General features: G+C 74.3%; 99 protein-coding genes and 1 tRNA gene (2 of these 100 cut by a window edge). 46 read left to right on the plus strand and 54 right to left on the minus strand.

Going from position 1 to position 114,405, the window contains the following annotated elements:
- Positions 1-304, plus strand: the 3' end of a protein-coding gene (locus V1J52_RS15125; RefSeq protein WP_330140311.1) for an RcpC/CpaB family pilus assembly protein. The gene continues 353 nt to the left of window position 1, outside the view; 304 of the gene's 657 nt are visible here — the last part of the coding sequence; the start codon falls outside the window, past its left edge; its stop codon occupies positions 302-304.
- Positions 305-446: 142 nt separating this feature from the next.
- Positions 447-971, plus strand: a complete 525-nt coding sequence (gene mscL / locus V1J52_RS15130; RefSeq protein WP_330140312.1) for a large conductance mechanosensitive channel protein MscL — start codon at positions 447-449, stop codon at positions 969-971.
- Between the two features lie 80 nt (positions 972-1,051).
- Here the strand turns inward: mscL and V1J52_RS15135 are convergent, their stop codons facing one another.
- On the minus strand, positions 1,052-1,234 hold the full coding sequence (locus V1J52_RS15135; RefSeq protein ID WP_330140313.1) for a hypothetical protein: 183 nt from the start codon (positions 1,232-1,234) through the stop codon (positions 1,052-1,054).
- On the minus strand, positions 1,231-1,722 hold the full coding sequence (locus tag V1J52_RS15140) for an AMP-binding protein (RefSeq protein WP_330140314.1): 492 nt from the start codon (positions 1,720-1,722) through the stop codon (positions 1,231-1,233). The genes V1J52_RS15135 and V1J52_RS15140 overlap by 4 nt, the downstream gene beginning before the upstream one ends.
- A 126-nt stretch (positions 1,723-1,848) precedes the next feature.
- Between V1J52_RS15140 and V1J52_RS15145 the strand changes: the two genes are divergently transcribed.
- Entirely contained in the window at positions 1,849-2,883 is a 1,035-nt protein-coding gene (locus V1J52_RS15145; RefSeq protein ID WP_330140579.1) for a P1 family peptidase, read from the plus strand.
- Between the two features lie 126 nt (positions 2,884-3,009).
- Here V1J52_RS15145 and V1J52_RS15150 read toward each other — a convergent pair whose 3' ends face one another.
- Complete coding sequence (locus tag V1J52_RS15150; RefSeq protein ID WP_330140315.1) at positions 3,010-3,555, minus strand: M23 family metallopeptidase; 546 nt, start codon at positions 3,553-3,555, stop codon at positions 3,010-3,012.
- A 373-nt stretch (positions 3,556-3,928) separates the two neighbouring features.
- Between V1J52_RS15150 and V1J52_RS15155 the strand changes: the two genes are divergently transcribed.
- Positions 3,929-4,372, plus strand: a complete 444-nt coding sequence (locus V1J52_RS15155; RefSeq protein ID WP_330140316.1) for a hypothetical protein — start codon at positions 3,929-3,931, stop codon at positions 4,370-4,372.
- A gap of 104 nt (positions 4,373-4,476) precedes the next feature.
- Positions 4,477-4,845, plus strand: coding sequence for an SH3 domain-containing protein (locus tag V1J52_RS15160; RefSeq protein WP_330140317.1), 369 nt, complete (start codon positions 4,477-4,479; stop codon positions 4,843-4,845).
- 192 nt (positions 4,846-5,037) lie between these two features.
- Here V1J52_RS15160 and V1J52_RS15165 read toward each other — a convergent pair whose 3' ends face one another.
- From V1J52_RS15165 to V1J52_RS15190, 6 genes are all read right to left on the minus strand, one after another.
- A complete protein-coding gene (locus tag V1J52_RS15165; protein WP_330140318.1) occupies positions 5,038-7,107 on the minus strand; it encodes a PTS fructose transporter subunit IIABC in 2,070 nt (689 codons plus the stop codon).
- Positions 7,104-8,120 carry a 1-phosphofructokinase gene (pfkB, locus tag V1J52_RS15170; protein ID WP_330140319.1) on the minus strand — a complete coding sequence of 339 codons (1,017 nt, stop codon included), beginning with the start codon at positions 8,118-8,120 and terminating at the stop codon, positions 7,104-7,106. The genes V1J52_RS15165 and pfkB overlap by 4 nt, the downstream gene beginning before the upstream one ends.
- Positions 8,117-8,878, minus strand: coding sequence for a DeoR/GlpR family DNA-binding transcription regulator (locus V1J52_RS15175; protein ID WP_330140320.1), 762 nt, complete (start codon positions 8,876-8,878; stop codon positions 8,117-8,119). Before V1J52_RS15175 ends, pfkB begins: the two co-directional genes overlap by 4 nt.
- Positions 8,879-9,139: 261 nt before the next feature.
- The gene (locus tag V1J52_RS15180) at positions 9,140-10,147 is read right to left on the minus strand and encodes a sigma-70 family RNA polymerase sigma factor (protein WP_330140321.1); all 1,008 of its coding nucleotides are present in this window, start codon (positions 10,145-10,147) and stop codon (positions 9,140-9,142) included.
- A gap of 630 nt (positions 10,148-10,777) precedes the next feature.
- Entirely contained in the window at positions 10,778-12,283 is a 1,506-nt protein-coding gene (locus tag V1J52_RS15185; RefSeq protein ID WP_330140322.1) for an MFS transporter, read from the minus strand.
- Positions 12,284-12,306: 23 nt separating this feature from the next.
- A complete protein-coding gene (locus V1J52_RS15190; RefSeq protein WP_330140323.1) occupies positions 12,307-12,927 on the minus strand; it encodes a TetR/AcrR family transcriptional regulator in 621 nt (206 codons plus the stop codon).
- 224 nt (positions 12,928-13,151) lie between these two features.
- Here V1J52_RS15190 and V1J52_RS15195 point away from each other — a divergent pair.
- Positions 13,152-13,227: transfer RNA gene (locus V1J52_RS15195), tRNA-Arg, on the plus strand.
- 398 nt (positions 13,228-13,625) lie between these two features.
- Here the strand turns inward: V1J52_RS15195 and V1J52_RS15200 are convergent.
- The 3 genes from V1J52_RS15200 to V1J52_RS15210 all read right to left on the minus strand — a co-directional run bounded on the left by V1J52_RS15200 (position 13,626) and on the right by V1J52_RS15210 (position 20,160).
- Positions 13,626-15,149 carry an ATP-binding protein gene (locus V1J52_RS15200; protein ID WP_330140324.1) on the minus strand — a complete coding sequence of 508 codons (1,524 nt, stop codon included), beginning with the start codon at positions 15,147-15,149 and terminating at the stop codon, positions 13,626-13,628.
- Positions 15,150-15,155: 6 nt separating this feature from the next.
- Positions 15,156-19,613, minus strand: a complete 4,458-nt coding sequence (locus V1J52_RS15205; RefSeq protein ID WP_330140325.1) for a tetratricopeptide repeat protein — start codon at positions 19,611-19,613, stop codon at positions 15,156-15,158.
- Positions 19,614-19,893: 280 nt separating this feature from the next.
- A complete protein-coding gene (locus V1J52_RS15210; protein ID WP_443075838.1) occupies positions 19,894-20,160 on the minus strand; it encodes a helix-turn-helix domain-containing protein in 267 nt (88 codons plus the stop codon).
- 728 nt (positions 20,161-20,888) lie between these two features.
- Between V1J52_RS15210 and V1J52_RS15215 the strand changes: the two genes are divergently transcribed.
- The 5 genes from V1J52_RS15215 (at position 20,889) to V1J52_RS15235 (ending at position 25,308) form a co-directional block, all read left to right on the plus strand.
- Positions 20,889-21,092, plus strand: coding sequence for a cold-shock protein (locus V1J52_RS15215; RefSeq protein ID WP_329315148.1), 204 nt, complete (start codon positions 20,889-20,891; stop codon positions 21,090-21,092).
- A 326-nt stretch (positions 21,093-21,418) separates the two neighbouring features.
- Positions 21,419-22,846, plus strand: a complete 1,428-nt coding sequence (locus V1J52_RS15220; RefSeq protein ID WP_330140327.1) for a DEAD/DEAH box helicase — start codon at positions 21,419-21,421, stop codon at positions 22,844-22,846.
- A 61-nt stretch (positions 22,847-22,907) separates the two neighbouring features.
- Complete coding sequence (locus tag V1J52_RS15225) at positions 22,908-23,252, plus strand: SCO5918 family protein (protein ID WP_330140328.1); 345 nt, start codon at positions 22,908-22,910, stop codon at positions 23,250-23,252.
- A gap of 126 nt (positions 23,253-23,378) precedes the next feature.
- Positions 23,379-24,227, plus strand: a complete 849-nt coding sequence (locus V1J52_RS15230) for an RluA family pseudouridine synthase (RefSeq protein ID WP_330140329.1) — start codon at positions 23,379-23,381, stop codon at positions 24,225-24,227.
- Positions 24,228-24,354: 127 nt separating this feature from the next.
- Positions 24,355-25,308, plus strand: a complete 954-nt coding sequence (locus V1J52_RS15235) for a carbon-nitrogen hydrolase family protein (protein ID WP_330140330.1) — start codon at positions 24,355-24,357, stop codon at positions 25,306-25,308.
- Between the two features lie 43 nt (positions 25,309-25,351).
- On the opposite strand, the gene V1J52_RS15240 is transcribed toward V1J52_RS15235, so the two are convergent.
- Positions 25,352-26,236, minus strand: coding sequence for a hypothetical protein (locus V1J52_RS15240; RefSeq protein WP_330140331.1), 885 nt, complete (start codon positions 26,234-26,236; stop codon positions 25,352-25,354).
- Between the two features lie 92 nt (positions 26,237-26,328).
- On the opposite strand from V1J52_RS15240, the gene V1J52_RS15245 reads away from it, so the two are divergent.
- The 6 genes from V1J52_RS15245 (at position 26,329) to recQ (ending at position 35,274) form a co-directional block, all read left to right on the plus strand.
- On the plus strand, positions 26,329-27,555 hold the full coding sequence (locus V1J52_RS15245; protein ID WP_443075828.1) for a CapA family protein: 1,227 nt from the start codon (positions 26,329-26,331) through the stop codon (positions 27,553-27,555).
- Positions 27,556-27,828: 273 nt separating this feature from the next.
- Positions 27,829-30,075, plus strand: coding sequence for a HAMP domain-containing protein (locus V1J52_RS15250; protein ID WP_330140332.1), 2,247 nt, complete (start codon positions 27,829-27,831; stop codon positions 30,073-30,075).
- Between the two features lie 6 nt (positions 30,076-30,081).
- Positions 30,082-31,629, plus strand: coding sequence for a poly-gamma-glutamate synthase PgsB (pgsB, locus tag V1J52_RS15255; RefSeq protein WP_330140333.1), 1,548 nt, complete (start codon positions 30,082-30,084; stop codon positions 31,627-31,629).
- Positions 31,626-32,108, plus strand: a complete 483-nt coding sequence (locus tag V1J52_RS15260; protein WP_330140334.1) for a poly-gamma-glutamate biosynthesis protein PgsC/CapC — start codon at positions 31,626-31,628, stop codon at positions 32,106-32,108. The genes pgsB and V1J52_RS15260 overlap by 4 nt, the downstream gene beginning before the upstream one ends.
- Before the next feature lie 34 nt (positions 32,109-32,142).
- On the plus strand, positions 32,143-33,228 hold the full coding sequence (locus V1J52_RS15265) for a C40 family peptidase (RefSeq protein WP_330140335.1): 1,086 nt from the start codon (positions 32,143-32,145) through the stop codon (positions 33,226-33,228).
- A gap of 60 nt (positions 33,229-33,288) precedes the next feature.
- A complete protein-coding gene (gene recQ, locus V1J52_RS15270; protein ID WP_330140336.1) occupies positions 33,289-35,274 on the plus strand; it encodes a DNA helicase RecQ in 1,986 nt (661 codons plus the stop codon).
- A 27-nt stretch (positions 35,275-35,301) separates the two neighbouring features.
- On the opposite strand, the gene V1J52_RS15275 is transcribed toward recQ, so the two are convergent.
- The 10 genes from V1J52_RS15275 to V1J52_RS15320 form a co-directional block, all read right to left on the minus strand.
- Positions 35,302-35,958 carry a phosphatase PAP2 family protein gene (locus tag V1J52_RS15275; RefSeq protein WP_330140337.1) on the minus strand — a complete coding sequence of 219 codons (657 nt, stop codon included), beginning with the start codon at positions 35,956-35,958 and terminating at the stop codon, positions 35,302-35,304.
- Positions 35,955-37,184 carry an MAB_1171c family putative transporter gene (locus V1J52_RS15280; RefSeq protein ID WP_330140338.1) on the minus strand — a complete coding sequence of 410 codons (1,230 nt, stop codon included), beginning with the start codon at positions 37,182-37,184 and terminating at the stop codon, positions 35,955-35,957. Before V1J52_RS15280 ends, V1J52_RS15275 begins: the two co-directional genes overlap by 4 nt.
- A gap of 6 nt (positions 37,185-37,190) precedes the next feature.
- Complete coding sequence (locus tag V1J52_RS15285) at positions 37,191-37,745, minus strand: hypothetical protein (RefSeq protein WP_330140339.1); 555 nt, start codon at positions 37,743-37,745, stop codon at positions 37,191-37,193.
- A 267-nt stretch (positions 37,746-38,012) separates the two neighbouring features.
- Positions 38,013-38,504 carry a helix-turn-helix domain-containing protein gene (locus tag V1J52_RS15290; RefSeq protein ID WP_330140340.1) on the minus strand — a complete coding sequence of 164 codons (492 nt, stop codon included), beginning with the start codon at positions 38,502-38,504 and terminating at the stop codon, positions 38,013-38,015.
- A 225-nt stretch (positions 38,505-38,729) separates the two neighbouring features.
- Positions 38,730-39,707, minus strand: coding sequence for a cytochrome c biogenesis CcdA family protein (locus V1J52_RS15295; protein WP_443075839.1), 978 nt, complete (start codon positions 39,705-39,707; stop codon positions 38,730-38,732).
- Positions 39,707-40,456, minus strand: a complete 750-nt coding sequence (locus tag V1J52_RS15300; RefSeq protein ID WP_330140342.1) for a DsbA family protein — start codon at positions 40,454-40,456, stop codon at positions 39,707-39,709. The genes V1J52_RS15295 and V1J52_RS15300 overlap by 1 nt, the downstream gene beginning before the upstream one ends.
- A gap of 167 nt (positions 40,457-40,623) precedes the next feature.
- On the minus strand, positions 40,624-41,049 hold the full coding sequence (locus V1J52_RS15305; RefSeq protein WP_330140343.1) for a hypothetical protein: 426 nt from the start codon (positions 41,047-41,049) through the stop codon (positions 40,624-40,626).
- Between the two features lie 289 nt (positions 41,050-41,338).
- Positions 41,339-41,548, minus strand: a complete 210-nt coding sequence (locus V1J52_RS15310) for a DUF397 domain-containing protein (RefSeq protein ID WP_330140344.1) — start codon at positions 41,546-41,548, stop codon at positions 41,339-41,341.
- A gap of 294 nt (positions 41,549-41,842) precedes the next feature.
- Positions 41,843-42,706 (minus strand): helix-turn-helix domain-containing protein, encoded by an 864-nt coding sequence (locus V1J52_RS15315; protein WP_330140345.1) that lies wholly within the window; start codon positions 42,704-42,706, stop codon positions 41,843-41,845.
- Positions 42,707-42,983: 277 nt separating this feature from the next.
- Positions 42,984-43,742, minus strand: coding sequence for a GOLPH3/VPS74 family protein (locus V1J52_RS15320; protein ID WP_330140346.1), 759 nt, complete (start codon positions 43,740-43,742; stop codon positions 42,984-42,986).
- A 210-nt stretch (positions 43,743-43,952) separates the two neighbouring features.
- On the opposite strand from V1J52_RS15320, the gene V1J52_RS15325 reads away from it, so the two are divergent.
- The 13 genes from V1J52_RS15325 (at position 43,953) to V1J52_RS15385 (ending at position 62,289) form a co-directional block, all read left to right on the plus strand.
- Entirely contained in the window at positions 43,953-46,076 is a 2,124-nt protein-coding gene (locus V1J52_RS15325; protein WP_330140347.1) for a D-alanyl-D-alanine carboxypeptidase family protein, read from the plus strand.
- Positions 46,077-46,173: 97 nt separating this feature from the next.
- Complete coding sequence (locus tag V1J52_RS15330) at positions 46,174-48,780, plus strand: bifunctional FO biosynthesis protein CofGH (protein ID WP_330140348.1); 2,607 nt, start codon at positions 46,174-46,176, stop codon at positions 48,778-48,780.
- A 114-nt stretch (positions 48,781-48,894) separates the two neighbouring features.
- Positions 48,895-50,028, plus strand: coding sequence for an ADP-ribosylglycohydrolase family protein (locus V1J52_RS15335; RefSeq protein ID WP_443075829.1), 1,134 nt, complete (start codon positions 48,895-48,897; stop codon positions 50,026-50,028).
- A gap of 246 nt (positions 50,029-50,274) precedes the next feature.
- A complete protein-coding gene (locus V1J52_RS15340) occupies positions 50,275-53,268 on the plus strand; it encodes a Na+/H+ antiporter subunit A (RefSeq protein ID WP_330140349.1) in 2,994 nt (997 codons plus the stop codon).
- Complete coding sequence (locus V1J52_RS15345) at positions 53,265-53,702, plus strand: Na(+)/H(+) antiporter subunit C (protein WP_330140350.1); 438 nt, start codon at positions 53,265-53,267, stop codon at positions 53,700-53,702. Before V1J52_RS15340 ends, V1J52_RS15345 begins: the two co-directional genes overlap by 4 nt.
- The gene (locus tag V1J52_RS15350) at positions 53,699-55,234 is read left to right on the plus strand and encodes a Na+/H+ antiporter subunit D (RefSeq protein ID WP_330140351.1); all 1,536 of its coding nucleotides are present in this window, start codon (positions 53,699-53,701) and stop codon (positions 55,232-55,234) included. Before V1J52_RS15345 ends, V1J52_RS15350 begins: the two co-directional genes overlap by 4 nt.
- Complete coding sequence (locus V1J52_RS15355; protein ID WP_330140352.1) at positions 55,231-55,812, plus strand: Na+/H+ antiporter subunit E; 582 nt, start codon at positions 55,231-55,233, stop codon at positions 55,810-55,812. Before V1J52_RS15350 ends, V1J52_RS15355 begins: the two co-directional genes overlap by 4 nt.
- Positions 55,809-56,075, plus strand: coding sequence for an MrpF/PhaF family protein (locus V1J52_RS15360; protein WP_330140353.1), 267 nt, complete (start codon positions 55,809-55,811; stop codon positions 56,073-56,075). The genes V1J52_RS15355 and V1J52_RS15360 overlap by 4 nt, the downstream gene beginning before the upstream one ends.
- Positions 56,072-56,482: a monovalent cation/H(+) antiporter subunit G gene (mnhG, locus tag V1J52_RS15365; RefSeq protein ID WP_330140354.1), complete on the plus strand. Its 411-nt coding sequence runs from the start codon at positions 56,072-56,074 to the stop codon at positions 56,480-56,482. The genes V1J52_RS15360 and mnhG overlap by 4 nt, the downstream gene beginning before the upstream one ends.
- A gap of 142 nt (positions 56,483-56,624) precedes the next feature.
- Complete coding sequence (locus tag V1J52_RS15370) at positions 56,625-58,124, plus strand: CehA/McbA family metallohydrolase (RefSeq protein WP_503676890.1); 1,500 nt, start codon at positions 56,625-56,627, stop codon at positions 58,122-58,124.
- 145 nt (positions 58,125-58,269) lie between these two features.
- Positions 58,270-61,302, plus strand: coding sequence for an SARP-family global regulator AfsR (gene afsR, locus V1J52_RS15375; protein WP_503676889.1), 3,033 nt, complete (start codon positions 58,270-58,272; stop codon positions 61,300-61,302).
- Between the two features lie 376 nt (positions 61,303-61,678).
- The gene (locus tag V1J52_RS15380; protein WP_330140356.1) at positions 61,679-61,852 is read left to right on the plus strand and encodes a hypothetical protein; all 174 of its coding nucleotides are present in this window, start codon (positions 61,679-61,681) and stop codon (positions 61,850-61,852) included.
- Between the two features lie 173 nt (positions 61,853-62,025).
- Positions 62,026-62,289: a hypothetical protein gene (locus V1J52_RS15385; protein WP_330140357.1), complete on the plus strand. Its 264-nt coding sequence runs from the start codon at positions 62,026-62,028 to the stop codon at positions 62,287-62,289.
- An 87-nt stretch (positions 62,290-62,376) separates the two neighbouring features.
- Here the strand turns inward: V1J52_RS15385 and V1J52_RS15390 are convergent, their stop codons facing one another.
- From V1J52_RS15390 to V1J52_RS15400, 3 genes are all read right to left on the minus strand, one after another.
- On the minus strand, positions 62,377-62,802 hold the full coding sequence (locus V1J52_RS15390) for a pyridoxamine 5'-phosphate oxidase family protein (protein WP_330140358.1): 426 nt from the start codon (positions 62,800-62,802) through the stop codon (positions 62,377-62,379).
- 78 nt (positions 62,803-62,880) lie between these two features.
- On the minus strand, positions 62,881-65,424 hold the full coding sequence (gene afsK / locus V1J52_RS15395; protein WP_330140359.1) for an outer membrane protein assembly factor BamB family protein: 2,544 nt from the start codon (positions 65,422-65,424) through the stop codon (positions 62,881-62,883).
- 310 nt (positions 65,425-65,734) lie between these two features.
- The gene (locus V1J52_RS15400; protein WP_330140360.1) at positions 65,735-66,652 is read right to left on the minus strand and encodes a VOC family protein; all 918 of its coding nucleotides are present in this window, start codon (positions 66,650-66,652) and stop codon (positions 65,735-65,737) included.
- Positions 66,653-66,889: 237 nt separating this feature from the next.
- On the opposite strand from V1J52_RS15400, the gene V1J52_RS15405 reads away from it, so the two are divergent.
- Positions 66,890-67,537, plus strand: coding sequence for a TetR/AcrR family transcriptional regulator (locus V1J52_RS15405; RefSeq protein WP_330140361.1), 648 nt, complete (start codon positions 66,890-66,892; stop codon positions 67,535-67,537).
- A 62-nt stretch (positions 67,538-67,599) separates the two neighbouring features.
- On the opposite strand, the gene V1J52_RS15410 is transcribed toward V1J52_RS15405, so the two are convergent.
- Positions 67,600-68,808, minus strand: coding sequence for a S8 family peptidase (locus V1J52_RS15410; RefSeq protein WP_330140362.1), 1,209 nt, complete (start codon positions 68,806-68,808; stop codon positions 67,600-67,602).
- Positions 68,809-68,913: 105 nt separating this feature from the next.
- The gene (locus V1J52_RS15415; protein WP_330140363.1) at positions 68,914-70,047 is read right to left on the minus strand and encodes a helix-turn-helix transcriptional regulator; all 1,134 of its coding nucleotides are present in this window, start codon (positions 70,045-70,047) and stop codon (positions 68,914-68,916) included.
- Between the two features lie 141 nt (positions 70,048-70,188).
- On the opposite strand from V1J52_RS15415, the gene V1J52_RS15420 reads away from it, so the two are divergent.
- Positions 70,189-71,361 (plus strand): flavin-containing monooxygenase, encoded by a 1,173-nt coding sequence (locus V1J52_RS15420; protein WP_330140583.1) that lies wholly within the window; start codon positions 70,189-70,191, stop codon positions 71,359-71,361.
- Between the two features lie 287 nt (positions 71,362-71,648).
- On the opposite strand, the gene V1J52_RS15425 is transcribed toward V1J52_RS15420, so the two are convergent.
- Together V1J52_RS15425 and V1J52_RS15430 are read right to left on the minus strand one after the other, a co-directional pair.
- Positions 71,649-72,164, minus strand: coding sequence for an ATP-binding protein (locus V1J52_RS15425; RefSeq protein ID WP_330140364.1), 516 nt, complete (start codon positions 72,162-72,164; stop codon positions 71,649-71,651).
- A gap of 355 nt (positions 72,165-72,519) precedes the next feature.
- Complete coding sequence (locus V1J52_RS15430; protein ID WP_330140584.1) at positions 72,520-72,879, minus strand: STAS domain-containing protein; 360 nt, start codon at positions 72,877-72,879, stop codon at positions 72,520-72,522.
- Positions 72,880-73,264: 385 nt separating this feature from the next.
- Here V1J52_RS15430 and V1J52_RS15435 point away from each other — a divergent pair, with 385 nt between their 5' ends.
- Together V1J52_RS15435 and V1J52_RS15440 are read left to right on the plus strand one after the other, a co-directional pair.
- Positions 73,265-73,828, plus strand: coding sequence for a sigma-70 family RNA polymerase sigma factor (locus tag V1J52_RS15435; protein WP_330140365.1), 564 nt, complete (start codon positions 73,265-73,267; stop codon positions 73,826-73,828).
- Positions 73,825-75,126, plus strand: coding sequence for a maleylpyruvate isomerase N-terminal domain-containing protein (locus V1J52_RS15440; protein ID WP_330140366.1), 1,302 nt, complete (start codon positions 73,825-73,827; stop codon positions 75,124-75,126). Before V1J52_RS15435 ends, V1J52_RS15440 begins: the two co-directional genes overlap by 4 nt.
- 37 nt (positions 75,127-75,163) lie before the next feature.
- Here V1J52_RS15440 and purU read toward each other — a convergent pair whose 3' ends face one another.
- Both purU and V1J52_RS15450 read right to left on the minus strand, forming a co-directional pair.
- Positions 75,164-76,057, minus strand: a complete 894-nt coding sequence (gene purU, locus V1J52_RS15445; RefSeq protein ID WP_330140367.1) for a formyltetrahydrofolate deformylase — start codon at positions 76,055-76,057, stop codon at positions 75,164-75,166.
- A gap of 31 nt (positions 76,058-76,088) precedes the next feature.
- On the minus strand, positions 76,089-76,535 hold the full coding sequence (locus V1J52_RS15450; RefSeq protein ID WP_443075840.1) for an SCO4402 family protein: 447 nt from the start codon (positions 76,533-76,535) through the stop codon (positions 76,089-76,091).
- A gap of 173 nt (positions 76,536-76,708) precedes the next feature.
- Here V1J52_RS15450 and V1J52_RS15455 point away from each other — a divergent pair, with 173 nt between their 5' ends.
- Positions 76,709-78,052, plus strand: coding sequence for an ABC transporter substrate-binding protein (locus tag V1J52_RS15455; protein WP_330140369.1), 1,344 nt, complete (start codon positions 76,709-76,711; stop codon positions 78,050-78,052).
- 31 nt (positions 78,053-78,083) lie between these two features.
- On the opposite strand, the gene V1J52_RS15460 is transcribed toward V1J52_RS15455, so the two are convergent.
- Together V1J52_RS15460 and V1J52_RS15465 are read right to left on the minus strand one after the other, a co-directional pair.
- A complete protein-coding gene (locus tag V1J52_RS15460) occupies positions 78,084-79,775 on the minus strand; it encodes a hypothetical protein (protein ID WP_330140370.1) in 1,692 nt (563 codons plus the stop codon).
- Between the two features lie 240 nt (positions 79,776-80,015).
- Positions 80,016-81,407 carry an NsdA family TPR-like regulatory protein gene (locus tag V1J52_RS15465; RefSeq protein ID WP_330140371.1) on the minus strand — a complete coding sequence of 464 codons (1,392 nt, stop codon included), beginning with the start codon at positions 81,405-81,407 and terminating at the stop codon, positions 80,016-80,018.
- 287 nt (positions 81,408-81,694) lie between these two features.
- Between V1J52_RS15465 and V1J52_RS15470 the strand changes: the two genes are divergently transcribed.
- The gene (locus V1J52_RS15470) at positions 81,695-82,399 is read left to right on the plus strand and encodes a bifunctional DNA primase/polymerase (RefSeq protein WP_443075841.1); all 705 of its coding nucleotides are present in this window, start codon (positions 81,695-81,697) and stop codon (positions 82,397-82,399) included.
- A 62-nt stretch (positions 82,400-82,461) separates the two neighbouring features.
- On the opposite strand, the gene V1J52_RS15475 is transcribed toward V1J52_RS15470, so the two are convergent.
- Together V1J52_RS15475 and V1J52_RS15480 are read right to left on the minus strand one after the other, a co-directional pair.
- Positions 82,462-83,355, minus strand: coding sequence for an alpha/beta fold hydrolase (locus tag V1J52_RS15475; protein ID WP_330140373.1), 894 nt, complete (start codon positions 83,353-83,355; stop codon positions 82,462-82,464).
- 533 nt (positions 83,356-83,888) lie between these two features.
- Positions 83,889-84,584, minus strand: coding sequence for an iron-dependent transcriptional repressor DtxR (locus V1J52_RS15480; protein WP_330140374.1), 696 nt, complete (start codon positions 84,582-84,584; stop codon positions 83,889-83,891).
- Positions 84,585-84,735: 151 nt separating this feature from the next.
- On the opposite strand from V1J52_RS15480, the gene V1J52_RS15485 reads away from it, so the two are divergent.
- Positions 84,736-85,491: an SIS domain-containing protein gene (locus V1J52_RS15485; RefSeq protein WP_330140375.1), complete on the plus strand. Its 756-nt coding sequence runs from the start codon at positions 84,736-84,738 to the stop codon at positions 85,489-85,491.
- On the opposite strand, the gene V1J52_RS15490 is transcribed toward V1J52_RS15485, so the two are convergent.
- Both V1J52_RS15490 and pdxH read right to left on the minus strand, forming a co-directional pair.
- A complete protein-coding gene (locus V1J52_RS15490) occupies positions 85,479-86,864 on the minus strand; it encodes a PAS domain-containing protein (protein ID WP_330140376.1) in 1,386 nt (461 codons plus the stop codon). The genes V1J52_RS15485 and V1J52_RS15490 overlap by 13 nt on opposite strands.
- Before the next feature lie 519 nt (positions 86,865-87,383).
- Positions 87,384-88,037: a pyridoxamine 5'-phosphate oxidase gene (gene pdxH, locus V1J52_RS15495; RefSeq protein ID WP_330140586.1), complete on the minus strand. Its 654-nt coding sequence runs from the start codon at positions 88,035-88,037 to the stop codon at positions 87,384-87,386.
- Positions 88,038-88,520: 483 nt separating this feature from the next.
- On the opposite strand from pdxH, the gene V1J52_RS15500 reads away from it, so the two are divergent.
- Positions 88,521-89,621, plus strand: a complete 1,101-nt coding sequence (locus tag V1J52_RS15500) for a citrate synthase 2 (protein WP_330140377.1) — start codon at positions 88,521-88,523, stop codon at positions 89,619-89,621.
- A gap of 143 nt (positions 89,622-89,764) precedes the next feature.
- A complete protein-coding gene (locus tag V1J52_RS15505; RefSeq protein ID WP_330140378.1) occupies positions 89,765-90,727 on the plus strand; it encodes an LPXTG cell wall anchor domain-containing protein in 963 nt (320 codons plus the stop codon).
- Between the two features lie 194 nt (positions 90,728-90,921).
- On the opposite strand, the gene V1J52_RS15510 is transcribed toward V1J52_RS15505, so the two are convergent.
- From V1J52_RS15510 to V1J52_RS15535, 6 genes are all read right to left on the minus strand, one after another.
- Positions 90,922-91,407 (minus strand): deaminase, encoded by a 486-nt coding sequence (locus V1J52_RS15510; RefSeq protein ID WP_330140379.1) that lies wholly within the window; start codon positions 91,405-91,407, stop codon positions 90,922-90,924.
- Complete coding sequence (locus V1J52_RS15515; RefSeq protein WP_330140380.1) at positions 91,397-92,086, minus strand: RibD family protein; 690 nt, start codon at positions 92,084-92,086, stop codon at positions 91,397-91,399. The genes V1J52_RS15510 and V1J52_RS15515 overlap by 11 nt, the downstream gene beginning before the upstream one ends.
- Before the next feature lie 20 nt (positions 92,087-92,106).
- Positions 92,107-92,613 (minus strand): SAM-dependent methyltransferase, encoded by a 507-nt coding sequence (locus V1J52_RS15520; protein WP_330140382.1) that lies wholly within the window; start codon positions 92,611-92,613, stop codon positions 92,107-92,109.
- Between the two features lie 123 nt (positions 92,614-92,736).
- Entirely contained in the window at positions 92,737-93,510 is a 774-nt protein-coding gene (locus tag V1J52_RS15525) for a GntR family transcriptional regulator (RefSeq protein WP_330140383.1), read from the minus strand.
- A gap of 86 nt (positions 93,511-93,596) precedes the next feature.
- Complete coding sequence (locus tag V1J52_RS15530; protein ID WP_330140384.1) at positions 93,597-94,133, minus strand: GNAT family N-acetyltransferase; 537 nt, start codon at positions 94,131-94,133, stop codon at positions 93,597-93,599.
- Positions 94,130-95,410, minus strand: coding sequence for a helix-turn-helix transcriptional regulator (locus V1J52_RS15535; protein ID WP_330140385.1), 1,281 nt, complete (start codon positions 95,408-95,410; stop codon positions 94,130-94,132). Before V1J52_RS15535 ends, V1J52_RS15530 begins: the two co-directional genes overlap by 4 nt.
- Before the next feature lie 171 nt (positions 95,411-95,581).
- Here V1J52_RS15535 and V1J52_RS15540 point away from each other — a divergent pair, with 171 nt between their 5' ends.
- The 5 genes from V1J52_RS15540 (at position 95,582) to V1J52_RS15560 (ending at position 98,053) form a co-directional block, all read left to right on the plus strand.
- On the plus strand, positions 95,582-95,767 hold the full coding sequence (locus V1J52_RS15540) for a hypothetical protein (RefSeq protein ID WP_443075830.1): 186 nt from the start codon (positions 95,582-95,584) through the stop codon (positions 95,765-95,767).
- A 17-nt stretch (positions 95,768-95,784) separates the two neighbouring features.
- The gene (locus V1J52_RS15545) at positions 95,785-96,219 is read left to right on the plus strand and encodes an ATP-binding protein (protein ID WP_330140386.1); all 435 of its coding nucleotides are present in this window, start codon (positions 95,785-95,787) and stop codon (positions 96,217-96,219) included.
- Complete coding sequence (locus tag V1J52_RS15550) at positions 96,216-96,560, plus strand: hypothetical protein (protein WP_330140387.1); 345 nt, start codon at positions 96,216-96,218, stop codon at positions 96,558-96,560. Before V1J52_RS15545 ends, V1J52_RS15550 begins: the two co-directional genes overlap by 4 nt.
- A gap of 172 nt (positions 96,561-96,732) precedes the next feature.
- Positions 96,733-96,888, plus strand: coding sequence for a hypothetical protein (locus V1J52_RS15555; RefSeq protein ID WP_330140388.1), 156 nt, complete (start codon positions 96,733-96,735; stop codon positions 96,886-96,888).
- Positions 96,875-98,053: a methyltransferase domain-containing protein gene (locus V1J52_RS15560; RefSeq protein ID WP_330140389.1), complete on the plus strand. Its 1,179-nt coding sequence runs from the start codon at positions 96,875-96,877 to the stop codon at positions 98,051-98,053. The genes V1J52_RS15555 and V1J52_RS15560 overlap by 14 nt, the downstream gene beginning before the upstream one ends.
- Before the next feature lie 11 nt (positions 98,054-98,064).
- Here the strand turns inward: V1J52_RS15560 and V1J52_RS15565 are convergent, their stop codons facing one another.
- Together V1J52_RS15565 and V1J52_RS15570 are read right to left on the minus strand one after the other, a co-directional pair.
- Positions 98,065-98,214 (minus strand): hypothetical protein, encoded by a 150-nt coding sequence (locus V1J52_RS15565; RefSeq protein WP_330140390.1) that lies wholly within the window; start codon positions 98,212-98,214, stop codon positions 98,065-98,067.
- 201 nt (positions 98,215-98,415) lie between these two features.
- Positions 98,416-101,064 (minus strand): GDSL-type esterase/lipase family protein, encoded by a 2,649-nt coding sequence (locus V1J52_RS15570; RefSeq protein WP_330140391.1) that lies wholly within the window; start codon positions 101,062-101,064, stop codon positions 98,416-98,418.
- Positions 101,065-101,672: 608 nt separating this feature from the next.
- Between V1J52_RS15570 and V1J52_RS15575 the strand changes: the two genes are divergently transcribed.
- Positions 101,673-101,996: a hypothetical protein gene (locus tag V1J52_RS15575; protein WP_330140392.1), complete on the plus strand. Its 324-nt coding sequence runs from the start codon at positions 101,673-101,675 to the stop codon at positions 101,994-101,996.
- Positions 101,997-102,276: 280 nt separating this feature from the next.
- On the opposite strand, the gene V1J52_RS15580 is transcribed toward V1J52_RS15575, so the two are convergent.
- From V1J52_RS15580 to V1J52_RS15605, 6 genes are read right to left on the minus strand one after another with little or no spacing between them, the layout of a single operon-like run.
- Positions 102,277-102,867 carry a TetR/AcrR family transcriptional regulator gene (locus tag V1J52_RS15580; protein WP_330140393.1) on the minus strand — a complete coding sequence of 197 codons (591 nt, stop codon included), beginning with the start codon at positions 102,865-102,867 and terminating at the stop codon, positions 102,277-102,279.
- Positions 102,855-103,604 (minus strand): enoyl-CoA hydratase family protein, encoded by a 750-nt coding sequence (locus V1J52_RS15585; RefSeq protein ID WP_330140394.1) that lies wholly within the window; start codon positions 103,602-103,604, stop codon positions 102,855-102,857. The genes V1J52_RS15580 and V1J52_RS15585 overlap by 13 nt, the downstream gene beginning before the upstream one ends.
- An 11-nt stretch (positions 103,605-103,615) precedes the next feature.
- Complete coding sequence (locus V1J52_RS15590; protein ID WP_330140395.1) at positions 103,616-104,800, minus strand: acyl-CoA dehydrogenase family protein; 1,185 nt, start codon at positions 104,798-104,800, stop codon at positions 103,616-103,618.
- Positions 104,797-106,908 carry an acetyl/propionyl/methylcrotonyl-CoA carboxylase subunit alpha gene (locus tag V1J52_RS15595; RefSeq protein WP_330140397.1) on the minus strand — a complete coding sequence of 704 codons (2,112 nt, stop codon included), beginning with the start codon at positions 106,906-106,908 and terminating at the stop codon, positions 104,797-104,799. Before V1J52_RS15595 ends, V1J52_RS15590 begins: the two co-directional genes overlap by 4 nt.
- A 5-nt stretch (positions 106,909-106,913) precedes the next feature.
- Positions 106,914-108,512, minus strand: coding sequence for an acyl-CoA carboxylase subunit beta (locus V1J52_RS15600; RefSeq protein WP_330140398.1), 1,599 nt, complete (start codon positions 108,510-108,512; stop codon positions 106,914-106,916).
- A complete protein-coding gene (locus tag V1J52_RS15605) occupies positions 108,509-110,191 on the minus strand; it encodes an acyclic terpene utilization AtuA family protein (RefSeq protein WP_330140399.1) in 1,683 nt (560 codons plus the stop codon). Before V1J52_RS15605 ends, V1J52_RS15600 begins: the two co-directional genes overlap by 4 nt.
- A 408-nt stretch (positions 110,192-110,599) precedes the next feature.
- On the opposite strand from V1J52_RS15605, the gene V1J52_RS15610 reads away from it, so the two are divergent.
- A complete protein-coding gene (locus V1J52_RS15610) occupies positions 110,600-110,773 on the plus strand; it encodes a hypothetical protein (protein ID WP_330140400.1) in 174 nt (57 codons plus the stop codon).
- Between the two features lie 156 nt (positions 110,774-110,929).
- Here the strand turns inward: V1J52_RS15610 and bla are convergent, their stop codons facing one another.
- The gene (gene bla / locus V1J52_RS15615; protein ID WP_330140402.1) at positions 110,930-111,874 is read right to left on the minus strand and encodes a class A beta-lactamase; all 945 of its coding nucleotides are present in this window, start codon (positions 111,872-111,874) and stop codon (positions 110,930-110,932) included.
- 81 nt (positions 111,875-111,955) lie between these two features.
- Positions 111,956-114,405, minus strand: partial view of an FAD-binding and (Fe-S)-binding domain-containing protein gene (locus V1J52_RS15620; RefSeq protein ID WP_330140403.1) — the 3' portion only. It continues 349 nt past the right edge of the window; only the last 2,450 of its 2,799 coding nucleotides appear in the window; its start codon lies beyond the right edge, outside the window; its stop codon occupies positions 111,956-111,958.

Raw genomic sequence — 114,405 nt, forward strand, 5'->3', positions numbered from 1 at the left:
CGCCGTCGTCCGCCTGCTGGAGCCCGGCGATCTGGTCGACGTCCTCGCCGCGCCGCCGGACATCGGCCCCGGCGGGGACGGCGGTTCCGCGGCGGACGCCCGGCTCGTCGCGCGGCGGGCGGAGGTGGCGCAGATCCCCGGGACGGCTCCCGGTGGCGCCCGTCCGCGCGGAGGGCCGGAGCAGGAGCACGCGCCGGAGCCGATTGCCGACGGCGCCCTGGTGGTGCTCTCCGTGCCGCGCGCCACCGCCGCACGCCTGGCCGGTGCCGCCGCCCGCACGCCGCTGGCGGTGACGCTGTGGTGACGTCCTGCTGACCGGGGGGGGCCGGGGCGAGGAGCCGCCCGCACACCTGCGCTGGACGCCGACCGAACGGGTCGCCCGGATTGGACAGCGCCCACCGTGCCCGTGCCAGCGTGTGCGGCAGCGTGCAGAGAAAGGCATTCCGTTGAGCGAGAAGCAGAGCGTCCTGGCCGGGTTCAAGGCGTTCCTGATGCGGGGCAACGTGGTCGAGCTGGCCGTTGCCGTCGTCATCGGGGCGGCCTTCACGAAGATCGTCAGCGCCGTCGTGGAGGGCGTCATCAACCCGGTCGTGGGGGCGATCGGTCCGAAGGACCTGGACCGCTACACCTCCTGCCTGAAGTCCCCGTGCCAGGTGGACCCGGCGACCGGCGAGGCGGTCAGCGGCATCACCCTCAAGTGGGGCACGGTGCTCAGCGCGTCGATCACCTTCGTGATCACCGCGGCCGTCGTCTACTTCCTCATGATCCTGCCGATGACGAAGTACAAGGCGCGGCTGCACGCCCGCAGGCCGGTCGAGGACGCGTCACCGGCCAAGACGGAACTGGACGTGCTCACCGAGATCAGGGACGCCCTGCTCGCCCAGCGCGACGCCTCAGCCTCCCCCGCGGACGGCGGCGACCGGCCGAGCATGGTCGGCCAGCGGAACTCCGCACCGCGCACGGACGGCTGACGCCCGTCGGCGGTGCGGCGGGCGGCCGGGCGTACGGCGGCCGCACGCCGTGGCCGGGCGCGCGGCGGCTGCGGCGCGGCTCAGAGGTGGTGGGGCGGCTTCTCGTCGAGGAAGCGGGCCAGGTCGGCCGCCGCGTCCCCGGTCGTGCCCGGCCGCTCGCCCCAGCCGCGGTCGGTGTCGTCCCCGGCGCGCCCGGCCAGCGGGTCGCCGAAGTCGAGGGCCGCCGCGGCGTCGGGCCGGGCCTGGGGTTCGGGTCGGTTCATGCCCCCAGGGTAGCCAAGGTGTCGTGCCACCACCGGTCACGGCCGGGCGTCCACGGCACCGGGCGCGCCACGTGGTGCACGACCAGCACGGAGTGGACGTGCGGCAGCCCGGCCAGCGCCTGGTCGAGCAGGCGCTTGGCGGGATACACGTGCCCGGCGTGCGAGCAGGCGTCCACCGTGACGACGACGCGTGCCCCCGACTTCCGTACGCGTTCGCGCAGGACGGCGGCGGGCTCCCCTACCGGGAGGGAGACGCGCAGGGCGTCCACCCGCCCGCAGGCCATCGTGGTCACCACCGACTCGGGTGACATCGGAAGGAGGACCGCGACCCGTTCCCCGGCGCCGACGCCCAGCCGGTCGAAGGCGAGGGCGGCACTGCGGGCCTGGTCGATGAGCCGGATGTGGACGTACTCCGCCACGGGCGCCGGAAGGGGCTGCCCGGTGGGCGCCGGGGCGTTCCCCGGTAGCTGCTGCTGATCGGCCGACATGCCGTCGAGCTTCTCCGCGGACCATGAACGTCCGATCAACGATCGCTGTACGCGGCCGGGGTGGCGACGCAGGGCTGCCCGGCCTGGTACCCATGTGCCGTGGCTGATGAGACCGAGGTGGACGAGATGACGGGCGCGGCGCGGACGGGTCACCGGGACGCGCTGACCGACGTGCCGGGCGTCCGGGTCGGGCACGCTCAGCGCACCGGCGACGGCTGGCTCACGGGCACGACCGTCGTCCTGGCCCCGCCCGGCGGCGCGGTGGCCGCCGTCGACGTGCGCGGGGGCGGCCCCGGCACCCGGGAGACGGACGCGCTCGACCCGCGCAACGTGGTGCAGCGCATCGACGCCGTCGTCCTGACCGGCGGCAGTGCGTTCGGGCTGGACGCCGCGTCCGGAGTGATGGCGTGGCTGGAGGAGCGGGGCCGCGGCGTGCGGGTGGGGGCGGAACCGGGGCACGTGGTGCCCGTCGTCCCGGCGGCCTGCCTGTTCGACCTGGGCCGCGGGGGTGACTGGCGGGCCCGGCCCGACGCCGGGTTCGGCCGGGCCGCCGCCGAGGACGCCGCCGAACGCGGCTCCCGGGTGGCGCTGGGCAACGTGGGCGCGGGCACCGGCGCGGTGGCCGACGGCCTGAAGGGGGGCGTGGGCACGGCCAGTACGGTGCTGCCGTCCGGGGTGACCGTGGGCGCGCTCGCGGTCGTCAACGCCGCCGGCTCGGTGCTCGACCCGGCCAGCGGCGCGCTGTACGGGGAACTGGCGCTCGGCCGGATCGCCGTGCCCGACGGTGTCCGGCACGCCGCCGCCCGGGAGCGGATCGCCGCCGCCCGCGCCGCACTCGGCGTCCCGCCGCTGAACACCACGCTGGCCGTGGTGGCCACGGACGCCGCCCTGTCCAAGGCCCAGGCCCAGAAGCTGGCCGGGACGGCGCACGACGGGCTCGCCCGTGCCGTGCGCCCGGTGCACCTGCTGCACGACGGCGACACCGTCTTCGCGCTGTCCGCCGGGGAGCACCGGGTGCCGGGGCTGGCGCTGAACGACGTACTGGCGGCGGGCGCGGACATGGTGACGCGGGCCGTGGTCAGCGCCGTGCTCGCCGCCGGGACGGTACCGGCCGCGGCGGGCGGGGAGTTCCCCGCCTACCGCGACCTGTACGGCCGCTGACGCCCCGCCCGGACGGAGCCGTGCGGGCGGGGCGGGGCGGACCGGCGGGCACGAGGGCCCGCGCGGAGCCGTCCCGCGACGGGAACACGGCCGCGCACGGCCGCCGGGGACGGGGCTGAACCGGTGTCAGGCACGGGTGTTCACGCTCACCGGCCGCGTGCCGGTGTAGGGCGTCCAGCCCTGGAGCGTGGCGGGCAGGCCCACGCGCGTGTCGCAGTTGATGACCTGGAAGTGCAGGTGCGGCCCGGTGGAGTTGCCCGTGTTGCCCGACCAGCCGATGATGCGCCCCTGCGGGACCCAGTCCCCGGTGTTGTAGATCGCCCGGTTCAGGTGCGCGTAGTGGGTGCACTGGCCGTTCGAGTGCCGGATGATCACCTCGATGCCGTTCCCCGCGTACTGGGACCAGTCCGAGACGAGGACGGTGCCGCCCTGCGCGGCGGACACCTCGTAGTTCGCCGGAAGTCCGAAGTCCCAGGCGTACTCGTTGTAGGGGCCGTAGTGGGAGTACGTGCCCTCCGGCCCCTGGGTGACGGTGTAGGACTCACCGGCCGGGTAGGGGAGTTCGTAGTAGTAGTCGGCCGCCACGGCCTCGGGAGCTGCGGCCAGCATGATGCCGGCCGTGGTCAGTACCGCGCTGCCCGCCGCGCCCAGCGCGCGCAGAGCTCTCGTCACTCGTCTCACGGTGCGTCTCCGTTCCAGTAGCCCAACGGGGGTCTCCCGGGTGCTCGTTCCCGGCGTCGCGGACGTACGCCCGAACGCCGGTCCGCAGCGCATGGTTCCGCTTGCACCGGCCCCCCGCAAGACTGTTCGGAAGCTGTTCCCGCATACGTCACCGCAGGCGGCTTCACCGGGCCGCGGCGACAGCGCCACCGTGGTTGCCCCGCCCTCCCGGGAGCCGGGTCCCCGTGCCGGTCCGTGCGGCGCCGGCGCGCCGCCTGCCCGAAGCCGCGGAGAAATCCCGGCCGTCCGCTCATACGCGGGCCCCGCTCCTCCCGTCCTTCGTGTGGCAGCGCTCGCCACACCGCCGATGCCGAGGGAGCCCACGATGAACGCGTCCATCACGTCCGCCACGTCCACCGCCACAAGTGCCACCGCCACCCGTTCCAGGCGGTCCGCCGGCCTGCGCCGTACGGCCATAGCTGGCGCGACGGCGCTCGGTGCCGCGCTGTCCCTGCTCGGTACGGCCCCCGCCCAGGCCGCTCCCGAGTCCACCCGCGTCTACGTGTGGGCGACGGGCGTGAACATGCGCTCGTGCAACTCCTTCCAGTGCCCTCCCTACTCCAATGTGAAGGTCAGCACGATGTACGTCACCGCCTACTGCCAGAACCGGGGCGACGTCGTCTCGGACGGCCCATACCGGAACGACTGGTGGGTCCAGGTGGATGCCGGCGGCCCGCGCGGCTGGATCAGCGCGGTCTACGTCCGCGGCGGTTCCAACATGAGCCCGATCCCCGGCGTCTCCCAGAACTTCGGAGACTGCGCCTTCTGAGCGGGCCGGCCGCGGCTGCCGTCGGCTGTCATGGCCCCCGTGGCTCAGTCACCCGAGCGCTGCACCGTTCCTCCCGGCACCAGCACGAAGAGAAGGAGTGTTCGATGTCCATCAAGCGAGTGGTGGGGCTTGCCGCTGCCGTCGGCTCCCTGGCGGTTCTCCCGTTCACCGCGGGCGCCCCGGCGGCAGCCGCGGCCCCGGTCCCCGCCAAGGCGGCCTCGGTCCCGGTTCCCGCCCAGGGCTCCGGTACCGCTGCGGACGGCCCGTACGGCGGTGCCCAGTTCCACACCGACGGGGTGCGCATCCGTTCCTGCGCCAGCACCAGCTGCGCCGTTCTCGGCCTGGGCTACCGCAGTCACCACGTGGGCTACTACTGCAACTCCTACACGAACGGCTGGGTGCACATCAAAGACTTCACCACCGGCGTCGACGGCTGGGCCTCCGCGCAGTACCTGTACTACTACTGCGACTGACGCCGGACCGGGGAGCGTCCGGCGGACCGGCCAGGGCGGCACGGGTGGGACCGTCCTGGCCGGGGCACGGAACGAGCTGCGGTGAGCGGGAGTTCCCGCCCACCGCGGCCGGTACGGCCGCTGGCTCCGCCCCGGACCGGGCGCCCCCGGCCCGGGCCTGACGTGCGCCGCTCGGGCTCGCTGACGAGGGGCTCAGACGGCGGCCGGGGTCACGCGCTCCTCCTCGGCCGGCGCCGCGTCGGGTGCCGGGGTCTGCGCTCCCGCACGGGCGACCCGCATGCTCTTGAGCACGACGACCAGCGTCGCGCTGACCGCCGTCCCCGCCGCGACGGCCACCAGGTACAGCAGCGGGTTCCCGATCAGCGGCACCACGAAGACGCCGCCGTGCGGGGCGCGCAGGGTCGCGTCGAACGCCATCGTCAGGGCACCGGTGACCGCGCCGCCCGCCATGGCCGAGGGGATCACCCGCAGCGGGTCGGCGGCGGCGAACGGGATGGCGCCCTCGGTGATGAAGGAGGCGCCCAGCACCCAGGCGGCCTTGCCGTTCTCCCGCTCGGTCTTCGTGAACAGCCGGGCCCGGACGGTGGTGGCCAGCGCCATGGCCAGCGGCGGCACCATGCCCGCCGCCATGACCGCGGCCATCACGTTCAGCGCGCCCTGACCCGGGTCGGCGACGGCGATACCGCCGGTGGCGAAGGCGTAGGCGACCTTGTTCACCGGGCCGCCCAGGTCGAAGCACATCATCAGCCCGAGGAGGCCGCCGAGCAGGACGGCGTTGGCTCCGGTCAGGCCGCCCAGCCAGTCCGTGAGCCCGGACTGGACCGTGGCGATGGGCTTGCCGATCACCACGAACATCAGGAAACCGACCACAGCCGAGGAGACCAGCGGGATGACGACCACCGGCATGATGCCGCGCAGCACCGGCGGTATCGGTACGCGCTGGACGGCCAGCACGACGGCACCGGCGAGCAGACCGGCCGCGAGACCGCCGAGGAACCCGGCGTTGACGGCCAGGGCGATCGCACCACCGACGAAGCCGGGTACGAGCCCTGGCCGGTCGGCCATCCCGTAGGCGATGTACCCGGCGAGCACGGGCACGAGGAACTGGAAGGCGGTTCCGCCGACCTGGTTGAAGAGCGCCGCCCAGCTCGCGGCCTCCGTCCAGGTGAAGTGCTCGGCGACGGACGGGGCGTCGGTGATGTCGTAACCGCCGATGGCGAAGGCCAGGGCGATCAGCAGACCGCCCGCCGCGACGAAGGGCACCATGTGGCTGACGCCGGTCATGAGCCAGACCCGTATCCGGGTGCCGAAGCCGTCTCCGGGCTCCGCGGCCGCGTCCATGGGGGCCGCCGCGGTGTCGCGGACGGTCGTCTCCCCGCGTGCGTCCTCTCCCCGTGCGGCCTTCGCTCGCGCCTCCTCGATCAGTTCGCCGCCGCGGTTGATCGCGGCCTTGACGCCCACGTCGACGGTCGGCTTCCCGGCGAACCGGGCCTTGTCCCGCACCTCGACGTCGTGGGCCAGGATCACCGCGTCGGCGGCGGCGACGGTGCCGGGGTCGAGCCGGTCGAAACCGGCCGAGCCCTGCGTCTCCACGGTCAGCAGCACACCCGCGTCACGGGCGGCGTTCTCCAGGGCCTCGGCCGCCATGTAGGTGTGGGCGATCCCGGTGGGACAAGAGGTCACGGCGACGATCCGGAACGGAGACTCCGTGTCGTCGGCCGCCGTGCCGTCTCCCCCTGCCCCGTCGGCCCGCGCCCCGTCCGCAGCCGTACCATCCGGTGCCGTCCCGCCCGCAGCCGTCCCGTCCGGGGCGGAGACGGAGGCGTCGCCGCGGATCAGGGCCGCGGCCCGCCCGGGATCGCCGGTGCCGCGCAGGGCGGCCGTGAACGCCTCGTTCGCCAGCTCGCGGGCGAGGGTGGAGAGGATCGACAGGTGGTCTCCGTCGGCGCCCGCCGGGGCGGCGATGAGGAAGACGAGGTCGGCGGGCCCGTCCGGAGCACCGAAGTCCACCGGGGTGAGGGGGCGGCCGAACGCCAGCGTCGGTTCGGTGACGTGGTCGCTGCGGCAGTGCGGGATGCCAATGCCGCCTTCGAGGCCGGTGGGCGTCTGCGCCTCGCGGGCGGCCACATCGGCCAGGAAGCCCTCCAGGTCCGTGACGCGGCCCGCGGCGGCCATCCGCCCGGCGAGCGAGCGGGCGGCCTCCTCCTTGGTGTCAGCGGCGAGTGCGAGGTCGACGAGGTCCGCGGTGATCAGTTGGCTCATGGCAGGCTCCGTTGGCGCTGGGAGTCACGGGGGGTGGGGCCGGGGTCGGGCGGGTCGGTGAGCGGCCGGTCCAGCGGCACGTCGGCGGTGACGGTCACGTCCGCCGCGGCGCGGCGGACGTCGGCGGGCTCGGGCATGGCGCTGCCCGGGAGCTGCACGGCGGCGGCCCCGTGGGCGACGGCCTGCGCGAGCGCCTGTGGGCCCGCTCCGCCGGCCGCGAGGAACCCGGCGAGCGAGGCGTCCCCGGCGCCGACGTTGCTGCGGACGACGGCCACGGGCGCGGCGGCGAAGTGCGCGGCGTCCGCTTCGACGAGGAGCTGGCCGTCGGCTCCGAGGCTGGCCAGTACCGTCCGGGCGCCCCGGCGGCGCAGTTCCCCTGCGGCGGTGAGGGCGTCCCCGACGGTGGCGAGCGGGCGGCCCACCGCCTGCGCCAGCTCCTCGGAGTTGGGCTTGACGACGTCCGGGTGCTCGCGCAGGGCAGCCGTCAGCGACGGGCCCGAGGTGTCCAGGGCGATGCGGGCACCCGCCCGGTGCGCCCGCGCGACGAGTACGGCGTACCACTGCGGGGTGAGGCCGCGCGGCAGGCTGCCGCAGCAGGCGATCCACGCGGCGCCGTCCCCGGCGGCCCGGGACCTGACCGTCTCCAGGAGGGTCTCGGCCTCGTGGGCGGAGAGTTCCGGACCGGCCGCGTTGATCTTGGTGAGGGTGCCGTCCGGTTCGGCGACGGCGACGTTGACCCGGGTCGAGCCGGAGACCGGCACCCCCGCGACGTCGATGCCGTGTGCGCTCAGCAGCGCGCCGAGCAGCGCGCCCTCGGGGCCGCCCAGCGGCAGCACGGCGACCGTGGGGTGCCCGGCGGCGGCGACGGCGCGGGAGACGTTGACGCCCTTGCCGCCCGGGTCCACCCGGTCGGCCGCCGCGCGCAGCACGGCGCCGCGCTCCAGCGCCGGAACCTCGTAGGTGCGGTCCAGGCTGGGGTTGGGCGTGACGGTGAGGAGCGTGCCGCCGGTCATACCCGCACCACCTGGGGGCCCTGGCGCTCGATCTCGCGGGCGTCCCCGGGCGTGAGCCCGGTGTCGGTGATCAGCAGGTCCACCTGCGCCAGGTCGCCGAAGCGGGCCAGGTGCTCACGGCCGTGCTTGCCGGAGTCGGCCAGCAGCACGACGCGGCGCGCGGCGGCCAGCAGCGCCCGCTTGACGGCGGCCTCGGCGAGGTCGGGGGTGGTGAGGCCGCCGCCGGGCCCGAAGCCGTTGGTGGCGAGCAGCAGGACGTCGGCCCTGATCTCGCCGTAGGTGCGCAGCGCCCAGGCGTCCACGGCGGCCCGGGTCCGGTGCCGGACCCGGCCGCCGACGAGGTGCAGGTCGATGCCGGGGTGGTCGGCCAGCCGGGCCGCCAGCGGCAGGGCGTGGGTGACGACGGTGAGGACGGAGTCGAGCGGGAACGCGGCGGCCAGCCGGCCGGTGGTCGTCCCGGCGTCGAGGATCACGCTGCCCTCGGCGGGCAGCTCCTCCAGGGCGGCACGGGCGATGCGTTCCTTCTCGTCGGCGGCCGTCGCCTCGCGGGCGCTGAGGTCGGGCTCCAGCTCGAACCGCCCGGCCGGGATCGCGCCGCCGTGCACGCGGCGGAGCAGCCCGGCACGGTCGAGCGCCTTGAGGTCGCGGCGCACGGTCTCGGCGGTCACCTGGAACTGCGCGGCCAGGGACGGCACGTCCACCCGTCCGCTCTCGCGGGCGATGCGCAGGATCTCCTGCTGCCGCTCCGGTGCGTACATCTGCTCCGTGTCCGTTTCTCTGCGTTTCTCCGCGCTTTCTGCCCGAACCTGTGGTTCGCACGGGCACGCTACGCCCCCATCGCGGCAAAGTAAACACACTCGGACATAGAACAGGCGCATACGGGCATCATGGCCCGTCCTCCACCTCCGCCCGGCGGGCGGGCCGGAACGCGCGAAGCCCCCGGCTCCGGACGGACTCCAGAGGCCGGGGGCTTCGGCGGCGGCCAGCGGCGCGACGTGGGGAGCCGGGGCTCCGCACGGTCACGCCGCCGCGTCGAAGCCGGTGTCGTGGGCCATCCGCTTCAGCTCCAGCAGGGCGTGCTTCTCGATCTGCCGGATGCGCTCCCGCGTCAGGCCGTGCTGCCTGCCGACCTCCGTCAGGGTGCGCTCGCGGCCGTCCTCGATGCCGTAGCGGGCGCGGATGATCGACGCCGTGCGGTCGTCGAGCCGGCCGATCAGCTCCTCCAGCTCCTCGCTGCGCAGGAGCGTCAGCACCGACTGCTCGGGCGACACCGCCGAGGTGTCCTCCAGCAGGTCGCCGAACTGCGTCTCGCCCTCGTCGTCGATGGACATGTTGAGGCTCACCGGGTCACGCGCCCAGTCCAGCACGTCGGCGACGCGCTCGGACTTGGAGCCCAGCTCGGCGGCGATCTCCGCGGGCTCCGGGTCGCGCCCGTGCTCGCGGTTGAACTCGCGCTGCACGCGGCGTATGCGGCCCAGCTCCTCCACGAGGTGCACGGGCAGCCGGATCGTGCGCGACTGGTCGGCTATGGAGCGGGTGATGGCCTGCCTGATCCACCAGGTGGCGTATGTCGAGAACTTGAAGCCCTTGGTGTAGTCGAACTTCTCGACGGCGCGCACCAGGCCGGCGTTGCCCTCCTGGATGAGGTCCAGCAGGGGCAGGCCGCTGCGCGGGTAGCGGCGGGCGACCGCCACGACCAGCCGCAGGTTGGACCGGATGAACACGTCCTTGGCGCGCTCGCCCGCGTCGACGAGGGCCTCCAGCTCCTCGCGGCTGGCCTCCGCCCCGGGCGTGCCCTCGGCGGGCCGCTCGCGGCCGTCGAGGATGCGCTGGGCGTAAACACCTGCTTCGATGGCCAGGGACAGATCGACCTCCTTGGCCGCGTCCAGCAGGGGCGTGCGGGCGATCTCGTCCAGGTACATGCCGACCAGATCACGGTCAGCGACGTCGCCGCCTGCACGCACACTGGTTGCCGCCTCAGCACCCTCGGTCGCGGGCTGACGACGGGCGACGGCACGGGTTGCCATGCGCTCTCCCTTGCGTGTGATCACTTACTGGTCGGTGGCGGACCCGGAAACCCTCTGCGGAGGACGAGCGGACGACCGGGCGTCGCCGTCCCCCTCCGGGTAACCGTTTCCGAACTTCTCAACGAGTCGAATCCGGACACAATTCCCAACTTGCCCGCTGGTTTTTGGATCATGCAGTACCCTGTCCCACCTCGCGAGATAGCCGGCCGACGGCGGAACACGCGGAGGCCCAGGTCAGAGCGGACGAGGCCGCAGCCCCGCCGCGTCGACCGGCCCGGCGCGCCCCCTACCCCACTGAGACGGCGATCACATCCGCCACGGTTGCCTCCCACCCCGGAAAGCGGCGCCGTCCGCCGCTCCCCTGCCTCCACGGGCGGTCCGCGCGGCCCCCTGGTCGCGCGGGAACGCCCTTCCGGTCGCGTACCCGGGCGCGGGCCCGGCAGCCTTCTTCGTCGCCGAGTCGACGGCCCGTCCCCCTGCGGGTCACCGGCCGTCCCGGACCGCAAACCACCTGGCGCGGCTCCGGCCCCCGCCCCGCCCGGCATCCGGGGCGGCGAATGGAAGTTCGACGCAGCGCGGAGGGGCTCCGGACGCGGTCCGGAGCCCCTCACCGTGCGGCGGTACGTGCCGTCAGTGCGCCAGCACCGGCACCGGCTCGGGCTCCCCGTCCTGAGGGGCGCCGGGCGAGGCGTGCGCGCGCCCCCTGCCGCGCACCAGCGTGAAGACGAGCAGCGCGGACAGCAGCAGGATGCCGACCGCCCACCAGATGGCGGTGGTGTAGCCGTGCACGACGGCCAGGGCCTCCGCACCGGCTCCGCGCTCGGCCGCGTGGGCGACGGCGTAGGAGGCCGCCGCACTGGAGGCGACGGTGTTCAGCAGCGCCGTGCCGATCGCCCCGCCCACCTGCTGCGAGGTGTTGACCAGCGCGGAGGCCACCCCCGCGTCCTGCGGGCGCACACCCTGCGTGGCCAGCGCCATCGCGGGCATGAAGGCGGTCCCCATGCCGAGCCCCAGCAGCAGCTGCGCGGGCAGGATGAGCGCCGGGTAGGAGCTGTTTGGCTCCAGCTGGGTGAGCAGCAGCATCCCGGTCGCCGCGACGAGGAAACCCGGGCCCATCAGCAGCCGCGGCGGCACCCGCGTCATCAGCCGCGCGCCGATCTGCGTCGAACCGGTGATCATGCCGACCACCATGGGCAGGAAGGCGAAACCGGTCGTCACCGGCGAATAGTCCTTCACGAGCTGGAGGTAGTAGGTCAGGAACAGGAACAGTCCGAACATGCCGATGACGGCCAGACCCAGCGCCAGGTAGATGCCGCCCCGCTCCCGGTTCAGCACGACCCGCAGGGGCATCAGCGGCGCCGACGTCCTGGCCTCCACCGCGACGAACGCCACCAGCAGCAGCACCGAGGCCGCGAACGTCCACAGCGTCCCCGCGTCCGTCCACCCGTGCACCTCGGCGCGGGTGAACCCGTAGACGAGCGCCACCAGGCCCGTCGTGGACAGCAGCACCCCGGGGATGTCCAGCGGGGCCCGGTTGCGCGCCCCCGCGGGCTCCCGGACGACGAGCAGCGCGCCCACCGCCGCCACCACCGCGAACGGGATGTTGACGTAGAACGTCCACCGCCAGTTCAGGTACTCGGTGAGCACGCCTCCGAGGATCAGCCCGATGGCGCCGCCGCCACCCGCGATGGCCCCGTAGATGCCGAACGCCTTGGCCCGCTCCTTGCCCTCGGTGAACGTCACCGCGAGCAGCGAGAGCGCGGCCGGAGCCAGCAGCGCGCCGAACACGCCCTGGAGCGCCCGCGACGCGAACAGGACGGCCTCGCTCTGCGCCGCGCCGCCCAGCGCGGAGGCCACGGCGAAACCGGCGAGCCCGGTGACGAACGTCCGCCGCCGCCCCCACAGGTCGGCGACCCGCCCGCCGAACAGCAGCAGCCCGCCGAACGCGAGCGCGTACGCGGTGATGACCCACTGCCGGTTGGCGTCGGATATCCCCAGATCGGCCTGCGCGGACGGCAGCGCGATGTTCACGATGGTGGCGTCCAGCACCACCATCAGCTGCGCGAGCGCGATGAACGCCAGCGCCTTCCACCGCGACGGATCGGGTGGCGACGCCGCTTCGGACGCACCGGTCATGTGCTCAACCCCCTGATGTGCTTTCACGTCTGTCGTAGACCTTCCAAAGTCGCCGGCGTACCCGGCAGCCGGGACGGGGCGGGCGCGCGCAGACCGTCGAGGAACAGCTGCACGTGGCGGGCGATGAACCGCTCGAACCGCGCACACCCCGCACCGGGCAGCGGACGCGTCAGCTGGCTGATGACGACGAGCAGGTCGCCGACGCCGACGTCCGCGCGCACCGCACCCGCCCGCTGCGTCCGTCCGAGGAGTTCGCCGACCAGCGCTTCGAGCCGCTCCCGCTGGCGCACCAGCTCCGCGTCCCCGCTGCCGAAGCGGGGCGAGAGCGCGGGACACAGCGCCCCGACCCGCTCGTCCATCGCCCCGGACACGAACGCCCGCAGCGCCTCGAACGGCTCGCCGCCCCCCGGCGCGTCCAGCGCGTCCAGCGCCCTCTGCGCCCGGTTGGCGACCCGCTCGGTGACGGCCAGCACCACGTCCCGCACGAGGGCGTCGCGGTCCGCGAAGTGCCGGTACACCGTGGCGTTCCCGACACCGGCACGCCTGGCGACCTCGTCCAGCGGGACCTCCCCGCCGGACTCGACGAACAGCTCCCGGGCCGCGTCCACGATCCGCTCCCGGTTCCGCACGGCATCCGCCCGCATGACCCCGCTCCCTCCTCCCCCCGTACACCGAAAACCGGGGACACGCTCCCCGATTCATCCGCCCATGCAAACGGGGAACCGCTCCCCGCTTCTTCCCCGCCGAGCCGTGACCTGCGTCACCCCCTCCTGCGTCCCCCGGACCGCAGAGCCACCCCCCGGCTCGCCTCTCCCCCGCCCTCCCCAACCGCTACACTGACCCGGGTACCAGGGCCCCACGGGCCCTCGCCTCCGTAGCTCAGGGGATAGAGCACCGCTCTCCTAAAGCGGGTGTCGCAGGTTCGAATCCTGCCGGGGGCACCAGCGCCAAGGCCCCGGACCGATCATGGTCCGGGCCTTTGGCAACCGCTTCCGACATCAACGCGAGCGGTCACTGACCACCGCGACCCCGCTTCTTCAGCAGCCGGCCCATGTGACTCGTAGCCTCCCGCCGTGTCTCCTGCACGACGCGTGTGTGGACGTCCATGAGGACCGATAGACCGTTGCGCGGTTCCACTGGCCGACCGGTCGCGTAGTGAACACGTAGTCGGACTTCCGTCCCGCTGGGTGATCTCGGGCTGCACGCTCATATCCACCACGGGAGCGCCCGGTGCTACCGCGTGACTCTCCAGCGCCGAGGGCTCGCGTCGGCAGTCCTCGGCGGGTGGATCAGCACCCACGAGGACGGGAAGCTCGTGCAGCACGCGCAGGGAAAGGTCAGTTCAGTCCGTCTGGTCCAGGACTTCCATGATCTCGTCGCAGTAGACCCCGAAGGTGCGCTGTTCCAGCGGGGTCACCACCGCCATCCGGTTGTGCACCATGGGGTTGCGGACCTTCGCCAGGAGGGAGAACCGTTCGTTCCAGTAGCCCTTGTCCTTCTTCCACAGCCGTCCGAACAGGTCCCAGTGCGACGCCATCAGGTCGTAGAGGTCCCGCGGGTAGGTGAAGTCCAGGATGCGGGTGGAACCGCGCGCGCCGAAGGACCGCAGTTCCCGGGTCCGCAGTTCCTCGCAGTGGTCGAGCATGGGGGTCAGCTTGGGACGGACCCTCCGCAGCTCGGCCGGCCAGTCGGTGCCGTACTTGCCCTCGAAGACGGACTCGACCAGATCACGGATGCGGCGTTCCACGGCCATCCAGTTGTCCCAGTGGCCCAGCTTCCGCCCGACCAGCGTGAGGTACTGCTGGAAGTCGTCGGAGAAGGCCCGGTACGCGCCCTCCCGCACCCTGACCAGCCCTTGCTGGAGCAGCACCTGGGCGTCGTCCGGCGTCACGACGAGCTGGGGGCCGAGGACCACCTCCAGCAGCGCGCGGAGCCGGCCGTCAGCGTGCAGCAGCTCTTCGAGGTCACGGTAGTAGTACTGGAACTCCGCCGGCAGGGCGTCCGCCAGCTCCTCGATCGCGTCCAGGAGGTGTAACGGGCCGCCGCGGGCGGAGCTGCACACCCGGTCCAGGAGCACGCTCGCCAGGTAGGGGTGGCCGCCGGCCAGCTCGCCCAGTCTGGTGACGGCTGGGTCCCGGCCGTCGTCGGGTGAGAAGCCCGGCACCCGGGAGGCGAGGGCGCCGAGTTCGTCGGCGTCGAAGCAGGTCAGGAACAAGGAGCGGAAGATCCCGGCGAAGGTGGACTCGTCAGGGTCGGCCATGTCGACGATCTCGCGCAGTTCCCGCCGGGAGGTGGTGACCAGGCCGATGTTCCAGTCCAGGTTGTAGGCGATCTCGCGGAGGGCCTGGAACGTGCCCGGCTGGGTCTTGAACACCTCGCGCGCCGCGTCGAACTCGTCCAGGATGAGGACGACCCGCCAGCCGCGTCGGCGCACCAGCCGGAGGAACTCCTGGGTTTCGCTCTGTGCCTGCGTCCAGGGAACGTCGGGCTCCACGGCCCTTTGGTACGCGTCCGCGACGCGCCGGTCGATGTCGGCGGACCGCTCGGTCAGCAGGTCCCAGACGTCGTCGGACAGCCTGCGGAACACGTGCTCGATGCCGGCCTGGGTCCGTACGTTCATCCAGACCGGCAGCAGCCGGGGATGTGTCTCCCGGGCCTCGGGGCGCATGAAGACGTGGTAGGCCAGGCTGGACTTGCCGATCCGCGGCGGGCCGATGATGGCGGTGGCGCCGGCGGTCGACTGGGACAGGACCCGTTCCGTCAGGATCTCCATGGGGCCTGTCCGCCCCACGTGGTCGTCGCCGTGGACGGGGTGTCCGACGGTGGCGAAGGGGTTGCGGGGAGACCCTGGTGCCGTGTTTGTCATGTGCCCCTACGCCTTCCTGTGCCAGAGCCATTCCGCGAACAGCCCCACCTTGATCCGGTAGCGGTCCTCGGACTCGCGGACGATCACGTCGCGGCGCAGCAGGTCGTCGATGACGCGGGGTCCCTCCGTCAGTTCGCGGGCCTTGCGGCCGTCCAGGTGGAGGTCGCGCCGGTGCCCCGACAGGCTGCCTTTAAGCACCCCCAGGACGGTTTCCTCGGACAGGTCGCTGACGTCTGCGTCGCCGGGAGTCAGGAGGTTGTCGAACTGCTCCTGAACCAGCGCCCGGTCCCCGCTGACCAGGGCCGCCGCGACGTTGTCCACGTCGGCGGGGCCGATGAGCGGCTGGCGTTCGGCGTTCATGTGCTGGACGAGGCGGTTGCAGAACAGCTGGATGTAGTACGGGCTGCGGGCGGTCAGTTCGATGACGCGCTGCACGGAGTCGCCGCGGTAGCGGCTCTCCTCGTTCTCCAGGGCGATCGGCTCGGTGATCAGTGCTTTGGCGGGTCCCTCGTCCAGGTAGGACACCGGCTCTTGCCGGGCCACCTGGAACTCGTTGGGGAACGCCTTGAGGAAGCGCGGCATCAGGTCGTTGCCGACCACCACGCTGCTGAACAGCTTGCTCTCCAGCATGGCCTTCCACAACTTCATGAACTCCCGGGGCAGGTCGCCGCGTGCGATGGCGCCGTAGAGGACGGTGAACTCGTCCAGCAGCAGCACCATCCGCCAGTTGCGGTAGGTGTCGCTCCGCTGCATCCGCCGCAGGATGTCCCGCATGTAGTCGTCGAAGTGAATCTCCGGTGAGCCGCTGTCGATGAACTCCCGCAGCACCGGCCTGGAGAGGTCCAGCCCCGGCAGTCCCTCGTCCTCCAGGTCCTCCAGGCGGCGGAAGAAGGCGTTCGAGATCTTGTACAGGAGTCCGGCGTGGGTCAGGTTGGTGGCGAGTCCGCCCATGCTGAACTTGGCGGCGAGCACGGGTGGTTTCAGCGCCCGTTGCAGGTGGTGCAGGACGGACGACTTGCCGACGCGCTTCTGTCCGTAGATCACCACGCACTTGGCGTCGGCCCGCTCCAGGGAGTCCACGAGTATCTGGATCAGCGGGCCGCGGCCGTAGAACATCTCCTCGTCCTCGACGGGGGCGCCCTCGGCGTAGGGGTTGCGGATCGGTTTCCAGTCCTGGGAGTCGTTCAGCCGCAGGGGCAGCGTGCGCGGTTCGGTGACGATGCGCCGGTCCGAGCGGACCATGAACTCCAGGCTGTAGTGCAGCGTCAGCACCTGCTCGGCCACGGCCCGGGGCGTCACCACCAGCGGGAGCGTGCACGTCTCGGTCTGCTCGTCGCGCAGGCTGTGGGCGACCGGTATGGGCTCGACCACCGGCTGGTAGTCGTCGGTGTTGTCCAGTACGCGCAGTGTCACGTCCACGGCGGGGCTGCGGCGGGGCAGGTTTTTGACGCTGAGCTGCACGTGGATGGTGGACGCCGCGTTGGGGGCGTAGCTGGACAGCACCTTGGTCACTTCGAGGTCCGTCGGTTCGGCGGCCCGCTGGACGTCCCCGAAGTGCCCGGCGAGCGCCCGGTCGAGCTTGGTCAGCAGCGGGACCAGGTACTCCAGGCTCAGCCGTGTCGGATACGCCTCGATGGTGGCGACGAGTTCCCGCACGGCGGTGCGGTTCTTGGACTCCAGGCGCTCCTGTTCGAGGTACGAGGGCTGGTCCAGGTATCCGTGGATGTCCGCCAGGGTGGTGGCCACCTTCTTGAGGCGGTCGATGTCGAGCGGCGTGGTGGGGGCGAGATCCCGTGCGCGCTCGAGCAGTTGCTGGTCCTCGGCCAGGGCCCCGAGGGGCTCGCTGCGGTTCAGCGGCAGTTGCAGCGACTGGCGCTGCGCGTCCAGTTCCTGGCGCAGTTTGCGCAGGGCCTCCTGCCACAGTTCCGCGTAGACGTCGTGCGCGCTCGACGGCTTCGTCTCGGCCAGGTAGCCGCAGAGCTGCCCGATGAGGACGTCCCGGATGGGCACCACGCGGAAGGTGCGCGAGACGATCTCGCGCCGCACCCGATCGGAACCGGCGGCCATCAGGCTGAGCAGGCCGAACGTCAGGGGTTTGTGCAGGCTCTCGTCCTCCAGCACCCACTGGAGGCACTTCTCGAACGTCGGGCGTGACTCCGGCTGCGGCCAGTCGGGGTCGAGGTACGACAGGACGAACTGCTTCACCTTCAGCTCGCCCATGTCGTCCCACCCGCCCAGGGCTACCGCCTCGGCGTAGTAGGTGCGCGTGACGTCCCCGTGCCGGCGCTCGGCCGTGCACAGGTCGCCCATGGCCGCGCCGAAGCTCCGCAGGGACTTGTGGAAACGGTCGTCCTCGGTCTGGTTGAGGTCCCGCAGGATGCGTGCTGCCGACAGGTTGTAGGCGGCACGGTCCGCGGACCTGCGCGAGCCGAGTGTGCGGATGAGTTCGTCCAGCTCCTGGACGTCCCGCTCGCTCAGCGTGCCCTCCTGCACGCGTGCCGGGTTGACGCCGGCGTACTCGCAGCGGTCCAGGTGCAGCAGGAGGATGGGGCTGATCGAACCGGACTGCTCGGGCTTCCAGTCGCTCTTGGTGAGCAGCTGGTCGATCCGGTCCCAGATGCCCGACCGTTCGGCCTTCTCCACCTCCTCCCAGAGACTGCGGAACTCGGGGTTGCGGGGGCCGTGGTTGAGGAGGCGCTGCGCCGCTCCCTTGGCCCGCTCGGCGTCCCGGAGCCTTCGGTACAGCACGATGAGGCGCTTCAGCAGGCCGGTCCTGGTCTGTTTGGAGTGCTCCCTCTTCAGGAGGTCCTCCAGGAGACGGGCGGCCTCGTCCCAGTTCCCCGTGTCGCTCAGGATCGTGATGATCATGTTCTGGTGCGGCAGGGTGTCCTGGACGACGACACCCGGGTCGCGCAGCAGCTCCAGCGCCTCGTCGCTGCGTTTGTAGCGGTGCAGCCCCCAGGCCAGACTGCGCCGGGCCCGTTCGTTGTCCGGGTCCTCCGTCAGGGCCTGGCGGTAGAGCTGCTCGGCCTTGGGCCAGTCCTTCTCCTGGGTGTCGGCGTGCTGGGCCCGCACGTACGCCGAACGGCGGCCCCGGGGGAGCTGCGGTGGGGCCGTGCGCCTGGACGCCGTGGTGGCCGGTGTGCGCGCGGCCTTCTCGCGCCGGGCGGTCTCGGCGATCTCCAGCAGCTCGGCGTGGCCGGGGCTTCCCGCAAGGGCGTTCTGCGCGATCTTCAGGGCGGCGTCGAGGTTTCCCTGGTTGAGCTGGTTGCGCGCGGCGGCCACGTGGAGGTGGGGCTCCCTGGGGCCGGGTGCCTTCCCCGGCCCGCCTGCCGTGCTCCGGACGGGCTGGACCCGGGGCCCGGGGGTGTGCGGTGCTGGGGCGGGCGGAGGGGGGCCGGGCCGTCCGCCCGGCGCCGGGTACGCCTGCGGGGCGGTGGCCGCGGCGGGTGGCCGGACGGTGGGCGGCGGGGCGGCGGGCCGTCCCGCCGGGTCCGGTCCGAGGGTCTCCAGCGCCCGGGACAGGTCGTCGGGCGACAGTGCCGACGAAGCCAGCAACGGTTCCAGCGGAGCGGCCCGCTCCGGGGACAGCCGGGACGCGAGGTACAGGCTGGCGCGGGTGGCGACCCGCCGCTGCCCGGGGCTCTCCTCCGCCGCGGCGCCGAGCACGGAAGCCGCAGCGGACCCGTCGCCCTCCTGAAGCACCAGGGCGAGGAACAGGCGCAGCAGCACGTCGTCGCTGTGGTCGGCGGGGCCAAGGCTCAGCGCTTCGCCGAGCGTCGCCGTCGCCTCGCGGACGTGACCGTGCCGCATCCGCAGCACCGCCAGGTCCCAGACGTACCGGTGGCCGCAGTGGACGGCCTCCGCCATCCACGCCTCGGCCTGGTGCCGGGCCGCTTCGGTACTGCTCCGCTCAAGGAGCAGCAGCGCGGCGAGGTGGAACGCCGGCGGGTAGTCGCAGGCGGCGGCGGCCGCCGCCAGGTCGCGTATCGCCCCCGGCGCGCGGGCCGGCTCGCCTAACCTGCGGGCGGAGTCCAGTCGGTTCCTGGCCCGGTTGATGTGCCCCTCGATCTCCTTCGCCTCCGTGTAGCCCAGCTCGACCGAGGGGTCGAGGCCGAACACCGGCGTGGTCAGCCGGGCCTGCCGGGGGTCCGTGGAGAACTCGGTTTCGAGCACGTCCCAGGCAGCGGACAGCACGACGGGCGCCGGGGCCGGGGCCGGGGCTGGGGACGGGGACGGGGGCGGTGCAGGAGGGGCGGGCGCCGGGGCCGGTGCGGCCGGGCTCATGGGCTCGACCTGCTCGACCGCCGTGGCGTTCAGCAGAGTGGGCCCCTTCTCGGTGACGAGCACCAGGCTGTCGGCCCCGATCGCCTCCAGCCGTCCCCGGGCGGACCGCCCCCCGGCGAGGTACACCACAACGTCCGTACCCACGGGGTACCACTGCTGGATCATCCCCAAGTCCACGTGAGCACCATAGCCGAGGTCACACCCGGAGGAACCAGGAAAAACGCATGCGCCGTTCCCGGCCGCGCGGGACGCGCCCGCACGCGCGGCGGCCGCCCCGAGCGCCTCCCCACAGCCACCCCGGGCACCTCCCCCACGGCCGTCACGGACGCCCGGCACGGATGCCCGCCCGGACGCCTGGCCGCGTCCGGCGAGGGCCGTGGCGAGGCGCGGGCCGGGAGGGACCGGGCCGGAACGGATCGGGCCTGAACGGGACCCGGGACGCCGGGGTGCCGGCCGGTCAGGAGACGGAGGGCCGGTGCCGCTGGAGCTGGGCGTTGAGGCGGCGGGCCTCCTCCAGCTGGTCCTCCAGGATGATGATGCGGCAGGCGGCCTCGATGGGGGTGCCCTGGTCGACGAGTTCGCGGGCGCGGGCGGCGATGCGCAGCTGGTAACGGGAGTAGCGGCGGTGGCCGCCCTCGGAGCGCAGCGGCACGATGAGACGGGCCTCGCCGATCGCGCGGAGGAAGGCGGGCGTGGTGCCGATCATCTCGGCGGCGCGGCCCATGGTGTAGGCGGGGTAGTCGTCGTCGTCGAGCCGGTCGGTGGTGGGGGACGAAGGGTCTGGGGTCACGTATACCTCTGTACGTCTTTGCCGGACGCGTCGAACGGCCCTGGCGCCGGTACCGGCGCCAGGGCCCCGAGGGGCTCGCCGCCTTCCCGCCCGCTGCTTCCGCCGGGCGGGCGGCGCCTGCGCCCTCCTGCTTGCTGTGATGTGTCTCTCGGAGTCCGATTCCGGGCCGCCGGACGTGCCGCGTCGACATCGCTGGCTACGGAAGAAACAGTAAGGAAGGAAGTGCCGAATGTCTACTGTGGCCGTCGCAGGTTTGCCGTGCCGGGCACCCGTCCGTCCGGCGGCACGACCGGGTTCCGGGGGGCGACGGCTGCGGCGCGCCGAGGTGGCGCCCGAGCACCACGCACCTCCGGCGGGCGTTAATCCGAAAGGTTTCGTGGCGGCGCCGGGAAGCAATATCTGTCGCGGCAACTACAGAAACGCGGGGCGCGTCGCCGAGGTTTTCCCCGCCCCCCAAGAAGGAGCCGCCGACCGCCGGGCACGGCCACCCGTTCCGTGCTAGTGTCGATATCAGTTGCAGTGTGGTTCCCAAAACCAGTCTCACCGGCCTCACCGCCGGATGAAAAACTTTGGTATTTCCGGTCTTCCGGACGGGGTAATCATCGCGGCAACGCCGGGTCCACGCAGTGTGGGTCCGGAAATTGCCCCGAAGGAGATTTTGCATGGCTACTGGCACCGTGAAGTGGTTCAACGCGGAAAAGGGTTTCGGCTTCATCGAGCAGGACGGCGGCGGCGCTGACGTCTTCGCCCACTACTCGAACATCGCCGCCCAGGGCTTCCGTGAGCTCCACGAGGGCCAGAAGGTGAACTTCGACGTCACGCAGGGCCAGAAGGGCCCGCAGGCCGAGAACATCGTTCCCGCCTGACGCTGACGCTCACGACATGACCGGGGCCCGCACCCAGGGTGCGGGCCCCGGTCACTCGTGTACGCACCCCGGGTGCACGGTGATGGCCGCACCGTGCCCGCAACGAGGAGTACCGGCCTGACCGCCGTACCGCCCCACCCAGCGGGAGAGTGAGTATTCACCTCCATTGCGGACACCCCTTCTCGGCCAGTGTCGCCATATCTCTGCTGCATGGGTCCGGCTTTCCGTACCACTCTCACTTCGTTCCCGGTCCTTGTCCGTGGAGCCCCCGCGCGGTTTCCGCCGCGCCGGTGGTCCCCGGCGTACCGCGACGAGGAAGGACCCCCATGCACACGACGACAGCCCGCAACAGGGCCGGTCGCCCCCGTACGCGCCACAGCGTCACGGAGATCCCCCACCCCGACGCGCGGAGCAGCGCCCCGGGTGACGCCGACGCCCCCGGCGTCCCCGCGCAGCCCACCTCGACGACCTTCGCCGCGCTGGGCCTGCCCGCTCCGCTGCTGGCGGCGCTCACCGCCGAGGGCATCACCGTGCCCTTCCCCATCCAGGCGGCGACGCTCCCGGACTGCCTCGCGGGCCGGGACATGCTGGGTCGCGGACGGACGGGCTCCGGCAAGACGCTGGCCTTCGGCCTGCCGCTGCTGGCCCGCACCGCCGGGCGCCAGGCCGCCGCGGGACGCCCGCTGGCCCTGGTCCTGGTACCCACCAGGGAACTCGCCCAGCAGGTGACCGACGCCCTCACGCCCTACGCCAGGGCGCTGCGGCTGCGGATCGCCACGCTGGTCGGCGGCATGCCGATCGGCCGCCAGAGCAGGGCGCTGCGCAGCGGGGCCGAGGTGGTCGTGGCGACGCCCGGCCGCCTGAAGGACCTGCTCCAGCGCGGCGACTGCGGGCTCGGCGAGGTGCGGACCACCGTGCTCGACGAGGCCGACCAGATGGCCGACATGGGCTTCATGCCGCAGGTGACCGCGCTGCTCGACCAGGTGCCCTCCGGAGGCCAGCGCATGCTGTTCTCCGCGACGCTGGACCGCAAGGTGAACACGCTGGTGCGCCGCTACCTGCACGACCCGGTGACGCACTCCGTCGACCCGCCCGCCGGCGCGGTCACCGCGATGGAGCACCACCTGCTGCACGTCCACGCGGCCGACAAGCACGCCACGACGACGGAGATCGCCGCCCGCGACGGCCGCGTGATCATGTTCCTGGACACCAAGCACAGCGTCGACCGGCTGACCCGGCACCTGCTGCACAGCGGAGTGCGGGCCGCGGCGCTGCACGGCGGGAAGTCCCAGCCGCAGCGCAACCGCACCCTGGACCAGTTCAAGACCGGACACGTCACGGTGCTGGTGGCCACCAACGTCGCCGCCCGGGGCATCCACGTGGACGACCTCGACCTCGTCGTCAACGTCGATCCGCCCGGTGACCACAAGGACTACCTGCACCGCGGCGGCCGTACCGCCCGGGCGGGCCGGTCCGGGAGCGTCGTGACGCTGGTCACCCCCGACCAGCGGCGGGACATGCGGCGCCTCATGAGCGCCGCGGGCATCACGCCGCTCAGCACGCAGGTCCGCTCCGGCGACGCCGAGCTGACCCGCATCACGGGCGCCCAGGTGCCCTCCGGTGTTCCGGTGATCGTCGCGTCGCCGGTTGCCGCGCGTCCGGCGGGTGGCGGCGCGTCGCGCTCGCGCCGCCGCCCCTCCTCCGGCCGCCGGTCCGCGGGCGGTTCGCGTGGCGCACGGCCGCGCGCCGCGTGAACCGGTCCGCGTAGCCGTCCCCGCCAGGAAGCCCTCCGCTCCGCAACCCCATCGAGGTCCCATGCGCTGTGTCATCGCCCACTACCCTTTCGACTTCATCAAGAGCGAGGTGCAGGCAGCGATGCGCGGCATCGCGCCCGAGCCGGTGCCGGCCGGGGGCGAGACCGTGACCGTCGGCCGCCGCACCTACCCCGTCAAGCAGGTCGGTGAGGTGATCACCCGCCAGGACCGCCGCGACTTCTCCGCGCAGGAGGTCACCAGGGCGCTCACCCGCCTCGGCTTCACCTGCCACGCCCCGGCGCCGGTCCCGGCCGCCCCGGGCACCGGGCTCACCGCGTTGCAGAACGCCTCGGCGATGCTCGGCACGGCCCCCGCGCCGGCCGGTCCGGAGCGTTTCCCCGCGTAGGCGGGCAGCACCGCCGAACGTCCGCCGCCGCCCCCGGCCCCGCCCACCAGCGGGGCCGGGGGCGGCGGCGCCGTTACGATGGCGGCCGCCCGGCGGCGTGCCGGGCCGGTGCGGCGTGAGTGGGGGATGGCTGTGGGTCGGTGGGCCGGAATCCGGGACGGCGCGGTCCTGTTCGAGGACGAGGCCGTGCTGGTGCTGAACAAGCCCGCCGGTGTCTCGGTCATGGGGGAACGGCACGAGAGCGATCTGGTGCGGCTCGCGGAGGAGGACGGGGAGACGCTGTTCCCGGTGCACCGCATCGACAAGGTGACCTCCGGAGCCGTCCTCTTCGCCAAGGAGCTGCGCTTCCACGGGGACCTCACGCGGCAGTTCGGCAAACGGACCGTGGAAAAGGCGTACCTGGCGGTCGTCCGGGCGGACGGCGGGCTGCCGGAGCGGGGCGTCGTGGACCTGCCGCTCGGGGTGGGGCGCAAGAACCGGGTGCGGGTGGCCGGACGGCGGGAGGACATCGTCCGGGACGAGGAGCGGCCCGCGGACAGCGGTACGCGGCCCGCGTCGCGGACGGCGCCGCGGGCCCGGCGGTGGTCGCTGGCGGCGGACGCCGGGGAGTACGGCAAGAAGAGCTACCCGTCGGTGACCGAGTTCGCCCGGGTGTGGGAGGACGAGCGGCACGCGCTGCTCGCCGTGCGTCCGGTGACCGGGCGCAGGCACCAGATCCGGGTGCACCTGGCCTGGACGGGGCACGCCATCGAGGGCGACCCGCTGTTCGACAAGGAGAGCGCCGCCCGCGGTGCCCGCACGTGCCTGCACGCCTGGCGGCTGGCGTTCGACGCCGCGTGGGCGGACGGGCGGCGGATCGCGGTGGAGGCGGCGCCGGGCGCGGACTTCTGGACGCCGCTGGCGGAGCGGGCCGCGGACGCCTCGGCGCCGGAGGTGCTGGCCCGGGCCCGGGACGCGGTCACCGGACGGCGCTGAGCCCCCGGCACCGGAAACGGCTGGCCCCGGGCTGGTCCGGGTCGGCCCGGCCCCCGGGTCGGCCCGGCGGGGCGCGCGGGCCGGGAGCCCGTTGCCGGACGCCGGGCGGGTGCGGTGGGATGAGGGGATGACGACGCTGACGGTGGCCCTGCTGCAGCTCGACCCCGTCGCCGGATACCGGTGGCAGGACGCGCTGGCGGCCGGGGAGGAGGCGTGCCGCGCGGCCCGCCGGGCGGGGGCGGACGTGGCGCTGTTCCCGGAGATGTGGAGCAACGGGTACGGCTCGGCGGTGCCGCCGGAGCTGGACGGCGCGGCCGTGTACCGGCACCCGCAGCGCTGGGGGGAGCCGGCGCCGGAGCCGGACGCGGTCTGGTGCGGCGAGGCGGTGGGCGCGGATTCGCCCTACGTCCGCCGGTTCGGGGAGCTGGCCGCCGAGCTGCGGATGGCCGTCGCGGTGACGTACCTGGAGGCGTGGGACGGCCCGCCCCGCAACACCGTCACCCTCTTCGACCGGAACGGGACGCGGGTGCTGACGCAGGCCAAGGTGCACACCTGCGCCTTCGGTTACCCGGAGGCCGTGCTGACCCCGGGCTCCTCCTTCGCGGCGGCGACGCTGGACACGGCGGCGGGCCCGGTGCGCGTGGGGGCGATGATCTGCTACGACCGGGAGTTCCCGGAGAGCGCGCGGGCGCTGATGCTGGACGGGGCCGAGCTGCTGCTCGTGCCGAACGCGTGCGAGCTGGAGGTCAACCGCACGGCCCAGCTGCGGGCCCGCGCCTTCGAGAACATGACGGCCGTCGCCGTGGCCAACTACGCCGGTCCCGGGTTCGGGCACTCGGTCGCCTTCGACGGCATCGCGTTCGACGGCGACGGTTCGCGGGACATGCTCACCGTCGAGGCGGACGAGCGGCCCGGCGTGTACCTGGCCCCCTTCGACCTGGCCGCCCTGCGTGACTACCGGCAGCGGGAGACGTGGGGTGACGCGTTCCGGCGGCCGAGCGCCTACGGGAGGCTGACCGGCGGCGACGTCGCCGCTCCCTTCGTCCGCACCCGCCACGACGGCCGCCGCCTCCCCCGGTGAACGGACGACGGCCGCACCGCGGCTCCGGGTGGTGACGTGAGGTTCAGCGCCAGTCGGCCGCGGTCCCGGAGAGGGCGGCGGCGAGCCGGGCCCGGCCGGTGCCGTCCGCCCGCAGGTCCCGGTTGAACTCCAGGTGCAGGAACGGCACGTCCGACTCGGCGGCGGTGCGGCCCTGCCGGTTGGTGCGGCCCTCCAGGGAACAGGAGCGGGCCCAGGCGCGGCAGACCTCCACCTCCCGGTCACGCAGTGCCCGCGCCAGGACGCGCGCCTCCGGGAGCGCCGCGTCGCCCGCGCCGGTGGAGACGATGGCCTCGTGGTCAGGCGCCGAGTCGTTGGCGAAGCCGTGCAGCTGCATGCCGGGCAGGCCGCGCCGCACCAGCTCGGCGCAGACGGCGTGGAAGACGCTGTCCCGGCGGTGCGCCACGTCGGCCTCGCCGTCCTGACCGGCCCTGCGGTGCGCGCCGGCGAGGACGAGGACGCCCCCGGGGGTGCCGCGCCAGACGGCGGTGCCCAGGCGTTCGGTGTCGAGGTCGGCCGCGGGGTGGGGCACCTGCACGGACCAGCGGACGGGCGCGGCGAGGTCCACGTAGACGCGGCCCCAGCCCCGGATGGCGTCACCGCTGTCGGCGCCGTCGAAGACCTCGGCGACGGGCCGCCCGGTGGCCCGGTCGGTGAAGGCGCGCACCTGGAAGCCGACCTCGGCGAGCCGCCGGGCGGCGCCGTCCCGGTCGCCGTCCAGCAGGAGGCCGACACCGTCGGCGACTGCCGTGCGTTCGGTACGGTCCGGCGGCCGGTAGCCGCCCCTGGCCGAGAGCCCGGCGGTGAAGCCGGTGATCCGGCGCTCCAGGTCGACGACGGCCGTCGACGGGCCGGGCGGCGCGCCGGACCGGTCGCCGTCCCCGCCGGCCCGGAAGGTGAATGCTGCCACTGCGATGAGGATCACGGTGCTGACCAGTGCTGTTGCCGCAATCGTTATGCGCGTGGCGGGAAGTGGGCTCATGTTCGTATGAAAATACCTGAGTGAACAGACGCCCTCTTCTCTCAGGCACTGCCCGCGCCACCGCGCTCGCGCTCCTGGCGGCCACCGCGGCCGGGTGCGGACTTCTGGGAAGCGGCGACCCCGCGGATTCCGGCCGCACGGAGTCCGGTGGCGACGGGACGGCGTTCACGGTCGCCGCGGCGGGCGACATCCTCATCCACACCCAGCTGGTGGACCAGGCGCGCAAGGACGCGCAGGCGTCCGGCCGCGAGGGGCTGGACTTCAACGCGATCATGGCGGGCATCAAGCCCGTCATCAGCAAGGCCGACCTCGGCATCTGCCACCTGGAGCCGGTGCTCGGCACGCCGCAGGGCCCGTTCCAGTCCTATCCGGACTTCCTCGTGCCGCCGCAGATCGCCACGGCGATCAAGAACGTCGGTTACGACACCTGCACCACGGCCTCCAACCACACGCTCGACCACGGGCCCGCGGGGGTGAAGCGGACCCTGGACGTGCTGGACGAGGCCGGTATCCGGCACACCGGCTCCGCACGCAGCCAGGAGGAGGCGGACACGCCCCTCATCGTGGAGGTGAAGGGCGTGAAGGTGGCCCAGCTCTCCTTCGCGTTCGGCTTCAACGGACGCGAGGTCCCCGAGGACCAGCCGTGGCTGGCCAACGAGACGTCCTTCGACCGGATCGCCGCCGCCGAGAAGGCCGCCAGGGAGGCCGGGGCCGAGGTGGTGCTCCTGAGCATCCACTGGGGCCGTGAGCACCACCCGAACCCGAGCACGTCCCAGCTGAAGCTGGGCCGCCGGATCGCCGAGAAGACCGGCATCGACCTCGTCATCGGCCACCACGCCCACGTCGTGCAGCCGATGGAGAAGGTCGACGGGACGTGGATCGCCTACGGGCTGGGAAACCAGCTCGCACGGCACGACGTCCCCACCGGCCTGACCGAGGAGGGTGCGATCGGCTGGTTCGAGTTCACCCGGCACGACGGCGAGTGGCAGGTCGAGGCCCGGTACGTCCCGACGCTCGTGGACATCCCGCCGGACATGGAGACCGCCGCACCGGACGAGGAACCGGCGCCCGGCGCCGTCGAGGACCACCGGCTGGTGGACGTGGTGGCCGAGCTGGACGACGGCGCGGACCTCAGCAGCCTGCGGCGTTCCCGCTACCAGCTCGCGTTCGAACGGACGCAGGGCACCATGCTCAACCGCGGCGCCGCCCGCGACGGGCTCGTCGCCCTCCGCGAACCGGGTGACTGACGTCGGGACGCCCCGTCCGGCGCCGCTCCACGCGGCGCCGGACGGCGGCTGCCGGGAAACGCCGGTGAAACCCCACGCGTCACTCCGCTATCGAAGCGTTATACGGACTCCGTACAACCAAACGGCCACCGCACCCGTCTAGTGCGGGGGCAGTCGCCCTGAGCCGGTTCTCCGGCCTACAGCGGCTGCCCGTCTCGTTGTCCTGTGGAAGGGAGCATTCCGGTGGCCGCTTCGCGCCCGAAGCGGCGGCACAAGGTCCGCCGAAGAGCCGACATGTCACTGCTGGGCGGCATACGGCCGCCCATCGCCGTGCTCTCGGTGCTCCTCCTCACCCTCGCCGCGGTGACCGCGTTCAGCCTGGGGTCCGTCAAGCACGGCAAGCTCCCCGACGCGGTGCTCACCTCCCAGCAGCACTTCGCCGAGGACGGGGCCATCGCACTGCGCGCCTCCCTGGACGAGAGCGTCACCGACCTCGCCCGTGCCGCCGCCCTGTTCAGCGCCTCCGCCGAGCCGGTGCCCGCCGACGCCGTCCTCGACAAGATCGGAAGCGTCTACCAGAAGTGGCGCGGCACGGCCGTCATCGAGATCCGCTCCGGACGGCTGCTCGCCGCCCGTGGTGAGACGCTGCCCCTGACGGTCATCGACCGGGCCAAGCTCTCCGAGGAGGACGGGCTCGCCCCGCGCATGGTCAGGCTGTCCAACGGCGAGACGCGGCTGCTCAGCTTCGCCCTGCTCTCCTGGGAGGGCCAGCCGCAGCAGCTCCTCGTGGCGTCGAGCAGCCTCCGCTTCCCGGGCATCGCGCTGGGCAAGTTCCGCTCGATCGCCGTCGTCGACTCCACCGGCAAGGTACTGAGCAGCGACGGCATCCCCGAGCCCGAGCAGGTCCTCACGGACCTGCAGCGCGACGAGGTCGAACAGCACGGCAAGCAACTCGCCACGTTCGCCGCCGAGGCCACGAAACGGGCGTCCGGGCATCCGCTCAAGACGAAGGAACCCGGCTCCGGCGGCTTCACCGGCATCAGCGGCAGCCTGCTCGGCGAGGAGTACCGGGGCGACCGGGCCGTCGCCGGGTACGCGGCGCTCGCCGCACCGAAACCGGGCGAGGCCACGATGGCGACGGGGCTCGGGCTGACGGTCGTGGCCATGGTGCACGTCGCCGAGGACCCCACCCGCGGCACCGACCCCCTCGTCGGGCTCGGCGCTGCCGCGGCCCTCCTGGTCATCGGCGCGCTCGCGGTGACGCTGCTGCTCGGATTCGTCCAGCGGCCACTGCTGCGGCTGTTCCTGGAGAGCCGCCGGCTCGTACGCGGCGACCTGCGGCGCCCGGTGACCGTCCCGAGAACCGGGGAGACCGCCCGGATCGGGACGGCACTGGAGCGGCTGCGCCAGCAGCTGCTCGACGACCCCGGCACCACCGCGCCCACCGCCGCGGCAGCACCGCGCTGGCGCCGGGCGGGCGGACGCGGCCTGCTGCTGGCCTGCGGCTTCCTGCTGTTGGCCTGGTCGGCGCCGCTCGCGCTCCTGATCAACCGGGCCGACACCACCGCCGTCATCCCGCAGCAGCTCGTCAACGACCAGCGCGAGCGCACCGACACCCTCACCGACCGGGTGCGCCGGGCGCTGAACGAGGGGCATGCCGACCTCACGTCGGTGGCCTCCCTCATCGGTGACCGCACCTCGCCCGAGGACATGCGGGCCGTGCTGGACCGCACGGCCGAGGAGCACGGGCGCTACGCGTCGCTGTACGTCCTCACCGCGGACGGGGAGGTACTCGCCCGGACGGGCGAGGAGCCCCGGCACACGGCGGGCGAGGGCCCGGCGGACGGCGCCGTCGCCGTGCTGAACGACGACGGCAAGGAACCGGTCATCGCCGGTTTCGCCGAGGTGCCCGGACGTGACGGAGCGGCACTGGTCGGCGAGTTCCGCATCGACTTCCTCAACTCGCTCCTCGAACGCGAGGGCCTCGGCCAGGTCCGCGTCGTGGACGCCGAGCGCCGGGTCATCGGCGGCAACACCGGCTACCTGGCGTTCGACGACCTGCCGTCGGCGCGGCTGGACGCCCTGGTGGAGGGCACGTCGCAGCAGGTGGGCCTGAACCCGCGCCCCAGCGGCGTCCTGTACCGCGACGACGACGGTGTGCAGCTCGCCGCCGCCGCGCCGTTCGTCGGCGGGGGCGCGGCCAAGGACCTCGGCTGGACGGTGGTGAGCTGGAAGTCCGCCAGCGCGCTCGCCATCCCCGAGTACAAGCTGCAGAACCGCACCGTGCTGTCCGGCCTGCTCGTGCTCACCGCCGCCGTGGCCTGCCTCGGCTGGCTGCACATCATCGTGGTCCGCCCGCTGCGGCAGCTCGCCGCGCATGCGGAGGCGCTGGCCGACGGCGACCGGCGCACCGTCCTGTACCCCCGCCACCATGACGAGGTGGGCGCGGTCCTCCGCAGCCTGGAGCTGCTGCGGCAGCAGCTCCAGAACCAGCAGGCGCAAGCCCGGCGTGACACCGTCACCCCGGCCGGAAGGAACTGATCGGCTGTGCTCTTCCTCTACACGGTGCTCGTGGTGTGCTGCGCCGTGCTGCTGATCGCGGGCGTCGTCGAGCAGCGGCGGCACTTCGCCAACCTCGAACTCATCCGCGCACGGGTACTCGTCAACGGCATCCGCGGCAAGAGTTCCATCACCCGGCTCTGCGCGGGGGCGCTGCGCGGCGGGGGCCTGGTGACCGTCGCCAAGACCACCGGTACCGCCGCCCGGTTCATCCACCCGGACGCCACCGAGGAGCCGGTCTACCGCAAGTTCGGCATCGCCAACGTAGTGGAGCAGATCGGCATCGTGCGCCGGGCGGCGTCCTACCAGCCGAACGCGCTGGTCATCGAGTGCATGGCCGTCATGCCCGCGCTCCAGGAGATCAACCAGAGCAAACTGATCCGCTCCACCATCGGCGTCCTGTGCAACGTGCGCGAGGACCACCTGGAGGAGATGGGCCCCACCCTGGACGACGTCGCTCGCTCGCTGTCCCGGTCCATGCCCGAGGGCGGCGTCTGCGTCACGGCCGAGAAGGAACGTTTCGGCATCCTCCAGGAGGAGGCGGAGGCGCGGGACTGCCGCCTGGTGTACGCCGATCCGGAGACGGTGACGGACGAGGAACTGCGCGGGTTCAGCTGGTTCACCTTCAAGGAGAACGTGGCCATCGCCCTGGCCGTGGCCGAGCTGCTCGGCGTGGACCGGACGACCGCGCTCCAGGGCATGTACGACGCGCCGCCGGACCCGGGCGTGCTCTCCGTCGAGCGGTACCGCACGCACGACGGCAAGGCACTGCGCTTCGCCAACGTCTTCGCGGCCAACGATCCCGAGTCGACGCTGATGAACATCAATCAGCTCCTCGACCTCGGGGCCGTCCGCAGACCGCTGCACGTGGTGATCAACTGCCGTCCCGACCGCGTGGAGCGCAACGGGCAGATGGGCCAGATCATCCCCGGCCTCGCCCCGGAGTCGGTGTTCCTGATCGGGCACCCGACCAAGAGCGCCCTGGACGCCATGCCCGCCGAGTGGCGGCCGCGCGCGGTGGACCTCGGCGGTGACCGGCGGGACGCCGACGCGTTGATGGGCGAGCTGCTGGACCGGCTCGGGCCGGACGCGTCGCTGGTGGCGATCGGCAACATCCACGGCCAGGGCGAGGTGCTGCTCGAACACCTCGCCGAGCTGCCCGCCGACGAGGAACCGGACACGGCGGGCGGGCCGGACGGGCCGGGCACGGAACCGGGCGGCTTCGGCGGTCCGGGCGGCTTCGGCGGTCCCGGCAGTCCCGGCGCGGGCCAGGGTGCCGCGTACCCGGCCGGCGGGCACTCCGGCGCGCCGTACGAGCCCTACCCGGACGTCCACGGGGCCCGCCGCCAGTACCTTCCCGCGCCGCCCCACGACGTCCCGCACCCGCCGCAGGCCACGGAGCCGGAGCCGGACCAGGCGGTGCGGCCCCACGAACCGGCACCCGCCGACGGGACGTGGCGGCACCGGCCCGTCCGGCCGCAGGACCCGCAGACCCCGTACCCCGATGTGTGGCACAGCCCAGGAGAATCCCGTTGATACCCGCCGTCCTCACCCCTGAGATCGCCGCGATCGGCATCGCGCTCGGGCTGCTGTTCTCACTGGTCTGCTACCTCACGACGAACCTCTCCCCCGGCGGCATGATCACCCCCGGGTGGCTCGCCCTGACGCTCGTGGAGGACCTCCAGCACGCCTCGATGGTCGTGGGCGTGACCGTCCTCACCTACGTGTGCACCCTGCTCGTGCAGCGGCACGTGATCCTCTACGGCAAGCGGCTGTTCGCGGCCGTCGTACTGATCGGCGTGGTGTTGCAGGGGACGCTCACCATCGTCCTCCAGCAGGAGTTCCCGCTCATGTACTCCAACCAGACACTCGGCTTCATCGTGCCGGGGCTCATCGCCTACCAGCTGGTCCGCCAGCCCAAGGGAGCGACGATGCTGGCCACCGGCTCGGTGACGCTCATGACCTACATCGTCCTCACCGCCGGAATCCTGCTCGGCGTCATGCCCACCTCCTGACGACCGCACGCCAGCCAACGGAGAGCTGACTGACATGAGTGCCAAGACCACGCGCAAGTCCCGGCCCGTCCTGCACGCCGCGACGGTCCTCGCCCTGCTCGCCGGCAGCGCCTACCTGACGGTGGCCCTGCGGGCCGAGGAGCAGGCGAAGGCGCCCGCCGTACAGGCCGTCACCGACACCCCGCTGCTCAAGAACGCCGGTGTCGGCACGAGTACCGGCGAGCAGACCTGGGAGCGGCTGAAGAACCCGGCGCGCAGCGTGCTGCGCTCCGAGGACGGGCAGGTGATCGCCACGTTCACCGACGGCGCCCGCACCGCCACGCTCAAGGGACCGAGCCGCACGTTCACCGAGCCCGCCTCCACGCAGTCCCGGGTGGTGACGGAGAACTGGGTACGGCTCATGCCGGAGAACTGGCGCGAGGGCGCCGAGAAGGAGCGCTGGTTCAAGGACTGGTTCGCTGAGTACTTCGGCAGCGAGGAGGACGACCTGTTCGCCATCGCCTTCCAGTACGTCGACCAGGCTCCGCTGAAGAAGGACGGCGAGGGCATCGCCTACGCGGGCGACGCCGACTTCGGCCCGCTCAACCCGGACAGCCAGGACGGCGCGGACCTGCGCCTGGAACAGTCCGACTTCTACGACTACCTGGGCATTCCCTACACCTTCCGCGACGGGACCACGCTTCAGCCCGAGCAGCAGCGCTACCGGGCCATGGACTGCTCCGGCTTCATCCGGACCGTCTTCGGTTACCGTGCCCGCTACCCGCTGGCGCCCAACGACGAACAAGGCGACGGCCTCCCCCGCACCGCGGACGCCATGGCCCGCTCCGGCCTCGGCACGGACGTCATCGAGTTGTCCGGCTCGGCGCCGCGCTACGAGCGACCGGGCTCCATCGACGTGCTGCAACCCGGTGACCTGGTGTTCTTCTGGCTGGACGAGCGCACCGAGTCCCGGCTGGACCATGTCGGGATCTACCTCGGCCACGACACGGACGGGCACCGGATCTTCGTCTCCAGCCGCGAGGAGGTCAACGGGCCGACGATCGGCGACAAGGGCGGCACCTCGCGTCTGGACGGCAACGGCTACTACGCGAAGGCCATGCGCAGCGCGATACGCCTGTAGCGGCGGCCGGGATGCCGGGAGTGGTGCGGGGGTGTCGCCGGGGGCTTCTAGCATGGGCGGATGGCCACCCCCGAGAAAGAGCCCCTGCACGTCCTGAACCGCGTCTTCGGCTATGACGCGTTCCGCGGGCCCCAGCAGGAGATCGTCGAGCACGTCGTCGCCGGCGGTGACGCGCTGGTGCTCATGCCCACCGGTGGCGGCAAGTCGCTGTGCTACCAGATCCCGGCGCTGGTGCGGGACGGGGTCGGGGTCGTCGTCTCGCCGCTCATCGCGCTCATGCAGGACCAGGTGGACGCGTTGCGGGCGCTCGGCGTCCGGGCCGGGTACCTGAACTCCACGCAGGACGCCGAGGAGCGGCGGCTGGTGGAGGCGGAGTTCGCCGCCGGGGAGCTGGACCTGCTCTACCTCGCCCCGGAGCGGCTGCGGCTGGAGTCCACGCTGCGGATGCTGGAGCGGGGCCGGGTCGCGCTGTTCGCCATCGACGAGGCGCACTGCGTCGCGCAGTGGGGGCACGACTTCCGGCCGGACTACCTGGCGCTGTCCCAGCTGCACGAGCGGTGGCCCGACGTGCCCCGCATCGCGCTGACGGCGACGGCCACCGAGGCCACGCACGCCGAGATCGCCTCCCGGCTCGCCCTGGAGGACGCCCGGCACTTCGTGGCGAGCTTCGACCGGCCCAACATCCAGTACCGGATCGTGCCCAAGGGCGAGCCGAAGAAGCAGCTCCTGGGCCTGGTGCGCGGCGAGCACGCGGGCGAGGCGGGCATCGTCTACTGCCTGTCCCGCAACTCGGTGGAGCGGACGGCCGAGTTCCTCAACCAGCAGGGCGTCGCGGCCGTCCCGTACCACGCGGGGCTGGACGCGCGGGTCCGCCAGGAGAACCAGTCACGCTTCCTGCGCGAGGACGGGCTCGTGGTGGTGGCCACCATCGCGTTCGGCATGGGCATCGACAAACCCGACGTGCGCTTCGTCGCCCACCTGGACCTGCCGAAGTCGGTGGAGGGCTACTACCAGGAGACGGGCCGCGCCGGGCGGGACGGGCTGCCGTCGACCGCGTGGCTCGCCTACGGGCTCCAGGACGTCGTCCAGCAGCGCAAGCTCATCGACACCTCCGAGGGCGACGACGCGCACCGGCGCCGCCTGGCCGCGCACCTGGACGCGATGTTCGCGCTGTGCGAGACGGTGGAGTGCCGCCGGGTGCAGCTCCTGGAGTACTTCGGGCAGCGCGGCGAGCCCTGCGGGAACTGCGACACCTGCCTGACGCCGCCGCAGTCGTGGGACGGCACGGTGCCCGCGCAGAAGGTGCTGTCGACGGTGTGGCGGTTGCAGCACGAGCGGCGGCAGAAGTTCGGCACGGGTCAGATCATCGACATCCTGCTGGGCCGCACGACGGCGAAGGTCAGCCAGTTCGGCCACGACGCGCTGAGCGTCTTCGGGGTCGGCGGCGAGCTGGCGGAGGCCGAGTGGCGGTCGGTGGTGCGGCAGCTCATCGCCCGGCGGCTGCTGGCCGTCGAGGGCGACTACGGGACGCTGGTGCTGACCGAGGCGAGCGGCGAGGTGCTGGGCGGCCGCCGCGAGGTGCCGCTGCGCCGCGACCCGGCGCGGGTGAAGGCGGCGCGGCCCGCGCGGACGGCGGGCCCCGGACGCCAGGCCGCGGCGGCCGTGGAGCTGTCGCCGGAGGCCGAGCCGGTGTTCCAGGAGCTGCGGGCCTGGCGGGCGGCGGAGGCCCGGGAGCAGGGCAAGCCGCCGTACGTGATCTTCCACGACGCGACGCTGCGGGAGATCGCGTCCCGCGCTCCGGCGAGCCTGGCGGAGCTGGGCGAGGTCAGCGGCGTCGGGGAGAACAAGCTGGCGCGGTACGGGCAGGCCATCCTCGGCCTGCTGGCGGCACCGGAAGGCTCCGCGCCGGCAGGCTCGGCGCCGGGGGCGTCCGCGCAGGCGCCCCCCGCGCCGGACGGGCCGGGTCCGCAGGCGCTGGCGTGGGGGGACGAGCCGGAGCCGGAGGAACCTGGGTGGGAGCCGGAGCCGGAGCCGGAGGACGGGTAGCCCTCCGGCGGCGGGCCGCTCGGCGCGTCAGCGCAGCAGCGCGAACGTCGTCCCGGCGACGAGCGCGCCCAGCGCGGTGCCCGCCAGGACCTGCGCGGGGGTGTGGTCCCGCAGCGCCACCCGGGACCAGCCCACCAGCGCGACGAGCGGGTAGGCGGCCAGCAGCCACGGCCCGTACGCGAGGGCGAGCAGGACGACGCTGCCGGAGGACACGGCGGCGTGCACGGACACCTTCCACGCCACCGTGATCGCCATGAGCACCGCCAGCGTGGCGACCATGGCCGCGATGAGGGCGATCATCGGACGCGGGGCGCCGAGCAGGCCCATGAGCAGCGTGCCGGTGGCGACCGAGGCGATGATGAACAGCATCACCACGAGCCGCTGCTGCCGCACGCCGAGGTGCCGGTCGGCCCAGGTGCCCCGGCGGATGCCGAAGGTGATGAACAGGACGGGCAGGACGGCCGCGAACAGCGCGCCGAACAGGCCCCAGCCGACGCCCGCGAGACCGTCCACCCGCCAGCCGACGAGCAGGGTGAGGACGACGATCCAGTTCTTGGGCTCGAACCCGTCGGTGACGAGCCGGGCGGCCCGGAGCCGCCCCGTGGGGGCGCCCCCGGACGGCGGTTCGGGAGCCCCCCGGGGAGCGGGCCCGGCGGGTCCGGCGGCTGCGGTGTCGGGTGTCACGGTGAGGTGCTCTCCTGGGGTGGGGTGCTCTCCCGGGGCCGCGGTGCGGCGGTGAACGCGCGGACGGCCGGGCGGTGCCGGGCCGTCTCCAGCGCACGGAGCCAGGCGGCTTCGGCGTCCAGGTCGCTGAGGTTCCCGAGGTCGCCTAGGTCCGCCTCGAAGGCGTCCGGACCCGCGTCCGGCCCCGCCTCCGGGCGGCGGCCGGCCGGGGCGGGCGGGTGCCCGGCCAGCTTCGCCTCGCGCGCCGCCTCCACCCAGCAGGCGTCGGCGAGCGCCCGCCGCGCGGACCCCGTCAGTCCGCTGCCCGCCGCGACGGCGTCGGCCCGTTCGTACTCCTCGGCGCCGAGGTACGGCTGGAGGGCGAGCAGGGCGTCACGGATCTCCACGACCCGGCGGTGCAGCCGCATCCGCAACTCGCCGCGGCCCAGCTCCTCGTGGAGCACCACTTCGGGGACGGCGGCCGTCAGGTGCCGCCACAGCGGGTCCAGGCGGCGCAGGTCACGCCAGTGTCCGGCGGCCCGCCACGCGACGCCCACGGCGGGCAGCGTCGTTCCGACGAGGATGAGGACGATGGCCGCGTGCTTCATGACGTCGGTGCTGTGGGTGACGCCCGGATCGGCCCCGGCCCCGACCGTCCCGGCCAGCCGCAGCACGAGGTAGACGGCCCGCACGAGCGCGTAGCCGACGCCCGCCGCGGTGCCCGCGCCCAGGAAGCACAGGCCCGCGCGCAGCCAGCCGGCGCGCGCGTGCCGGGCGGCGCTCCAGAACAGCAGCGCCGCCACGGCCATGGCCAGGCCCAGGTAGGCGTACCAGACCATGAGGTAGGCGGTCGCGGCGCCGGAGCCCGCGTTCGTCTCGAAGAACTCCTCGGCCTCCGCCGTCCTCGGCACCAGGGCGAACAGGACGGCCAGCGCGGCCCAGGTGGCTCCGGCCGCGGCGATCCGCAGCCTTCGGCCCCGGTCGCGGCCCGGCCGGGTGACGCCGAAGACGAACTCCAGCAGGGCGGCGGCCGCGGTGATGCCGATGAGGTGCTTGAGGAGGGTGGAGAGGTTGTTGACGCCCGTGCCGCCGTCGATGGCGCGCATGACCTCGGGGAGGCGCAGCGTCATGGAGACGGTGAGCGCGGCGAAGGTGAGCCACAGCGCACGCTGCCGGGGCACGCGGGCGGCGGCGGGCGCCCGCCAGAGCACCACGCACCACAGGAGGACCAGAACGGCGGTTTCCACGCGGGCCTACCAGCGCACGGGGTGCCCGAAGGCGTCGTTGAGCCGGTCGAGGACGCCGGCGGCCTCACCGGAGGTGGCCGGGGCCTCCTGGCTGAGCGCCCGGTCGCTGAGGATCGTCGCCAGCAGTTCGGCGTCGCGCTCCTGCTCGTCGGTGTAGCTGGTGCGGCCGAGGATGTGCATGAGCTGGTCGAGGTCCAGCTCGTCGTCCTCCTCCGGTTCCGCGGCGGTGGCCTCCTCCAGCAGCCGGGCGGCGTAGGCCGGGCGCTCGGCGTCCGGCGAGCCGTGCCCGAGCAGCAGGTGCGCCAGCTCGTGCAGCACGATCTGGAGCCGGTGGACGGCGCTGGTGGCGGGCTCGTAGAAGATCAGGTCGGAGGCGGCGGTGGCCACCCAGACGCCACACGGCGTGCTGCCGTCCGGGGCTCCCTCCAGGGGAACCAGTCGCAGCGGCCTGCCGCGCCGGGCGGCGATACGTCCGCACAGCGCGTCGAGGTCGAACGGCCGGGGCATGTCGAGAGCGTCAGCGACGGCCTCGCAGCGGGCACGGCGGCTCGTCTTGGTCATACGGTCTCCTTCGCCACCGCAGTTTAGGCGGCGGTGGAGTCGAACGGCCAAACTCTCCGGACCGATTTCCCGGCGCACGCGTGGCCGGTTCCGAACGGCCGGGCGGACCGCACCGGGAGCTTCCCGGCAAGCAGGGCGAACCGCCCCGCCCCTTCGGACGGTGGCCCACCGCGACGCCGGCCACCGGGACGCGCGGGGCCGGGACGAGGGGCGGGGCGGCCGGGTGCCGGGCCACTGGGGCCCGGCCCGGCGGGCGGCTCCGCCCGGTCAGGCTCGGCGGCCCGGCGGTTCCGGCAGCCCCTCCAGTCTTCGGGCCTGGTCGATCACGCCGCGGATGGCGCGCAGGCTGTCGGTGGACAGCCCGTTCATCCGCACGGCGACGTCGCGCACGTCCCCGTCGCGCAGCATGTCGGCCAGTTCGCGCTGGGCGCGGGTCAGTTCGACCCGTTCCTTCACCTTGGCGATCTTGGCGTCGACGCGGTCGGCCACGGTGTCGTCGAAGAAGTACGTGACCGGGACGCCGAAGAACCCGGCGATGACGGTCAGCGTGGACACCTTCGGATCGGTGATCTCCCCCTTGCGGATCTTCTGGATCGTCGCGTGCGAGACGGTCGGACCGGCCGGTCCGGCCTTCTTCCTGATCCCGTCGGCGATCTCCATGTAGCTGAGCGGCCCCCGGCCCGGAGGATGGATCGTGCCGATCAGATGGTCGAGCCGGTCCGCGATGGTGCGCCCGTTGCCGGGTGTCCCCCTGTCCACCCCATCACCCCTTGTCGGTCAGCGACTGCGGCTGGTCTGGTCCGCAGCCGTCGTCTCATGAAGTTTACGCGGGCGTAGCACTGGCCGCTCATCATAAATTCCGCTTGACAAACGGGGCCGCCTTCGCCGTACTCTCTCCCTGGCACGTAAAACGAAATAGACGGTACGGCGTACGGCTACGGGGGTTCGTACGGCGTACCACACGGGGGCGACGGCCCGGCGCGGTCAGCACTGACCGCGCCGGGCCGTTCGTACGTCCCGGCCCCCGCGCCGGGCGGCACGGACCGCGAACACGGCGAGGGCCGCCAGTCCGGCCGCCGCGAGCGGCAGCAGCCGGGCGTCGGACACCGCACCGCCCGCCGACCACGCCCACTGCTCCAGGCCCGCCTGCCGGTCGGCGTCCAGCAGCCCCGGCAGGGCCGAGGTGCCGCCCGAACGCAGGAAGACGACCCCGATCAGCACGAAGAACGCCCCGGAGACCAGCGACGTGCTGTGTGCGCGGAACCGGCCGATCCGCACCGGTCGGCCCCGCAGCCAGCGCCGTCGGCCCAGCTCCCACCGCTTCCACACCAGCGCCAGGCACAGCAGCGGAACCGCCATGCCCAGCGCGTACACCGCCAGCAGCAGTCCGCCGTACACGGGGGCTCCGCCCAGCGCCGAGACGGTGAGGATTCCGCCGAGGATCGGCCCGGCGCAGAACCCGGCCAGTCCGTACACCGCGCCCAGCGCCGTCACCGAGGCGTACGGGGCCACCGCCGCCGGGAGCGGGGACGGCGCGGGAACGGGGGACGGTACGGCCCCGGGGGACGGCGCGGTGGGCTGGTCATCGGGCGGCTGCGCGGCCGGGGCGGCGGGGCGCGCCGTGAGGGCGGGGCCGAGCCGGGCCGCCACCGCTCCGGCGCGGCGCGAGCCGAAGCCGAGCCCGGCGGCCTGGGCCAGTCCCAGCGCGACCATCGTCCAGCCGCCCGCCGCCACCAGGGCCTCGCGGTGGCCGACGAACAGCCGGCCCGCGTACGATCCGGCCACTCCGAGCGGCACCAGGGTCAGGCAGAGCCCGCCGTAGAAGGCGGCGGTGCGGCGCAGCAGCAGGCCGGGCGCGGCGAACGCGTACGCGAAGAAGGCGGGCAGCAGCAGCGCGCTGCACGGGCTCAGCAGCGCCAGCAGCCCGCCCAGGAAGGCCGTCAGGCAGCCGACCTCCCAGATCACTGACCGGCCGCCCGGCGCTCCTGCTCCTCCACCAGTTCGGCGAACACCTCCGTCGGCTGGGCGCCGAGCACCGGGGTGCCGTTCACCAGGAAGGCCGGGGTGCTGGAGACGCCGAGCGCGTACCCCTCGTCCATGTCGGTGCCGATGGCGGTCTCGGCGGCGTCGCTGGCCATGTCGGCGCGGAACCGCTCCAGATCCGTGACGCCCGCCTCGCGGGCCATGGCCTCGACCTTCTCCTGGGCGAAGGCTCCGCTGTTCTTGCGCCGCTCCTCGCCGTAGACGACGTCGTGGAACTCCCAGAACCGGCCCTGCCGTCCGGCGGCCCACCCCGCCCGCGCGGCCCGCTCGGACTCCTCACCGAAGATCGGGAACTGCCGCCACTCGATGCGCAGGACGCCCTCCGCCACGTACCGCTCGACCAGTTCGGGCTTGGTGTCCCGGGCGAACGTGCCGCAGAAGGGGCACTGGAAGTCGGAGTACTCGATCAGCACGACGGGCGCGTCCGGCTCGCCCAGCGCGTAGGGGTCCCCCGCCTCGCGGCGGGCGAGCGCGAGCAGCGCCTCGCGCGCCCGCGTCTCCTCGGCGGAAGCCGCCTCCTCGCTCCGTTCCCGGCCGCCACCGGACCCGCCGGAGCCGCCGCCGACCCCGGCCAGGGACAGCGAGCCGAGCACCATGGCGACGGCGAGGACGGCGACGAGCAGGATCGCGCCGAAGGTACGGGTGCGGTTCTTCTGTGATGTCTGCACTGCGGTCTCCTGAGCACGCCCGCACGGCGCGCACCGGGGCACGAGGGCCGCGGCACAGCGGCACGCGCCGGTGGGGGCGGACGGGGGCGGGGGGGTGGAGCGCACCGGTGGGGCGGACGGGCCGCACGCCGGGCACGCGGGTGGGAACGGCCGGGAGCGGACGGTTCCTAGATCCGCAGGACGGAGAGCCGCGAGAGGCCGGGCGGGCGCGCGTCGGGCGGGGCCGCGGGCGGGCGGCAGGCGGCGGGAAGCGGCCCCGCGGCGCCGGGGAGCGGGGCCGTCCCGGCCGCGGGCGACGCGGCGGCGTCCTGCCGCGGGCGCGGTACGGCGGCGGGCCGGGGCCCGGGATCGTCGCCCGAGCAGGCGGGCTCCCGTGGGCCCGGCCCCTGCGGTGCGGCGGCCGGGCCGCCCGCCGGGCCACCGCGCACGGCCACCGCCCGGGCGCCCGGTCCGGTGCCGCCCTCGGCGGCAGCGTGTGCCGCGGTGGCGGACGGGGCCGCGGTGGCCGAAGCGGGGGTCAGCAGGGCGAGCAGCAGCGCGCAGGCCCACAGGCCGACCAGCCCCGCCGCCCTGGAACCGTCGCTGCGCACCATCCGCCCAGGATACGCAGCGACGACCGCGCCGCCCGCCGCCCAGCCTGAAACGGCGGCGCGCGGCGTGTCCGTGGCGTGGCGTGTCCTGGACGGACTCCGTCCCCCTCCCCGGCGGCGCGCCGGGACGCGGCAGGCGCGTACCGGGGGGCGGTACGCGCCTGCCGGACTGCTCCGGGCGGACGGCCCCGGGCGGGCGCCAGAGCGGACCCCGGCTCCTTCCGGCCAGGACGGCGGGCCGGACGGGAGGGGACCGCTCGGGCGGTGGTGCCGGCCGCCGCCGGACCGGGTGTCAGGCCCGGTCGAACGTCCCGCCCTCCACGCCACCCACGAAGGCCGCCCACGACGCGGGGGCGACGGTGAGGGACGGGCCGGAGGGCACCTTCGAGTCGCGGACCGCGACGATCTGGCGCTCCGGGGACTGCACCTCGACGCAGGCGCCGTTGCCGCCCGAGTAGGTGGACTTCACCCAGCGCGTGGTCCTGCCCTGACGAATTGCCATGTCTGCTCCCGTCTCCCCGCCTGCCCGACGAGGGGCGTCAGAACGGGGATGTCGCGCGAGAAGCCAGTCTTCTCGCTGGCACGCGACCGACCGTACTGGGCACGCCCGGGCCGTGGCGGAAAGGTTCACTCGACCGGATGGCATATTCCAGTGACTCCTTCCACCGGGCGTCGTCGGCGTTGTATCGTTCCGCCCCGCGCTGTTTCCTACGCTTCTCGGGCGTACTTCTGAAGCCTCGCGGGCGTATTCTCGAAGCCTCGCGGGCGTACTTCTCACGCCTCGCGGGCGTACTTCTCACGCCTCGCGGGCGTACTCCTTGGCGACGCCCTGGATGAAGTCGCGGCTGTCGTCGGCGTTCAGGGCCTGGGCGCGCAGGTGCTCGTACATGACGCCGTAGCTCTGCACGTCGCCCGTCTTCTCCAGGTACAGGTCGCTCGTCACGCCCTCCAGGTAGACGACGGTCGAGTCGGCCGCGTCCGGGAACTCCAGGATCGCGTACTGGCCGTTCACGCCGGGGTGCGCGCCCATCTCGAACGGCATGACCTGCACCGTCACGTGCGGCAGCCGGGACAGCTCGCCCAGGTGCTCCAGCTGCTCGATCATCGTCTGGCGTCCGCCGACGGTGCGGCGCAGGGCGGCCTCGTCGAGCACGGCCCACAGCCGCAACGGGTCCTTGGGCGCCGAGACGCGCTGCTGGCGGCGCATGCGGACCTGTACGCGCTTCTCCACGTCGTCGGGGCTCGCCTCGGGCAGCGCGCCCGCGATGACGGCCTCGGCGTACGGCTGGGTCTGGAGCAGGCCCGGCACGATCTGCGGCTCGTAGATGCGCAGCGAGGCGGCTTCCGTCTCCAGGCCGATGTAGACGCTGTAGGGGATGTCCCCGAAGGCGTGCCACCAGCCCTGCTGCCGGGACTCCTTCGCCATCTGCATCAGGGACTCGACTATGCGCAGGTCGTCCACCGCGTAGACGCCGCACAGGTCGCGCACGTCGCGCTGGCTGATGCTGCGGCGCCCGTTCTCCAGGCGACTGATCTTGGACTGCGAGACGAGCAGCCGGTCGGCGACCTCCTCCGCCGTCATGCCTCTCTCCTCGCGGAGCTTGCGCAACTCCTGTCCCAGCCGACGCCTGCGCACGGTGGGATTGACGGTGGACGCCACGGGGCTGCACCTCCGCTGTTCAGATGGGCTGATGCTCAGCAGACTGCCACCAACGGCCCGCGCGCACCGGCGCTTCGCGAAGATTCGGCAACGGCACACACCGTCGCGCACGTGCGGGGTGGCGGAGCGGCCGGACCCCCGGCCGCTCCGCCACCCCGCACGTTCTCAGGCCCCCGGTGCGGCCCGTGCCGGTGCCCGGTGGCTGCGGGCACCGGCGTGCGGTCCGGCGCGGGCACCTGCCGCGCCCGCCCCGGACCACTCTGCGGCTCCCGGCGGACTAGCGGACGGCGACGCGGGCCATGCCCGCCCCTCGGGCCGGTTCCGTCACTCCGCCCGGGTCGGACACCGGCCGCTGGCCGCCGCGTGGTGCGGCACCGCCGCCGGCGGCGGCCGCCGGACGCCGCGGACCCGCCGCCACGCCGTTCTGCACGTCCAGCACGGCGTGGGCGACGAGGCCGCCCATCGGGTCGTGCCGGATGAGGTCGCGCAACCGGGAACGGCAGGACCGTCCTTCGTTGCCCGGGTACAGGTGCTTGCCGAGGCCGACCGCGTGGGCGAGCGCTGCGAGCGCCGCCGTCCGCGGGTCCGGCGGCACACCGGTACGGATCGCCGCGTCCAGCCGGGCCCTGATCTCCCGGCTGATGGCATTGTCCGTCGCCTGGTACCGCGTCGTCGGGAGCACTCCGCACATCTGGCCGTTGACGGCATGCACCATGCCGCAACGTTCCAGGTGTGACAGGTACGTCTGGCGGAGCCCGAGTCGGGGCCCGCCGATCCAGTGGACGGCGCGCACCGGGCTGCCGCGCCTGCGCAGCAGTTCCAGTGCGCAGTCCAGCGTTGGATCTCCCGTCGGCCGTGGCAGCACCACGGCGATACGATCCCCGTCTGGGGCTATTCGTCCGGCCAGAGCCAGCTCCACAAGCTGGGCTCCGGCGAGACCGAGGTCGAGCGACTGCGGCTGTGCCGTGGTACCCGTGGTCGGGTCCAGTGCCAGCAGCAGAAGCTCCTCCGGAATTGTTCTGCGGCTCCTGCTCATCCATGCCTCCCCGCGTGGATGAATGACAGGGTGACCCCTCTCACAATGTTCTGTCGAGAGTGCCTGACCGCTATGGACGGGAACCAGTAGGTATGTCGTACTCGTCTGCCCAGTCGGACACAGTGCCGGTGCGGGCCCCGGACAGCGGGGCTCCGGACGCACCGGACACTGTTGGTGGCACGGCGACAGCGTCAGAACTCAGGAGGCACGGTGGCGGGCGAGTCCCCCGGCAGGTCGGAACAGCAGCAGTCGTCGGGGGAGACGACGGGGGACGGCCCGGTGGTTCCCGGACGCCCCGATCGGCTGAACCCCCGGCCGCCCTCCGGCACCCCGGCGCCTGAGCCGGACGAGGCCGGTGCGGCCGATGGGCCGGGGCCGGAGGCGGCTGGTGGATCGGAGGAGGCGGACGCGTCCGGGGAGGCGGACGGCGCGGACGCCACGGACGGGGCTGAGGCGACGGACGGGGCTTCCGGGACCGGGGAGGCTGACGCCGACGCGGCGGAGACGGCGGAACCGGCCGAGACCGCGGGCGTGACGGAACCGGCGGAGACGGCGGGCGCCGACGCGGCGGAACCGGCGGGCGCCGACGGGCCTGGGGACACCGACGGACCCGGGGACACCGAGGCACCCCGGGACGCGGACGAGCCGCAGGACTCCGACGAGCCCGCGTCCGCCGACGAGCCCCGGGGAACCGGGGACGGCCCGGCCGAGGGCACCACCGTGCTGCGGACCGTCAAGGCCCCCGCGGCGAAGCCCGCGCCGGAACCCGGGCCCGCCCCGGAACCAGGTCCAGAACCGGAACCCGGGCCGGAACCCGGGCCGGAACCGGAACCCAAGCAGGAGCCCGCGCCGGAACCCGGACCCGAGGAGCCGGGCCCGGCCGGGCGGACGAGCCGGTTCGTGCCGCTCAGGCCGGACGGCGGCGACCCGCGCGTCCCGAAGAGCCCGCAGGCCCCGACGAAGCCGCAGCAGCGCACCGCCTCCGAGGGCGACTCCCGCACCGCCGAGGTGCCCGAACCGGAGCGGACCCGCCAGCAGCCGCTGCCCCCGGTGCCGGGCCAGCGTCCGCTGGACCTGCTCGCGGAGCTGACCAACAAGCCCGCCCCGCCGGAGACGCCGCTGCGCACGACGGTGCGACGGTTCAAGATCTGGACGCCGGTCGTGCTGCTCCTCGCGGTGGCCTTCGTCGTCGCGCAGTTCCTGCGTCCGCTGCCGGAGCCGTCCCTCGCGCTCACGGCCGACGCCACCCACGCGTTCGGGGGCGCGCGGCCGGACATCGCCTGGCCCGCCTCCGGCCAGGCGGCGATGGAGGTGGACGGGCTCGGCTCGTTCGGCACGTCCGGCGAGCAGAAACCCGTTCCGATCGCGAGCGTGGCGAAGACGATGACCGCCTACGTGCTGCTCAGGGAGCACCCGATGAAGCCCGGGGAGCCGGGTGCCTCGATCCCCGTGGACCAGCGGGCCGAGGAGGAAGCGGGCCTGAGCGAGCAGGGCGAGTCGACGGTGGGGGTACAGGAGGGCGAGACGCTCACCCAGGCCGAGGCGCTGGACGCACTGATGCTTGCGTCCGCGAACAACGTGGCCCGGCTCGTGGCCCGCTGGGACGCCGGGTCCGAGAAGGCGTTCGTCGAGAAGATGAACGCCGCCGCCGAGGAGCTCGGCATGGAGAACACCACTTACACCGACCCCAGCGGGCTGCTCGCCGAGACCGTCAGCACGGCGGAGGACCAGGTGAAGCTGGGCAAGGCCGTCATGGACTTCGAGGTCTTCCGCGGCGTCGTCAACAAGCCGACGTACACGGACCGCAACGGCAAGGAGCACCGCAACTGGAACTTCATCGTGACCTCCTACGGCAACGTCGGCATCAAGACGGGCACCACCACGGCCGCCGGCGGCAACTTCCTGTTCGCCGCGCACGCGGAGGCGGGCGAGACGCGGCAACTGGTCATCGGCGCGGTGCTGGGCCAGCACCAGCCGCCCATCATCGACACCGTCCTGGCCGCGGGCCGGGAGCTGATCCTCTCCGCGCAGGGCGCGCTCACCACCGAGACGGTGGTGCGCAAGGGTGACGTCGTCGGAGCCGTGGACGACGGTCTGGGCGGCCGTACGCCGGTGGTGGCCACCGAGGACGTCACGGCCGTCGGCTGGCCGGGGCTCACCGTGGAGCTGGCGCTGACCGGCGGCGGGGACGGCGTGCCGCACGAGGCGGCGGAAGGGACGGAGGTCGGGTTCCTGACGGTGGGTGAGGGGCCCGGCCAGGTGCGGGTGCCCGTCGCCCTGGGCGGGGAGCTGGCGGAGCCCGGCGCGGGAGCGCGGATCACCCGCGTCGCCTGACGCGGGCGCTCCCCCGCCGCGTCCCGCCGCCTCCCGCCGCGTCCCCCGGCGCCCGTGGGGTGCCGGGGGCGTCGGCGGGCCGTCGTACCCTCGGGTAATGAGCACAGACGCACAGGCAGCACCCGTCGGCCCGACCGGCAACGCCATGCGGCGCGCGCTGCGCCGGGCCGCGAACGGCGTCGCGCTGGACGCCTCCGAGGCCGCCGTCCTGCTCCAGGCGCGCGGGGCGGCGCTGACGGAGCTGACGGCCGTCGCCGCCCGCGTGCGTGACGCGGGCCTGGCGGCGGCCGGGCGGCCCGGGGTCGTCACGTACTCGCGGAAGGTCTTCATCCCGCTCACCCGGCTGTGCCGGGACCGCTGCCACTACTGCACGTTCGTCACCGTGCCGGGGAAGCTGCGCCGCGAGGGGCACGGCATGTACCTGTCCCCCGACGAGGTGCTGGACATCGCCCGCCGGGGCGCCGCGCTCGGCTGCAAGGAGGCGCTGTTCACCCTCGGGGACCGCCCCGAGGACCGCTGGCCCGAGGCCCGCGAGTGGCTCGACGCGCACGGCTACGACGACACGCTGGCCTACGTGCGGGCCATGGCGATCCGCGTCCTGGAGGAGACGGGCCTGCTCCCCCACCTCAACCCCGGCGTGCTGTCGTGGACGGACCTCCAGCGGCTCAAGCCCGTCGCCCCGTCCATGGGGATGATGCTGGAGACGACGGCGACGCGGCTGTGGTCGGAGCCCGGCGGCCCGCACCACGGCTCGCCCGACAAGGAACCGGCCGTGCGGCTGCGGGTGCTGGAGGACGCGGGCCGCTCCAACGTGCCGTTCACCACCGGCGTCCTCATCGGCATCGGGGAGACCTACGAGGAGCGGGCCGACGCCTTCTTCGCGCTGCGCCGCGTCCAGCGCGCCTACCACGGCGTCCAGGAAGTCATCGTGCAGAACTTCCGCGCCAAGCCGGACACGGCGATGCGCGGCATGCCGGACGCCGAGCTGGCGGAGCTGGCGGCGGCCGTGGCCGTGGCCCGGCTGGTGCTCGGCCCCGCCGCGCGCATCCAGGCGCCGCCGAACCTGGTCGACGCGGAGTACGCGATGCTGATCGGCGCGGGGATCGACGACTGGGGCGGCGTCTCGCCGCTGACTCCCGACCACGTCAACCCCGAGCGCCCGTGGCCGCACCTCGACGAGCTGGCCGCGCGCACCGCGGACGCCGGTTTCACGTTGCGCGAACGGCTCACGGTGTACCCGGAGTTCCTCCAGCGCGGCGAGCCGTGGCTGGACCCGCGCCTGCTGCCGCACGTGCGGGCGCTGGCCGATCCGGACACCGGTCTGGCCCGGCCGGACGCCGTCCTGACGGGCCGCCCGTGGCAGGAGCCGGACGAGCCGTTCGCCGCGTCCGGGCGCACCGACCTGCATCGCACGATCGACACCGCCGGGCGCACCGCCGACCGGCGCGACGACTTCGACGAGGTGTACGGCGACTGGGAGTCCCTGCGCGAGCGGGCCGCCCCCGGCATGGCGCCGCAGCGGATCGACGGCGACGTGCGCGCGGCGCTCTCCCAGGCCGCCGACGACCCCACCCGCCTCACCGACGAGCAGGCCCTCGCACTGCTCCACGCCGACGGGCCGGCCCTGGACGCGCTGTGCCGCACGGCCGACGCCCTGCGCCGCGACGTCGTCGGGGACGACGTGACGTACATCGTCACGCGGAACATCAACTTCACCAACGTCTGCTACACCGGCTGCCGGTTCTGCGCGTTCGCGCAGCGCCGCACCGACGCCGACGCCTACACGCTGTCGCTGTCCCAGGTGGCCGACCGCGCGCAGCAGGCGTGGGACGTGGGCGCCGTCGAGGTGTGCATGCAGGGCGGCATCCACCCGGACCTGCCCGGCACCGCCTACTTCGACATCGCCCGCGCGGTGAAGGAGCGGGTGCCGGGCATGCACGTGCACGCCTTCTCCCCCATGGAGGTCGTCAACGGGGCGTCGCGCACGGGGCTGTCCGTCCACGACTGGCTGGCGGCGGCGCAGGAGGCGGGGCTCGACTCGATCCCCGGCACGGCGGCGGAGATCCTGGACGACGAGGTGCGCTGGGTGCTCACCAAGGGCAAGCTGCCGACGGCCACCTGGATCGACGTCGTCAGCACGGCGCACCGGCTCGGCCTGCGGTCGTCGTCCACGATGATGTACGGGCACGTGGACCAGCCCCGGCACTGGCTCGGCCACCTGCGCACCCTGGCCCGCGTCCAGCAGGCCGCGCGCGCCCACGGCGCCGAGGGGTTCACCGAGTTCGTCACGCTGCCGTTCATCCACACCAACGCCCCCGTCTACCTGGCCGGGATCGCCCGCCCGGGGCCCACGGACCGGGACAACCGCGTGGTGACGGCGATGGCGCGCCTGCTCCTGCACCCGCACATCACCAACATCCAGACGAGCTGGGTCAAGCTGGGCGCGGAGGGGGCGGCGGAGATGCTGCGCAGCGGCGCGAACGACCTGGGCGGCACGCTGATGGAGGAGACGATCTCCCGGATGGCGGGCAGCTCCTACGGCTCCTACCGGTCGGTGCGGGACCTTGTGGCGATCGCGGAGTCCGCGGGCCGTCCGGCCCGGCCCCGCACCACCACCTACGGCGCGGTGCCCGCCGAGCGCGCCGCCGCCGCGGCGGCCTCCGACGGGCACCTCCCCGAGCTGCTGCCCGTCCTCAGCGACTGAACCCCGGGGTGCGGGGCCCGCCCGCGGGACGGGTCCCGCGGCCCCGGGCGGCGTTCACGGGTGTCCATTACAGTGCTGGGGCAGTCGGAGGGCGGCCACGGGTGAGGGGGCTCGGTGAACGGTGTGGAGCGGACCGGCGGGACGGCCGTGTGGGGGCGGGCCGAGCAGCAGACCTTCCGCAGCCGGGTGCGCGGCTGCCTGATCGGCGGTGCCATCGGTGACGCCCTCGGCGCCGGGATCGAGTTCGAGTCGCTCGCCGAAATCCGCCAGGCGCACGGGCCGCAGGGCGTGGGCGACTACGTCCCCGCCTACGGGCGGCGCGGCGCCGTCACCGACGACACGCAGATGACACTGTTCACCATGGACGGGCTCATCCGGGCGCACGTGCGGCGCGACACCGGCGCCTGGCACCCGCCGACGGACGTGCACGCCGCCTACCGGCGGTGGGCCGCCACCCAGCGGGACTGGGGGCCGGACGAGCGCAAGCGGGAGGACGGCTGGCTGGCCCGCGAGGAGTGGCTGTACGCGCGGCGCGCCCCGGGCAACGCGTGCCTGACGGGGCTCGCGGACGACCGGATGGGGACGCTGGAGGCGCCGAAGAACCCGGAGTCCAAGGGGTGCGGGACCGTCATGCGGTCGGCGCCGTTCGGGCTGCTGGTGGGCTGGGAGCCGCAGCTCGTGTTCCAGCTCGCCGTGGAGTGCGCGGCCCAGACCCACGGCCATCCCACCGGGTACCTGGCCGCCGGGGCGTTCGCCGTCATCGTGCACGCCGTGACGCGCGGCGACTCGCTGGACTCGGCCGTGCAGCAGGCGCTGGCGCAGCTCGTCGCGCGTCCCGGGCACGAGGAGACCAGCGACGCGCTGAAGCAGGCGCTGGGCGCGGTGCGGCAGGGGCTGCCGAGCGCCGAGCGGGTGGAGTCGCTGGGCGGCGGCTGGGTGGCCGAGGAGGCGCTGGCCATCGGGGTGTACTGCGCCCTCGTCGCGGAGGACGTCCGGCACGGACTGCTGCTGGCCGTCAACCACGGCGGCGACTCCGACTCGACGGGCTCCATATGCGGCAACCTGCTCGGCGCGCTGCACGGCGAGACGGCGCTGCCGCCCGGCTGGGTGGTGGAGCTGGAGGGCCGGGCCACGATCCTCCAGCTCGCCGACGACTTCGCCATGGAGATGACCCAGGGTCCGGCCCTGCACAGCCCGGCCACCCCCACCGGTTCCCCCGGCTGGCTCCAGCGCTACCCCCGCGCCTGACCCACCCTCCCCCGGGCCGCCCCGGCGGCGGGAGCGCGGGCGTGCTGACGGCGCGTCCGCCCCCGACGCTGCCGTTCGCCCTGCTGCTGACGGCGCGCCACGGCGTCGGCACCCGCGCCGGCGGGCGAATGGAGTAACGCGGGGACGCACTCCGTTACGTTCGCGCCGGGCGGGGCACACGTTGGCTGCGCGCGCGTTCCCGGCGGGCGCTGACCCGTGGCCCAGGGCCGGAAGGAGCGCGACGGTTTGCTGATCCTCGTCGCCCTCCACCTCGGCGTCGCCGCCGTCCTGCCCCCGCTGGCGCGCCGCGTCGGACGGGCGGTGTGGGCGGTGGCCGCCCTGGTGCCCCTGGCCGCGCTCGGCTGGGCGCTGACGCACACCGGGGCGGTGCTGGACGGGCGCCCGGTGGAGCAGAGCCTCGCGTGGGCCCCGGCGCTCGGACTGACCCTGGACGTGCGGCTGGACGCGCTCGCGCTGCTCATGGTGGGCGTCGTCACCGGGATCGGCGCGCTCGTGCTCCTGTACAGCGCGTACTACGGGGAGCACGCCGGGCCGCGTGAGACGGGGCGGGACGCCGGACTGCTGCTGGCCTTCGCCGGGGTGATGCTGGGCCTGGTCGTCTCGGACCACCTCTTTTTGCTGTACGCCTTCTGGGAGCTGACCACCATCGCGTCGTTCCTGCTCATCGCGGGGCGCGACGGCGCGCGGGAGCGGCGCAGGGCCGCGGAGCAGGCGCTGCTGACGACGGTGGCGGGCGGCCTGGTGATGCTGCTGGGCTTCGTGATGCTGGGCGAGGCGGCGGGCACCTACCGCGTCTCGGAGATCCTCGCCGATCCGCCACGCGGCGGCCTGGTGCCGGTGGCACTGGTGCTCGTCCTGCTCGGCGCCTTCGCCAAGTCGGCGCAGTTCCCGCTGCACGCCTGGCTCCCGGCGGCGATGGTCGCGCCCACCCCGGTGAGCGCCTACCTGCACGCCGCCGCGATGGTGAAGGCCGGGGTGTACCTCGTGGCGCGGCTGGCGCCGGGCTTCGCGGAGGTGGACCCCTGGCGTCCGCTGGTGCTGACGGTGGGTCTGCTGACGATGGTGCTCGGCGCGTGGCGCGCCCTGCGCGAGACCGACCTCAAGCGGCTGCTGGCGTTCGGGACCATCAGCGAGCTGGGCATGCTGACGGCGCTGCTCGGCGCGGGCACCCGGATCGCCGCGCTGGCCGGGGCGGCGACGCTGCTGGCGCACGCCCTGTTCAAGTCGAGCCTGTTCATGGTGGTCGGCGTCGTGGACCACCAGGCCGGTACGCGGGACCTGCGGGAGCTGTCGCGGCTGGGCGCCGCGCTGCCCGCCCTGTTCACCGTCGCCGCGCTGTCCGTCGCCTCCATGGCCAAACTGCCGCCGTTCGTGGGCTTCCTCGGCGAGGACGCCGCCTTCGAGGCGCTGCTGCACGACGACATCACCGGACACGGCTGGGCGCTGGCCGCTCTCGCGGTGGGCTCGGTGCTGACCGTCGCCTACACGGCCCGGTACCTGTGGGGGGCGTTCGCCGGGAAGCCGGGGACGGCGGCGACGGAGGCCGCCCGTCCCAAGGCCGCCTTCGTGGCGCCCGCGGCGGTGACGGCGGTGCTCGGGCTGGCGGCCGGGCTGTGGTACTCCGGCACCGGCACGCTGACGGCCGCCTACGCCGACGTCTTCCCGGCCGCCCCCGGGGGGTCCCCCTACGAGCTGAAGCTGTGGCACGGGGCGACCCCGGCGCTGGGGCTGGCGGTGGTCACGCTGCTGGCCGGTCTCGCCCTGCACGCGGCCCGCCGCCCGGTGGGGCGGTTCGCGGAGCGGCTGCCGCGGCTGCCCGACGCCGAGCGCGGCTACGGCAACGCCGTGCGCGGCCTGTACCGGGCGGCCGTGGGTTTCACCCGCCGCACCCAGGTGGGGTCGCTGCCGCTGTACCTGACGATCGCGCTGGTGACCGTCGTGGCGCTGCCGGGCACCGCGCTGCTGCTGTCACCGCCCCCGCTGGACGGCATCCCCACCTGGTGGTCCCCGATGGAGATCCCCCTGGGGCTGGCGGTGCTGACCGCCGCCGCGGCGCTGACGGTGATCCGGCACCGCCTCGCCGCCGTGCTGCTGACCGGTGCGATCGGCTACGGCGTCGCCGGGCTGTTCGTCGTGCAGGGCGCGCCGGACCTGGCGCTCACCCAGTTCCTGGTGGAGACGCTGACCCTGGTCGTCGTCGTCCTGGTGCTGCGCCGCCTGCCGTCCCGCTTCACGCCGGGCGGGCAGCCCCGGGTGGGGCGCTGGGTGCGGGCGGCGGTCGCGGTCGCGGCCGGCACCTTCGTCGCGGTGTTCGCCGTCGTCGCCACGGAGGCCCGGCAGGGCCCCGCCATCTCGACGGAGTACCTGCGCCGGGTGGGTGAGACGGGCGGCGAGAACGTCGTCAACGCGATCATCGTGGACTTCCGTGCCCTGGACACCCTCGGCGAGATCTCCGTGCTGCTGGTGACGGCGATCGGCGTGGCGAGCCTGGTGAAGGTGTGGCGGGGGGCGGCCGTCGAGCCCGCCTCGGCGCCGCCGGAGACGGGCCCGGACGAGGCGCCGCCGCCGCGCCGGGTGCCCGGGGAGGGGCGGGCGCGGTCCGCCGCCCGCTGGGACGAACCGGCCGAGCGCTGGCTGCCGGGCGCGCACGCGCGGCCCGGCGCGGAGCGGTCGGTGCTGATGGAGGTCGTCACCCGGCTGCTGTTCCCGTCGATCATGGTGCTCTCCCTGTTCCTCCTCTTCTCCGGGCACTACCGGCCCGGCGGCGGCTTCGCGGGCGGGCTGGTTGCGGGACAGGCGTTCGTGCTGCGCTACCTGGTGGGCGGCCGGACGGACCTGGGGCGCGCCGCGCCGGTCAGGCCGGCGGTGCTGGCGGGCGGCGGACTGGTCGTCGCGGCGGCGGCGGGCGCGGGGCCGCTGGCCTTCGGGGAGCCGCCGCTGACCGGTTCCACCTGGGAGGTGCACCTGCCGCTGCTGGGCGCCGTGCACTCGTCCACCAGCCTGTACTTCGACGTCGGGGTGTACCTGCTGGTCATCGGCGTGATCCTCAAGCTGCTGGCCGCCTCCGGCACGTCCCTGAGCCAGGACGAGGACGCCGGGAAGACGGGAAGCCCGCAGACACCGGAAGGGGAAACCGGGGAGCAGGAGGCCGGGGGCCGGGAGACCGGCGTCCAGGACACCGACGGCCGCCGGACCGGCCCGCTGGGGGGAACGCCGTGAAGACGCTCGACCTGACCATGGCCCTCGTCGTCGGCGGTGTGTTCGCCGTCGGCGTCTACCTGCTGACGCAGCGCTCCCTCATGCGCGGCCTGCTCGGCTTCATCGTGCTGGGCCACGGCGTGAACCTGCTCCTGCTGGTGGCCGGGGGCCCGCCCGGCGAGCCGCCGCTCGTGAGCGACGGCGGCAAGGGCGGGGTGGAGGACTACGCCGATCCGCTGCCGCAGGCGATGGCGCTCACGGCCATCGTCATCACCTTCGGCGTGACGACGTTCCTGCTGGCGCTGGCCTACCGGGCCTGGCGGCTGTCGGGGCACGACGAGGTGCGGGACGACCCGGAGGACCGCCGCATCGGCACCGTCAGCGAACGCGCCGACGCCGAACCGGCCCCGGAGCCGGCCGCGGACTCCCGCGCTCCCGGGGAGGGCGCCCCGTGAACGCGCTCGTGAGCCTTCCCGTCCTGCTCCCCGTGCTCGCCGCCGGACTGTCGCTGGCGCTGGCGCGGTACACCTTCGCCCAGCGCCTGGTGACGGTCACCGTGCTGTCCGGGGTGCTGGCCATGGCGGTGGCGCTGCTGCTGGCCGTCGAGCGGGACGGCCCGGCCGTCGTGCACGTCGGCGGCTGGCCGCCGCCCATCGGCATCGTCCTCGTGGCGGACCTGCTGTCGGCGCTGCTGCTGACCATCGCCGTGCTGGTGGCCCTCGCCGTGCTGCTGTTCTCCATCGGGCAGAACGACGCCGACCGCGCCGAGGGCGCCGCGTTCCCCTTCCACCCGGCGTACCTGCTGCTGGTCGCCGGCGTGGCGCTGGCGTTCCTCGCCGGAGACCTGTTCAACCTGTACGTCGCCTTCGAGCTGCTGCTGGCGTCCTCGTACGTGCTCATCACGCTCAACTCGGGCGAGAAGCGGGTGCGGGCCGGGATGACGTACGTGATGACGAGCCTGACCTCCTCGCTGCTGTTCCTGACCGCCATCGGTCTCGTCTACGCGGCGACCGGCACGGTCACGCTCGCCGAGCTGGCCGAGCGGACGGCCGCGCTGGACGACGGGCTGCGCACCGCGCTCAGTCTGCTGCTGCTGCTCGTCTTCGGGCTCAAGGCCGCCGTCGTGCCCCTGCACTTCTGGCTGCCGGACAGCTATCCGACCGCGCCCGCGCCGATCACGGCCGTCTTCGCGGCGCTGCTCACGAAGGTCGGCGTCTACGCGATGGTGCGCACCCAGACGCTGCTGTTCCCGCGCGAGGACGCGTGGTGGGTGGGCGCGGTCATCGCCGCCGTCACCATGCTCGTCGGCATCCTGGGCGCCGTGGCGCAGGACGACATCAACCGGCTGCTGTCCTTCGTGCTGGTCAGCCACGTGGGGTTCATGCTGTTCGGCCTCGCGCTGTTCGACGTGGACGGGCTGTCCGGCACGATCCTCTACATCGTCCACCACATCACCGTGCAGGCCACCCTCTTCCTGGTGGCCGGGCTCGTGGTCAGCGCGACGGGCACGGCGGCGCTGTCCCGCATGGAGCGCGGCGGCACCGGCCGGGGGCCGCGCCCGGCCGTCGCGGTGCTGTTCGGGCTGGGCGCGCTGAGCCTGGCCGGCATCCCGCCGCTGTCCGGGTTCATCGCCAAGTTCGCGCTGCTGCGGGCGGCCGTCGGCCAGGGCGGCGCGGCGGCGTACCTGCTGAGCGCGGCGGCGCTGGTCACCAGTCTGCTGACCCTGTACGCCATGGTGCGGATCTGGCGGGCGGCCTTCGCCGGGCCGGCCGCCGGGCACGACGCGCCGGACGGGCGGCGCGGGCAGCAGCGTCAGCGGCGGCGCAGCTCGACGCTGACGGTGGCCGCCTGCGTGGGCATGGTGGTGACCGGCCTGTCGCTGGCCGCCGGGGCCGGGCCGCTCTCCCAGCTCAGCGAGCGGGCCGCGGACGGGCTGGTGCGGACCGACGACTACCGCCGTGCCGTGTTCGAGGGAGGCCACCGGTGAGCGCCGTACGCGAGGAACGCCGTCCGCTGCCGCGCCGCCTGCTGCGCAGGCTGCCGGTCGTGCTCTGGCTGTGGCTGCTGTGGGTGCTGCTGTGGAGCACCCCGACGGCGCTGGTGGTGACGGGCGGTCTGCTGGTGGCCGTCGGCGTCGTCGCCGCCTTCCCGATGCCGGAGGTCTCCCGGCAGGCCGCGGTGCGGCCGCTGCAGCTGCTGCGGCTGACCGTCCTGCTCTTCGCCGAGCTGGTGGGGTCGGCCGTCTCCATCGCCTGGGCGGCGGTGCGGCACGGGCCGCGGGTGCGGGCGGCCGTCGTCGAGATACCGCTGACCGCGGACAGCGACCTGCTCGTCACCGGCACCGCCCTGCTCACCACGATGACGCCGGGCAGCCTCGTGCTGGAGATCGACCGGCCGCGCAGGCTGCTGTACGTGCACGTCCTTCCGGTGAACGGCCAGGAGGAGGTCGAGGCCGAACGGCGGCGGCTGCACCGCGCCGAGGCCAAGGTGTGGCACGCCCTCGCCCGCGAACCGGCGCGGCGGGACGGGAACCGGGAAGGGGAAGGGGAAGGGGAGGACACGTGAGCGTGGTCTACACGGTGGTGCTGGTGATGCTCTCGGTGGCAGGCGCGCTGACGGTCGTGCGCCTGGTGCGCGGGCCGAACGTGCTAGACCGGATCGTCGCACTCGACGTCATCGTGACGCTGCTGGTCGCCGGGATCGCGGTCGGCGTCGCCACCAGCGGCCAGGGCTCGGCCGTGCCCGTGCTGATCGTCCTCGCCCTGCTCGGCTTCGTCGGCTCGGTGACGGCGGCGCATCTGGTCGAGGAGCGGGAGGGCATGCGGTGAGCACCGTGCTCGACGTGGTCTCCGCCGTCGCGCTGCTGGTGGGCGCGGCGTTCTGCCTGCTCGCCGCCGTCGGTCTGCACCGCTTCCCGGACGTGGTGTGCCGGCTGCACGCCGCCGCGAAGGCCCAGACGCTCGGGGTGCTGCTCATCCTGCTGGGCACCGCCGCGCAGGCGCCCGCCAAGTACGCCGTCCCGCTCGTGCTGGTCGCCCTGTTCCAGCTCGTGACGGTGCCGGTGACGGGGCAGATCGTCGGCCGCACCGCGTTCCGCACCGGGGCCGTGCACCGGCCCGGACTCGTCCGCGACGAGCTGGGCGAACGGCTGGAGTCCGACCCCCGGGAGGGCGGCGGTCCAAGGGACGCGGACGCCGGGACCGGGTACGCGCAGGACGGCGGCGCGCGGGGCTGACGCGGTGCCGGGCCGGGGCCCGGCCGCCGCACGGCCGCCGCACAGCCGTCACCGGCGGGTGCGGCGGGGTTTCCCCGGCCGTCGCCGGGGCGTAGAACCGTGTGACCGGGTTTTCCGGTCTCGGGCTGGGGGTGCTGTCGTGCTGGACAGGCGTACGGTGCTGGGTGCTTCGGCGGGTGCGGGCGTGCTGACGCTTGCGCCCGTGCGGTTCGCGGGCGCGGCCGGGCCGGGCGACGGGCCCGGCCCGGGGCCGACGGGCCGCGAGGAGACGCGCACGGTGCGCGGGGAGTTGCCCACCGGGGCGGCCGACTACGTCTACCTGCCCGTCGAAGTCCCGCGCGGGGTACGGGAGATCGCCGTCACCTACGGCTACGACAAGCCGGCGGCCGGGCCCGGCGTCCCCGGCAACGCCCTGGACATCGGCATCTTCGACGAGCGCGGCACCCGGCTTCCCGGGCGCGGCTTCCGGGGCTGGTCGGGCGGGTTCCGCACCGCGTTCTCGATCAGCGCCGAGCGTGCCACGCCCGGCTACCTGCCGGGTCCGGTGGGCGCGGGCACCTGGCACGTGGTGCTCGGCCCCTACACCGTCGCGCCGCAGGGCCTGGCCTACGAGGTGAGCGTCACCCTCCGGTACGGCCCGGCGGGGCGCACGCCGCGGCCCGCCTATCCGCCGGAGCGGGCCGCCGGGCGCGGGCGGGCCTGGTACCGGGGCGACGCGCACCTGCACACCGTCCACTCCGACGGGCAGCGCACGCCCGCCGAGGTCGCGGCGGCCGCCCGTGCGGCCGGGCTGGACTTCATCGTGAGCACCGAGCACAACACCACCTCGGCGCACGCCGCGTGGGACGGGCTGTGGGGTGATGACCTGCTCATCCTGTGCGGCGAGGAGGTCACCACCCGCAACGGGCACTACCTGGCGCTGGGCACCGATCCGGGCACCTTCGTCGACTGGCGCTACCGGGCCAGGGACGACGCCTTCCCGGCGTTCGCGCGCCGGGTGCGCCGGGCGGGCGGCCTCGTCGTCCCGGCGCACCCGCACTGCCCGTTCGTGGGCTGCCAGTGGAAGTTCGGCTACGCGGAGGCCGACGCCGTCGAGCTGTGGAACGGCCCGTGGACGGCGGACGACGAGCTGGCGCTCGCCGCCTGGGACAACCGGCTCACCGCACCGGACGGGGACCGCTGGCTGCCCGCCGTCGGCAGCAGCGACGCCCACCGGGAGCCGCAGGCCGTCGGGCTGCCGCAGACGGTGGTGCTCGCCGACGACCTGAGCCGTCCGGCGCTCCTGGCGGCCCTGCGCGCCGGGCGCAGCTACCTCGCGGAGTCCGCCGCCGTCTCCCTCTCGCTCACCGCGGCGGACGGGCACGGGCGGCACGCGGGCATCGGGGAGCGGCTGCGCACGGGCGCGCGGACACCGGTCACCGTGCGGCTGGAGGTCACCGGGGCCCCCGCGGACGCCACCGCCCGGCTGCTGACGGACCAGGGTGAGCTGCGCTCGGGCCCGGCCGGAGTGCTGGAGTGGCGCACGACGGCCTCGCTGGCCACCTTCGTCCGCGCGGAGGTGCGCCGCCCCGGCCCGGGCGGCGGCCTGCCGGGCCCGATGGTCGCCCTGACGAACCCGGTGTGGCTGACGTCCGGCGGGTGACACCCCTCGACTGACGGTCTTCCGGGGCGTCCGGGCGGCGCCACGCCGCATCCGACCGAAGTGATTCGGCCACGTGCACGTGCACGTGAGCGCTTCACCGCTGGGCCATTTCTCGTACGACACCTCAGTTGGCGGGTGCCCGACAATGATTTCCGGACGACCCGTCAAGCGGTGGCGACCGGCCACGGCGGCTGATACGGAGCTGCCGCTTCCGCGCCGGAGCAGGCACACTGTGGTGACGCGGCACCGAAGGACGGGAACACGAGGGGGCAGCATGGTCGCCGACCCGGAGACGGGGCTGCGCTTCGCGGTACTGGGGCCCGTGCGGGCCTGGCGCGACGGAGCAGCGCTCAACACCGGCTCACCGCAGCAACGAGCCCTGCTCGCCGCTTTGTTGCTGCGCGGCGGGCACACCGCCACCGCCGCCGAGCTGGTGGACGCCATCTGGGGGGACGAACCACCGCAGCAGGCGCTCGCCGCCCTGCGCACCTACGCCTCCCGGCTCCGCAAGGCACTGGGTGCACAGGCCCTCGTCAGCGAGTCCGGCGGCTACGCCATCCGCACCGGCCCCGCCGCCCGGCTCGACGTGGACAGCGCCTCCCGGCTGGCCGGAGAGGCCGAGAAGTCCGCACACTCCGGCGACCGGCACCGGGCCCGCATCGTCTACGACGAGGCCCTGGCCCTGTGGGACGGCGAGTCGCTGGCCCACGTGCCCGGCCCCTACGCCCTCACCCAGCGCACCCGGCTGGAGGAGTGGCGCCTGTCGCTGCTCGAACACCGCCTGGACCTCGACCTGGAGACGGGCTGCCACGCCGAGGCCGTCTCCGAGCTGACGGCGCTCACCGCCGCGCACCCGTTGCGCGAACGCCTGCGGGAACTGCTGATGCTCGCCCTGTACCGCAGCGGGCGCCAGGCTGAGGCGCTGGCCGTCTACGCCGACACCCGGCGGCTGCTCGCGGACGAACTCGGCGTGGACCCGCGCCCCGAACTGTCCGAACTCCAGCAGCGCATCCTGCGCGCCGACGACTCCCTGACCGCACCGGCCGACGAACCGGCCGCGCCCACCCTCGTCCGCCCCCACCAGCTCCCGGCGACCGTCCCCGACTTCACCGGCCGGTCCGCGTTCGTGACGGACCTGGGCGACCAGCTCGCCACCGCCGAGGGCCGGGTCATGGCCGTCTCCGCCGTCGCGGGGATCGGCGGCGTCGGGAAGACGACGCTGGCCATCCACGTCGCCCACCAGGCACGCGACCACTTCCCCGACGGCCAGCTCTACGTGGACCTCCAGGGCACCAGCGCCACCCCGGCCGAACCCGAGGCCGTCCTCGGGGCGTTCCTGCGGGCGCTGGGCACCCCCGACAACGGCATCCCCGAGGGCGTCCACGAACGGGCCGCGCTCTACCGGTCGCTGCTCTCCGGCCGCCGCGTCCTGGCCCTGCTGGACAACGCCCGCGACGCGGCGCAGGTGCGCCCGCTGCTGCCCGGCACCGAGGGCAGCGCGGCCCTCATCACCTCGCGCGCCCGCATGATGGACCTGGCCGACGCCCACCTCCTCGACCTCGACGTCATGAGCCCCGAGGAGGCGATGACCCTCTTCAGCCGCATCGTGGGCACCGAGCGCGTCTCCGCCGAGCGCGAGGCGGCCATGGACGTCGTCGCCGCCTGCGGCTTCCTCCCGCTGGCCATCCGCATCGCCGCCGCCCGGCTCGCCGCGCGCCGCACCTGGACGGTGACCACGCTCGCCCGCAAGCTCGCCGACGAGCGGCGCCGGCTGGACGAACTCCAGGCCGGGGACCTCGCCGTCAAGGCCACCTTCGAGCTGGGCTACGGCCAGCTCGACACCGAACAGTCCCGCGCCTTCCGCCTGCTGGGCCTGGCCGACGGCCCCGACGTCTCCGTCCAGGCCGCCGCCGCCATGCTCGACCGGGACCAGGACGTCGCCGAGGAACTGCTGGAGTCCCTGGTGGACACCAGCCTCCTGGAGTCCGCGGCACCCGGCCGCTACCGCTACCACGACCTCGTCCGGCTCTACGCGCGTGCGTGCGCGCGGCGCGAGGACACCGCCGACGAGAGCGCACAGGCGCTCTCCCGCCTCCTCGACTTCTACCTCGCCACGGCGCGGACCGTGCACACCCTGGAGCGCCCCGGCGAACGCCTGGTGGAACACCTGGAGCCGACGGCCTGTCCGGGACTCGACTTCCCCGACCAGGGCACCGCGATCGCCTGGCTGTTCACCGAGGCCCCCGGCATCCTGGCCTGCGCCCGCCAGCTCGCCTGCGGCCCGACCCTGCGCCGCGCGGCGGACCTGCTCCTGGTGACGCGCGGTCTCGCCGAGTCCGGGTCCAACGTCCACCAGTACGAGCACGCCGCCCTGACGCTGCGGGCACGCGCCGAGGAGGAGGGCGACCCGCGCGCCGAGGGCCGCTGCCGGATCGTCCTGGGCGTCCTGCACACCCAGGCCGGACGGTTCCGGGAAGCCGACGCCGACCTGCGCCACGCCACCGTGCTGGGCCGGACCGCCGACGACCGGGTGACGACGTCGTACGGGCTGAACATGTCCGGCGTCATCGCCAACTACCTCTCCGACCACGCGCGGGCGGACGCCTTCCTGAAGGAAGCGCTGGACGCCTTCCGGGAGTACGACAACCAGCCCTCGGTCGCCAGCGTCCTGTGCAACCTGGCCCGCGCCGAACTCGGCGCCGGACACGTGGAGCACGCCGTCGACCTGGCGAGCGAGGCCGTCGTCATCTACCGGCGGTTCGGCCGGGGCATGCGCCTGGCCAACGGGCTCTACACCCTCGGCCTGACGCTGAGCGACGCCGGGCGGGCGGATGAGGCGCGGGCCATGTTCGCCGAGGCGCTCACCCTCTTCCGCGAGTACCGCCAGCGGCTGTGGGAGGGCATGACGCACTTCCGGCTGGCCGCGCTGAGCCTGTCCACGGCCGAACCCGCCGCCGCGGCCCGGCAGGCGGAGCAGTCCCTCGCCGTCCTGCGCGGCATCGGCGGCTCCTGGCGCCGGGCCAACATCCTGGTGCTGCTGGGCCGTTCGCTGGAGAGCATCGGCCAGCACGGACGCGCCCGCGCCTGCTGGGAAGAGGCCCTGGCCACCTACGAGGAGCTCGGCAGTGTGGAGGCGGACGACGTCCGCACCCTGCTGGCCTCCGTCAGCGCCGGCTGAACCGGCCCCCGCCGCCACCGCCCCGGCCGCCCGGACCGAACGCCGTTCGGGCACCCCGGGCATGCGCCGCAGTGCGGCGGGAACACGGCGGGAACGAGCGGGGACGCACCGGGAACACGGTGCGGGCACGCTGGACAGACGCCGTGCGTACTCCCCCGGCCGCCGTCCGCCCGCACGCCCGCAGTGGGCGCGTTCATCGATTGTTTATCGGCTCCCGGCATGCTCATTCCTGTCGATCCGTCCCGTCGGGGGGCGGGCGGATCGCACGGGGGGACACCGCAACAGCTGAGGTGAGCGCGTCCCGCGCGCCCGTCCGGCGGCCGACGGGGGAGCCGCTGGACGCCTCAGCCTTGCACCACCAACGGGAGGAACAGGCATGGCCACCAACGAGCAGAAGAAGCCCAGGATTCCGCGGCAGGCCCCGCCGAGGGACCACCACCAGACGGGGGAGCCGGTCGACATCGACGCCGACGGCGCCGACCAGACCCGCGAGGCGGGCGAGAAGGTGGCCCCGATGGATCACCATCAGACGAGTGAGCCTGTGAGCTGAACCACAACCTCGGGGGAACGGGGTCCGCGTCGGCGGCGTGGAGGGGGAGTCGCCGCCGCGGGCCCCGCGGGGGAACGGGCCGGAGGTCCGCGTGTTCCGGCTGGGGGGCCGGAACACGCGGGCCTCCGGCCGCACGTACCGGAGAACCGTCCCTACTAAGCAGAGGAACCACCATGAAACGGGCCAAGAAGGCACTGGTGTCCCTCGCCGTCGCGGCGGGCGCGCTCAGCGCCGCCGCACCCGCGCTGGCCACCGAGGGACACCAGACGGTGACCCCGCAGGACATCGTGCAGACGTCCGACATCGTGCAGACCTCGGACATCGTCCAGACGTCCGACATCGTCCAGACCTCGGACATCGTCCAGACGTCCGACATCGTCCAGACCTCGGACATCGTCCAGACGTCCGACATCGTGCAGACCAGCGCGGCGGTCTAGGCGCAGGACGCAGGACACCGCCGGTGCGCCGCACCCGGCCGGCGCCCCGTCACGCTGACACGTGGCGGGGCTTTCACGCGGGCCGGGTCAGAACGAGCCCATGTCCGAACTGAGCCAGTGCTCCGGGGTCATGCGGATCGTGACGTCCTCGGTGGAGTAGATCGCCCGCACGGCGTCGGCGTCCTGCGGGTCGTACCCGGTGAGGTAGCGGGCGCAGAGGGCGTCGATCTCCTCCGGCGTCGTGGACGCGCTGCGGCTCACCGGCCCCTCCACGCTGACGTAGCGGTACGACGGCTGGGTGCGCTCGACCATCAGGCTGAACCGCCCCGCGGCGCGGATGAGTTCGGCCTTGCGCGATCCCGGCTGCGTGATGATCCAGACGTCGCCGCCCGGTTCGTAGGCGTACCAGATCGGGATGAGCAGCGGCGCGCGGCCGGCCTGCCCGTCCACGGCGAGCGCGGCGATGTGGGGTTCGGCGAGGAAGCTCTGACGTTCCGCGAGCGACAGGGGCACGGCGACTCCTTGGGTGAGGGCGGACCGTTGACCACCCAACCGTAGGCGGGGCTGCCGGCATTCCCCCATCGACGCGCGTCAGCTCCCGGGCAGCCGGGTGCCCAGTTCGGCGTCGAGCGCGTAGACGCAGCGGTCCTTGCTGCACGCGTACACCACACCGCCCGTGACGAGCAGCGTGCCCGTGATCTCCCCGCCGGTCTCCAGCTTCCAGCGGAGCTGCCCGCCGACGGCGTCGAGGGTGTAGAGGGAGTGGTCGGCCGAACCGAAGTGGACGCGGCCCTGGGCGGCCACGGGCGCGCCCACCAGCTCGCCGTGGGTCTCGAACCGCCAGCGCCCGGTGCCCGGTACGGCGTCGATCGTGTACAGGGCGCTCCCGCTGGCGACGTGCACCAGGCCGTCGGCCACCACGACCGGTTCGGTGGACGCGCGGGCCTGGGTGGGGATGCGCCAGCGGTCGTGGCCGTTCGCGGCGTCGATGGCGTACACCACGCCCCGGTAGTCGGCGACGTACACCCCGCCGCCCGCGACGGCGGCGCCGGGCGCGAAGGCGGGCGGGCACAGGAACGGATCGGGTCCGTGGAAGCGCCAGCGCTCGGCGCCGGTCGCCGCGTCGAGGGCCAGCAGCCGGGCGCCCGCGCAGACGTAGAGGCCGCCGTCCTCGGCGGGCAGCAGCCGGATGGGCACCCCGCCGGTGGCGGAGGCGTCACCCACCGGGTACGTCCACCGCTCGTCACCGCTGCGGGCGTCCAGGGCGTAGACCAGCCCCTCGGCCCACAGGTACACCGTCCCCTCGTACAGGACGGGCCCGGTGTCGGCCGTCTCGAAGTCGGTCTGGGCGCCGGTGAGCTCCCACAGCCGCTCGCCGCCCGCGCCGTCCCACGCCTGCACGGCGCCACCGCGCGTGCCCGTCACGACGACGCCGTCACCGGCGCACAGGGAGTACACCCACGCCTCCACGGACGTCTTCCAGCGCTCGGTGCCGTCGGCGGCGTCCAGGGCGAACAGGCTCGGCCCGTCGGAGGCGTGCACCCGGCCGTCGGCGACGGCCATGGACCAGGCCACGTCACGCGTCTTGAAACGGCGCCGCCCGGTGGTGACGTCCAGGGCGTGCACCTCGAAGGAGGTGACGTAGACCAGGTCCCCGAAGACGGCGGGCGTGCCCCACACGTCGTTCGACATCCGGAACCGCCACGGCCGCCACCGTCCGGGCCCGTCCGGCGGCGGGGTGGAGGCCACCGGGGGACGCCGCGCGGGGGCTGGCGGCACCGCGCCCGGCCCGGACGTCCCGGCGGGCGCGGGCGCGCCCGGCCCCGGGGCGGGGGCGTGCGGTGCCGCGGCGACGCCGGCGGGCGGGCGCACCCAGTGGGTGCCCGGCACCGGGGCGGGCCGGTGGGGGTCCCGGCGCCGCGGCCCGGGACCGATCGGGGCGGGCGTGCCGGGCAGCCGCACGGACGCCCCGTCCGCCTGCGGCGGGGGTGCTCCGGGCGGCGCCGGAGCCGCACCCGGCACCGGCGGCGCGGCGTGCGCGCCCACGGCGGCGGGCGGCGCCGGTGGCGGCGCCGGGAACGCACCGCCGCCCGGGTACACGTCACCGCCCGGGAACGCACCGCCACCCGGGGCGGCACCGCCGCCGTAACCGGCGTGGCCCCCGTGCACCGCGGGCCCGGCGGGCGGCCGGGAGAGGGGTGGCCCGGAGGCGGGCGCCGGGCGGTGCGGAGGCCGGGACCGGCCGCCCCGCTTGCGTTCGATCAGTTCGACCGCGCCGCCCGGCAGCCAGGCCGAGGCCGTGCCGCTGTCGTCGCCGCCGGAGGAGAACAGGTGTGGCGCCAGCTCGGCCTGGAGCTGCGCGGGGGTGGGGCGCCGCTCGGCCTCCATGTGCATGCAGGACTCGATCAGCGGCAGCAGCTCGCCGGGCAGCCCCTCCACGTCCGGTCCCTCGCGCAGCAGCATGAAGACCGTCTCGACGGGGTTCGCCCCGTGGTAGGGCGCGTGCCCGGTCCCGGCGTAGACGAGCGTCGAGCCCAGCGAGAAGACGTCGCTGGCCCCGGTGACGCTGCGCGAGTCCTTCGCCTGCTCGGGCGACATGTAGGCGGGCGTGCCGACGGCGACGTTCGTCATGGTCAGCCGGGTGTTGGAGACGCCGGACGCGATGCCGAAGTCGATGACGCGCGGGCCGTCCTCGACCACCAGCACGTTCGACGGCTTGAGGTCGCGGTGCACGAGCCCGGCGCTGTGGATGGACTGGAGCGCCTCGGCGATCCCGGCCGCCAGCCAGCGCACGGCCTGCACCGGCAGCGGCCCGCACTCGGTGATGATCTCCTCCAGGGAGGGCGCGGGCACGTAGGCGGTGGCGAGCCAGGGGATCGCGGCGCGCGGGTCGGCGTCCACGACGGCGGCGGTGTAGAAACCGCTCACCGCACGGGCCGCCTCCACCTCGCGGGTGAAGCGGACGCGGAAGAGCTGGTCCTCCGCCAGCTCCGTGCGCACGGTCTTGATCGCCACCCGGCGTCCCGAGGCGGAGCGGGCCAGGTAGACCAGGCCCATGCCGCCGGCGCCCAGCCGCCCGAGCACCTCGAACGGGCCGATCCGCCGCGGATCGTGCTGCGTCAACTGGTCCACCACGTGCCTGCCACCTCCCCGTAGGGGCTCATCGTCTCGCCGCCCCGTGCAACGTCACACCACCGCCCCGGACCGGCGGCCCCGGGCAAGGATTCTTCCTGGCTGCCGGCGATGAGGCGAACCGGGGGGCGCCTCGCCGGTTCCGCCCCCGGTACCGCCATCCAACGCGAGACGGATAAGCGTTCGGCAAACGCGGGCGGCACCGTCCGGGCGTTCACGCCCGGTACCGGCGCCGCGCCTCCCGCACCAGCCCCCGCCGGGCCCCTCGCACCAGCCCCCGCCGCGCCTCCCGCACCGCCCGGGGCCCGGCGGCTCATCCGGCCTCCGCCGGGTCGAGGACGGCGAACGCGGCGCCCTGGTTGTCGGCGCACTGGGCCCACCGCCCGTACCGGCCCGTCTCCGGCCCGTAGGTGACCCGGCCGCCGATGCGCCGCACCGTCTCCGCCGCCGCGTCGCAGTCGTCCACGGCGAAGTAGACCAGCAGGTGGGCGGGCAGCTCGACCGGGACGTTGCCCGCCATCAGGGACCGGGCGACGACGGCGTGCTCCTCGTCGGCGGGCAGGCCGCGCGGCGCCCAGACGACCGTGTCCGGCGGTTCGGGGCGCTGCTCCGGTCCGTCCCCGGCTGCGTCCCGCCCTTCCGCGCCTTCGCCGCCCGCGCCCTCCCCCGCCGCCCGCTTCCCGCCGGGGGGCTCCGGCGCGGGCTCGGCCGCCGCCGAGCCGACGAGCGGCCGGTAGCCGAAGACCTCCGGGTAGAAGGCGTCGGTCCGGGCGGGCGTCCGGGTGACGATGTCCGTCCACACGTAGGCGCCGTGCTCGGCCCGCGCCTCGAAGCCGAGGTGCTCGCCGGGCTGCCAGAGGCCGAAGACGGCGCCGGCCGGATCGGCGGCGACGGCCATGACACCGGCCGGGCCGTCGCCCACCGGGCGCGGTTCGTCGATCACCTGTCCGCCGACCGCCCGCACCCGTTCGGCCGTGCCCGCCGCGTCGGGGGTGGCCAGGTACACCGTCCACACCGTCGGCATGCGGCCGTCCGCCTTCTGCATCAGCCCGGCCGCCCGCCGGCCGTCCAGCCGGGCCGGGGTGTAGGAGCCCCGCAGCCGGGGGACGGGCTCGTCGAACGTCCAGCCGAACAGCTCGCCGTAGAAGCGCTTGGCCGCCGCCAGGTCCGCGACCATGACGTCGGCCCAGCAGGGCGTGCCCTCGGTCGGCCGCCGCGTCGGTTCTGCCATGGGCCAGGCCCCTTCCTCCTCGCGGGCTGTCCGGCTCGGCCGCGCGTCCGGCTCCGCGTGATGCGCGGAGTTTGCGTCACTCCTGGGTATTCTCCCCCGTCCGCCCCGGTTCGCACCCGCTCCGCCCGGCCGTCCGGGGGGCCGCCACGGAAACGGGACATACCGGGCGGGACAGGGGCCGTTACCCGTTTGCCCGCGGCCGGATGCGCCCCGGAAGGCCGTCGGTAAGCTGACGATATGACAGGACAAGTTCGAACTGTTGACGGCCGGGTGGCCGGACGGCGCGGACAGGCGACCCGTCTCAAGCTGCTCGAATGCCTCGGCGACATGCTCGGTTCGGCGCCCTACCGCGACGTGCGCGTCATCGACGTCGCCCGCAAGGCGGGCACCTCGCCCGCGACCTTCTACCAGTACTTCCCCGACGTCGAGGGGGCCGTCCTCGAACTGGCCGACGCCATGGCGAAGGAGGGCGGCGGACTCACCGACCTCGTCGCCGGACGCTCCTGGGCGGGCAAGGCGGGCTGGCAGACCGCCGAGGAGCTGGCGGACGGCTTCCTGTCCTTCTGGCGCAAGCACGACGCGATCCTGCGCGTCGTGGACCTCGCCGCCGCCGAGGGGGACAAGAGATTCGCCAAGATCCGCATGCGGCTGCTGACCCCCGTGACCGGCTCGCTCACCACGTCGATCGAGGAACTCCAGGCCAAGGGCCGGGTGGACCGGGGCGCCAGCGCCGCCGCGCTGGCCGGTTCCCTGGTGACCATGCTGTCGGCCGTCGCCGGACGCCAGAAGGGCTTCTCCGCCTGGGGCGCCAAGCAGGCCGACATCAAACCCAGCCTCGCGCTCCTCGTCCACCTGGGCGTCACCGGCCGCAAGCCCACCAGGTGAGCCGGGGCCGGGAACGCCGGGCGCACCGCCCGGCGTTCCGGTCCGTCATCCCGCCGGACGGCTCACGGGACGCGGCTGTACAGCAGCCGGTTCGGCGCCCCGGACACGTCCGCGACCGCGCCCTGGGTGGCCGCCGAGACCAGCGCCTGTGAGACGGTCGCGGGGCTCGCCGCCGGATGCGCGGCCAGGTACAGGGCCGCCGCGCCCGCCACGTGCGGGGCCGCCATCGACGTGCCGCTCTTCGTGGCCGCGGCGGTGTCCGAGGTGTGGCCCGCCGAGACGACGGAGCTGCCCGGCGCGAACAGGTCCACGCACGAGCCGTGGTTCGACCAGCTCGCGCGCGCGTCGGAGGTGGTCGTGGCGGCCACGGTGAGCACCGCGGGCTCCCTGGCGGGCGACTGCCCGCAGGCCGCCTCCCCGCTGTTGCCCGCGGAGACGGCGACGGTGATGCCCGCCGCCACCATCTTGCGCACGGCCGCGTCCTTGGCGGCGCTCGCGCTGCCGCCGATGCTGACGTTGGCCACCGCGGGCCTGACCGCGTTCCTGGCCACCCAGTCGTACCCCGCCAGCACGTTCGCCGTCGTGCCCTGGTTGTTGCAGTTCAGCACCTTCACGGCGACCAGCTTCACGCCCTTGGCCACCCCGTGGGAGGCGCCGCCGAGGCTGCCCGCGACGTGCGTGCCGTGGCCGTGGCAGTCGGACGCGGTGGTGTTGCCGTCCACGAAGTTGTAGCCGTACCGCGCCCGGCCGCCGAAGTCCTGGTGCCCGATGCGGATGCCGCTGTCCACGACGTACGCGGTGACGCCCGGCGCCGTCGTGCCGTAGCCGTACCCGCCGTCGAGCGGCAGGGCGCGCTGGTCGATGCGGTCGAGGTTCCACCCGGCGCCGTCCTGCGTGGCGTCGCCCCGCTCCACCCGGTTCGGCTCCACGAAGGCGACGGCGGGGTCGGCGGCCAGCCTGCGGGCCTGCGTCTCGGTGGCGCTGACGGCGAAACCCTGGAGGGCGCTGGTGTACGTGCGGTCCACCTCGGCGCCGTACGCGCGGGCCAGGCCCCGGGCCCGCTCCCGCACCCCGGCCGGGCGCTCCCGCGTCCGCTCCTTCAGCACGACGATGTACTCGTCGTGCACGACCGGGCCCTCCCCGGCCCCGCGCACCGTCCCGAGCGGCGGCGGCTCCGCAGCCCCCGCGCTGCCCGCCGTCCCCGGCAGTGCCGCCAGCACCGCCAGGACGGCGGCCCCGGCCCCCGTGCCCCATGCAACCCGTATTCGCACCGTGCGCCCTTCCTCAGCCTGGACCTGACCGACTGTTTCTAGCCGACTCCGTACCGCTTGGGGTGACATGCCGGTGCCGGGGCACCAAGGTGCCATCGGGCGCGGTCAGAGCCAGCCGCGCCGCTGGGCGTGGAGCGCGAGCTGGAAACGCGAGGTGGCGCCCGTGTGCGTCATCAGCCGTTCCATGCGCCGGAAGAAGGTGCGGCGGCTGACCCCGAGTTCTCGGATGATCTGACTGTCCGGCACCCCGGCGACGAGCATGGCCAGAATCCGCCGCTCGGCCGGACCGGGACGGTAAGCACCGCCGGAGGCGGGCGGCGCGGCGGCGGAACGCGCCGGTCCCGGCGGCTGGAGGGGCAGCGCCCGCTCCCAGAGCAGCCCGAACAGGGCGCGCAGCGCCGTGAGCAGCGCCCCGGGGCGGACGACGAGGACGACGTGGACGCCGCCACGGGCGTCGGCGCACGCGGGCGGAGGCTGCCCGACGAAGGCGACGCGGTCGTCCACGATGGTCAGCCCCACCGGCAGTTCAGCGAGCACCCGGGCCTCCTCCCCCGCGTCGACGCGGGGCTGGACGCGGTCGGTCAGGTACCCCGGACGGGCCAGGGCCGCGCGGGTGTAGACGACCCGGTGCCGCACGCCGCGCCGGAGCAGGGCCGTCACGGCGGCTGTGCCACCGGCGCCACCCGCGCCGCCACCGTCCGCGCCTCCGCCGCCCGCACCGGACGGGGGGTACGGCGGCGGGTCGAAGCACAGCACCTCCTGCCGGGCCCCGGCGAGCGCCTCCCCGATCCGCCGCTCGGCCTCGGCCCCGGTCGCCTCCTCGGCCGCGACCGCGCAGGGCACCGCCGGGGTGCGGCGGCGGTAGCGCTCGTACGCGCCGGTGACCGCCGCCCGCGCCTCCGCCAGGCGCAGCGCGCGCCGCCCGGCGAGCAGTTCCAGGGCGCCGTCCGGCGGCACGGGGACGAGCGGCCCGCAGCCGTCCGGCGGTCCGGCGGCCAGCCCGGCGTCGACCAGCGCCGCGGCGGCCCCGGAGTCCGCGGCGTCCACAAAACCGTCCGGGGAGCCATCCGTAGAACCGCTCGCCGGGCCGTCCGCGCCGTCCCCTCCGCCGCCGCTGCCCCCGCCGTCCCCCTCGCCGCCGTCCCGCCCGTCCTCCGCGAGCAGCCGCAGGTAGAGGTCCGCCGCCGCGGGGGCCAGACCGAGGGCGGCCAGGTGCGCGGCCAGCCCTGCGTCGTCCATGCGTGGCACTGTAATCCGGGGTGGCGGGCGCGGACCGGTCCGCCCCGGGGGCGGCCCGCCGGGGCGGCGCCCCGCGCGCCGCTCGGCGGCCGGTTCCGCGTCGCGGGGCGACCGCGCGCGGTTAAGCTCATCGGCATGCCCATGTCCGACCACAGCACACCTGTGCACATCATCGGCGCGGGACCCGGCGGTCTCGCCACGGCCGCCGCCCTCAGGTCACGCGGCGTACGCGCCGTCGTCCTGGAGAGGTCCGGCGCCGTCGGGGCGTCGTGGCGCGGCCACTACGACCGGCTGCGGCTGCACACCACGCGGCGCTGGTCGTCGCTCCCCGGCCTGCCCATCCCCCGCTCGGCGGGGCGCTGGGTGCCGCGCGACGAGCTGGTGCGCTACCTGGAGCGCTACGCGGAGCACCACCGGCTGGAGATCGCGGCCGGTGTGGAGGTCAACCGGATCGAACGGACCGAGGACGGGCCAGGGGACGCGCGCTGGCTGCTGCGGGCCAACGGCGGCCGGGAGCTGCGCGCCCCCGCCGTCGTGGTGGCGACGGGCTACAACCACACCCCCAGGGTGCCCGACTGGCCGGGCCGCGACGGTTTCACCGGCGAGCTGCTGCACGCCGCGCAGTACCGGAACCCGGAGCCCTACGCGGGTCTCGACGTGCTCGTGGTCGGCACCGGCAACACCGGCGCCGAGATCGCCGTCGACCTGGCCCGGGGCGGCGCCTCCCGGGTGCGCCTGGCCGTGCGGACGCCCCCGCACATCGTGCGCCGGTCCACGGTGGGCTGGCCCGCGCAGGCCACCGGCATCCTGTGCCGGCGCCTCCCGGTCCCGCTGGTGGACGGCGCGGCGTCCGCCCTGCGCCGGGTGAGCGTGCCCGACCTGTCGGCGCACGGCCTGCCCCGGCCGCAGCGGGGCCTGTACACCCGGGTGCGCGAAGGCGCCATCCCGGTGCAGGACGTGGGGCTGATCAAGGCGGTGCGCAAGGGGCGGGTGGAGCCCGTCGCGGCCGTCACGTCCTTCGACGGGGACGCGGTGCACCTGGCGGACGGCTCCGAGGCGCGTCCGCAGGTGGTGATCGCGGCGACCGGCTACCGGCGCGGCCTGGAGGAACTGGTGGGCCACCTCGGAGTGCTGGACGGCCGCGGCATGCCCCGTGCCCACGCCCGGCGCCCGGCGGCTCCGGGGCTGTACTTCACCGGCTACACCAACCCCGTCAGCGGGATGCTGCGCGAGCTGGCCAGGGACGCCGACCGCATCGCCAGGGCCGTCGCCGCCGCGCACCCGCCCCGCCGGAAGGACCCGGCCGACGGCTAGGCACGGCGGCTGGCGGAGGCCCGATCCGGGGCCGGGGGACCGACCGGAGGGGCGTGATCCGCACGCGCGCCCCAGGCGCCGGGCCGGCGGCACGCCGCCACGCTCCCCCTTGGGCGTGGCCGACGGCCGCCGCCCGGCTCGACGAGGACCCGCACTCGCCGAGGAGACGACGGAACGCACGGCTCCGGACGGCCCCTCGACGTCCCCTCACGACGAATCGCTCCCGACCAGGGTGATCACCCGGACACGAAAGGTCAACACCTGGTCCGGACTTCGCCTGCGGCATGTCACACGGCGCCGGTCATGCTCCGGCGGGCCGGGTGGGCATATGCCCCCGGCGCCACCACGTCGGGCGCGTTCCCGGCGCTGACGGGCCGGGGGATGGCGCCGAGCCCCGTGCCGGGCGAACCGTCCAGCTCACACCAGATGCGCTTGCCCGCGCCCTCGGGGTGCCAGCCCCACCGGTCGGCCAGCCCGTCCACCAGTTCCAGGCCGCGCCCGCCGGTGTCCGCCTCACCCGCGTGCCGCGGCAGGGGAGCCGCGTCGCTGGCGTCCGCGACCTCGACCCGCACGGCCCGCCCCGCGCCGACGCGCTCCGGCAGCAGCATCCGCAGGACCGCGGGCGCACCGGTGTGGACGACGGCGTTGGTCACCAGTTCCGAGATCAGCAGGATCAGGGTCTCGCCCAACGGGCCGTCCGCGCTGATCCCGGACCCGGCGAGCCGCCCCCTGGCCCACCTCCGGGCGCGTCCGACCTCCATCGGGTCCGCACCGATCTCCAGTTGCACCTGAAGCATCTGCACCGCTCACACCACCAGTACCGACGGAGTCACAGGCCGTAACCCCGGAGCAACACAGCCTGCTCGACGCCCGGTCGTGCGAACAACCGGATCAGGCATATTCCGGCGCAAAGGAGTACGCGTCCTGCACGCTGTGCGACGCCCGCCCCCGGAAGTCGAACGCGACACCCTCCGGCCTGCGACGCACCTCACGGAGCGTACCCGAGGCCGGGCGCGGCCGGACCCGGCGGACCGTCACGACACCGTATCGACCGGCCACGATTCCGCAGCGGCGCCCCGCACGCCCCGGCACGCCGTTCCGGATTCGTCACGCACCGTGACGCCTGGGCGCAGGCGTGGCGGGTCGGGGGTCGTGGCGTCAGGCGCTCAGCGGGCGCGCGGACTCGTCCGTGGCGGCGTCGAGGTCCGGATAGCAGGCGAAGAGGCGGCGGACGCCGAGCGCGGCGAGCACCCGGTTGACGTGGGAGCCGTCCACGGCGCCCTGGGCGGGCAGGATGAGCCGCAGCGAACCGGTGCACGCGTGCATCAGGCGGCGCGCGGCGATCAGGACGCCGACGCCGCTGGAATCGCAGAAGAGCACGTGCGAGAGGTCGAGCACCACGTGGTGCCGACCGTCGGCGACGGCGTCGTGGACGTGCTGGCGGACCGCGGGCGAGGTGACGAGGTCCAGCTCCCCTGACACCCGCAGCACGGTCCACTCACCCCGTTCCTCCTCCATCACCTTCAGCGACACGTGCCAGAAGCCCTTCCCTCGCCCTGCCGGAACCGTTCTCCCCCGCCGTGGCCGCCCTTCCCGCCACGGCCGGACCGGCAGCCGTCGTCCCCCCGACCCTAAGCCCAAGTCACGCCGAGCCCTCAGCCGTTCCGGTCACGCTCGTGCAACTCGCCAACCGAAACGCTCCCATAGCGGTCATTACCCCTCCCGGTCCGGTCCACTTCCCTGCGCACCGTGAGGCGACCGCCACCATCCGGAGCCGCCCGGCGGGCCGCCGCGAGGCCCGCCGCGGGGGCGCACTTTGCCGCAAAGCGGCATGCGCCGCCGGGTCCGTCCCCTACATTTCCCCTACGTTCGTCCTACGCGAAGGGCTTTGGGGGCCGAGACGATGGCACACGACACACCACCGCGCTGGGACCGCAAGATGCAGCAACGGCTGGTGCGCGGTGAGGCCGCCGCACTCGGCGAGCTGTACGACCGGTTCGCCTCCCTCGTCCACGGCCTGGCCCACCGCGTGCTGGAGGACGAGGACGCCGCCGACGGCGTCACCCGCGAGGTCTTCGCGCACATCTGGGAGAACCCCGACTCCTTCCGGCCCAAGGAGGGCCCCATGCGGTCGTGGATCGCCGCCGTCACCCGGCAGCACGCGGTGCGCAGGCTGCGGCTGCGGCACGGCGCGTGCGGCGGACCACCCGAACTGCTGGAGCAGCGGGTGCGCGCGGCCTCCGCCGCCGCCCGCGCCGACTACATCGTCAGCGCCATGCCCGCCTCGCTGCGGACGGCCCTGGAACTGGCCCACCGCAAGCGGCGCACCTACCAGGAGGCCGCCGAGGACCTCGGGGTCACCGCCGACGAGGCCCGGCGGCGGCTGCGGCTGGGACTCCAGCTCCTGTCCACCGCCGCGCCGCTGCCGCCCGGTGGCGACAGCGGGAGCCCCGGAGGCCCGCGGTGAACGGTTCCCAGCAGCCCGGCGCGTCCCCCGGCGACGGCCCGCACCAGCCGCCGCGCATACCGTTCCCGCGGGCGGCGGCGGACGACCACGGGCACGAACCGCGCGTCCCCGCCCCGCGCGACCCCGCCGCGTCCGCACCCGCCCCGGCCGCGAGCGGCCCGCCGGCGGACGCCGCCCTTCCCCACACCGCCCTCCCCCACCCCGGCGCGTACGACCACGCGGTGCTCAAGTCCCTGCTCGGCGCCTGGGCGCTGGCGGCCTGCCCGGCCGGCGAGACGGCCATCGTCGAGGCCCACCTGACCGACTGCGCCTCCTGCGCCGAGGAGGCGCTGCGGCTGCGCGACGCCGTCGGGCTGCTGCGCCGCGAGGAGAGCCTCGACCTCGACCCGGCCCTGCGCGTCCGGGTGCTGGAGGGCTGCCTCGACCGCCGCCCGGCGCGCATCCCCGTTCCCGGGTGGGCCGGGCCCTACGACGCCGAGACGGCACGCCTGGACGCGCTGCTGCGCGACATGGACGCCGACGAGTGGGACCGCCCGGTGCGGCTGCGCTGGTTCGACGGGGAGTGCCCGCGGGCCCGCAGCGTCACGGTGGCCAAGGTCGTCGGGCACCTGACGGCCGTGGACGGCCAGGTCGCCGCCGCGCTCGGGCTGCCCGACCCGCTGCCGGAAGCCGCGGGGAGCGGCTACACGGTGCGTACGGAGGCGTACTGGCGCGCCCAGGCAGCGGGGCCGCCCGGCGCCGTGCACCCGCCCTGGCGCGAGCAGAGCCACGCGCTCGTGCGGGCCGCCGGGTTCGCCAGCGCGCGCGTGACGGAACTGGCCGTCCCCGGCACCGGGCTGGCCGTCCCCGACGCGTTCCTCGACCGGGCCTTCGAGTGCTGGGTGCACGCCCTCGACATCGCCGAGGCCGTGGACTACCCGCACGGGAACCCGGCCGCCGAGCACCTGCACCAGCTCATCGACCTGGCGGCGCGGGCGCTGCCGACCGTGCTCGCGGACCGCCGCAGGACGGGGCTGGCCGCACCGGTGCGGAGGCTCTCGGCGGCCGGAGCCCCGGGCCGGACCCTGCACCTGGAGATCGAGGGGCCCGGCGGCGGGGACTGGTACATCGCGCTGGATTCCCCGGGCGCGCTCGGCTCGCCCCGGGAGACGGTGGCCACCGTGGCCCTCGACGGGGTGGAGTTCTGCCAGCTCGCGGCCGGGCACGTCCCGCCGCTGGACGCCGCGGCGGGAGCCGAGGGCGACCGGGAGGCCGTCCGCGACGTCCTCCTCGCCACCGCCTCCCTCTCCCGCCTCTGACGGCGGCGGGCGGCGGCACCGCGCGGCGGCGCCAGGCCTACGCGAAGACGACCGTGCGGTTCCCGTTCAGCAGCACGCGGTGCTCGCTGTGCCACTTCACCGCGCGGGCCAGCGCCTGGCACTCCACGTCGCGGCCGACCGCCACGAGCTGCTCCGGCGTCACCTCGTGGCCGACGCGCTCGACCTCCTGCTCGATGATCGGCCCCTCGTCCAGGGCGGCGGTGACGTAGTGGGCGGTGGCACCGATCAGCTTGACGCCCCGCGCGTGCGCCTGGTGGTAGGGCTTGGCGCCCTTGAAGCTCGGCAGGAAGGAGTGGTGGATGTTGATGACGCGTCCGGCCAGCGCCTTGCACAGGTCGTCCGAGAGCACCTGCATGTAGCGGGCCAGGACGACGAGTTCGACGCCCTCGTCCTCCACCAGCCGCAGCAGCCGGGCCTCCGCCTCGCCCTTGGTATCGCGGGTGACCGGGATGTGGTGGAAGGGCACGCCGAAGGACGTGCACAGCTCCTCGAAGTCGGTGTGGTTGGAGACGACGGCGGCGATCTCCACCGGCAGCGCCCCGATCCGGGAGCGGAACAGCAGGTCGTTGAGGCAGTGCCCGAACCGGCTCACCATGAGCACGATCCGCATCTTCGCCTCGGCGTGGTGGAGCTGCCAGTCCATCTGGAACGAGTCGCCGACGGCGGCGAAGCTCGCCCGCAGCTTCTCCAGCGTGACCGGCGCCTCGGCGCTGAAGTGCACCCGCATGAAGAACAGCCCGGTGTCGTGGTCCCCGAACTGCCGGCTGTCCTCGATGTTGCAGCCGGTCATGAACAGGTAGCTGGACACGGCGTGCACGATGCCCTGCTTGTCGGGGCAGGACAGCGTCAGCACGTACTGGTCCGGACCGCCGGGGCGGCCGGTGGCGGGGGTGGGCGACGACGGGCTCATGCGCTCAAGGGTGGCACATCCGGCGGGCCGCTCAGGCCGCCCTCAGCATGATCGCCAGCACGTCGAGGGACCGCGGCGGCTGCTCCGGGTCCTCGCCGTCGTTCGCGGCCAGCAGGACGTGCGCCTCGCGGGCGGCCTGCCGCGCCTCCTCCCAGCCCGGGTGCTCCAGGTAGGCGGCCACCGGGGCGTCCGCGCCGACCTGGTGGACGATGCGCAGGACGCGCAGCACGGCCGCGTCCACCGCCGCGGCCTCCGCGGCGTCCCGGAAGACGGCGCCCACGTACTTCTCGGCGGACCAGTGGTCCAGCCAGGTGTCCTCCACCAGGCGGTAGACGGCGTCCGTCACGTCCCCGTAGCCGGGGCGGCCCGCCAGCCAGTGAGTCTGCTGGAAGGCGGCGTCGGAGAGCATGTGCAGCGCCGAGCGCACGTTCGCGCGCCAGCGCCACCAGGGCATGTCGTTGACCGGCATGCCGTCCATGGTGGTGGAACGACGGCCGCGACGGGAAGGGGTCTCCTGAGCGTGCACGGTCACAGATCGTACGTTCCCGCTCCGGCCGCCCCGGGCGGTGACCCCGCTCTTCACCCTCCGGCCACTCATCGTTCGGTTTTCATCACTCGACTGTTACGGGCACACCGGCAGGGTCGCATGACATGACCGAACGGCGCCGTCCCCGCCTCCGCCCCGTCACCGCCACCGCCCTGGCCGCTGCCGCCGTGGGCGCCTCGCTCAGCGGCTGCGGCGCGCTGCCCGGCGGTCCGGGTGATCCGATCACCGTGATGACCTGGGCTCCCGAGGAGACCAAGGCCACCAACATGCCCGGCATGACCGCGCTGGCCAGCGCCTACGCCCGCTGGGTCAACGCGGAGGGCGGCATCAACGGCCGCGAGCTGAAGGTCGTCACCTGCAACGAGGGCAACGAGACCGTGCGCGCCGCGCACTGCGCGCGGCAGGCGCGCGAGGTGGGCGCCGTCGCGGTCGTCGGCTCCTACAGCCAGCACGGGCGCATCGTGATCCCCTCCCTGGAGACCTACGGCATCCCCTACCTCGGCGGCTACGGCGTCACCGAGGAGGAGTTCGCGAGCCCGCTCTCCTTCCCCGTGAACGGCGGCCAGCCCGCCCTGCTGGCGGGCAGCGGGCGGCAGCTCGCCGACGTGTGCGCGAAGGTCGCCCTGGTGCGCCCCGACACGATCGCGGGCGACGAACTGCCGGGCCTGTTCAACGCGGGGCTCGCCAGCCGCGAGAGCGAACCGGCGGCCGACGTCCGCGCCCCGGAGGACGCGGCGGAGTACACCGACGAGGCCCGCCGGGCGCTGCGCGGCGCGGGGGTGGAGCCGGGCGAGGCCCCCGGCGGAGAGCCCGGCGGCTACGCCGCGCTGACCGGCCCGGCCGACGGCGGGCCGGAGGCGTCCGGTGACGGCGACGACGCGTGCGTGGCCGCCGCGCTCGGCGGCCGCACGGGCACCTTCATCGACTCCTTCGCCCGGCTGCGCCAGGCGGACTCCCCGGTGACGTTCGCCTCCGTGCTCGGCAGCGTCGAGCAGTCGCTCGTCAACCGCACCGGCGGCAAGAACAGCATGCTGGAGGGCTCCTACGTCACGAGCTGGTACCCGGCCGGGGAGGAGCCGGTGTGGGACCGGATGAAGGCCGTCGTGCGCGAGCACGCCTTCGGCGACAACCGCATCGACCCGGCCGACCCGGGCGTCCAGACGACGTGGGTCGCCTACACCGTCCTGCGCTCCGTGCTGGAGTCCATGGAGGGCGAGATCACCCACCGGACGGTCTACCGGGCGCTGGACGACACCGGGCCGGTCAGCACCGGCGGCATCACCCCCGACCTGAGCTGGCGCTACGAGGACCTGCTCGGCTCCTCGTCCTACCCGCGCATCGTGAACTCCATGGTCAACTTCCAGCAGGTACGGGACGGGCAGCTCGTGGCCGCCCGCCGGGAGCCGGAGGACATCGCCGCCACGCTGGAGCGGATGACCGACATCTGACGGCCCGTCGCGCGGCGGGCGCCGCCCCGCCCTACAGCTGGCTGGGCTGGCGCTCGGACAGGCCGTGCTCCCTGGCCGTCGGGTTCCACAGCCTCGCGGCGTCCTCCTTGGCGGCGGTCGCCTCGCCGCTCGCCCGGTTGGCCTGCTCCAGGGAGCCGGTGCTCTTCGCCTGCCCGTCCGGACAGCCGCCGTCGCCCGCGACCTCGTCCGCCCAGGCGGCGTAGTGGTCGTCGGCGGCGGCGGACGCCTTCCAGGCCGCCGTCAGCCGGCTCGTCAGCTCCGCGTGGTCGGGCAGCTCGCCGACGTCCAGCTTGCCGAGGCGGGTCACCAGGTCGTTGCGCTGGGCGGCGGCGTCCCGCAGGTCGCGGGCCGCCGCGTCCAGCTTCTCGCACTTCTTGATGTTCTCCACGGACCGGATGACGGCGTCCCGGCTGCTGTTGCTGTCGGCCAGCAGCTCGTCCAGGGCCTTCGCCTGCGCGACGGCGCCGTCGGTCTCCGGCTGCTCCTGCGGTGGCTGCTCCTCCTCCGGCCCGGCGGACGGCCCCGCGCTCTGCTCCACCTCGTCGCCCGGGGTGTCGTCGCCGCCGCTGAGCGCGGCTCCCACGGCCAGCCCGACGCCGATGATGACGGCGGCGGTCACGGCCACGATCAGCGCCGGGCTGCGCCTGCGGCCACCGGGGCCCTCCGGCTCCCCGGGCCCCAGCTCGTGGCCCGCCCCGCCCGGCGGCGGGGGCGGCCGGTGACCGGCGGAGCCCTCGTGCGGGTAGCCGTAGCCGGGCCGCTGCGGGTAGCCGTAACCGGACTGCGGCGGGTAGCCGTAGCCGGGGCGCTGCGGATAGCCGTAGCCGGACTGCGGCGGGGTCTCCTGCGGCCGGGCCGCGTGCGGGGCCGCCGCCGCGCCGGGCGCGGGACGGAACAGGTTGTCGAACTCCGCCGGGGGCTGCCGCTCGTCGGGCGTGCCGGGCCGGACGCCGTACGGCTCCCCCGGCGGCGGCTCGTGCTGCGCCTGGCGGTGCTGCTGCTGGCCCTGCCCGTGCTGGCCCTGCCCGTGCTGCGTCTGGCCGTGCTGCGGGTTCTGGTGCTGCCCGGGCCGGTGCGGGACGCGGCGCAGGACCTGCGTGCTCTCGGGGCCGCCGGGCGCCGGTCCGCCGGGCGGCTGGGCACCGGACGCCGGAGCACCGGGGGCGGCGCCGTAGGGCGGTATGAGCTGCGTGGCGTCGGCGTCCCCGGCACCGGGCGCGCCCTGCTGGTGCTGCGGCTGCGGGGCGCTCTGCCTGCCCAGCGTGTGCGTCGCGTCGTCCGCCCCGCCGTAGCCGCCCGGGGCGGGCTGCGGCGGCAGGAGCTGCGTCTCGTCGGCCGCCCCGTACCCCGCCTGGGGCGGCTGCGTCCCGGGCCCGGCCTGGGCGTACGGCTGCTGGGCGTACGGCTGCGGGGGCGCGGGCGGCTGCGGGGCGTACGGTGCGCCGCCCTGCGGCGGCAGGAGCTGCGTCTCGTCGGCCGCCCCGTGCCCGGGGGCCGGGGACGGCGGCTGGGCGGGCGGCGGCGGGACGGGCGCGGCGGACCGCCGCGCGGCGTCGTCCGGCCCCCAGGGCTGACCCCACGGCTGGCCTCCGGACGGCGCGGGCTGCCCCTGCTCCTCGCGGCCGCCGGGCCACCGTTCCCCGTTCGACGGCAGGACGACGCCCTCGCGCGGCTCGTCGCCCTGTCCGCTGTGCGCTGTCACCGACGGGCTCCTCACGACCTGATGCACCAAGAACGCCCACCCAGCCGGTACGGGTGGCGCGTTGAGCGCGGCACGCCCGGACGGGGTGCCGCCCGCTCACGCTACCGGTTGGCTCGCACACCCGACCACGTCCTCCCCCGGCCGCGGCCCCGGCGTCCCGTTCCGGCGCCTTCGGCCGGTGCTCCTGGTGCGTCGCGGTCCGTGCGGGGCGCCGGTGCCCGGAACGGACCGGCGGGCCCCTCAGGCGGCGACGGCGAGGTCCGCGCGGGCGGTGAACTCGCGCACGACGGGCTCCTGTGCGAACGGTTCGAGCCGGCCGCGGAAGCCGTCCAGGTACTCCTGGCTCCGCCGGGAACGCAGGCCGCCGAGCAGGTCCAGCGCCCTGGCACCGGTGTGGCACGCCTGGTCGATGTCGCGCTGCTGCGCCTGGGCGTCGGCGAGCAGCAGCAGCCCGATCGCCCGGCGCCGGGCGCGGCCCTCGGGGTGCTGGGCGATCGCCTCCTCGGCCCGGCGGCGGGCCGGGGCGGGCTGGCCCAGGTCGCGGTGGCAGTGGGCGAGTTCGTCGGCGAGGTAGGCGGCGTCGAAGTGGGCGATCCAGGGCGGGTCCTCGCCCGCGTCGGTCGCGTCCCCGGCCTTCTCGAACGCGCTGAGGGCCCGCCCGGCGGCGAGCTGGCAGGACCGGGAGTCGCCGAGGACGGCGTGGCCCCGGGCCTCGGCGGCGTGGAACATGGCCTCGGTGCGCGGGGTGACCCGGCCTCTGGTGCCCTCCTGCGCCGCCCGCGCGAGCTGCGCGATCTCCCGGGGGCTGCCCAGCTCGGCGGCCAGGTGGCTCATCCCGGCGGCCAGCACGTACCCGCCGTAGCCCCGGTCCCCGCCCGCCTGGGCCAGGCGCAGGGCCTGGACGTAGTAGCGCTGGGCCAGCGCGGACTGCCCGGTGTCCACCGCCATGTACCCGGCCAGTTCGGTGAGGCGCGCGGCTGCGGCGAACAGGGCCCGTCCCACCGGTTCCCGGTAGGAGCCGGTCAGCAGCCCGGCGACGACGCTGTTGAGGTAGTGCACGACGACGGGGCGGACGTGGCCGCTGCCGAACCGGTGGTCCAGCTCCGACAGCGCCGCGTGGGTGGCCTCGACCGCCGCGACGTCCCCCGCCCCCACCCGGGGGCCCGTGCTGCGCGCGACGTACGGGTCGGGCACGCTGATCAGCCAGTCCCGGCTGGGCTCGACGAGCGCGGAGGCGGCGACCGACCGGCCGGTGAGGAACTCCCGGCGGCCCACGTCACCGCGCCACAGCTCGCAGACCTGCTCCACGGCCGCGGGCACGGTCGCCGCGTACTCCAGGCCCACTCCGGCGCCCGGGTTCCGGCCGGCGGCCATGCCGATCTCGTCCACGGTGACCGTGCGCCCGAGCTTGCGGCCCAGCGCCTCGGCGATCATCGAGGGCGCCCGGCCCCGGGGCTGCTGGCCGCGCAGCCAGCGGGCCACGGACGTCTTGTCGTACCGCAGGTCGAGCCCGTGCTCGGCCCCGGTCAGGTTGACGCGGCGGGCGAGCCCGGCGTTGGAGCAGCCCGCCTCCTGGATGAGTGACGCGAGGCGGTCGTTCGGCTGACGCGCTACGAGTGGCCTGGCGGCCATGCGGGTCCCCTCTCGTGCTGGTGGCAGATCGGGTGGAAGCGTTCGGCGGGTCCGCAGTCTCGGCTGCGGCTGGCAGGAAGGGTGGCTACCCACCTCGCGGTGCCGACCCGGGCGCGCGCCCCCGCGGGTGCCTCCGTGCGCCGTCCGGCCGACCGTGTGCCCCGGGCGGCACCGCCGCGTGCCCCGGTCCGGCCCGTCGGGGCAGGGCCGGGCTGCCGGAACGATGCACCACGTACGGCCTTCCCCCACGGCCGTAACCGTTGGTGAGCGGCGCAGTTGTGCGGGGCGTGGAAGAAACGATCGTCACTCCGGCTGCCCCGGCGCCCCCGGGCCCGGCCCGCGAGCCGTCCCGCCAGGTGCCGTCGCCGCGTGGGGACACCCTGCTCGATCACGCGGCGCGCTACGCCGCCGAACGGCACTGGGACGTCGTGCCCGGCACCTGGCTGGAGATCGCCGACGGGGTGCCGCGCTGCGTCTGCGGCGCCGCCGCGTGCCCGGCGCCCGGCGCGCACCCCGCGTCCCGCGACTGGGCGGCGCTGGCCACCGGCAGCGCCGCGGGGGCCCGGCGGCTGTGGGAACGGACGCCGTTCGCCTCGGTGCTGCTGCCGACGGGGCGGACGTTCGACGCCCTCGACGTGCCGGAGGTGGCGGGCTGCCTGGCGCTGGCGCGCATGGAGCGGACGGGCACGCCGCTGGGGCCCGTCACGTGCACGCCGGACGGGCGGATGCTCTTCCTCGTGCTGCCGGGCACCTCGGTCCGGGTGTCCGGCGCCCTGCGCGGGCTGGGCTGGTCGCCGGGGGCGCTGGACCTGGCGGCGCTCGGGGAGGGCGGCTGGATGGCCGCGCCGCCGACCCGGGTGGGCGTGCGCGGCTCGGTGCAGTGGGTGCGGCGGCCCACGGAGGTGAACCGCTGGCTGCCGGACGCCGGGGAGCTGCTGCCGCACCTCGCCTACGCCTGCGGGCGGGAGGCCGTCACGTCCCGGGGGCGGTGACGTCTGGGTGCGGTGACGTCCCGGGCTCGGCGACGTCCCGATGCGGTGTCCGCGCTCGCCGGTCAGGCCGGGAACACGCCGTCCAGGAACGGTTCCACGGCCTGCCGCCAGGCGTCGGGCTGGTCGTAGTGGACGAAGTGGCCGGCGTCGGCCACCTCCGCGTAGGCGCCGCGCGGCAGCACCCGCACCATCTCCATGGCCTCCGCCCGGCCCAGCTCGCCGTCGATGCCGCGCACGACGAGCGTGGGGCAGTGGACCTGGCCCAGCTCGTCCCAGTGGGCCTCGTGGACCCACGTCTCGCGGGCCGTCAGCATCTGGCGGCGGGAGAACACCGGCCGCCAGCCGTCCTCCCCCTCGGCCATCACCTCGGCGTAGAAGTCGCCCCGGGCGCGGCTGGGGCGCTCCAGCGTCGGGTCCTCCTCGCCGAACCACTTGCGCACGTCGGCCTGCGTGGCGAAGGGCAGTGGCCAGGACCGGTACCACTCCTCCCACTCGCGCTGCGACTGCTCCCCGAGCGCGGAGGCCCGCATGTCGCAGACGACGACCGCCCGGACGAGGTCGGGGCGGCGGGCGGCGAGCTGCCAGGCCGTGAGGGCGCCCATGGCGTGCCCGACGAGGGCGACCGGGGCGAGCCCGAGCTGTTCGACGGCGGCCTCGGCGTCGGCGACGTAGGCGTCCCGGTCGAACGGCCCGCCGGGCGGTTTGCCGCTGCGGCCGTGCCCGCGCTGGTCGAGCCCGACCGCGCGGTACCGGGCGGACAGCCAGCGCGCGGTGGTGGCCCAGTGGGACGCCCGGCCCATCAGCCCGTGCAGCAGCAGGACGGCCGGCGGCGCGTCCTCCGGCGCGGGAGTGCGGCCCGGCACGGTGGTGCCTGACGGACCCTTGGGCGGATCGGCGAACTCCCAGGCGGCGAGGCGGACCCCGCCCGTACCGGTGACGTCCGTGCGTCGGAGCATGCGACCTGGCACCCCCATTCCTCGTGGCCGTGCGATCGGTGAGCCGTGCGGCGCGGCGGCGGGCAGCCGTCCGTCCCCCACGATATCGAACTGTCATTCGAACACGGGGAGGCTGGGCGCAACTTCCCTCCATCGTGTGACGGCTCCTCACGATTGGCCGCCGACCCGGAGGGGGGAGAAACTAACGAGAGGACGGCGCCGGACAGGGCCGGGAGGACCCCGGCGCCCGGTGGGTCGGCCCGGGACGCTCGGGGACTCGGGCCGCACCCGGGGCCAGCGGCGGCACCAGGCCGCCGCTGGCCCCGCACCACAGCGGAGCCCGCACCGTGCTCCCGTTCCATGGCCGGCACCTCCTCCGCACGCATATGCGTCCACGCCAGCGTGTCACGACGGCTCACGCCCGCGCACGGAACAAGCCAACTCGCGCGCGGCCCGGCCGCCGGGGTGCCGGACTCCCGCCCGGCCCCCGGCCAGCCCCTGGTCGGGGCGGGGAGCGCATGGTCAGCGCACCCGGCGCGTGCCCGGCGCGCGCCTCAGCGCTTCGCCACGAACACGTGCGCGGCGATGTCCGGCCGCAGCTCCGCCGCCTCGCCCCCGCTGCCCACGTGCACGCCGCCGGCGGCGCCGACGGTGGCCGTCACCACCGAGCCCGGCTGCACCCCGGCCCGGCGCAGGGTGTACATGAGCTGCGCGTCCGTCTGGATCGGCTCGCCGATACGGCGCACCACGACCGTCTTGCCGTCCGGCCCCGGAGCCAGGTCGGCGAGGCTCACCATGGCTTCGGCCAGGAACGGCTCACCGTCGCCCGTCTCGCCCAGCTCCTCCAGGCCCGGGATCGGGTTCCCGTACGGGGACTCCGTCGGGTGGCGCAGCAGCTCCAGCACCCGCCGCTCCACGGCCTCGCTCATGACGTGCTCCCAGCGGCACGCCTCCGCGTGGACCTGCTCCCACTCCAGGCCGATCACGTCCACGAGCAGGCACTCGGCCAGCCGGTGCTTGCGCATGACGCGGGTGGCCAGCCTGCGGCCCTCCTGCGTCAGCTCCAGGTGGCGGTCGCCCGCGATCGTCAGGAGGCCGTCCCGTTCCATCCGGGCGACCGTCTGGCTGACCGTGGGTCCGCTCTGGTCCAGGCGCTCGGCGATTCGGGCACGCATGGGCACGACGCCTTCTTCCTCCAGCTCCAGGATGGTGCGGAGATACATCTCCGTGGTGTCGATGAGTCCTGACATGTGGATTCGTGCCCCTCGTGAGCTGTGCGGTGGCCCTCTGCCAATTCTGACGCATCCCGTCGGCTTCCGTTCCCGGATGCCCCCCACGGAGCCGTCCGGGACGTCACCGCACTCTGGTACGGACCTGTCCCGGTCCTCTACCGTGTGCCCAATGAGCGCGAGCGAGCTTGCCGGACAGTTCTTCGACAGCGCGATCAGACTGCTGGAGCAGGTCAGGGACGAGGAAGCGGAGTCCGTCGCGGCGGCCGGCGCTCTGCTGGCCGACACCGTGGCCGACGGCGGACGGCTGTTCGCCTTCGGTGCGGGCCACTCCTCGCTCGTCGCCCAGGACGTCGTCTACCGGGCGGGCGGCCTCGCCGTCGTCAACCTGCTCGCGGTGCCGGGCGTCGTCGGCGTGGACGTCCAGCCCGCCACGCTCGGCAGCGCCCTCGAACGCGTCAGCGGCCTCGCGGCCGCGGCCCTGGACACCTCCCCCGCCCGGTCCGGGGACACCCTGATCGTCGTCTCGCTCTCCGGACGCAACCCGCTGCCGGTGGAGATGGCGGTGAACGCCCGCGCGCTCGGGCTGCGCGTCATCGGCCTCACCTCGGTCGCCTACGCCGGGGCCACCCGTTCCCGGCACACGTCCGGCACCTTCCTCAAGGACCACTGCGACGTCGTCCTGGACAGCCGCATCCCCGTCGGCGACGCCACCCTCAGCGTGCCCGGCGTCCCCGCGCCGTTCGCCCCCGCGTCCAACGTGGTCGCCGGCGCGCTGATCCAGGCCGTCGTCGCCACCGCTGCCGGGGAGCTGGCCGCACGCGGCATCACCCCGCCGCTGCTGCGCTCGGGCAACGTGGACGGCGGCCACGAGTGGAACGACCGCGTCATGTCCGAGTACGCGGACCGGATCTTCTACCGCCGCTGAGCCGCCGCCTGCGCCAGATCCACGGCGGCGGCCACCCGCACCGCGATGTCCTGCGCGTACCCGGTGTCCGCGCGGTCGAAGGCGCGCCGCGCCGGACCGCGCAGGAACGTCGCCACGCCCAGCGTGCGGCCCCGGCTGCGCAGCACCGTGCTCAGGCCGTACGCCGTGCCCTCCGGCCAGAGCCGGGCCGCCGCCCACTCCGGCGACGCGCTGCCGCCCGCCCCGGTGCGGACCGGGCCGCCGTGCTCGTACGCCTGGAGCGCCGGATGATTGGCCGGATACGGCACGGGCAGGCCGCTTCCCGCGTCCGGGTGCCAGTTCTCCGGCGTGCCCCCGGGGGCGTGCGCCGCCCGCACCAGCCGGGTCCCGGACGTCAGGTCGAGCAGCGCGTGGTCCGCGTACCCGGCGAGGGCGAACTCCAGGTGGATGGTCGCCGCCTCCATCGGGTCCTCGCACTCGGCCGCCGCCCGCGCCGCGCGGTGCAGCTGGCTGTCCCGGAACCGCAGCCGCGCCGCCTGCTGCTCCGCCAGCTTCGCGTCGGTGACGTCCTGGAACAGCCACGCAACCCCCAGCGGCACCGGCTCCTCGGCCAGCGGCGAGGACAGCCGCAGGAAACCGCTGCGCCAGCACCGCCGCAGCGGCGTCTCCACCGGCCCGTCGCCGTGCGGGCGCAGCGTCAGCCACAGGTCGGCCGGGGCGGGCGGCGTGCCCTCCGCCAGGACGTGCCCGAGCGCACCCTCCAGCTCCTCCAGGCCGTTGCCGAGCAGGTCGCCGAGCGGGCGGCCGAGCAGCGCGGAACGGCGCATGCCGAACGTCCGGGCGGCGTGCGCGTTGACGACGGCGGGGCGCAGGTCGGCGTCGATGAGGACGACGCCCCAGGACGCGTCGTCGAACATCGCCTCGCTCAGCGCGATCGAACGCTCCAGGTCGATCTGGGCGTGCACCTCGCTGAACGCGCAGTACACCCCGGCCGGACGCCCGTCCGCGTCCCGCACCCCGCAGGACTGGGTGCGCACCAGCACCCGGCCGCCGTCCTTGGTCAGCAGCGGGATCTCGTGCACCTGACGGCCCGGCTCCGTCATCGCGGCGAGCAGCCGCGACTCCACGTCGGGGGCGTCGGCACTGCGCACCGCCCAGTCCGTGAGCCCGCGCCGCCCCACGGCCTCCTCCGGACTCCAGCCGAGCATGCGCTCGGCCTCCCGGTTCCAGTGCGTGACGACGCCTTCGGCGTCGAAGGCGCACAGCGCGGCGTCCATGCCGTCCAGCAGGGCGGCCAGCAGCGACTCGTCCCCGCCGGGCACCGGGGAGCGGCGCGTCCCGCCCGTGGCCGGTTCCGACGCGGGCTCGTAGTGGGTATCGGGCTGAGCAGGCATCTGGGCACCCCCGGGGTCACGCTGCCGCTTGTGGCGGTTGCTCGCTGCTGCGCCGAAGCGGCCTACATGCAGGTTGCACGCACGCTCATTCAACGTGAACGTGACCCGGCACACAGCTGTTTCGGCGAAATCGTTGCGGCCCTGCAATTCGGTTGCCCGCCGCCGGGTGCCGGAGTTAGCGTGCGGGCACACGAGAGAGGAGGTGATCCGGTAAATGATTGACCACCGGACGCGTGAGGTGACTGCGGCCTAAGGGCCTGCCGTCGCGCTCAAGCGCACAGCCGGCCTCGCCGGCGTATTACCACGCAGTCACCCGGCCCGCGGGTTGCCGGTACGTCCGACCGGCCCCGACCGCGCGAGCGGTCGCGGAGCGACCCGCGGGCCGTCTGCGTGTCCGCGCCCCCTCCGTCCGCGCGCTCTTCCCCCGCGCACCCCCGTCCGCGCGCCCCGCCCGCGCCCCCTCACCTGCGTCCGCCGGCCGCGCGCCACGCCGTGCCCGGCTTCCGGCCCGGCGCGCCGTCAGGGGCTGAGACGGGTGAGGGTCCAGGCGGCGGGCGCGCCGTCGGCGGCCGGGCCGTCAGCGGACGCGCGGTCGTACCGCAGCCGGTCGTGGAGCCGGTTCTCACGGCCCTGCCAGAACTCCACCGTCTCGGGCACGACCCGGTACCCGCCCCACCGCGGCGGCGCGGGGATGTCCGAGCCCTCCGGGTAGCGCGCCGCCAGCTCCGCGTAGAGCCGGTCCAGCTCCTCCCGGGAGGCCACCACCGAGGACTGCTCGCTGGCCCACGCGCCGAGCTGCGAACCGTGCGGCCGGGTGCGGAAGTACGCAGCCGTCTCCGCCCGCCCGATCTGCTCGGCCCGGCCCGCCATGATCACCTGCCGGGCGACGCCGTGCCAGGGGAACAGCAGGGAGACGTGCGGGTTCTCCGCGATCTCCCGGCCCTTGCGCGAACCGTGGTTCGTGAAGAACACGAGGCCCGCCCGGTCGTAGCCCTTGAGCAGCACCGTGCGGGTGCTGGGACGCCCCCGCGCGTCGGCCGTCGCCAGCACCATCGCGTTCGGCTCGTGCAGCCCGGCCTCCCGCGCCTCGTGGAACCAGCGGCTGAACTGCTCGAACGGCTCCTCGGCGACGTCCGTCTCCAGCAGGCCCCGGTGCCGGTAGTGGGCCCGCATCGCCGCCGGGTCCAGCGCCCGGCGGGCCCGGTCCGCCGCGGCCTCGGCCGTGTCCGCCGCGGCCTGCGCCGCGTGGGCGGCCCGGACGGCGGGGTCGAGCGCCGCATCGGCCGGGGCCGCCGGATCGTGGGCGGAGGCGGCGTCCGCGGGGTCGTGGGCACGGTCGGGATGAGGCACAGGATCATCTTGCAGCATCGGCCCCCGGTGCCGGGCGAGTCTGCCCGCTCTTTCCCAGCCGTACACCTCGGCGCCGCCGATCGCCGCATGTGCCGCTTATCACGCGCTCACCGCAGTGACGAACCAGCAGAAAACGCTGTTCCGGAAGGTGTGGACCCGGCCCCCCGGAGCTATCGTGTTCGACCGCGCCCGGGTCGGCCGACCCCCCGTCCCGACCGGGCCCATCCCGGATCACGGCAGCGGACCGCCAGCCCAGGAACACCCAGGCGGCGGAACCGCTCCGACCCCGTCACGAGGAGCCGCCTGATGTCCGACTTCGTTCCCGGCCTCGAAGGAGTCGTCGCGTTCGAGACGGAGATCGCCGAACCCGACAAGGAGGGCGGCGCGCTCCGCTACCGCGGGGTCGACATCGAGGACCTGGTGGGTCACGTCTCCTTCGGCAACGTGTGGGGCCTGCTGGTGGACGGCGGCTTCAAACCCGGACTGCCGCCGGCCGAGCCCTTTCCGATCCCCGTCCACTCCGGCGACATCCGGGTGGACGTGCAGTCCGCGCTGGCGATGCTCGCACCCGTGTGGGGCCTGAAGCCGCTCCTGGACATCGACGCCGCCCAGGCCCGCGACGACCTGGCACGGGCGGCCGTCATGGCCCTGTCCTACGTCGCCCAGTCGGCGCGCGGGCAGGGCCTGCCGATGGTCCCGCAGCGCGAGATCGACAAGGCCGACACCATCGTGGAGCGCTTCATGCGGCGCTGGCGCGGTGAGCCCGACCCCAAGCACGTCGCCGCCGTGGACGCCTACTGGACGTCGGCCGCCGAGCACGGCATGAACGCCTCCACGTTCACCGCCCGCGTGATCGCCTCCACCGGCGCCGACGTCGCCGCCGCGCTGTCCGGCGCGGTGGGCGCCATGTCCGGCCCGCTGCACGGCGGCGCGCCCTCCCGGGTGCTGGGCATGATCGAGGAGATCGAGCGCACCGGCGACGCCACGGCGTACGTGAAGCGGCAGCTCGACAAGGGCGAGCGGCTGATGGGTTTCGGCCACCGCGTCTACCGCGCCGAGGACCCGCGCGCCCGGGTGCTGCGCCGCACCGCGAAGGAACTGGGCGCACCGCGCTTCGAGGTCGCCGCGGCGCTGGAGAAGGCGGCGCTGGAGGAGCTCCAGGCCCGCCGCCCGGACCGCGTCCTGGCCACCAACGTGGAGTTCTGGGCGGCGATCATGCTCGACTTCGCCGAGGTGCCCGCGCACATGTTCACCTCGATGTTCACCTGCGCCCGCACGGCCGGGTGGTCGGCGCACATCCTGGAGCAGAAGCGCACCGGCCGCCTCGTGCGGCCCTCGGCCCGCTACACCGGCCCCGGCCTCCGCAGCCCCCGCGAGATCGAGGGCTACGCCGAGATCGCCCACTGACCCCTGGACGCCCCGGCCCCGCCCGCCGGGCCGGGGCGGCTCCCGGCTCCCGGCCGCCGAGCGTTTCAACGATGACGTCCGGTAACGCGATGTCCTACCCTTGGCTCTCTTTTGCCATGACCATGAGGAGGCCACCCATTCGTATGCGTCGTGCAGTCGCGTCCGCCGCCGCCACCGCCGTCATCGCCCCTCTCGCGCTGCTCGCGGCCCCCGCCGCGTACGCCACCGGGACGTCCGGCACGGACCAGTCCACCGCCCAGTCCGAGGGCGACCCGGGTGCGGACGAGGAGACCGCCACCGGGGAGCAGCCCGCCGCGGAGCCCCCGGCTGAGGAGTCTCCGGCTGAGGAGTCTCCGGCCGGGGAAGAGGAGCCGGTCAGCGAGGAGAAGCCGGTCGTCAAGGAGCCGGTCGAGCAGTGCGAGGCCGTCGAGGACGGTGACGGCGTCACCGCCACCGTCAACGGCGTGCCCGAGCAGATCTACTCCGACGGCGGCTGGGAGACCTTCTCCTTGACGGTCACCAACCACACCGACGAGCCGCGGGAGCTCACCTCCGCGCACGTCTGGAAGGAAGCCTTCAACGAGAGCCTCCCGGACGCCACCCGGTACGTCCGGATACAGGCCAACCCCGACGGCACCTGGGCGGAAGTCGGCAAGAAGGACGGGAGCGACGACTCCGGCCTCACCGGCTGGAGTTCGCTGGCCGCCGACGAGACGGCCAGCCTCCAGATGCGCATCCGGGTGGACCGTGCCCCCTCCTCGCTGGGCGTCGCCCTGAACTACGCCTTCCACGTGGCGGGCGGGAACACCTGCGCGGAGAAGGTGAGCGACCGCTACCTGTTCAACGTCATCCCGGCTGGCGGGAATCCGAACGGCAACGACTCCACGCCGCAGGGTGAGGAACCGAAGCCCGTCAAGCCGACGGAGGCGACGGAGCCGACGGACGTCAAGCCCGACGCGGACCCGGAGCAGTCCGGCCACCTGGCGGAGACCGGTTCGGACACGAACCTGCCGGCGTTCGGGCTCGCGGGCGCGGCCGCTGTCGCCCTCGGCGCCGGCGCCATGTTCGTCGTGCGTCGCCGCAGGGACGCCGACACCGCTGCCTGACAGCAGCGGTAGGCGGCACAAGACCGCGGGGTTCCCGGCCTCCCAGAAGGCCGGGAACCCCGCGGCGCTCGGAAAACCGGTCCAGGCCGCCTCCGGCGGCACGCTCGGGCCCAGCGTGTTCCGCCGGTGGGCGTAACCGAGCAACGCCACACCGTCGCAGCGCTCAAGGACTCAGGGCGGGCACATAACCGCCCTCAGCCCTGACGCCTGCGGCTCGCGGGGTCCTGTTCCACCGGCTCGGTGAGGTGGCGGTTGGGGGCGCGAGCGGCGTCGGCCAGCTCCGGCAGCTCGGTCACGGTCACGCCCGCGTCCTCCAGCATTTCGACTCCCACGCAATCCGCGACGAAGTGGCTCGGCTCACGCCAGGCAATCACCACACGCGGAATTCCGGCCGCGAGGATGAGGCGGGCGCAGGGGCGTGGACGGGACTTGCGTTCGCTGCACGGCTCCAGGGTGCTGTACAGGGTCGCGGTGCGGAGGCGGGAGTCGTCCGCGCCGAGCTTCGACAGGGCGGCCTCCTCGGCGTGGACGTGCTCGTCGCTCTCCCTCGAGAACCCTTCGGCCAGGACGTCACCGCCCTCACTCACGATCACCGCTCCCACGGCGTAGGCCGTGTCCGAGCGCGGGCAGCGGTGGGCCAGCTCGATCGCCCGCCGCATCCAGCTCTCGTCAGCGTTCATCCGGGCTCTCCTCCTTCGGCAGATATCGCAGCAGGACGACGTCTCCCACCGTGCGGGCCTCCGCCAGCCGCATCCGACGCGTCGGACCGCCGGGATACACGGCCGGGTGCAGGAAGCGGGGCGCATCGCTCTGGCCCACCAGCAACGGGGCCACGGCCATGTGCAGTTCGTCGGCCAGGCCCTGGGAGAGGAAGGCGGTGTGCACCTGGCCGCCACCCTCCACCATCAGCCTGCGGACACCCCGTCGGCCGAGGTCGTCGAGCAGGGCGCCGAAATCGATCTCCGGCCCGGTGGACACGACTTCGGCGAGACCGGCCAGCCGTTCCTTCAGCGCAGAGGCACGGTCCTCCGTCGTGTAGACGAGCTTGTCGCCACCGTGGTGCCAGAAGTTCAGGCCGGAGTCCAGGTTTCCGGTCGCCGTGACCGTGACCTTCACCGGATACGCGGGTCGGCCCTCGGCCACCCGGGCTGCTCGCCGCTCCTCGCTGTTGACCAGCAGCCGGGGATTGTCGGCACGCATCGTGCCCGCACCGATCATGATGGCGTCGTAATCGGCGCGTACCTGGTCCACGCGGTCGAAGTCAGCCGCGTTGCTGAGCAGCAGCCGCTGCGCCCCGGCGTCGTCGATGAACCCGTCCACGGACGTGGCCACACTCAGCAGCACGTACGGACGCGACATCGGTTCCTCCTTCGGCGGGGTCACGTCGGCAGGGGCCGTTCGCCGTCGTGGTGCGGGGCGTAGTAGTCGGTGAGCATTTCGGTGGGCCAGTCCGGCTGGTGCAGCGGGCCGCGCGGCCCCATCTCGGCGAACCACGGCTTGATGTCCAGCACCGGTGTGCCGTCCACCGCGTCGAGGTCCTCGACGTGCAGGTCGAGCCCGTCCACCTCGATGAGACGGCAGCGTGAGACGCCGAGCCAGTTCACGCGGCGCATGTTGCGGTGCCCGAACGTCCCGACCTGCGGCCACGCGGGATTGTCGCGCGGCCGCCGCGCCCCCAGATGGAGGTCGGTGGGGTCGGTGAGGTGGAAGCGGAAGACCACCTCCAGGTGGGAGAACTCGGCCAGCCCCTTGGTGGCGTCGGGGGTGTACCGCGGATCGTCGATACGGATGATGGCGCGCGTACCGCCCCAGTAGTCGTCGGTCGGCTCCCTGCGCCCGCCGACGACGTGTGCCAGCGCCTCGACGGTGTACGACTCGCCGCTCATACGCGTTCCTCTCCCTGCGGGCACCTACGCGGACTACCGCGCCCACGGTACGGGGACGGGGCACACGAGGCGGCTCACCCCGCAGAGGCACTTCCCCCGGCCTCCCACGTCAGCCGAGGCCGCTCAGAACTCGTACTGGAGCTCGTAGAGGTGTCCGGCCTTGGTCATGACGGTGGCCTCGATGGGACGGAGCCGGTCGCCGGTTCCGCCGTACACCACCCGGAACGTGCGCAGGACGGGCAGGTCGCCGGGCAGCCGCAGCGCCTCGTACTCAGCCTGGGTCGGCACCCGGGCGGAGACCCGGTCCACCGTGCGCTGCGGCGGGTGGCCCAGTTCGGCGAGAAGCGTGGGAGTACCCCCACGGATGCGGCGCGGCTCGGTGAGGGGCGTACCGGCCGCGAGGTCCGACGGGTAGTAGCACGCGGCCAGTTCCACCGGTTCACCGTCGTGCCGGAGCAACTGGCGGCGCAGGACTGCCGTTCCCGAGGCGGGAAGCTCCAGCGCCTCGGCCACCTCGCTCGGAGGACGCACCTCGGCCACGTCCAGCAGCGTGATGCTGCCGCGCTTGCCCTGCCGCTGGGCGACGCTCAGCCACCGGTACGGCTCACCGGCAGCGACCGGTGCTCCGGTGTCGGCGGGCCGCACGGTCTCCTGCCGGTGCGCCCGCACCGTCACCGCCGCTCCCGGGTGTCCGATGGCGAGACGTTCATCCTCGAGGAGTCCGATCGCCTTCTGGATCGTGGCGTTCGAGACGTCGAAACGCTCCCTGAGTCGCTGCGTCGACGGCAGGTTCGTACCCGGTGCGAGGTCGCCGTCCATGATCTCGCCCCGCAGGTCCGCAGCGATCCGCTCGTGGAGTGGGCGCTTGTCGGCAGCGGCCTCTTCAGGTCCGGACACGTCACTCTCCTCCCTCCGGCCAGTAGGCCAGGCGCCATCGCGGTGCGGGGCATAGTAGTCGGTGCACTTTTCGGCGAATCAGTGATTCACGCGAGAATCGAACGGATCATGGCGGAGAGAACTGGGCCGTCTGCCGTCGGCTGCTGCGTACCGATCTCCTGATACCCCCAGGACTCGTACAGTGCCTTCACTTTGCCGCCTCCGGACCGAGGATTGACGAGGAGGACCGACTGCGTCTCCCGGCGAGCAGTCAGCAACTCGTCGTGTCCTCGCTGTGCGAGGCCAAGTGCGCGCCATCGCGCGCGCAGCATGCCTTCCTTGAACGCAAAGGTGAGCACACGGACGTGCGCAGGGAGGGGTGCAGGAGTAGTACGCGACCACCAACGGTCGTCGTGCTGGATCGTATTGCCGTAGGCATACCCGATCGCCTCTGCTCCGTCGTAGCCGATGAGGGCTTCCCATCCGGGCTCAGACGCATGACGGGCAAGGCGCTCCCCATAGCGTTCGACTGAGTAGTGGGGCTCATGAAGCCGCTCCCCCCACACCTTTGCGTAGATTTCGACGAGGGTGCTCCACACTGCGTCGATGTCGCTCGTACGGGTTAAGGAAATGTTCTTACTCACCGAGGGCTCCTTCGACAGTCTCGTACGTGCTCGTCCCACACGACTGCGTACGTGCTCGACGGTGCCAGCGTGTGGAGGGTGGTTCCGAACTGCCGCATGAGATCACTGACACGCGGTAGTTCCCTCATGGACTCCGCAGGAACGGAGCGGGCAGTGTCGATCGCCGCGTCCAGTTCGCGCTGGCCCAGTAGCGCCAGCGCAAGACGTGCCGTCACGACCGTACGGTCGCGCTGCATGCTCGGGCGCAGCAGCGCGAGGCTCCGGTGCGCATGCGCCTCTGCCTCCTCGTACTTCCCGAGACCGAGGTGGGCGGACAACGCCAGCTCCTCGATCTCGGCACGGTTGCACACCGCCGCCATCCACACGGGGCGAGGCTCGGTGGCCGATGCCCGCTCAAACGCCCGGTCCGCGTGGGCAAGCGCTTGACGTACGGCACGGACATCGCCGGTGAGACCATGAATCGCCGCCTGCCGGGCGTGGCCGAGTGAGGCGAACATCGGGTCTCGGCGGGCGATCGGAAGGTGCCGCGCGACGTCGTTGGCGGCCAGCGCGTCGGCAGGGCGGGCCATGTGGCGGTAGAGGCTCCCGGCATGTGACCAGATACGGAACTGAATGGTGGAGTCACCGGACATGGCCGCCAGGCTCGCCGCGCGGTGGAAGTGGCGCTGGGCGGCGTCGAAGCGGAGGCCGTCGATGGCTGCCCACATCGCGCTGGACGTGAAGGAGGCGGCACACCCGTACAGCGCGCCTCGTACGCGCTGGCCTGCGCGGCCCCGTGACTGCACCGCAAGGGCCTCACCAGCGAGCGCGGCGGCCTGGGCCTCGATCGTGACCTTTCCCCCATAGCGATGATCGTTGGCGATGATGGCCGCGAACTTGCTGTACAGGCGCTCCACGTCGCTCATGCCGACGCGGTTCCGCGCGGCGGCGGGCGGAGTGGGGGCGCCCACCGCGGTGAGCGCGGCGCTCGTGGAAGCACTGAGAAATCGACGGCGTAGCACGGCGTCCTCCGGTACCGCCAAGACGCGCTCGGCGGGTGGTCGTCGGGGTACGAAGCCCAGGTCCGTGACCGGGCAGTCGAATAGTGCCTCCAGCGCCGCCCGCTGCCGCTGATGCGGCCAGCGGGATTTTCCGGTCAGCCAGTTGCGCACGGTGCGGTCGCTGACTGTGCCTTCGTACCCTGCGGAGCGGAGGTCGGCGTTGACCGCCTCAGCCAGTTCCGCCTGCGTGAAGCCCGCTTCGGCCATACGCCGCTTGAGGGTCTCGTTTTCCTGCACGAGGACCAACGTAAATCTGTGACGCACTGTTGCTGAAGTCCTACTTCGGAAAATTTCCGGTTCGCCGTACCGCACTCAGCACGCTTATTGCCTCACCTTCCCTCATAAGCGCTCGTTCCATTGATCGAGGCACTGTGACGAACGCTGTCGCGGTGCGGAACCGCCGAGCCGATGGAAGAGAGCGGCATGAACGACTGTGCGGATTGCATGCGTCTGCGGCGTGCGGAGGAGGAGGCGAGGGTGCTGGGGGACCACTCGCGGGCGACGGACTGCCGGGTGCTGCTGCGCCGCCACGCGGCGGAGTGCCCGGGTGCGCGGACGCCGCTCGCGGGCGGCGGACGGCGGGGCGTCCGGTGACCGGGGGCGGGTCGCGCGTGACGTCGCTGCGCCGGGCCGCCGCGCGCCCGGGTCGGCCGCCGGGCAGTTACGTCTGGGAGGCGGCCGTCTCGGCGCGGGACATCGCTCGGTGGCGCGGGGAGGTGGCCGGGGCCGTGCGGGCGCTGGGCGGGGACGCGGAGGCCGTGGGGGTGGCCCGGCTCGGGGTGTCGGAGCTGCTGAGCAACGTGGTGCGGCACGTGCCCGACTCCCGGTGCCGGGTGGAGGTCGAGCGGCGCGGCCGCGACCTGTACGTGCGTGTCCTGGACCGTTCGCCGCAGCCGCCGGTCGTCACCGAGCCGGACTGGAACGCCGAGCGCGGGCGCGGGCTGTGGCTGCTGCGGGAGATGGTCGCGGAGTTCGGCCACACCCGCACCGGGGGTGGCAAAGCCGTCTGGTTCCGTTACCCGCTGGGCCCCGGGAGGTTCAGGTGACCGCGTCCGTCGGCGTACCCGTCCTCCGGGCGTACCGGGCGGAGTTCGTCGCGTACCAGAGCGAGCCGGAGGCGCGGATGTACCACCTCGGTGACGCCTTCGGCCTCGCGGCCGGGGACGTGCAGAGCTGGGCGCGGGAACGGGCCCTGTGCATCGCGGACGTGCTCGGCGGCGACGGTGAGGCCGAGGTCTTCCGGGCCTGGAGCGGGGACGCCGCCGGAGAGGAGACCCGGCGTCGGCTGGAACGGGGCGAGCCGTTCTTCCTCAGCCACGTCGGCCCGGACTGCGCCTTCGAGCTGGCCCTGCGCCCGGTGCCGGTGTGCGGCCGGGCGGCACCGTAGGGCGTCCGCTCCCCAGTGCCCGCCGGGGGGCGGGGATCACGGTCGGGGCGCCGCATCAGGATCACACCCATGGCGACCGCAGGGTCAGGGTCGCACCCGCGTTGAGGCGCACGTCCGGCCGGACGGCGTCACGCGACAGCAGCAACGACACATCAGACGAGAGGAGACGGACATGGGCTGGGGAACCGGCAAGGGCGGAAGCGGAGGCGACGGCAAGCACGCGGGAGGCAAGGACCCGGGTACCGCCAAGCCGTCGTCCGACACCAAGGGCCCCCAGGGCGAACCCAAGCACAAGGGGAAGGGGGCACCCGCGGATGACCAGCAGTAGGGGCGCAACCGAGCGGGCCGCCGCGCGCGGTCTGCTCAGCAGGCTGAACACCACCCTCCCGCAGCCGTTGGCGGCCGAATGGCAGGCGGCTTTCCACGGTGTGCCCCGCCACGCCTTCCTTCCCGACGTGGTGTGGCTCGGCGACGGCCTGACGCCCTGCGATCGCCGCGAGACACCCGGCGTGTGGCTCCGTGCCGCGTACGACGACGCTCCGGTGGTGACGCAGGTCAACGACGGCGACGATCCCGGCCCCGGAGGTGACCGGTGGCCGTCGTGCTCCGCTTCGGCTCCCGGCATCGTCTTCCGGATGCTGGCGATGCTGGACCTGGAGGGCGGGGAGCGCGTGATGGAGGTTGGGACGGGCACCGGCTGGAACGCCGGTCTCCTGGCCCACCGGCTGGGCGGCTCGCTGGTCACCACCGTCGAGGTGGACGCCGACCTGGCCGCACGGGCACGCGCCAGCCTGGCGTCCATCGGCGTGCACCCGCACGTCGTCACCGGTGACGGCGGTCTGGTCGAGGCCAGCGGCCTGGACCGGATCGTGGCCACGTGCTCCGTGCGCCGGGTACCCCGCCGCTGGGTCACCGGCCTGGCCCCCGGCGGCGTCATCCTCACCCCCTGGGAGTCCCCGTGGCTCTGCTACGGGCTGCTGCGGCTCACCGCGCGGGCTGACGGCTGCGCCTCCGGCCGCTTCCACCCGCACGCGGCCTTCATGCTCATGCGGGGGCAGCGGACCAGCCTGCGCGTCTTCCGCGACGTGGTGCGCGACGGCCAGACGCCCGCCGGGTCGACGACGCCGCTGTCGCCCTGGGAGGTGGCCGGGGAGGACTGGGCGGCGGGCTTCTCCCTCGGGCTCCAGCTCCCCGACGTGTGGTGGGCCTGGCACCACGGACCCGACGTGGCGGGCGTGCGGTCCCGGTTGTGGGTGGCGACGACCGACGCCACGTCCTGGGCCGCCGTCGACGACGACGGCACGGCGGGCGCCCCGTTCACCGTCTGGCAGCACGGCCCCCGGCGGCTGTGGCGGGAGGTGGAAGCCGCCTACCACTGGTGGACCGGCGCGGGCCGTCCCGGCCCGAGTGACTTCGGGATGACGGTGACGCCCGAGGGGCGGCACACGCCCTGGCTGAGGCAACCCGGCCACCCCGTCCCGCGACACGGGTGACGGGCGGGGCGTCAGCGCAGGGAGCTGTCGAGGAGGGTGGCCCACTGGGTGACGCAGGGCAGGCGTCGGCCGTCGTGCAGGAAGACGGCGTCCTCGTAATGCCGCACGGCGGCGCGGGCGTGGTGGCGCTCTGACGGGTTGGCCGACACGGAAGGGATCACCGGGCCCGGTTCGTCCCGTCGGCGCGGCCTTCGCTTCTGGCTGACCGGGCCCCTGGGCACCGCACCTGCGGCGCCGGGGAGAAGCTCCCACGGCGCCGCCGCCGTCTCGCCGGCCGGTCCGCGGTGCTGCGGACCGGCCGGCGAGGTCGGACGGAGCGGGAACGGCCGTCCGTCGGCGAACCGTCCGCTGCTCCTCCGGCGTTACGCGGACAGGCCCCTCACCACGACCCTCGTCGCGCCGGGGGCTCCGCCGTCGCCGGGGTCGCCGGGTGCTCCGCCTCCGTCACCGCCGCCGCTGCCGGGGTCGCCGGGGGCTCCGTTTCCGTCACCGCCGCCGCTGCCGGGGTCGCCGGGGTTGCCGGTGCTGCCGTCGTTCAGGTTGCCGCCGCGGTTGAGCCAGGCGCGGACCGATCCGCCGTGGTAGACGACGACGTAGTCGGCCTTGCCGTCACCGCTGATGTCGCGGAACGTGGCCCTCTCACCGGGGTAGCCGGTCTCGTTGACGAAGAAGCGGTGTTCGGTGAAGCCGTTGCCGAGGCCGTCGTTGAGGTAGGCGTGGACGGCACCGGTGTTGCCGACCATGAGGTAGTCGTCCCGCCCGTCGCCGTTGACATCGGCGAGGCGGAGCTTGCCGCGGGAACCGTAGGCGACGCCGGGAGCCCAGTTGCGGTGCTCGACCCACCCGATGGCGTTGCCACCGGGATCCTTGGGAGTGTTGACGTAGGCGTGGACGAAACCGTCCTCCCCGACACGCAGGTAGTCGTCCCGCCCGTCACCGTCGACGTCGGCGAACCGGATACTGGCGCCGGCCGCCCCGCTGACACCGGGAGCGATGACACCCGCGTACTGGAGCTTGAAGCTGGAGGCGCTGGTGTACCAGGCGCGGACCGAGGAATCGTCGTCCACCAGGAGGTAGTCGTCGGTGCCGTTGCCGTCGATGTCGGCGAAGCGGACCCTGGCGCCCGCGTCCGTCTCCCCCGGAGGAGCGGCGATGATGACCCCCTGGTCCTGCCACTGCGGCTTCCCGGGCTCGCCCTGGGTGTTGAGCGCGGCACGGACGGAGCCGTCGGCGGCGACGCGCACGTAGTCGGCACGGTCATCGGCGTTCAGGTCGACCAGATCCGTACGCCCGGAAGGCGCGCTCATCCCCGGAGCGATCACACCCAGAGCGTGCCAGCCCGGCCCGGCCTGCGACCCGTCCTCACCACCGCCGCACTCCTGACCACTGCCGGGCCTGGTGTCCTCGATCCACCCGTCGGCCGCGGCAGCCATGATGCCGTCATACCAGGCATCCGCCATCTTCGCGTAGCCGGCGTCGTTCGGGTGCGCGGCGTTGAAGAGGTCAGCCGTCGTCAGAGCCGCCATGCTCACCAACCGCACCCGCTCGCCCGCCTCGGCCCGCTCCTGGACGATACCGGGCAGCCGGGCGTTGATCCTGTCGATCTCCGGCTGCATACCCGCCTTCGTAGCCGGCACCAAAGTCGCCACCAGCACCACCGCACCCGGCGAGTCCTCCAGGATCTGATCGACCAGACCCCCGATCCGCTCCGGCGCCCCGTCCAGGTCGTAGTCCTGGTTGACGTCGTTCGTCCCGACGTGGAGCGTCACCACGTTGGGCCGCCACGCCGGCACGGAGCACTCCGCGATCCGCGCGACCTCGTCGATGCGCCGGCCCCGGTGGCCCTCGTTGTGCCCGTCGCTCATCTCACCCTCACGCCGCGACCCGACGAAATCCAGACTCCTGGCAGCACCGTCCAGCCTGTACCACAGATCGTTGCGGTACCCGGCATCATCCGTGCTCCCCACACCGGCGGTGATCGAGTCACCCAACGGCATGACGCGCAGGCCGGAGGTGACGACTTCGAGGCCGCGCCTGCGTGCCCATTCCAGAAGTATCTCCCCGGCGGTGGCGCGGAAGTTGTCGAGGACCTCGCGGGCGAAACGCACCGACGCGGCACCCCTCTCACCCGCCCACTTCAGGGCGGAGTCCCCGGCCCTGACGAGGGCTTCGCCCACCTTCTTCAGAAGGGGCTCCGTCATTGTCTGCGCGTACTTGTACGCCAGCACCTCGCCCACGACGGTGAGCGCCGTGTTGGCCGCTCCCGTCCAGAACGCGTCGTTCAGCGCCCGGAGGTCCAGTTGCCCGTTGTTGAGCCTGCTGTTGACCAGACTGGAGACGAAGCCTGCGATGAAGCTGGACAGCGGGACGCACACGGGCAGGAACGGCGGGGCGACGACCGTGGCGGCGGCGAGACACAGCGCGGTGACGGCGATCCCCGTGAGGACGTACACCGCACCGGCGAACAGCGAGTACCACCACGCCCATTCCACCGCGGTCTCGGGTCCGGGAACGACCAGGTGGAGCACATCGGCATCGACCTGGAGGCGACCGTCGAAGTCGATCCACTCGCCCGGGGTCTCCGGCAGGTACTCGGCGTGCTCGTCCAGGCTGGCCCGGACGAAGTCGCCCAGGGTGGCGTACTGCTCGACCTCCTCGTCGATGAACTCCTGGGCATGCCGCGGGTCAAGGTCGTCGACGCGCATGCTGATCACGACGTCGTCAGCGGCGGCCTGCAACGCGGTGAACCGGGTGCTGGCGGCGTCGCCGCAGTCGGCTTCCAGCGGCGGGGCCGCCGGCGAGAAGGCACCGGTCTGGACGGCCCGGGCGCCTCCTGACGCGGCCAGGGACCCGGGCAGACCGCACGACGACGACGCTTCCGCGATGGCGCCCGGACCGGCGTGTGCGGGCACGGTCAGCCCGCACACGACCAGCGCACCGGCCAACCCGACGGCTATGAGGCGCAGGGCGGACCGGACCTGCCGGGGTCTCAGGAGGACCAGGCGAAGCATGACCTGACAACGATGTCTCACACGAACTCACTTCCAAGGGCTGACATATGACAGCGCATTATGCATCGACCTTGTGAATCCAGACGTCGCACGGCTGACGCCGAACGGCCGGCACCGAACGGATGCCCGGCCGAACGGTGCCCGGCCGGTGGCCGGAGCCGCGCGGAGTCCCGTCCGCGGGAGGTGGTCGAGGTGCGTGAACGCCGCGCACCCGGCCCCCTCGGGAGGACGACGCAACCTGGGCCGTGGTCACGCACAACGTCAGCGGAAGCGATCCGCGGCCGGTGCGCACGACCCGCGCCCTGGCCGCGTCCGGCGCCGACGTGGTGGCCCTCGAAGAGCTGGGCGACCCGTCGACAGCGGCGTACGGGAGAACGCCGGCTGACGCCTACCCGTACCACTGCGTGCAGGGCACGGTCGGCCTGTGGGGCAAGTGTCCGTTTCCGGGAATAAGGCGACTCGTCACGCAATGGCCTCCGCCCCAAAGCGTGCTCGGATGGCAGGTATGCATCGTTGACAACCCGTCACACGTGCGGGATTTTGAGATAGTAAAGAATTCAACTTCGTGCACGCCGAGAAGGGTTACTTCCATGCGAAGGATCGCGGGCATGCGTCTGGCCACCGTAACCGGTGCAATAGCCACGGTCATGCTGCTGGGTGCAGGCGCCGGGCCGGCAGCGGCAGACGAGCACCTTCCCGGGCAGGTTGTCTTCTACGAGGGAGACTACGGCGGCCGCTACGTCCTCGACTCCCACCCCACCACCGAATGCACCAACCTGCCCTTCGCTACACGGCTCATCGCCAATCTGGCTGGTCCCATCGAGGTCTTCTCGGAGACCGACTGCAGGGGCAGCATCTACCACTCCCCTACCAGCGACCTGCACAACTTCCCGAAGAACTTCCATGGTCTGAGTTATCGACTGGCCGGGTGACGAACCATCCGGACCACTCGCCGGAACCGCCGTGACGGCCAGGCCCGATGCGAGGCACGGATGCCTTGAGGAACGGCCGTGTACTGCGGGCTGTCATCGCGCTGACCGGCGGCGGTGATCAGCAGGGCCAGCGGCCGCTGGCCCTGCTGACAGGCCGGACGGGTCTTGGTGGTGAACCTCCCCGGGAGCGGCCCAGGCGGCGGCGCCTGTCGGAGTCCCCCCGGGCACCTCGGCTCGGCCTCACGGCTGCCCGGCCCCTTGCCGCGAGCGTGCGCGCAGGTCAGCGCAGGGAGCTGTCGAGGAGGGTGGCCCACTGGGTGACGACGCGGGTGCGGCGGGGGGTGTCGTCGGTGAGGAGGTTGGCCAGGCCCAGGCCGCGGGCCATGTCGAGCAGGCCCTGCACCGTCTCGCGGGTGCCGGGGACGGACTCGTCGGCGGCCAGCAGGCGCAGGGCCAGGCGGTGCGTCTCGCGGCCGATGCGGGCCTCCAGCGCGGTGACACGGGGGCCGAGCTGCGGTTCGCTGGACGCCGCGACCCACAGGTGCAGCGCGGCGCGGAACAGCGGGCCCGTGTACAGGCCGACCAGGGCGTCGACGGCGGCGTGGGTGCCGCCGTCGAAGCCGGTGTCGGCGAGGTCCCGCAGGACGGCGGAGCGCTGCTCGGCGACGTACTCGACGGCGGCGGTGAACAGGTCCTCGCGGGTCGGGAAGTGGTGCTGGGCGGCTCCCCGGGAGACCCCGGCGTGCTCGGCGACGACGCTGACCGTGCTGCCCGACCAGCCGTACTCGGCCAGGCAGGTCACGGCCGACTCCAGCAGGCGCTGCCGGGTGGCCCGGCTGCGGTCCTGCTTGGGTGTCGTCACCGTGCCCATGCGGGGTCCCGTCGTTCGAGGAAGGCCGTCATGCCCTCGCGGGCCTCGGCCGAGCCGAACAGCCGCGCGGACAGTTCCGTGAGGGTACCCGCGTCGCGGTCGAAGGCGCGCAGCGCCTCGGCGGTGACGAGTCCCTTGGCCGCCGCGAGGCCCTGCGGGGAGGCGCGCCGGAGGGCGTCCGAGACGGTGCGCAGCGGCTCGTCGACGTCCCTCGCCGCGCCGGTGACCAGGCCGATGCGGGCGGCCTCCGCCGCGTCGAAGCGTTCCCCGGTGAGGTAGTAGCGGGCGGCGGCGCGCGGTTCCAGGCGGGGCAGCAGCGGCAGCGAGATGACGGCGGGGGCCACCCCGATCCGCACCTCGCTGAAGGCGAAGCTGGCCCCCGGGCCGGCGAAGGAGAGGTCGCAGGCGCCCAGCAGTCCGAGTCCGCCGCCGCGCACGTGCCCGGTGACGCGGGCGAGGACGGGTTTGGGCAGCTCCAGCAGGGCGCGCAGCAGTGCCACGAGGTCCTGCGGGGTGGCGCCCCGGCCGCCGAGGTCGGCGCCGGAGCAGAAGGTGTTGCCGGTGTGGGCGAGCAGCACGGCCCGCACGGTGTCGTCGGCCGCCGCCTCGTCGAGGGCGTCCCTGAGCCCGGTGACGAGGGGGACGGTGAGCGCGTTGCGGTTCTCCGGCGCGTTGAGGGTGAGGGTGCGCACGCCGCGCTCGTCCGCGCGGAGCAGCACGTCTGCGGGGTCGGTCATCGCGCTCTCCGTCAGTAGGACTTGGGCAGGCCGAGGGTCTGGTGGGAGACGTAGTTGAGGATCATCTCCCGGCTGACGGGTGCGATGCGGGCCACGCGTGCGGCGTTGAGCAGCGCCGCGAGCCCGTACTCGATGGTGAGGCCGCTGCCGCCGAGGGTGTGGACGGCGCTGTCGACGGCGTGGACGTTCGCCTCGGCGGCGGCGTACTTGGCCATGTTGGCGGCCTCGCCCGCGCCGGCGTCGTCGCCCGCGTCGTAGAGGTGGGCGGCCTTGGTGTTCATGAGCCGGGCCAGTTCGAGTTCGATGTGGGCCTGGGCGAGCGGGTGGGCGATGGCCTGGTGCGCACCGATGGGCTGCTTCCACACGGTGCGGGTGCGCGCGTAGGCGACGGCCTGCCCGAGCGCGTAGCGGCCCATGCCGAGGGCGAACGCGGCGGTCATGATGCGTTCGGGGTTCAGTCCGGCGAAGAGCTGGAGCAGCCCCGCGTCCTCGTCGCCGACGAGGGCGTCGGCGGGCAGCCGGACGTCGTCGAGCACCAGCTCGAACTGCTTCTCGGGCGCCTGGATCTCCATGGGGATCAGGTGGCGCTGGAAGCCGGGGGTGTCGCGCGGGACGATGAACAGGCAGGGCTTGAGCCGGCCCGTGCGGGAGTCCTCGGTGCGGCCGACGATGAGGGTGGCCTCGGCGATGTCCACGCCGGAGACGTAGGTCTTGCGGCCGGTGAGCAGCCAGTCGCCGGTGGCGGCGTCGCGGCGGGCGGTGGTGGTGATGCGGTGGCTGTTGGACCCGGCGTCGGGCTCGGTGATGCCGAAGGCCATCCTGGTTTCGCCACCGGCCAGTCCGGGCAGCCAGCGCCGCTTCTGCTCGTCGGTGCCGAAGCGGGCGATGACGGTGCCGCAGATGGCGGGCGAGACGACCATCATGAGCAGCGGGCAGCCCGCCGCTCCCAGTTCCTCCAGCACCACGGACAGCTCGGCCATGCCGCCGCCCCCGCCGCCGTACTCCTCGGGCAGGTTGACGCCGAGGTAGCCGAGGCCGCCCGCCTCCGCCCACAGCTCGTCGGTGTGCTGCCCCTTGCTGGTGACGGACTGGAAGTAGGCGCGCCCGTAGCGGCGGCCCAGCGCGCCGACGGCCGCGCGCAGCGCCCGGACGTCGTCGTTCTCCAGCAGGACGTGGGTGGTCCGGATGGCGCTCATGCGGGCTCCTCCTCGGAGGCTTCGGTGAGCTGACGGGTGCCGGTGCGCGGGCCGGGGGCGGTGGCGCTGTCCGGGCCGGGGACGGGTTCCGGGGCGGGTTCCGGGGCGGTGGCGGTGTCCGGGCCGGGGGACACGACGGCGAGCAGGGCGCCGACCGCGACCTGGCGGCCGGGTTCGGCGTGCAGTGCGGTGAGCGTGCCGGTGGCGGGAGCGGTGACGCGGTGCTCCATCTTCATCGCCTCCAGCCACAGCAGCGGCTGCCCCTCGGTGACGGGCGCGCCCGCGGTCAGTCCGTCGGCGATCCGCACGACGGTGCCGGGCATGGGCGCGAGCAGCGAGCCGGGCACGGTGCGGGTGCCGGGTTCGGGGAAGCGGGGCAGCGCGGTGAACGCGTGTGCGCCCAGCGGGGAGTCGACGTGGACGGTGCCGTCCGGGTAGGCGGCCACGTCGAACGTCCGCCGCACGCCGCCGGCCTCCAGCACGACGCGGTCCCGGGCGGCGTGCAGCAGCCGCACGCCGGGGAACGCCTCGGCGCGCAGGCCGGTGCGGTCGGTGCGGTAGCGGATCTCGTGTGCGGTACCGCAGGGCCGGGCGCGGTACGTCTTCGTCTGCGGTGCGGAGGGGACGTTGCGCCAGCCGCCGAACCGGGAGCGGCCGACGGCGTCGGCCAGCGCGGCGGCCAGGGCCGCGAGGGCCGCTCCGGAATCCTCCCCCGGGGCGGTGAGGGCGGGCAGGTGGCGGTCGTAGAAGCCGGTGTCCAGGCGGGCGGCGGCGAAGTCCGGGTGGCGCAGGGAGCGCACGAGCAGGGCGCGGTTGGTGACGGGGCCGTGGACGCGGGCCCGTTCCAGCGTGTGCGCGAGCAGGCGCACGGCCCCGGCGCGGTCGGGCGCCCACGCGATGACCTTGGCCAGCATCGGGTCGTAGTGCGCGGTGACCACTCCGCCGTCCCGGACCCCGCTGTCCAGGCGGACGCCGTGGGCGCCGCCGCGCCGGACGACCCCGTCCCCCACGGCGTCCGGTCCGGCGCCGTCCGGCCCCGCGCCGGGCAGGGCGAGACGGTGCAGGGTGCCCGTCTGGGGCTGCCAGTCGCGGGCCGGGTCCTCGGCGTACAGGCGGGCCTCCACGGCGTGCCCGCGCGGCCGGGGCGGCTCCGCGTCCAGGCGTCCGCCCTCGGCGACACGGATCTGGAGCGCGACGAGGTCCACCCCGTACACGGCCTCGGTGACCGGGTGCTCGACCTGGAGGCGGGTGTTCATCTCCAGGAAGCAGGGGCGCCCCCCGGCCGGGAGGAGGAACTCGACGGTGCCCGCGCCCCGGTAGTCCACGGCGCGGGCCGCCTGCCGGGCGGCGTCGTGGAGCGCGGCCCGCGTGGCGTCGTCCAGGCGCGGGGCGGGCGCCTCCTCGATGACCTTCTGGTGGCGCCGCTGGAGCGAGCAGTCCCGGGTGCCCAGCGCCCACACCGTGCCGTGCCCGTCCGCGAGCACCTGCACCTCGACGTGGCGTCCGCGTTCGACGTAGGACTCGGCGAAGACCTCGCCGTCCCCGAAGGCGGCCGCCGCCTCCGCCCGTGCGGCGGTGAGCGCGTCCGGCAGCGCGTCCAGGCTCCGCACGACGCGCATGCCGCGTCCGCCGCCGCCCGCCGCCGCCTTGACGATCAGCGGCAGGTCCGCCCCGGTGACGCGTCCGGTGTCCAGCGGTTCCAGCAGCGGCACTCCGGCCGCGCGCATCAGCTCCTTGGCGCGGGTCTTGGACGCCATGGCCTCGATCGCGGCGGGCGGCGGGCCCACCCACACCAGCCCGGCCTCCGTCACGGCGCGGGCGAAGCCGGCGTCCTCGGAGAGGAAGCCGTAGCCGGGGTGGACGGCGTCGGCGCCCGCCGCGCGGGCCGCCGCGACGAGAAGGTCGCCGCGCAGGTAGGTGTCCTGCGGCGCGTCGCCGGGCAGCCGGACGGCGGCGTCGGCCTCGGCGGCGTGCGGGGCGTCCGCGTCGGCGTCGGAGTGCACGGCGACGGTGGCGATGCCCAGGGCGCGGCAGGTACGCAGCACGCGGCGGGCGATCTCGCCCCGGTTGGCGACGAGGAGGGTGCGGATCTGCGGTGTCGCGGTCATGGTCCTCACATCCGGAAGACGCCGTAGCCGCCGCGCGCGCCCTCGACGGGCGCGGTGTGCAGGGCGGACAGGCACAGGCCGAGCACGGTGCGGGTGTCGCGCGGGTCGATGACGCCGTCGTCGTACAGCCGCCCGGACAGGAACATGGGCAGCGACTCGGACTCGATCTGCTCCTCCACCATGGCGCGCAGCGCCGCGTCGCCCTCCTCGTCGTAGGGCCGGCCGCCGGCCGCCGCCGACTCGCGCATGACGATGGACAGCACCCCGGCGAGCTGCTGCGGCCCCATGACGGCGGACTTGGCACTCGGCCAGGCGAACAGGAACCGCGGGTCGTAGGCCCGGCCGCACATGCCGTAGTGGCCCGCGCCGTAGCTCGCGCCGAGCAGCACCGACAGGTGCGGGACGGTGGAGTTGGAGACGGCGTTGATCATCATCGCGCCGTGCTTGATGATGCCGCCCTGCTCGTACTCCGCGCCGACCATGTAGCCGGTGGTGTTGTGCAGGAACACCAGCGGGGTGTCGCGCTGGTTGGCGAGCTGGATGAACTGCGTGGCCTTCTGCGACTCGGCGCTGAACAGCACGCCCCGCGCGTTGGCGAGGACGCCGACGGGGTAGCCGTGCAGCCGCGCCCAGCCGGTGACCAGGCTCGGGCCGTAGCGCGGTTTGAACTCGTCGAAGTCGGAGCCGTCCACGACGCGGGCGATGACCTCGCGCGGGTCGAAGGGGGCCTTGAGGTCGGCGGGGACGACGCCGAGCAGCTCTTCCCCGTCGTACCGGGGCGGCCGCGCGGGCGGCGGATCGGGGTGCGCCTTGCGCCAGTTGAGGCGGGCGACGACGCGGCGGGCCTGGCGCAGCGCGTCGGCCTCGTCCACGGCGTAGTGGTCGGCGAGTCCGGAGGTGGCCGCGTGCATGTCGGCGCCGCCCAGCTCCTCGTCGTCCGCGACCTCGCCGGTGGCCATCCGCACCAGCGGCGGCCCGCCGAGGAACACCTTCGCCCGCTCCCTGACCATGATCACGTGGTCGGACATGCCGGGGACGTAGGCCCCGCCCGCCGTCGAGTTGCCGAAGACGACGGCGACCGTGGGGATTCCGGCGGCGGACAGCCGGGTGAGGTCCTTGAACAGGGCACCGCCGGGGATGAAGATCTCCTTCTGGCTGGGCAGGTCCGCCCCGCCGGACTCCACCAGGCTCACGCACGGCAGCCGGCTGGCGCGGGCGATCTCGTTCGCCCGCAGCGCCTTCCGCAGCGTCCACGGGTTGCTCGCACCGCCGCGCACGGTCGGGTCGTTGGCGGTGACCAGGCACTCGACGCCCTCGATCACGCCGATGCCGGTGACGAGCGAGGCGCCGACGGCGTAGTCGCTGCCCCAGGCGGCCAGCGGGGACAGTTCCAGGAACGGGGTGTCCGGGTCGAGCAGCAGCTCGACGCGCTCGCGGGCGAGCAGCTTGCCGCGCTCGCGGTGGCGCCGCACGTACTTCTCGCCGCCGCCCGCCAGCGCCCTGGCGTGCTCGGCGTGCAGCGCGTCCAGCTTCTCCAGCATGGCGGCGCGGTGGGCGGCGAACTCGGCGCCGGTGGTGTCCAGGGCGGTGTCGAGCACGGTCACAGCAGGACCTCCGGTACGTCCAGGTGGCGGGAGCGCAGCCACTCCCCGACGGCCTTGGCCTGCGGGTCGAAGCGGGCCTGGGAGGCCACGCCCTCACCGAGCAGGCCGTCCACGGTGAAGTTGAGGGCGCGCAGGTTCGGCAGCACGTGCCGGGTGACGGCGTGCCGCCGGGTCTCGGGCAGCAGCGCGCGGAACCGTTCCACGGTCAGCTTGTGCGCCAGCCAGCGCCAGCCGTCCTCGGAGCGCGCCCACACGCCGACGTTCGCGCTGCCGCCCTTGTCGCCGCTGCGCGCCCCGGCCACGGCGCCGAGCGGGGCGCGGCGGGCGGGGCCGGGCGGCAGCGGTTCGGGCAGCGGCGGCCCGGGCACGTCCGCGAGCTCCCGGGTGGCCGGGGGCGGCGCGACGCGGACCCGGGCGCCGCCCGGCAGCACGGCGGTGTGCGGCACCTCGGACGCGGGAACGTACGCGGCCTCGAACACGCCGTAGGGTGCCCCCTTGCCGGGCGGGGCGCTCACGTGGAAACCGGGGTAGCTCGCGAGGGCCAGCTCGACGGCGGCGCCGCTGACGGCCCGGCCCGCCACGTCCGGGTCCCGGTCCCGCACGACGAGCCGCAGCAGCGCGCTGGCCTCCTCCTGGACCCCGGCGTCGGCCCGGTCGGTACGGGCCAGGCTCCAGCGGACGTGCCCGGGCCGGCGCGGCGCGAGGGCCGCCTCCATCTGGGCCCGCACCAGTTCGGCCTTCGCCTCGACGTCGAGCCCGGTCAGCACGAACACCACCTCGTTGCGGTGGCCGCCCAGCCGGGTGAGCCCGACCTTCAGCGTGCCGGGCGGTGCCTCGCCGCGCACGCCGGTGACGCGGACCCGGTCGCGGCCCTCGTCGGTGAGCCGCACGGTGTCGAGCCGGGCCGTCACGTCGGGACCGGCGTAGCGGGCGCCCGCGGTCTCGTAGAGGAGCTGCGCCGTCACCGTCCCGGCCGTGACGGCGCCGCCCGTCCCCGGGTGCTTGGTGATGACGCAGGTGCCGTCGGCGGCGATCTCGGCGAGCGGGAACCCGGGCCGCTCCGGGCGGGGCACCTCCTGCCAGAACGCGTAGTTGCCGCCCGTCGCCTGGGTGCCGCACTCCAGCACGTGACCGGCGACGACGGCACCGGCGAGGGCGTCGAAGTCGTCACCGGACCACCCGTGGTACCAGGCGGCGCACCCGCTGACCAGGGCCGCGTCCGTCACCCGTCCCGTCACGACCACGTCGGCCCCGGCCCGCAGGCACGCCGTGATGCCGCCGCCGCCGAGGTAGGCGTTGGCGGTGAGCACGCCCTCGCCCCAGCCGCGCGCCAGGACGTCGTCGCCCTCCACGTACCCGACCCGGACCGGCACCCCGGTCCGCTCGCCCAGCTCCCGGACGGCCCCGGCGAGCCCCGCCGGGTTCAGCCCCCCGGCGTTGGCGACGAGCCGCACGCCCCTGTCGCGGGCGAGCCCGAGGGTGTCCTCGAGCTGCCGCAGGTAGGTGCGCGCGTAACCGCCGGACGGGTCCTTGAGCCGGTCCCGGCCCAGGATGAGCAGGGTCAGCTCGGCCAGGTAGTCCCCGGTCAGCGCGTCCAGCGGCCCGCCGTCGAGCATCTCCCGCAGCGCCGTGAACCGGTCCCCGTAGAACCCCGACGCGTTCCCGACCCGCACGCCCACCACCCCTCCCACGCCCCGAACCCCCGCCAGCGTGGCACCGGAGACAAAAACAATCAAGCATGCTTGCTGGATTCTGCCTGCCCGACCTAGGAACGCGTTCCGGACTACTCTTCCGGTAGGACCGTTCAAAGGCTGTTTCGTTCTCCGGCCTCTCGAAGAACTCCGGACGCGTCGCCCTCGCGGTCGAAGGCACTCAGCGGGTGTACGTCACCCGGCGGGACGGCGAGGGGCTGTACCCCACGACGGAGCGGCACGACCGCCAGCGGGAGGAGACGGCCGACGTCACCGCACGCCTGGTCACCGCCCTCCTCGGGAGCGACGACGGCGCACGCCTGGTGCGCCCGGGCCGTCCCGCAGGTCTTCCCGTGGAGCCGCCATCTGTCCGCCGCGGAGACCGCGGAGTTCGCCGTGGACCTGGCCGACGCCGCGCGGGACGCGACGGAACTCGGCGTCCACGCGAACCTGCACCGCGTCCTCCAGGAGTGGCGTACCACCGCCAGGCTCCTGGCCGGCCCCGAACTGGCTGGACAGGCCATGGCGCCCCTCCCGGACGAGGACCACGGCGAGGTGCCCGGGCCGTGACCTCGGAACGAGGCGACGACGTCCCGCCCCCGCCCGTCGACGGCAAATGGCGGCTGCGTTTCCGCCCTGGCACGCCTGGGGACGGGTGGGCTGCTGCCCACCGGTGGCCCCCCGCCGTGACGTGTGCGGCCCCACGCCACGCGGCGGGGAGCGGGGTCAGGTGAGGGTGGTGGACAGGAGGGTGGCGGTCTCGGCGATCAGGGGGTTGTCGGCGGCGGCGTCGGGGTCGGGCCGGGTGGTGAGGACGGCGAGGACCACGGGGGTGCCGTCGGGCGTCCACGCGACGCCCACGTCGTTGTTGGTGCCGTAGGAACCGCCGCCGGTCTTGTCGGCGAGGTCCCAGTCGGCGGGCAGGCCCGCGCGGAACCGTTCGGCGCTGGTGGTGTTGGCCAGCATCCAGGCGGTCAGCCGCCGCCGGTCGCGGCCGCGCAGGGCGCGGCCCACCAGGAGCCGGGTGTACGTCCCGGCGATGGCGCGCGGCGTGGTGGTGTCCTCCACGCGCCAGGGCTCGGCGGAGTTCAGCTCCGTCTCCCAGCGGTCGAGGCGGGAGACCGTGTCCCCCGCCGAACGGCAGAAGCGGGTGACGCCGGTGGGGCCGCCGATCTGGCGGAGCAGCAGGTTCGCGGCCGTGTTGTCGCTGAACCGGAGAGCCGCGTCGCACAGTTCCGCGACGGTCATGCCGTCCGCCAGGTGCGCGGCGGTGCCGGTGACCGGGGAGTGCGCGACGAGGTCGGCCGGGCCGTAGCGGATGCGGTGGTCCAGGAACTCGCCGCAGCGGTCGAGGTCGCGCAGGACGGCCGCCGCCGCGAGCGGCTTGAACACCGAGCACATCGGGAAGCGTTCGTCCGCGCGGTGCAGCACGGTCCGGCCGGTGGCCAGGTTGCGCGCGAAGACGCCGAGGCGCGCGGTGTGTTCGCGCTCCAGGCGGCGCAGCCGGGCCGCGAGCGCCGGGCCGCCGTCCGCGCGCGGCGGGCCGTCCCCGCGCCGCGTCGCGGGGGCCGCCGCCGCGGGCCCGGCGGCGGCCAGGGCCGTCGCGGCTCCGGCGGCACCGGCGGTCAGCAGGGTGCGGCGGGCGGGCCGCCCCGTGGTCGGGTGCGTCACTGCGTGTCTCCTCTGCTCGGAACGTGACCGGATCTTCGCTCGGGGTCCACGGGAGAGGACGCCCGGGGTGCGCCTGGCGGTTCACGGCAGGTGACCGGCGAGGACTTCCGCGAGGTGACGGCCGCGGCGGCCGGTGAGCTGGGCGAGCTGGGTGCGGCAGGAGTACCCGTCGGCGAGCAGTTCCGCTCCGTCGGGCGCCTCGCGGACGGCGGGCAGGAGCTGGTCCTCGGCGCAGGCCACGGAGACCTCGTAGTGGCCCGCCTCGAAACCGAAGTTGCCCGCGAGCCCGCAGCAGCCGCCCGCCAGTTCGCCGGTGAGCCCGGCACGCCTCCGCAGGCGGCGCTCGGCGGCGTCACCCAGCACCGCGTGCTGGTGGCAGTGGGTCTGCCCGGCGGCGGGGCGGCCGACGTACGGGGGCGTCCAGTGGGGGGCCAGTTCCTCCAGGGTCTGCGCGAAGGTGCGCACCGCGCGGGCCAGTCGCGCGGCGCGCGGGTCGTCCGGGAGCAGCTCGGGCGCGTCCGTGCGCAGCGCGGCGGCGCAGGACGGCTCCAGGACGGTGACGGGCAGTGAGGCGTCCAGGGCCGGGGCGACGGTGTCCAGGGTGCGGCGCAGCACGGCGCGGGCCTGGTCGAGCTGGCCGGTGGAGACGTAGGTCAGTCCGCAGCACACCGGGCGCGGCGGTACGGCCAGCCGCAGCCCCGCGTCGTGCAGGACGGCGACGGCGGCGGAACCGGCTTCGGGGGTGAGGTGGTTGGTGAAGGTGTCGGGCCACAGCACGGTGGCCGGGCCGTCCGGCTGCCGGGCGCGGTCCTGGGCGTGCCACCAGCGGGTGAACGGCGTCCGCGCCAGGGGCGGGATGTCGCGCTCCGGGGTGAGCCCCGCGAGCCGTTTGCCGAGGGCGGCCAGCGGGGTGCGGGCGGCGGCGTTCAGCAGCGGCGCGGAGCGGGTGGCGGCGGCCAGGCGCAGCCACTGCGGGAGGCGGCCGAGGGCGTAGTGCGCGGCGGGCCGGAGCCGTCCGGCGTAGTGGTGGTGCAGGAACTCCGCCTTGTGGGTGGCCATGTCGACGCCGACGGGGCAGTCGGAGCGGCACCCCTTGCAGGACAGGCACAGGTCGAGGGCGTCGCGCACCTCCGGGGAGCGCCAGCCCTCGGTGACGACCTCGCCGGCGAGCATCTCGTGCAGCAGCCGGGCCCGGCCCCGGGTGGAGTGCTGTTCCTGCCCGGTCGCGCGGAAGGAGGGGCACATGACGGTGGACCCGGCGGGCCCGGTGTCGCGGCACTTGGCGACGCCGACGCAGCGGCGGACGGCGGCGGAGAAGTCGCCGCCGTCGTGCGGGTAGGAGAACGCCGTCGCCACGGGCTCGCGGGGCAGGACGGCGAAGCGCAGGTTCTGATCGAGGCGGTGCGGGCGGGCGAGCATGCCGGGGTTGAGGCCGCCCGCCGGGTCGAAGGCGTCCTTGAACCGTTCGAACAGGGCGACCATCTCCGGCCCGTACATGCGGGGCAGCAGTTCGGCGCGGGCCTGCCCGTCGCCGTGCTCGCCGGACAGCGAGCCGCCGTGCCGCACGACGAGGTCGGCCAGTTCCTCGGAGAAGGCGCGGAAGCGCGCGACGCCGGGCCGCGTCAGCAGGTCGAAGTCGATGCGCACGTGGATGCAGCCGTCACCGAAGTGGCCGTAGGGCAGGCCGCGCAGGCCGTGTGCGGCCAGCAGGGCGCGGAAGTCGCGCAGGTAGGCGCCGAGCCGGGCGGGCGGGACGGCGCAGTCCTCCCAGCCGGGCCACGCCTCGCTGCCGTCGCGCATGCGGGTGGCGGTTCCGGAGGCGTCGTCGCGGATGCGCCACAGGGTGCGCTGGTCGGCGGGGCCGGTGACGAGGGTGTGGTCGGTGGTGCCGGACGCGGCGGCCCGGCACAGCCGCTCGGCGTGGGCACGGGCCTCGGCGGGGCTCTCGCCGCCGACCTCCGTGAACAGCCAGGCCCCGCCGCGCGGCAGGGCGGCGCGGGCCGGTTCCGCGACGAGGTCGGCGGCCATGCCCTCGACCGTGAGCGGGCCGTGGTCCAGCAGGGCGGCGGCGGCCTCGGCGGCGGCGGCCTCGTCCGGGTAGCCGAGCACCGCGAGCACCCGGGCGGGCGGCGCGGGCACGAGCCGCACGGTGGCCTGGGTGAGCACGCCGAGGGTTCCCTCGCTGCCGGTGAAGGCCCGCGCCCAGTCCTCGCCGCGCTCGGGGAGCAGGGCGTCGAGCGCGTAACCGGAGATGCGGCGCGGGAGTTCGGGGAAACCGGTGCGCAGCCGGGCCAGGTCGCCGTGGACGAGGGCGAGGACGTCGCGGCGCAGGGCCTCCGGCACGCCGTCGCCGCCGGGCGCGAGGCGGGCCCGCTCGCCGGAGTAGGTGAGCACGTCCAGCGCGCGGACGTTGTCGGCCGTCGTGCCCCAGGCGACGGAGTGGGAGCCGCAGGAGTTGTTGCCGATCATCCCGCCCAGGGTGCAGCGGCGGTGCGTGGACGGGTCCGGGCCGAAGGTGAGCCCGTGCCGCG

This window comes from Streptomyces solitudinis (assembly GCF_036323765.1).
In the GTDB taxonomy this organism is placed as follows: domain Bacteria; phylum Actinomycetota; class Actinomycetes; order Streptomycetales; family Streptomycetaceae; genus Streptomyces.

Bases quoted from the DNA above. Each gene is read 5' to 3' on its own strand.
- V1J52_RS15135 (WP_330140313.1), bottom strand. From the start codon at position 1,234: ATGAACCGACCCGAACCCCAGGCCCGGCCCGACGCCGCGGCGGCCCTC.
- V1J52_RS15140 (WP_330140314.1), bottom strand. From the start codon at position 1,722: ATGTCGGCCGATCAGCAGCAGCTACCGGGGAACGCCCCGGCGCCCACC.
- V1J52_RS15145 (WP_330140579.1), top strand. From the start codon at position 1,849: ATGACGGGCGCGGCGCGGACGGGTCACCGGGACGCGCTGACCGACGTG.
- V1J52_RS15155 (WP_330140316.1), top strand. From the start codon at position 3,929: ATGAACGCGTCCATCACGTCCGCCACGTCCACCGCCACAAGTGCCACC.
- V1J52_RS15160 (WP_330140317.1), top strand. From the start codon at position 4,477: ATGTCCATCAAGCGAGTGGTGGGGCTTGCCGCTGCCGTCGGCTCCCTG.
- V1J52_RS15165 (WP_330140318.1), bottom strand. From the start codon at position 7,107: ATGAGCCAACTGATCACCGCGGACCTCGTCGACCTCGCACTCGCCGCT.
- pfkB (WP_330140319.1), bottom strand. From the start codon at position 8,120: ATGACCGGCGGCACGCTCCTCACCGTCACGCCCAACCCCAGCCTGGAC.
- V1J52_RS15175 (WP_330140320.1), bottom strand. From the start codon at position 8,878: ATGTACGCACCGGAGCGGCAGCAGGAGATCCTGCGCATCGCCCGCGAG.
- V1J52_RS15180 (WP_330140321.1), bottom strand. From the start codon at position 10,147: ATGGCAACCCGTGCCGTCGCCCGTCGTCAGCCCGCGACCGAGGGTGCT.
- V1J52_RS15185 (WP_330140322.1), bottom strand. From the start codon at position 12,283: ATGACCGGTGCGTCCGAAGCGGCGTCGCCACCCGATCCGTCGCGGTGG.
- V1J52_RS15190 (WP_330140323.1), bottom strand. From the start codon at position 12,927: ATGCGGGCGGATGCCGTGCGGAACCGGGAGCGGATCGTGGACGCGGCC.
- V1J52_RS15200 (WP_330140324.1), bottom strand. From the start codon at position 15,149: ATGACAAACACGGCACCAGGGTCTCCCCGCAACCCCTTCGCCACCGTC.
- V1J52_RS15210 (WP_443075838.1), bottom strand. From the start codon at position 20,160: ATGGGCCGCGCCGCCGAGATGATCGGCACCACGCCCGCCTTCCTCCGC.
- V1J52_RS15215 (WP_329315148.1), top strand. From the start codon at position 20,889: ATGGCTACTGGCACCGTGAAGTGGTTCAACGCGGAAAAGGGTTTCGGC.
- V1J52_RS15220 (WP_330140327.1), top strand. From the start codon at position 21,419: ATGCACACGACGACAGCCCGCAACAGGGCCGGTCGCCCCCGTACGCGC.
- V1J52_RS15225 (WP_330140328.1), top strand. From the start codon at position 22,908: ATGCGCTGTGTCATCGCCCACTACCCTTTCGACTTCATCAAGAGCGAG.
- V1J52_RS15230 (WP_330140329.1), top strand. From the start codon at position 23,379: ATGGCTGTGGGTCGGTGGGCCGGAATCCGGGACGGCGCGGTCCTGTTC.
- V1J52_RS15235 (WP_330140330.1), top strand. From the start codon at position 24,355: ATGACGACGCTGACGGTGGCCCTGCTGCAGCTCGACCCCGTCGCCGGA.
- V1J52_RS15250 (WP_330140332.1), top strand. From the start codon at position 27,829: ATGTCACTGCTGGGCGGCATACGGCCGCCCATCGCCGTGCTCTCGGTG.
- V1J52_RS15265 (WP_330140335.1), top strand. From the start codon at position 32,143: ATGAGTGCCAAGACCACGCGCAAGTCCCGGCCCGTCCTGCACGCCGCG.
- recQ (WP_330140336.1), top strand. From the start codon at position 33,289: ATGGCCACCCCCGAGAAAGAGCCCCTGCACGTCCTGAACCGCGTCTTC.
- V1J52_RS15285 (WP_330140339.1), bottom strand. From the start codon at position 37,745: ATGACCAAGACGAGCCGCCGTGCCCGCTGCGAGGCCGTCGCTGACGCT.
- V1J52_RS15305 (WP_330140343.1), bottom strand. From the start codon at position 41,049: ATGGTGCGCAGCGACGGTTCCAGGGCGGCGGGGCTGGTCGGCCTGTGG.
- V1J52_RS15310 (WP_330140344.1), bottom strand. From the start codon at position 41,548: ATGGCAATTCGTCAGGGCAGGACCACGCGCTGGGTGAAGTCCACCTAC.
- V1J52_RS15320 (WP_330140346.1), bottom strand. From the start codon at position 43,742: ATGAGCAGGAGCCGCAGAACAATTCCGGAGGAGCTTCTGCTGCTGGCA.
- V1J52_RS15330 (WP_330140348.1), top strand. From the start codon at position 46,174: ATGAGCACAGACGCACAGGCAGCACCCGTCGGCCCGACCGGCAACGCC.
- afsR (WP_503676889.1), top strand. From the start codon at position 58,270: ATGATTTCCGGACGACCCGTCAAGCGGTGGCGACCGGCCACGGCGGCT.
- V1J52_RS15380 (WP_330140356.1), top strand. From the start codon at position 61,679: ATGGCCACCAACGAGCAGAAGAAGCCCAGGATTCCGCGGCAGGCCCCG.
- V1J52_RS15385 (WP_330140357.1), top strand. From the start codon at position 62,026: ATGAAACGGGCCAAGAAGGCACTGGTGTCCCTCGCCGTCGCGGCGGGC.
- V1J52_RS15400 (WP_330140360.1), bottom strand. From the start codon at position 66,652: ATGGCAGAACCGACGCGGCGGCCGACCGAGGGCACGCCCTGCTGGGCC.
- V1J52_RS15405 (WP_330140361.1), top strand. From the start codon at position 66,890: ATGACAGGACAAGTTCGAACTGTTGACGGCCGGGTGGCCGGACGGCGC.
- V1J52_RS15415 (WP_330140363.1), bottom strand. From the start codon at position 70,047: ATGGACGACGCAGGGCTGGCCGCGCACCTGGCCGCCCTCGGTCTGGCC.
- V1J52_RS15420 (WP_330140583.1), top strand. From the start codon at position 70,189: ATGTCCGACCACAGCACACCTGTGCACATCATCGGCGCGGGACCCGGC.
- V1J52_RS15430 (WP_330140584.1), bottom strand. From the start codon at position 72,879: ATGGAGGAGGAACGGGGTGAGTGGACCGTGCTGCGGGTGTCAGGGGAG.
- V1J52_RS15435 (WP_330140365.1), top strand. From the start codon at position 73,265: ATGGCACACGACACACCACCGCGCTGGGACCGCAAGATGCAGCAACGG.
- purU (WP_330140367.1), bottom strand. From the start codon at position 76,057: ATGAGCCCGTCGTCGCCCACCCCCGCCACCGGCCGCCCCGGCGGTCCG.
- V1J52_RS15450 (WP_443075840.1), bottom strand. From the start codon at position 76,535: ATGGACGGCATGCCGGTCAACGACATGCCCTGGTGGCGCTGGCGCGCG.
- V1J52_RS15455 (WP_330140369.1), top strand. From the start codon at position 76,709: ATGACCGAACGGCGCCGTCCCCGCCTCCGCCCCGTCACCGCCACCGCC.
- V1J52_RS15465 (WP_330140371.1), bottom strand. From the start codon at position 81,407: ATGGCCGCCAGGCCACTCGTAGCGCGTCAGCCGAACGACCGCCTCGCG.
- V1J52_RS15475 (WP_330140373.1), bottom strand. From the start codon at position 83,355: ATGCTCCGACGCACGGACGTCACCGGTACGGGCGGGGTCCGCCTCGCC.
- V1J52_RS15480 (WP_330140374.1), bottom strand. From the start codon at position 84,584: ATGTCAGGACTCATCGACACCACGGAGATGTATCTCCGCACCATCCTG.
- V1J52_RS15485 (WP_330140375.1), top strand. From the start codon at position 84,736: ATGAGCGCGAGCGAGCTTGCCGGACAGTTCTTCGACAGCGCGATCAGA.
- V1J52_RS15490 (WP_330140376.1), bottom strand. From the start codon at position 86,864: ATGCCTGCTCAGCCCGATACCCACTACGAGCCCGCGTCGGAACCGGCC.
- pdxH (WP_330140586.1), bottom strand. From the start codon at position 88,037: ATGCGGGCCCACTACCGGCACCGGGGCCTGCTGGAGACGGACGTCGCC.
- V1J52_RS15500 (WP_330140377.1), top strand. From the start codon at position 88,521: ATGTCCGACTTCGTTCCCGGCCTCGAAGGAGTCGTCGCGTTCGAGACG.
- V1J52_RS15505 (WP_330140378.1), top strand. From the start codon at position 89,765: ATGCGTCGTGCAGTCGCGTCCGCCGCCGCCACCGCCGTCATCGCCCCT.
- V1J52_RS15510 (WP_330140379.1), bottom strand. From the start codon at position 91,407: ATGAACGCTGACGAGAGCTGGATGCGGCGGGCGATCGAGCTGGCCCAC.
- V1J52_RS15515 (WP_330140380.1), bottom strand. From the start codon at position 92,086: ATGTCGCGTCCGTACGTGCTGCTGAGTGTGGCCACGTCCGTGGACGGG.
- V1J52_RS15520 (WP_330140382.1), bottom strand. From the start codon at position 92,613: ATGAGCGGCGAGTCGTACACCGTCGAGGCGCTGGCACACGTCGTCGGC.
- V1J52_RS15540 (WP_443075830.1), top strand. From the start codon at position 95,582: ATGGAAGAGAGCGGCATGAACGACTGTGCGGATTGCATGCGTCTGCGG.
- V1J52_RS15555 (WP_330140388.1), top strand. From the start codon at position 96,733: ATGGGCTGGGGAACCGGCAAGGGCGGAAGCGGAGGCGACGGCAAGCAC.
- V1J52_RS15560 (WP_330140389.1), top strand. From the start codon at position 96,875: ATGACCAGCAGTAGGGGCGCAACCGAGCGGGCCGCCGCGCGCGGTCTG.
- V1J52_RS15570 (WP_330140391.1), bottom strand. From the start codon at position 101,064: ATGCTTCGCCTGGTCCTCCTGAGACCCCGGCAGGTCCGGTCCGCCCTG.
- V1J52_RS15575 (WP_330140392.1), top strand. From the start codon at position 101,673: ATGCGTCTGGCCACCGTAACCGGTGCAATAGCCACGGTCATGCTGCTG.
- V1J52_RS15580 (WP_330140393.1), bottom strand. From the start codon at position 102,867: ATGGGCACGGTGACGACACCCAAGCAGGACCGCAGCCGGGCCACCCGG.
- V1J52_RS15585 (WP_330140394.1), bottom strand. From the start codon at position 103,604: ATGACCGACCCCGCAGACGTGCTGCTCCGCGCGGACGAGCGCGGCGTG.
- V1J52_RS15590 (WP_330140395.1), bottom strand. From the start codon at position 104,800: ATGAGCGCCATCCGGACCACCCACGTCCTGCTGGAGAACGACGACGTC.
- V1J52_RS15595 (WP_330140397.1), bottom strand. From the start codon at position 106,908: ATGACCGCGACACCGCAGATCCGCACCCTCCTCGTCGCCAACCGGGGC.